The 114103-nt window shown below is 69.9% G+C and carries 94 protein-coding genes and 1 riboswitch; of the genes, 63 read left to right on the top strand and 31 right to left on the bottom strand.

Annotation, left to right across the window (positions count from 1 at the left end; all coding sequences use genetic code 11):
- Positions 1-69 precede the first annotated feature (69 nt).
- Both ACWFRJ_RS33315 and ACWFRJ_RS33310 read right to left on the bottom strand, forming a co-directional pair.
- Positions 70-2226, bottom strand: a complete 2157-nt coding sequence (locus ACWFRJ_RS33315) for an alpha-1,4-glucan--maltose-1-phosphate maltosyltransferase (protein WP_453539388.1) — start codon at positions 2224-2226, stop codon at positions 70-72.
- 333 nt (positions 2227-2559) lie between these two features.
- Complete coding sequence (locus tag ACWFRJ_RS33310) at positions 2560-3777, bottom strand: S8 family peptidase (RefSeq protein ID WP_453539385.1); 1218 nt, start codon at positions 3775-3777, stop codon at positions 2560-2562.
- 296 nt (positions 3778-4073) lie between these two features.
- Between ACWFRJ_RS33310 and ACWFRJ_RS33305 the strand changes: the two genes are divergently transcribed.
- Both ACWFRJ_RS33305 and glgP read left to right on the top strand, forming a co-directional pair.
- Complete coding sequence (locus tag ACWFRJ_RS33305; RefSeq protein ID WP_453539382.1) at positions 4074-4532, top strand: nuclear transport factor 2 family protein; 459 nt, start codon at positions 4074-4076, stop codon at positions 4530-4532.
- Positions 4533-4714: 182 nt separating this feature from the next.
- A complete protein-coding gene (gene glgP / locus ACWFRJ_RS33300) occupies positions 4715-7345 on the top strand; it encodes an alpha-glucan family phosphorylase (protein WP_453539380.1) in 2631 nt (876 codons plus the stop codon).
- Positions 7346-7452: 107 nt separating this feature from the next.
- Here the strand turns inward: glgP and ACWFRJ_RS33295 are convergent, their stop codons facing one another.
- From ACWFRJ_RS33295 to ACWFRJ_RS33285, 3 genes are all read right to left on the bottom strand, one after another.
- On the bottom strand, positions 7453-9087 hold the full coding sequence (locus tag ACWFRJ_RS33295; RefSeq protein WP_453539377.1) for a M4 family metallopeptidase: 1635 nt from the start codon (positions 9085-9087) through the stop codon (positions 7453-7455).
- Positions 9088-9435: 348 nt separating this feature from the next.
- Positions 9436-11490, bottom strand: coding sequence for a M4 family metallopeptidase (locus tag ACWFRJ_RS33290; protein ID WP_453539374.1), 2055 nt, complete (start codon positions 11488-11490; stop codon positions 9436-9438).
- Between the two features lie 330 nt (positions 11491-11820).
- A complete protein-coding gene (locus ACWFRJ_RS33285; RefSeq protein WP_453539371.1) occupies positions 11821-12207 on the bottom strand; it encodes a Dabb family protein in 387 nt (128 codons plus the stop codon).
- 110 nt (positions 12208-12317) lie between these two features.
- Here ACWFRJ_RS33285 and ACWFRJ_RS33280 point away from each other — a divergent pair, with 110 nt between their 5' ends.
- A complete protein-coding gene (locus ACWFRJ_RS33280; RefSeq protein ID WP_453539451.1) occupies positions 12318-12977 on the top strand; it encodes a TetR/AcrR family transcriptional regulator in 660 nt (219 codons plus the stop codon).
- A 30-nt stretch (positions 12978-13007) separates the two neighbouring features.
- On the opposite strand, the gene ACWFRJ_RS33275 is transcribed toward ACWFRJ_RS33280, so the two are convergent.
- The 3 genes from ACWFRJ_RS33275 to ACWFRJ_RS33265 form a co-directional block, all read right to left on the bottom strand.
- Positions 13008-15797, bottom strand: coding sequence for a BTAD domain-containing putative transcriptional regulator (locus ACWFRJ_RS33275; RefSeq protein WP_453539368.1), 2790 nt, complete (start codon positions 15795-15797; stop codon positions 13008-13010).
- A gap of 102 nt (positions 15798-15899) precedes the next feature.
- Entirely contained in the window at positions 15900-17798 is a 1899-nt protein-coding gene (locus tag ACWFRJ_RS33270) for an ABC transporter ATP-binding protein (RefSeq protein WP_453539365.1), read from the bottom strand.
- Complete coding sequence (locus ACWFRJ_RS33265; protein WP_453539362.1) at positions 17795-19690, bottom strand: ABC transporter ATP-binding protein; 1896 nt, start codon at positions 19688-19690, stop codon at positions 17795-17797. Before ACWFRJ_RS33265 ends, ACWFRJ_RS33270 begins: the two co-directional genes overlap by 4 nt.
- 232 nt (positions 19691-19922) lie before the next feature.
- On the opposite strand from ACWFRJ_RS33265, the gene ACWFRJ_RS33260 reads away from it, so the two are divergent.
- The 4 genes from ACWFRJ_RS33260 to ACWFRJ_RS33245 all read left to right on the top strand — a co-directional run bounded on the left by ACWFRJ_RS33260 (position 19923) and on the right by ACWFRJ_RS33245 (position 23541).
- Positions 19923-20825: an ABC transporter ATP-binding protein gene (locus ACWFRJ_RS33260; protein ID WP_453539359.1), complete on the top strand. Its 903-nt coding sequence runs from the start codon at positions 19923-19925 to the stop codon at positions 20823-20825.
- Positions 20822-21607, top strand: a complete 786-nt coding sequence (locus ACWFRJ_RS33255; protein ID WP_453539356.1) for an ABC transporter permease — start codon at positions 20822-20824, stop codon at positions 21605-21607. The genes ACWFRJ_RS33260 and ACWFRJ_RS33255 overlap by 4 nt, the downstream gene beginning before the upstream one ends.
- A 76-nt stretch (positions 21608-21683) precedes the next feature.
- Positions 21684-22919, top strand: a complete 1236-nt coding sequence (locus ACWFRJ_RS33250; RefSeq protein WP_453539448.1) for a sensor histidine kinase — start codon at positions 21684-21686, stop codon at positions 22917-22919.
- Positions 22912-23541, top strand: a complete 630-nt coding sequence (locus ACWFRJ_RS33245; protein WP_453539353.1) for a response regulator — start codon at positions 22912-22914, stop codon at positions 23539-23541. The genes ACWFRJ_RS33250 and ACWFRJ_RS33245 overlap by 8 nt, the downstream gene beginning before the upstream one ends.
- A gap of 74 nt (positions 23542-23615) precedes the next feature.
- On the opposite strand, the gene ACWFRJ_RS33240 is transcribed toward ACWFRJ_RS33245, so the two are convergent.
- The 3 genes from ACWFRJ_RS33240 to glgX all read right to left on the bottom strand — a co-directional run bounded on the left by ACWFRJ_RS33240 (position 23616) and on the right by glgX (position 28487).
- Positions 23616-25022 (bottom strand): carbohydrate-binding protein, encoded by a 1407-nt coding sequence (locus ACWFRJ_RS33240; RefSeq protein WP_453539351.1) that lies wholly within the window; start codon positions 25020-25022, stop codon positions 23616-23618.
- Positions 25023-25110: 88 nt separating this feature from the next.
- Positions 25111-26076: a LysR family transcriptional regulator gene (locus ACWFRJ_RS33235; protein ID WP_453539348.1), complete on the bottom strand. Its 966-nt coding sequence runs from the start codon at positions 26074-26076 to the stop codon at positions 25111-25113.
- A 74-nt stretch (positions 26077-26150) separates the two neighbouring features.
- Positions 26151-28487, bottom strand: coding sequence for a glycogen debranching protein GlgX (gene glgX, locus ACWFRJ_RS33230; RefSeq protein WP_453539345.1), 2337 nt, complete (start codon positions 28485-28487; stop codon positions 26151-26153).
- Positions 28488-28708: 221 nt separating this feature from the next.
- Between glgX and ACWFRJ_RS33225 the strand changes: the two genes are divergently transcribed.
- The 7 genes from ACWFRJ_RS33225 (at position 28709) to ACWFRJ_RS33195 (ending at position 35957) form a co-directional block, all read left to right on the top strand.
- Complete coding sequence (locus ACWFRJ_RS33225) at positions 28709-29908, top strand: Ig-like domain-containing protein (RefSeq protein ID WP_453539342.1); 1200 nt, start codon at positions 28709-28711, stop codon at positions 29906-29908.
- Between the two features lie 157 nt (positions 29909-30065).
- Positions 30066-31304 (top strand): L,D-transpeptidase, encoded by a 1239-nt coding sequence (locus ACWFRJ_RS33220; protein ID WP_453539339.1) that lies wholly within the window; start codon positions 30066-30068, stop codon positions 31302-31304.
- A gap of 69 nt (positions 31305-31373) precedes the next feature.
- The gene (locus ACWFRJ_RS33215) at positions 31374-32144 is read left to right on the top strand and encodes an enoyl-CoA hydratase/isomerase family protein (protein ID WP_453539336.1); all 771 of its coding nucleotides are present in this window, start codon (positions 31374-31376) and stop codon (positions 32142-32144) included.
- Positions 32145-32313: 169 nt separating this feature from the next.
- Complete coding sequence (locus tag ACWFRJ_RS33210; protein WP_453539333.1) at positions 32314-32922, top strand: ATP-binding protein; 609 nt, start codon at positions 32314-32316, stop codon at positions 32920-32922.
- Positions 32923-33314: 392 nt separating this feature from the next.
- The gene (locus ACWFRJ_RS33205) at positions 33315-34103 is read left to right on the top strand and encodes a polysaccharide deacetylase family protein (RefSeq protein WP_453539330.1); all 789 of its coding nucleotides are present in this window, start codon (positions 33315-33317) and stop codon (positions 34101-34103) included.
- Complete coding sequence (locus tag ACWFRJ_RS33200; RefSeq protein WP_453539327.1) at positions 34103-35320, top strand: YncE family protein; 1218 nt, start codon at positions 34103-34105, stop codon at positions 35318-35320. Before ACWFRJ_RS33205 ends, ACWFRJ_RS33200 begins: the two co-directional genes overlap by 1 nt.
- A gap of 85 nt (positions 35321-35405) precedes the next feature.
- Positions 35406-35957, top strand: a complete 552-nt coding sequence (locus ACWFRJ_RS33195) for a glycoside hydrolase family 25 protein (RefSeq protein ID WP_453539324.1) — start codon at positions 35406-35408, stop codon at positions 35955-35957.
- A 69-nt stretch (positions 35958-36026) separates the two neighbouring features.
- Here the strand turns inward: ACWFRJ_RS33195 and ACWFRJ_RS33190 are convergent, their stop codons facing one another.
- Complete coding sequence (locus ACWFRJ_RS33190) at positions 36027-36686, bottom strand: NADPH-dependent F420 reductase (RefSeq protein ID WP_453539321.1); 660 nt, start codon at positions 36684-36686, stop codon at positions 36027-36029.
- Between the two features lie 225 nt (positions 36687-36911).
- Here ACWFRJ_RS33190 and ACWFRJ_RS33185 point away from each other — a divergent pair, with 225 nt between their 5' ends.
- Positions 36912-37589, top strand: coding sequence for an RNA polymerase sigma factor (locus ACWFRJ_RS33185; protein ID WP_453539319.1), 678 nt, complete (start codon positions 36912-36914; stop codon positions 37587-37589).
- Complete coding sequence (locus tag ACWFRJ_RS33180) at positions 37586-38716, top strand: CU044_5270 family protein (protein ID WP_453539316.1); 1131 nt, start codon at positions 37586-37588, stop codon at positions 38714-38716. Before ACWFRJ_RS33185 ends, ACWFRJ_RS33180 begins: the two co-directional genes overlap by 4 nt.
- Here ACWFRJ_RS33180 and ACWFRJ_RS33175 read toward each other — a convergent pair.
- Positions 38674-39144 carry an ABA4-like family protein gene (locus ACWFRJ_RS33175; protein ID WP_453539313.1) on the bottom strand — a complete coding sequence of 157 codons (471 nt, stop codon included), beginning with the start codon at positions 39142-39144 and terminating at the stop codon, positions 38674-38676. The genes ACWFRJ_RS33180 and ACWFRJ_RS33175 overlap by 43 nt on opposite strands.
- Positions 39141-40073: a hypothetical protein gene (locus ACWFRJ_RS33170; RefSeq protein ID WP_453539310.1), complete on the bottom strand. Its 933-nt coding sequence runs from the start codon at positions 40071-40073 to the stop codon at positions 39141-39143. Before ACWFRJ_RS33170 ends, ACWFRJ_RS33175 begins: the two co-directional genes overlap by 4 nt.
- 210 nt (positions 40074-40283) lie before the next feature.
- Between ACWFRJ_RS33170 and ACWFRJ_RS33165 the strand changes: the two genes are divergently transcribed.
- Positions 40284-40946, top strand: coding sequence for a MerR family transcriptional regulator (locus ACWFRJ_RS33165; RefSeq protein ID WP_453539307.1), 663 nt, complete (start codon positions 40284-40286; stop codon positions 40944-40946).
- Positions 40947-40966: 20 nt separating this feature from the next.
- Positions 40967-41512, top strand: a complete 546-nt coding sequence (locus ACWFRJ_RS33160) for a GntR family transcriptional regulator (protein WP_453539304.1) — start codon at positions 40967-40969, stop codon at positions 41510-41512.
- 54 nt (positions 41513-41566) lie between these two features.
- Here the strand turns inward: ACWFRJ_RS33160 and ACWFRJ_RS33155 are convergent, their stop codons facing one another.
- The gene (locus tag ACWFRJ_RS33155; RefSeq protein WP_453539301.1) at positions 41567-41854 is read right to left on the bottom strand and encodes a hypothetical protein; all 288 of its coding nucleotides are present in this window, start codon (positions 41852-41854) and stop codon (positions 41567-41569) included.
- 45 nt (positions 41855-41899) lie between these two features.
- Positions 41900-42595, bottom strand: a complete 696-nt coding sequence (locus ACWFRJ_RS33150) for a FadR/GntR family transcriptional regulator (RefSeq protein ID WP_453539445.1) — start codon at positions 42593-42595, stop codon at positions 41900-41902.
- A 274-nt stretch (positions 42596-42869) separates the two neighbouring features.
- On the opposite strand from ACWFRJ_RS33150, the gene leuA reads away from it, so the two are divergent.
- Together leuA and ACWFRJ_RS33140 are read left to right on the top strand one after the other, a co-directional pair.
- Positions 42870-44576 carry a 2-isopropylmalate synthase gene (gene leuA, locus ACWFRJ_RS33145; RefSeq protein WP_453539442.1) on the top strand — a complete coding sequence of 569 codons (1707 nt, stop codon included), beginning with the start codon at positions 42870-42872 and terminating at the stop codon, positions 44574-44576.
- Positions 44573-45379, top strand: a complete 807-nt coding sequence (locus tag ACWFRJ_RS33140) for an ABC transporter ATP-binding protein (RefSeq protein WP_453539298.1) — start codon at positions 44573-44575, stop codon at positions 45377-45379. The genes leuA and ACWFRJ_RS33140 overlap by 4 nt, the downstream gene beginning before the upstream one ends.
- A gap of 75 nt (positions 45380-45454) precedes the next feature.
- Here the strand turns inward: ACWFRJ_RS33140 and ACWFRJ_RS33135 are convergent, their stop codons facing one another.
- From ACWFRJ_RS33135 to gcvT, 5 genes are all read right to left on the bottom strand, one after another.
- Entirely contained in the window at positions 45455-45667 is a 213-nt protein-coding gene (locus ACWFRJ_RS33135) for an EF-hand domain-containing protein (RefSeq protein ID WP_371527050.1), read from the bottom strand.
- 97 nt (positions 45668-45764) lie between these two features.
- Entirely contained in the window at positions 45765-47135 is a 1371-nt protein-coding gene (locus ACWFRJ_RS33130; protein WP_453539439.1) for an L-serine ammonia-lyase, read from the bottom strand.
- Positions 47136-47307: 172 nt separating this feature from the next.
- Entirely contained in the window at positions 47308-48570 is a 1263-nt protein-coding gene (glyA, locus tag ACWFRJ_RS33125; protein ID WP_453539295.1) for a serine hydroxymethyltransferase, read from the bottom strand.
- A gap of 23 nt (positions 48571-48593) precedes the next feature.
- Positions 48594-48971: a glycine cleavage system protein GcvH gene (gene gcvH, locus ACWFRJ_RS33120; RefSeq protein WP_453539292.1), complete on the bottom strand. Its 378-nt coding sequence runs from the start codon at positions 48969-48971 to the stop codon at positions 48594-48596.
- Between the two features lie 58 nt (positions 48972-49029).
- A complete protein-coding gene (gene gcvT / locus ACWFRJ_RS33115) occupies positions 49030-50172 on the bottom strand; it encodes a glycine cleavage system aminomethyltransferase GcvT (protein ID WP_453539289.1) in 1143 nt (380 codons plus the stop codon).
- A gap of 164 nt (positions 50173-50336) precedes the next feature.
- Positions 50337-50442: riboswitch (glycine riboswitch) on the bottom strand.
- Between the two features lie 152 nt (positions 50443-50594).
- Here gcvT and ACWFRJ_RS33110 point away from each other — a divergent pair.
- The 13 genes from ACWFRJ_RS33110 (at position 50595) to ACWFRJ_RS33050 (ending at position 66063) form a co-directional block, all read left to right on the top strand.
- On the top strand, positions 50595-51269 hold the full coding sequence (locus tag ACWFRJ_RS33110; protein WP_453539436.1) for an AAA family ATPase: 675 nt from the start codon (positions 50595-50597) through the stop codon (positions 51267-51269).
- A gap of 60 nt (positions 51270-51329) precedes the next feature.
- Entirely contained in the window at positions 51330-52133 is an 804-nt protein-coding gene (locus tag ACWFRJ_RS33105) for an enhanced serine sensitivity protein SseB (protein ID WP_453539286.1), read from the top strand.
- Positions 52134-52337: 204 nt separating this feature from the next.
- Positions 52338-53111 carry an enhanced serine sensitivity protein SseB C-terminal domain-containing protein gene (locus tag ACWFRJ_RS33100; protein ID WP_453539283.1) on the top strand — a complete coding sequence of 258 codons (774 nt, stop codon included), beginning with the start codon at positions 52338-52340 and terminating at the stop codon, positions 53109-53111.
- A gap of 408 nt (positions 53112-53519) precedes the next feature.
- The gene (locus ACWFRJ_RS33095; RefSeq protein WP_453539280.1) at positions 53520-54524 is read left to right on the top strand and encodes an ABC transporter permease; all 1005 of its coding nucleotides are present in this window, start codon (positions 53520-53522) and stop codon (positions 54522-54524) included.
- 101 nt (positions 54525-54625) lie between these two features.
- Entirely contained in the window at positions 54626-56395 is a 1770-nt protein-coding gene (locus tag ACWFRJ_RS33090; RefSeq protein WP_453539277.1) for an ABC transporter substrate-binding protein, read from the top strand.
- Positions 56396-56537: 142 nt separating this feature from the next.
- Complete coding sequence (locus ACWFRJ_RS33085; protein ID WP_453539433.1) at positions 56538-57539, top strand: ABC transporter permease; 1002 nt, start codon at positions 56538-56540, stop codon at positions 57537-57539.
- Entirely contained in the window at positions 57536-58633 is a 1098-nt protein-coding gene (locus tag ACWFRJ_RS33080; protein WP_453539274.1) for an ABC transporter ATP-binding protein, read from the top strand. Before ACWFRJ_RS33085 ends, ACWFRJ_RS33080 begins: the two co-directional genes overlap by 4 nt.
- A gap of 47 nt (positions 58634-58680) precedes the next feature.
- Positions 58681-59910 carry an ABC transporter ATP-binding protein gene (locus tag ACWFRJ_RS33075; protein ID WP_453539271.1) on the top strand — a complete coding sequence of 410 codons (1230 nt, stop codon included), beginning with the start codon at positions 58681-58683 and terminating at the stop codon, positions 59908-59910.
- A 108-nt stretch (positions 59911-60018) separates the two neighbouring features.
- Positions 60019-61410, top strand: coding sequence for a M1 family metallopeptidase (locus tag ACWFRJ_RS33070; protein ID WP_453539268.1), 1392 nt, complete (start codon positions 60019-60021; stop codon positions 61408-61410).
- A gap of 85 nt (positions 61411-61495) precedes the next feature.
- Entirely contained in the window at positions 61496-62170 is a 675-nt protein-coding gene (locus tag ACWFRJ_RS33065; RefSeq protein WP_453539265.1) for a trimeric intracellular cation channel family protein, read from the top strand.
- A gap of 211 nt (positions 62171-62381) precedes the next feature.
- Positions 62382-63320, top strand: coding sequence for a chitinase (locus tag ACWFRJ_RS33060; protein WP_453539262.1), 939 nt, complete (start codon positions 62382-62384; stop codon positions 63318-63320).
- A 14-nt stretch (positions 63321-63334) separates the two neighbouring features.
- Positions 63335-65131: a coagulation factor 5/8 type domain-containing protein gene (locus ACWFRJ_RS33055; protein ID WP_453539259.1), complete on the top strand. Its 1797-nt coding sequence runs from the start codon at positions 63335-63337 to the stop codon at positions 65129-65131.
- 62 nt (positions 65132-65193) lie between these two features.
- Complete coding sequence (locus ACWFRJ_RS33050; protein ID WP_453539256.1) at positions 65194-66063, top strand: thioesterase family protein; 870 nt, start codon at positions 65194-65196, stop codon at positions 66061-66063.
- A 185-nt stretch (positions 66064-66248) separates the two neighbouring features.
- Here the strand turns inward: ACWFRJ_RS33050 and ACWFRJ_RS33045 are convergent, their stop codons facing one another.
- From ACWFRJ_RS33045 to ACWFRJ_RS33035, 3 genes are all read right to left on the bottom strand, one after another.
- Positions 66249-67310 carry a YeiH family protein gene (locus ACWFRJ_RS33045; RefSeq protein ID WP_453539254.1) on the bottom strand — a complete coding sequence of 354 codons (1062 nt, stop codon included), beginning with the start codon at positions 67308-67310 and terminating at the stop codon, positions 66249-66251.
- On the bottom strand, positions 67310-67894 hold the full coding sequence (locus ACWFRJ_RS33040) for a cysteine dioxygenase (protein ID WP_453539252.1): 585 nt from the start codon (positions 67892-67894) through the stop codon (positions 67310-67312). Before ACWFRJ_RS33040 ends, ACWFRJ_RS33045 begins: the two co-directional genes overlap by 1 nt.
- A 116-nt stretch (positions 67895-68010) precedes the next feature.
- Positions 68011-68916, bottom strand: coding sequence for a LysR substrate-binding domain-containing protein (locus ACWFRJ_RS33035; protein ID WP_453539249.1), 906 nt, complete (start codon positions 68914-68916; stop codon positions 68011-68013).
- Positions 68917-68992: 76 nt separating this feature from the next.
- Here ACWFRJ_RS33035 and ACWFRJ_RS33030 point away from each other — a divergent pair, with 76 nt between their 5' ends.
- Positions 68993-69982: a helix-turn-helix transcriptional regulator gene (locus ACWFRJ_RS33030; protein ID WP_453539245.1), complete on the top strand. Its 990-nt coding sequence runs from the start codon at positions 68993-68995 to the stop codon at positions 69980-69982.
- On the opposite strand, the gene ACWFRJ_RS33025 is transcribed toward ACWFRJ_RS33030, so the two are convergent.
- Both ACWFRJ_RS33025 and ACWFRJ_RS33020 read right to left on the bottom strand, forming a co-directional pair.
- Positions 69942-70787 carry an alpha/beta fold hydrolase gene (locus tag ACWFRJ_RS33025; RefSeq protein WP_453539242.1) on the bottom strand — a complete coding sequence of 282 codons (846 nt, stop codon included), beginning with the start codon at positions 70785-70787 and terminating at the stop codon, positions 69942-69944. The two genes, ACWFRJ_RS33030 and ACWFRJ_RS33025, sit on opposite strands and share 41 nt — an antisense overlap.
- 21 nt (positions 70788-70808) lie before the next feature.
- Positions 70809-71477, bottom strand: coding sequence for a TetR family transcriptional regulator (locus ACWFRJ_RS33020; protein WP_453539239.1), 669 nt, complete (start codon positions 71475-71477; stop codon positions 70809-70811).
- A 124-nt stretch (positions 71478-71601) separates the two neighbouring features.
- Here ACWFRJ_RS33020 and ACWFRJ_RS33015 point away from each other — a divergent pair, with 124 nt between their 5' ends.
- The 4 genes from ACWFRJ_RS33015 to ACWFRJ_RS33000 all read left to right on the top strand — a co-directional run bounded on the left by ACWFRJ_RS33015 (position 71602) and on the right by ACWFRJ_RS33000 (position 74899).
- Positions 71602-71757, top strand: coding sequence for a hypothetical protein (locus tag ACWFRJ_RS33015; protein WP_453539236.1), 156 nt, complete (start codon positions 71602-71604; stop codon positions 71755-71757).
- Positions 71758-71827: 70 nt separating this feature from the next.
- Positions 71828-72169: a DUF4190 domain-containing protein gene (locus tag ACWFRJ_RS33010; RefSeq protein WP_453539233.1), complete on the top strand. Its 342-nt coding sequence runs from the start codon at positions 71828-71830 to the stop codon at positions 72167-72169.
- Positions 72170-72215: 46 nt separating this feature from the next.
- Positions 72216-73379, top strand: a complete 1164-nt coding sequence (locus ACWFRJ_RS33005) for a cysteine desulfurase family protein (RefSeq protein WP_453539230.1) — start codon at positions 72216-72218, stop codon at positions 73377-73379.
- A 230-nt stretch (positions 73380-73609) separates the two neighbouring features.
- On the top strand, positions 73610-74899 hold the full coding sequence (locus ACWFRJ_RS33000) for a cytochrome P450 (RefSeq protein ID WP_453539227.1): 1290 nt from the start codon (positions 73610-73612) through the stop codon (positions 74897-74899).
- Positions 74900-74917: 18 nt separating this feature from the next.
- On the opposite strand, the gene ACWFRJ_RS32995 is transcribed toward ACWFRJ_RS33000, so the two are convergent.
- A complete protein-coding gene (locus tag ACWFRJ_RS32995; RefSeq protein WP_453539224.1) occupies positions 74918-75595 on the bottom strand; it encodes an N-acetylmuramoyl-L-alanine amidase in 678 nt (225 codons plus the stop codon).
- A gap of 61 nt (positions 75596-75656) precedes the next feature.
- Between ACWFRJ_RS32995 and mnmA the strand changes: the two genes are divergently transcribed.
- Entirely contained in the window at positions 75657-76793 is a 1137-nt protein-coding gene (gene mnmA / locus ACWFRJ_RS32990; protein WP_453539222.1) for a tRNA 2-thiouridine(34) synthase MnmA, read from the top strand.
- A 17-nt stretch (positions 76794-76810) separates the two neighbouring features.
- Here mnmA and ACWFRJ_RS32985 read toward each other — a convergent pair whose 3' ends face one another.
- Entirely contained in the window at positions 76811-77149 is a 339-nt protein-coding gene (locus ACWFRJ_RS32985) for a DUF427 domain-containing protein (protein WP_453539219.1), read from the bottom strand.
- Between the two features lie 77 nt (positions 77150-77226).
- Here ACWFRJ_RS32985 and ACWFRJ_RS32980 point away from each other — a divergent pair, with 77 nt between their 5' ends.
- The 17 genes from ACWFRJ_RS32980 (at position 77227) to ACWFRJ_RS32900 (ending at position 99407) form a co-directional block, all read left to right on the top strand.
- Complete coding sequence (locus tag ACWFRJ_RS32980; RefSeq protein ID WP_453539216.1) at positions 77227-77772, top strand: LOG family protein; 546 nt, start codon at positions 77227-77229, stop codon at positions 77770-77772.
- 42 nt (positions 77773-77814) lie between these two features.
- Positions 77815-78504 carry an SDR family oxidoreductase gene (locus tag ACWFRJ_RS32975; protein WP_453539213.1) on the top strand — a complete coding sequence of 230 codons (690 nt, stop codon included), beginning with the start codon at positions 77815-77817 and terminating at the stop codon, positions 78502-78504.
- The gene (locus ACWFRJ_RS32970; RefSeq protein WP_453539210.1) at positions 78501-79499 is read left to right on the top strand and encodes a methionine synthase; all 999 of its coding nucleotides are present in this window, start codon (positions 78501-78503) and stop codon (positions 79497-79499) included. The genes ACWFRJ_RS32975 and ACWFRJ_RS32970 overlap by 4 nt, the downstream gene beginning before the upstream one ends.
- Positions 79500-79529: 30 nt before the next feature.
- A complete protein-coding gene (gene ligA, locus ACWFRJ_RS32965; protein ID WP_453539207.1) occupies positions 79530-81713 on the top strand; it encodes an NAD-dependent DNA ligase LigA in 2184 nt (727 codons plus the stop codon).
- Between the two features lie 249 nt (positions 81714-81962).
- Entirely contained in the window at positions 81963-84362 is a 2400-nt protein-coding gene (locus tag ACWFRJ_RS32960) for a putative bifunctional diguanylate cyclase/phosphodiesterase (protein WP_453539204.1), read from the top strand.
- Positions 84363-84483: 121 nt separating this feature from the next.
- A complete protein-coding gene (gene gatC / locus ACWFRJ_RS32955) occupies positions 84484-84780 on the top strand; it encodes an Asp-tRNA(Asn)/Glu-tRNA(Gln) amidotransferase subunit GatC (protein ID WP_016642027.1) in 297 nt (98 codons plus the stop codon).
- Between the two features lie 6 nt (positions 84781-84786).
- The gene (gene gatA, locus ACWFRJ_RS32950; protein ID WP_453539201.1) at positions 84787-86292 is read left to right on the top strand and encodes an Asp-tRNA(Asn)/Glu-tRNA(Gln) amidotransferase subunit GatA; all 1506 of its coding nucleotides are present in this window, start codon (positions 84787-84789) and stop codon (positions 86290-86292) included.
- 5 nt (positions 86293-86297) lie between these two features.
- Positions 86298-86531, top strand: a complete 234-nt coding sequence (locus ACWFRJ_RS32945; protein ID WP_383278076.1) for a hypothetical protein — start codon at positions 86298-86300, stop codon at positions 86529-86531.
- Between the two features lie 16 nt (positions 86532-86547).
- Positions 86548-88059, top strand: coding sequence for an Asp-tRNA(Asn)/Glu-tRNA(Gln) amidotransferase subunit GatB (gatB, locus tag ACWFRJ_RS32940; RefSeq protein ID WP_453539197.1), 1512 nt, complete (start codon positions 86548-86550; stop codon positions 88057-88059).
- Positions 88060-88305: 246 nt separating this feature from the next.
- Complete coding sequence (locus ACWFRJ_RS32935; RefSeq protein ID WP_453539430.1) at positions 88306-89535, top strand: SLC13 family permease; 1230 nt, start codon at positions 88306-88308, stop codon at positions 89533-89535.
- A 147-nt stretch (positions 89536-89682) separates the two neighbouring features.
- Entirely contained in the window at positions 89683-91794 is a 2112-nt protein-coding gene (locus ACWFRJ_RS32930) for a phosphocholine-specific phospholipase C (RefSeq protein ID WP_453539194.1), read from the top strand.
- A gap of 214 nt (positions 91795-92008) precedes the next feature.
- Complete coding sequence (locus ACWFRJ_RS32925) at positions 92009-94252, top strand: MMPL family transporter (protein WP_453539191.1); 2244 nt, start codon at positions 92009-92011, stop codon at positions 94250-94252.
- Positions 94221-94826, top strand: coding sequence for a GNAT family N-acetyltransferase (locus ACWFRJ_RS32920; protein ID WP_453539188.1), 606 nt, complete (start codon positions 94221-94223; stop codon positions 94824-94826). Before ACWFRJ_RS32925 ends, ACWFRJ_RS32920 begins: the two co-directional genes overlap by 32 nt.
- A gap of 35 nt (positions 94827-94861) precedes the next feature.
- Positions 94862-95467 carry a hypothetical protein gene (locus ACWFRJ_RS32915; RefSeq protein ID WP_453539185.1) on the top strand — a complete coding sequence of 202 codons (606 nt, stop codon included), beginning with the start codon at positions 94862-94864 and terminating at the stop codon, positions 95465-95467.
- Between the two features lie 228 nt (positions 95468-95695).
- Entirely contained in the window at positions 95696-95884 is a 189-nt protein-coding gene (locus tag ACWFRJ_RS32910) for a hypothetical protein (RefSeq protein ID WP_453539182.1), read from the top strand.
- Entirely contained in the window at positions 95884-99126 is a 3243-nt protein-coding gene (locus tag ACWFRJ_RS32905) for a helix-turn-helix transcriptional regulator (protein ID WP_453539179.1), read from the top strand. The genes ACWFRJ_RS32910 and ACWFRJ_RS32905 overlap by 1 nt, the downstream gene beginning before the upstream one ends.
- Before the next feature lie 80 nt (positions 99127-99206).
- Positions 99207-99407, top strand: coding sequence for a DUF6191 domain-containing protein (locus tag ACWFRJ_RS32900; RefSeq protein WP_453539176.1), 201 nt, complete (start codon positions 99207-99209; stop codon positions 99405-99407).
- On the opposite strand, the gene ACWFRJ_RS32895 is transcribed toward ACWFRJ_RS32900, so the two are convergent.
- Both ACWFRJ_RS32895 and ACWFRJ_RS32890 read right to left on the bottom strand, forming a co-directional pair.
- Positions 99400-100572, bottom strand: coding sequence for a PQQ-dependent sugar dehydrogenase (locus tag ACWFRJ_RS32895; protein WP_453539427.1), 1173 nt, complete (start codon positions 100570-100572; stop codon positions 99400-99402). The two genes, ACWFRJ_RS32900 and ACWFRJ_RS32895, sit on opposite strands and share 8 nt — an antisense overlap.
- A gap of 84 nt (positions 100573-100656) precedes the next feature.
- A complete protein-coding gene (locus ACWFRJ_RS32890; protein WP_453539173.1) occupies positions 100657-101649 on the bottom strand; it encodes an aldo/keto reductase in 993 nt (330 codons plus the stop codon).
- Positions 101650-101745: 96 nt separating this feature from the next.
- Between ACWFRJ_RS32890 and ACWFRJ_RS32885 the strand changes: the two genes are divergently transcribed.
- From ACWFRJ_RS32885 to serA, 6 genes are all read left to right on the top strand, one after another.
- Complete coding sequence (locus ACWFRJ_RS32885) at positions 101746-102696, top strand: 2-hydroxyacid dehydrogenase (protein WP_453539170.1); 951 nt, start codon at positions 101746-101748, stop codon at positions 102694-102696.
- Between the two features lie 381 nt (positions 102697-103077).
- The gene (locus ACWFRJ_RS32880; RefSeq protein ID WP_453539167.1) at positions 103078-106017 is read left to right on the top strand and encodes a putative bifunctional diguanylate cyclase/phosphodiesterase; all 2940 of its coding nucleotides are present in this window, start codon (positions 103078-103080) and stop codon (positions 106015-106017) included.
- A 231-nt stretch (positions 106018-106248) separates the two neighbouring features.
- Complete coding sequence (locus tag ACWFRJ_RS32875; RefSeq protein ID WP_453539164.1) at positions 106249-108096, top strand: acetolactate synthase large subunit; 1848 nt, start codon at positions 106249-106251, stop codon at positions 108094-108096.
- A gap of 30 nt (positions 108097-108126) precedes the next feature.
- The gene (gene ilvN / locus ACWFRJ_RS32870; RefSeq protein WP_383282544.1) at positions 108127-108654 is read left to right on the top strand and encodes an acetolactate synthase small subunit; all 528 of its coding nucleotides are present in this window, start codon (positions 108127-108129) and stop codon (positions 108652-108654) included.
- Positions 108655-108762: 108 nt separating this feature from the next.
- Positions 108763-109761 (top strand): ketol-acid reductoisomerase, encoded by a 999-nt coding sequence (gene ilvC / locus ACWFRJ_RS32865; protein ID WP_453539160.1) that lies wholly within the window; start codon positions 108763-108765, stop codon positions 109759-109761.
- Between the two features lie 229 nt (positions 109762-109990).
- Positions 109991-111595: a phosphoglycerate dehydrogenase gene (gene serA / locus ACWFRJ_RS32860; RefSeq protein WP_453539157.1), complete on the top strand. Its 1605-nt coding sequence runs from the start codon at positions 109991-109993 to the stop codon at positions 111593-111595.
- 107 nt (positions 111596-111702) lie between these two features.
- Here serA and ACWFRJ_RS32855 read toward each other — a convergent pair whose 3' ends face one another.
- Positions 111703-113256, bottom strand: a complete 1554-nt coding sequence (locus ACWFRJ_RS32855; RefSeq protein ID WP_453539154.1) for an MFS transporter — start codon at positions 113254-113256, stop codon at positions 111703-111705.
- Between the two features lie 97 nt (positions 113257-113353).
- Between ACWFRJ_RS32855 and ACWFRJ_RS32850 the strand changes: the two genes are divergently transcribed.
- Positions 113354-113938 (top strand): TetR/AcrR family transcriptional regulator, encoded by a 585-nt coding sequence (locus ACWFRJ_RS32850; RefSeq protein ID WP_453539151.1) that lies wholly within the window; start codon positions 113354-113356, stop codon positions 113936-113938.
- Positions 113939-114103 lie beyond the last annotated feature (165 nt).

Below are 114103 nucleotides of genomic sequence, written 5' to 3'. Positions count from 1 at the left end.
TGAACCATTCGGGGTCGCGGTCCTTGGCGGGGGTGTCCTCGAAGGTGTCCTGGACGGGCTCATTGATGATCATGATGTGGGTGACCCTCCGATCAACGGTGAGGACGGTCGCAGGACGCGGAAGATGTGCGCGGGCACGCGGCCCGGTTCGAGGCGCACATAGTTGGTCCTGCCCCAGTGGTACGTCTCGCCGGTGAGCTCGTCGCGCACCGGCACCGACTCGTGCCAGTCGAGGCCGAGTTGCGGCATGTCCAACGAAACCGTGGCCTCCTGGGTGTGGTGGGCGTCGAGGTTCACGACCACCAGAACCGTGTTCGGTCCGTCCGTATGGGGGTCCATGCCGGGGGCCGCGTCAGGGGCCGTCTTCGAGTACGCGATCACTGCTTCCTGGTCCGTGGTGTGGAAGTGCAGGTCACGCAGTTGCCGCAGGGCGGGGTTGGCGCGCCGCACGTGGTTCAGCCTGGTGATGAGGGGGGCGATGGTGGTGCCGGAGCGCTCGGCCGACTCCCAGTCACGCGGCCTCAGTTGGTACTTCTCCGAGTTCAGATACTCCTCGCTGTCGGCCCGCGCCGGGGCGTTCTCGCAGAGTTCGTATCCGCTGTAGACGCCCCATGTCGGCGAGAGGGTCGCGGCGAGCACCGCCCGTGCCTCGAAGGCGGGACGTCCGCCGTTCTGGAGGTAGGCGTGCAGGATGTCCGGGGTGTTCACGAAGAAGTTGGGCCGGAGATAGTGGGCGGTCTCGCCCGCCAACTCCCTTAGATAGTCCGTCAGTTCACCCTTGTCGTTGCGCCAGGTGAAGTACGTGTAGGACTGCTGGAAGCCGATCGCGGCCAGGGTGCGCAGCATCGCCGGGCGCGTGAAGGCCTCGGCCAGGAAGATGACGTCGGGGTCGGTGCGGTTGATGTCGCCGAGGACTTCCTGCCAGAAGGCGACGGGTTTGGTGTGTGGATTGTCGACGCGGAAGATACGTACGCCGTGGTCCATCCAGAACCGCAGCAGGCGTACGGTCTCGGCGATCAGCCCTGGCAGGTCGTGGTCGAAGGCCAGGGGGTAGATGTCCTGGTACTTCTTCGGGGGGTTCTCGGCGTAGGCGATGGTGCCGTCGGCGCGGTGCGCGAACCACTCGGGGTGTTTTTCCACCCAGGGGTGGTCGGGTGAGCACTGCAGGGCGAAGTCGAGGGCGACTTCGAGGTGCAGGTCGGTGGCGCGGCGCACGAAGGCGTCGAAGTCGTCCAGGGTGCCCAGGTCGGGGTGGACGGCGTCGTGGCCGCCCTCGGGGGAGCCGATGGCCCAGGGCACGCCGACGTCGTGCGGGCCGGGGGAGAGGGAGTTGTTGGGGCCCTTGCGGTAGGTGGTGCCGATGGGGTGGATGGGCGGGAGGTAGACGACGTCGAAGCCCATCGCCGCGATGGCCGGAAGCCGCTCCGAGGCGGTGCGAAACGTCCCCGACCGCGCGGGCTCGCCCTCGCCCGCGACGGCACCCTCCGAGCGCGGGAAGAACTCGTACCACGACCCGAACAACGCCCGCTGCCGCTCCACGAGCAGCGGCAGCCGCTGTGACTCCGTGACCAGTTCGCGCAGCGGATGCTCGGCGAGGACCGCGTCCACCTCGGGGGTGAGAGCGGCGGCCAGGCGGGCCGCGAGGGGGCGTTTGGTGTCCCGCAGGGCCTTGACGGCGGCGCGGAGAGTGGCGCGCCGGCCCTTGCTCGCCGGGGCGTCGGCGGCGGCGCGCTCGTACAGCCGGGCGCCTTCCTCCAGGACGAGTTCGGTGTCGATGCCCGCCGGTATCTTGATGTTCGCGTGGTGCCGCCACTGGGTGACGGGGTCGCCCCACGCCTCGACGGAGAACGTCCAGCTCCCCTCCGCGTCCGGAGTGACGTCCGCGCCCCACCGGTCCGTGCCGGGGGCAAGCTCGCGCATCGGCGTCCACGGTCCGGGGCGCCCCCGCGGATCGCGCAGGACGACATTGGCGGCGACCGCCTCATGTCCTTCGCGGAAGACGGTCGCGGTGACCTGGAAGGTCTCGCCCACCACGGCCTTCGCGGGCCTCAGTCCGCCGTGGACGAGGGGCGCGACATCGAGGACGGGTATGCGGCCGGTGAGGGTGCCCGGCTGAACTTCCTGCGGGTGTTGCGGGTCCTGCGGGTCCTGCTGTGGTGCCGCGGTTTTGGGCACCCTGGTAGGGGACTTTCCCGAGGGCTTCGCCGTCGGGCGGGTTGAGGGCATGACCGCTCCTGTCCGCGTTACATGAGTGGGGCGGATACGGGGGTGTGGAGTGGTTCTGCGACAGCGTGCCGCGCTTGCCGGCGTACTGGGCCGTGACTGACCGTACTCAGCCGTGTGCGTTCCGGGGGAGCCTTCCCACCAACTTCTGGTGGGCAATCCAGCACTTTTTTACTTACTCGTGCGTAAGCCTCATACGAGACCGGTCCCCTATCGAGGGTGCTTCGCGTCGGCGCCCGAAGCAAGACCATGCCGCACACGCAGAACCGGCCCCGCCATGTGTGGCGGGGCCGGTTCCGTGGATCGGTAGTGGATCGGTCGTGGACGTGACCTGTACTACGGGTTGTTGACCTGCAACAACTTGTTCGGCGAGCCGAGACCGGCGCCGGTCACCTTGCCCGTGGCCGCCTGATCGGTCAGCGCCTTGCTCACCGCGGCCGGTGTGGCCGACGGGTGATCGGCGAGGTAGAGCGCCGCCGCGCCCGCCGCGTGCGGCGAGGCCATCGACGTACCCGAGATGGTGTTCTCGGCGGTGTCGTTCGTCTTCCACGCGGAGGTGATGCCGACGCCCGGCGCGAACACGTCCACCCCGGGGCCCCAGTTGGAGAAGCTCGCCTTGGCGTCCTTGGTGTCGGTGGCGCCGACCGTGACCGCTTCCTTCACGCGGGCCGGTGAGAACAGCAGCGCGGGAAGTCCGTCGTTCCCCGCGGCGACCGTGTAAGTCACCCCGGACGCGATCGAGTTGCGTACGGCGGCGTCCAACTGGACGTTGGCCGTGCCGCCGAGACTCAGGTTGGCGACGGCGGGCTTCTTGGCGTGCTTCGTCACCCAGTCGATGCCGGCGATGACCTGAGCGGTCGTCCCCGACCCCGCGTCGTCGAGCACCCGGACACCCACGACGTCGGCCTTCTTGGCGACGCCGTAGCTCTCGCCGGCCACGGTCGCCGAGACGTGCGTGCCGTGGCCGTTGCCGTCCTGCGCGGTGGCGTCGTTGTCGATGAAGTCCCAGCCGCTGCTCGCCCGGCCGCCGAACTCCTTGTGCGTGGCGCGGACGCCGGTGTCGATGACGTACGCGGTCACGCCCTGCCCGGCCGACGCGGGTGCGGTGTAGGACTTGTCGAGCGGAAGATTCTTCTGATCGATCCGGTCGAGCCCCCAGGAGGGCGGTTCCTGCTGGGTGCTGTCCAGGGACACGGTGCTGTCCTGGGCGACGGAGGCGACCTTCGAGTCGCCCGCGAGCTTCTTGGCCTGGTCCGAACTGAGCTTCACCGCGTATCCGTTGATCGCGGTGCTGTAGGTGTGGCGTATCTGCGCCCCGTACTTCGCGGCAAGGCCCTTGCCCGCGTCGGACGGGGCCGAGGTCCCGCCCTTGAGCGTGACGATGTAACTCCCGCTGATGGAACCGGGCTCACCGGCGCCGAGTATCTCCCCCAGCGGGGCACCGTCGGCGGGAGCGGCGTGCGCGGGCATCGTGATGGCCGAAAGCACCGCCGCCGTGGTGGCGGCGGTAACGGCCCCGGCCCACCGCAGACGCTTCGTTCGCGAAAGAGTCATACGCTGGTTTCCCTCCCCAACTTGACATGCGACCCGTGGAGTTGGTCCGATCCGTACCGGATTCCCCGTATCCTCCACGGGCGCCACTTGGCAGCCTCTCGTGCGGCGTGAGGGCCTACAAGACCACACGGCGTGGGGGAATCGGCCATATCGCCGGTGGGGGTGCTGTGAGGGTTGCGCCGATTTTCGGACGGGTTCAGGATGCCTCCGCCGGTTGCGGGACCACGCGGTGACCGTCGCAGGTCGACGTCCGTTTCCCGCCGGTCGAACACCACCGGATTCGGCACGCTTGCGGCATGAAATCCCAGCACGCGTCGGACACGCCGGATTCGGCGACCGTCCTCACCGGCATGTACGAGGCGGAGTCCCGCTACCTGGCCGCGGGCGGCCCCGGCAGAGCCTCGTTCGACCTGCTCGCCCCCTACTTCGCCCCCTACTTCGCCCCCGACGTCGTACTGCACCAGGCAGCGGCACTCCCTTACGGCGGCAGCTGGCGCGGCCACGACGGAATGACGCGCTTCTTCCTCGCCATGAGCGAGACGTGGGAGACCTTCGAGATCGGGGAACAGCGGTTCCTGGCCACGGGCGAGACGGCGGTCGTCCACAGTCAGATCCGCGCGCGGGCCCGCGCGACGGGGCGCGAACTCGCCTTTCCGATACTCCAGACGATCACGGTGCGCGGCGGGCGGATCGCGCAGGTGCGGCCGTTCTACTGGGACACGGCGGCGATCGTGGCGGCGACGACCCGTCCCTGAGGCCCGTACGCCCTGTGCACTGTGGTGACAGGGGCGGCGCACCGCTACCGTCGTTGCGACACATCGATACATCGACGCCCGAGATGCGAAGCGTCGGCACGCGATATACAAAACGTCGATACGCGACCTACGAACGCCCCCGTCATACACCCCGTCAGACACCCTGTCAGAGGTGCACAGTGATGAAGGCCATCCGTCGATTCACCGTACGACCCGCTCTTCCCGAACCTCTCGCTCCACTCTCCGAACTGGCGCGCAACCTGCGCTGGTCCTGGCACACCAAGACCCGTGAACTGTTCAAGGCCGTCGACCCCGAGCAGTGGGCCGCATCGGGCGGTGACCCCGTGCGGCTGCTCGGCAGTGTGCCGCCCGCGCGGCTCGCCAAGCTCGCCGGGGACGAGGCCTTCCTGCGCCGCCTCGCCGAGGCCTCGGACGATCTTCGGGAGTACGTCACCGGGGACCGCTGGTATCAGGAACAGTCCGCCGCACGCGGCAGCGAACTGCCGCGCGCAGTCGCCTACTTCTCGCCCGAGTTCGGCATCACCGACGCCCTCCCGCAGTACTCGGGCGGGCTCGGCATCCTCGCGGGCGACCACCTGAAGGCGGCGAGCGACCTCGGGCTCCCGCTCATCGGGGTCGGTCTTCTCTACCGGCACGGCTACTTCCACCAGTCGCTCTCCCGCGACGGCTGGCAGCAGGAGACCTACCCCGTGCTCGACCCGAACGAGCTGCCGCTCTCCCTCCTGCGCGAGGCGGACGGCACCCCGAGCCTGGTGGCGATCGCCCTGCCCGGCGGACGTGAGCTGCGCGCGCACGTCTGGCAGGCGAGCGTCGGGCGCGTACCGCTCCTGATGCTCGACTCGGACGTCGAGGAGAACGACACCGGCGCCCGCGAGGTGACCGACCGGCTCTACGGAGGCGGCAGCGAGCACCGGCTGCTCCAGGAGATGCTGCTCGGCATCGGCGGAGTGCGCGCCATACGGACGTACTGCAGGCTGAGCGGACACCCCGAGCCCGAGGTCTTCCACACGAACGAGGGTCACGCGGGCTTCCTCGGTCTGGAACGGATCCACGAACTGGCCGGGCAGGGCGTGGAGTTCGACGCCTCGCTGGAAGCTGTCCGGGCCGGGACCGTTTTCACCACACACACCCCCGTCCCCGCCGGAATCGACCGCTTCGACCGCGAGCTGGTCGCCCGGCACTTCGGCCCGCACGCAGAACTGCCCCGCATCGACGTCGAACGCATACTGCGGCTCGGCATGGAGACGTACCCCGGCGGTGAGCCCAACCTCTTCAACATGGCGGTGATGGGCCTGCGCCTCGGACGCTGCGCCAACGGCGTCTCCACCCTGCACGGCAAGGTGAGCCGCGAGATGTTCGCGGGCCTGTGGCCGGGATTCGACGCCGAAGAGGTCCCGATCGCCTCCGTCACGAACGGCGTGCACGCCCCGACCTGGGTCGCCCCCGAGGTGTTCCGCCTCGGCGCACGCCAGATCGGCGCGCAGCGGACCGAGGACGCCCTTTCGGTGGGCGGCTCGGAGCGCTGGGACGCGGTCGCCGAGATCCAGGACGCCGACATCTGGGAGCTGCGGCGCGAGCTGCGGGGCCAGCTGGTGACGGAGGTCAGGAAGCGGCTCTACGCTTCATGGCGCCAACGGGGGGCTGCGAGCGCCGAGTTGGGGTGGGTCGATGACGTACTCCACCCTGACGTCCTGACCATCGGCTTCGCGCGCCGCGTCCCCTCGTACAAGCGCCTGACGCTCATGCTCCGGGACAAGGACCGGCTCATGGAGCTGCTCACCCATCCCGACCGGCCGATCCAGATCGTCGTCGCGGGCAAGTCGCATCCGGCGGACGACGGGGGCAAGCGGCTCATCCAGGAGCTGGTGCGCTTCACGGACGATCCGCGGGTGCGCCACCGCATCGTGTTCCTGCCGGACTACGGCATGGCGATGGCGCAGAAGCTCTACCCCGGATGCGACGTGTGGCTGAACAATCCGCTGCGCCCCCTCGAGGCGTGCGGGACGAGCGGGATGAAGGCGGCGCTGAACGGCTGCCTCAACCTGTCGGTCCTTGACGGCTGGTGGGACGAGTGGTTCGAGCCGGACTTCGGCTGGGCGATCCCCACGGCGGACGGGGAGGCGACGGACGACGACCGGCGGGACGACCTGGAGGCCGCGGCGCTGTACGACCTCCTCGAGCGCAGGATCACCCCCCGCTTCTACGAGGAGGGCCCGGGAGGCCTCCCCGACCGGTGGATCGAGATGGTGCGCCGGACCCTGACCCGGCTCGGGCCGAAGGTGCTCGCGGGGCGGATGGTGCGTGACTACGTGGAGCAGCTGTACGTTCCCGCAGCGCGGGCGCACCGCACCCTGGACGCGGATGCCGCGGAGGACCTGGCCTCGTGGAAGACGCGGGTCCGTGCGGCCTGGCCGCGTGTCGCCGTCGACCACGTCGAGGCGTCGGCGACGGGCGCCACCGCCGAACTGGGCGCCACGCTCTCGCTGCGGGTCCGCGTGCGTCTGGGCGACCTGACCCCGGACGACGTGGAGGTCCAGACGATCGCGGGGCGCGTCGACCCCGAGGACGTCATCGCCGACGCGAGTCCGCTCCCGCTGAAGCCTGTGGGCGGGCCGGATGCGGAGGGCCGTCGGCTTTACGAGGGGCCGCTGGCCCTCGACCGCACGGGGCCCTTCGGCTACACGGTCCGCATTCTGCCGTCGCACCGGCTGCTCGCGAGCGGGGCCGAGCTGGGGCTCGTGGCGGTGCCGTCCGAGGGGACGGGGGAGGCCGCGGGGGTGCTGCTGCGGTAGATCGGGCCCTACGCCCGAACCCCGGAACGCCCGAACGCCGGGCAGGCTGAAGGATCTCAGCCTGCCCGGCGTTCGAGGACGAACGGTGGAGCGGTGGAACAGAGGAACTACTTGACGTTGACGCCGGTCCAGGCCGCGGCTACGCCCTTGGCCTCTGCGGAGTCCGCGCCGTACAGGTCCGTCGCCGCCTTCAGGGTGCCCTCACGGGCCGCCTTGTAGTCGGTCGTCGTGGTGAAGTACGTCGTCAGGGCCTTGAACCAGATCTTCTCGGCCTTGTCGCGTCCGATGCCCTCGACCTTGGAGTCGTCGGCGGTCGGGGAGTCGTACTTGACGCCGTTGATCTCCTTCGCGCCACTGCCCTCGGACAGCAGGTAGAAGAAGTGGTTGGCGATACCGGACGAGTAGTGGACGTCGGTGTTGCCCGCGTCCGCGCTCCAGTTGTCCAGGGACTGGCCGTCCTTGGAGGGCTTGTCCATGTAGCGCAGCGGCGATCCGTCGCCGTTGATGTCGATCTCTTCGCCGATGAGGTAGTCGCCGACGTCTTCCTTGTTCTTGGCGTTGAACTCGACGGAGGTGCCGAAGATGTCGGAGGTGGCCTCGTTCAGGCCGCCCGACTCACCGCTGTACTCCAGGTTGGCGGTGGCCGCGGTGACGCCGTGCGACATCTCGTGGCCCGCGACGTCGATCGACGTGAGGGGCTTCTTGTCGCCCTCGCCGTCGCCGTACGTCATGCAGAAGCAGCTGTCGTCCCAGAAGGCGTTGACGTAGGCGTTGCCGTAGTGGACGCGCGACGTCGCACCCTTGCCGTCGCCCTTGATGCCCTCGCGGCCGTGCACGTCCTTGTAGTAGTCCCAGGTCAGCTGGGCGCCGTAGGCGGCGTCGACGGCGGCGGTCTGGGCGTCGTCCGCCTTGCCGTTGCCCCACGTGTCGTCGTCGTCCGTGACGAGCTTGCCCTCGCCGCTCTCGCTGTGGTCCAGGTTGAACGTCGAGTGACCGCCGCGCGCGTCGTCGGTCAGGTCGAAGCCGCTCGAGCCCTTCTTGGAGCCGATCTCGACGTCGCCGCTGTACTGGCTGTGGCCCGCGCCGTTCTCGATGGCCTGGTACTGGAAGAGCTTCTTGCCCGTGGCCGCGTCGGTGATGACGTGCAGCTTGCTGGGCGTGCCGTCCTTCTGGACGCCGGTGACGACGGTCTCGTGGGCGAGGACCGGCTTGCCGGACGCGGCCCAGACGACCTTGCGCGGAGTCTGCGCGTCGGCCTTCTTGGTGTCACCGCTCTTCGCGGCGGTCGACTCGGCGGACAGCGCGGCCGACTTCGTGGCGACCTTCGCCGAGGTGGTGGCGACCTTGATGGTGGCCTTGGCCGCCTTGGTCACGCTCTTGACCGAGCCGCTCTTGGCGGTGTGGACGACCAGGTCGCCGCCGAGGACGGGCAGGCCGTCGTAGGTGCGCTCGTAGCGGGTGTGCGTGGTGCCGTCACGGTCCTTGACGACATCGCGTACGACGAGCTTCTCCTTCGCGCCGAGGCCGATCTTCTCGGCGGTGGCGGCCTTCTCCGCGTTCGCGTCCTGGAGCAGGCCGGCGCGGGCGGTGGAGGAGAGCGCGATCTGTGATCCGGCGGGCGCGGCTGCCTGGGTGGGCTGCGCGGAGGCTCCGGTGGCCAGACCGCCTGCGAGCAGTGCTCCTGCGGCAACGGCGGTGGCGATGGCCAGCGTTGAGCGCTTCCGGGATATGTGGGGGGTCACGCATGCTCCTTCTGTGGGGGGCCCGGACGGTATGGGGACCGTCCGAGCTGAAAGATGCGGTGCGGTACTGGTGTGACTGATCGAGGGAAGAGTGTCAGTTGAGCCAGGTTCATGTCAGGACCCTGACGGCAGGTTGGCCAGAAATCGTCCGTTGAGCGACGGCTCATGTACGCAATGCGAACGGCGTGTTACGCGGTCAGCGGCTCAACTGCAGGTCAAGGGCGGTTCAATGGAAATTAAACGGCTCCCCAAGGGCGATGGGCGGCGGCACACATGGGTGCGCCGCCCCGGGGAGTCGATCCACCCGGGGCGGCGCAGTCTGCACGTACCTTCAAGCCCTTTCGGGGCCTACGGGAACGTCAGCTTCCAGCTGTTGATCTTGCCGGTGTCCTGCGCGGCCACGTCCTGGGCCTTGAGCTTCCAGGTGCCGTTGGCCGCCTCGGACGAGGCGTTGACCGTGTAGGTCTCGATGACGTTGTCCGCCGAGTCCGAAGAGGACGAGTTCTTCAGGCGGTACGTCGACCCGTCCGGGGCCACCAGGTCGAGGACCAGGTCACCGCGCCAGGTGTGCGTGATGTTGACGCCGACCTTCAGGGCGGCGGGCGCGTTGCCCGTACGTCCCGTGACGTTGACCGACGAGGTGACGGCCGCACCGTTGTCCGGGATGGCGACGGCGGTGTTGTTCTCGTAGTCCGTGCCACCGCCCCCACCGGGCCGCGTGCCGACGTTGACGGCGGCCCAGGCATCGGCCACCGCCTTGTACTCGGCGCTCGTCGTGCCGTACAGCTCACCGGCCGCCGCGAGGGTCCCGGTGCGGGCCGCCGCGTAGTTGGTGGTCGTGGTGAACTTCGTCGTCAGCGCCTTGAACCAGATGAGCGACGCCTTGTCACGACCAATTCCGGCCACAGGCAGGCCGTCCGAGGTCGGTGAGTCGTACGAGACGCCGTTGATGACCTTGGCGCCGCTGCCCTCGCTCAGCAGGTAGTAGAAGTGGTTGGCGACACCGGACGAGTAGTGGACGTCGATGTTGCCGATGCCCGAGTACCACGCGTCCTTGGACCCGCCGTCCTTGGAGGGCTTGTCCATGTAGCGCAGCGGCGTGCCGTCGCCGTTGATGTCGATCTTCTCGCCGACGAGGTAGTCGCCCTTGTCCTGCGCGTTGTTGGCGTTGAACTCGACGGCCGCCGCGAAGATGTCGGACGTCGCCTCGTTCAGGCCACCGGACTCACCGCTGTACGTCATGTTGCCGGTGGCGGCCGTCACGCCGTGCGTCATCTCGTGGGCCGCCACGTCGATGGACGTCAGGGGCTTGGCGTTGCCCGTGCCGTCGCCGTACGTCATGCAGAAGCAGGAGTCCTGCCAGAACGCGTTGACGTAGTTGTTGCCGTAGTGGACCCGGGAGTACGCGCCGACGCCGTCACCGCGGATGCCGGTGCGACCGTGCACGTTCTTGTAGTAGTCCCAGGTGAGCTGGGCGCCGTAGGCGGCGTCCGCGCCCGCGGTCTCCGCGTTGGAGGCCTGGCCGTTGCCCCACACGTCGTCCGGGCCCGAGTAGAGCGTGCCGGTGCCGGACGTGCCGCGGTTGAGGTTGTACGTCTTGTGGCTGCCGCGGCCGGTGTCGGTCAGGGTGTAGTTCGACCCCGACTGAGCGCTGCCCACGGTGACCTGACCGCTGTACTGAGTGTTGCCCGTGCCGTTCTCGATGCCCTGCCACTGGAAGAGCTTCTTGCCGGTGGCCGCGTCCGTGATGACGTGCAGCTCGTTCGGGGTGCCGTCGTGCTGAAGACCGCCGACCACCGTCTCGTACGCGAGAGTCGGCTCGCCCTTGGCCATCCAGACGACCTTGCGGGGCGCCTTGTCCGCTTCGGTCTTCTTCGACCCCGCGGCCTTCGCCGCGCCGAGCGCCTGCTTCTCGGCGGTGGCCGCCTTCACGTCGGCGCTGGTCTCGACGCCCTTGAGCTGTGCCTTCGACGCCTTGGTGACGCCCTCGGTCTTGCCGGACTTCGCCTCGTCGACCACCAGGTCGCCGCCGAGGACGGGCAGGCCGTCGTAGGTGCGCTCGTAGCGGGTGTGGACCGTGCCGTCGGCGTCCTTGACGACGTCACGTACGACGAGCTTCTCCTTGGAGCCGAGCTTCAGGTCCTTGGCCGTGTCCGCCTTGGTGGCGTTGGCGTCCTTGAGGAGCGCGGCACGCTGGGCGGGGCTGAGCTTCACGGGCAGGGAGCCGGGGTCGGCCTTGCCTATCTTGCCGGCGGCCGCGGTCTTGGCCGGTGGTATCGCGGGGCCGTCGGCCGATGCCGGGCCCGTCTGGAAGGCCACCGCGACGAGGGCGGCGACGGCGGTCAGGGCACCGGCGGTGGCGGCGCGTCTGTGGGAGGCAGGTCTGTGAGAGGTGCTTCTCAACACGGACTCCTTCTGCGTGGCCGCGGGATACACGGCCAGGGGGACCGGGCGGCGCGGTCGTGCCGTCCGGGCAGAACAAGGCAGAACGTGGAGCTGGGAAAGCTGGGAATCGAGGGGAAGAGTGGCACCGGTGCGCTCTGTTTGTCAGGGGTGCGTCAAGAGTTGGCCGGAAATGGTCCGCTGCCCGGTGGGCCAAGTTCGATATACGGAGCGGTCGCGCAAGGTGAAGGGCTCCCGATTGTTCGATGGGGCCCTTCACCGGACACCTGGAGCGGTGTGGCTGATTCCGCACCCCAACTAGCTCTTGTTGGCGCCTAGTTGGAAAGAAATTCAGCTGGGGATCGAGTCGAGCAGCTGACCCCACTCCGGATACTTCGCGACCTTCCTCTCGTGCAGGGCCGTCACCTTCGAGCTCATCTGCGGATCCAGGTCGTCGGAGAGCCTGTGGGCCGAAAGCCGCCCGAGGCGCGGAATGATCACGAAGTCCCCGGCGATGTGCACCGGGTCGTGCATGTACCGCTCAAGCGCGTCCAGGTCCTCGACCCCCACGCAGTACGTGTGGGTGAAGCCGTCGTCCGGCAGGCGCAGATCCTGGCCGACCGTCCCGTACGAGGTCGATTCGAGCGTCGATGTGCGGCGCATCGCGGCGAGGACCTCGGCCTTCTCCTCCTCGGTCGTGCCGTCCTTGAAGCTGAAGCGCAAGATGTTGACGATCATGTGCATCCTCCTTGTCGCAGGCGGGAGTTGCGATCCAAATTGAACCAGCGGGTTCAACCTACTGGTCTGTTCGGTAAAGTTGAAGTGAGTACAGTGCACAGGTGGCAGCACTGAGAGAACCGACGGGGCGTACGACGGCGCCGCGGGCGGCGCGGGGACGCATCGACAAGCGGCAGGCGATCCTGGACGCCGCCTTCGCCGTCTTCGCCCGCCGGGGCTACGCGCAGGCCTGCGTGAAGGAGATCGCCGAGGAGGCGGGCGTCGCCAAGCCGACCGTCTACAACCATCTCGCCGACAAGGAGCACCTGTTCCGGGAGACGATGGAGGCCGCGGCGGACTTGGTGCGGGCGGAGAACCTCGCCGCCGTCGAGCGGATGCGCGAGCCCGGGGACGATCTGCGCGCGGCCCTGGAGGACGTGGCGTACCGGATGCTTCAGGTGTGCTGCACAGAGCGCGCGATGGCGCTGCGACGGCTCACGTACGCCCAGGTCACCGGCTTCCCCGACCTGATCGATGTCGTCCAGGGGCGTACGTCGAACGGGCTCTGCGACGCGCTCGCCGACCGCGTCGCGCGGCTCTCGCTCGCCGGACGCCTGCGCCCGTGCGAACCCACCCTGGCGGCCGAACAGTTCCTGGCGCTGCTCACCGGACCGATGGAGAGGCGCTCGCGGCTCGGCACGCGGAAGGTTCCTGCGGCGGAGGTGCGGGCGGTGGCGGTGGCGGCGACGGACACGTTCCTGCGGGCTTACGGGGCGGAAGAGGCCGGCTGAGGGCCGGGAGGGGCGCCGCGTGCGGGGCCCTCACGTTCGGTTCGCGAGCCGCACCATCGCCGTGTCGTACCGCGCCCGCAGCCCCACGTCCGCCGACACCCGCAGCAGTGCGCCGATGGCTCGTACCGCCCCCTCGTCGTAGCCGGACGCCTCCGCCTCGCTCGCCGCGCCCTCCAGGCGGCGGATTCCCCCGGGCTCGTCGCCCATGGCGATGAGCGCCTCGCCGCCCGTGGTGAGCAGCAGGACGCGGGACGCCGCCGATGCGTCCGCAGGGCTCTCGACGGACAGGGCCGCCTTCGACGTGTCCAGGGCCGACTGCCACTGTCCGATGTCCAGTTGGTGCCGGGCGAGGTGGCCCAGGGCCAGGCGTTCGGTGGGGTGGTCGCCGAGCTCGCGGGCAAGGCGCACAGCCTGTACGCAGCCATCGGCCGCCTCCTCCGGGCTGCCCAGCGCGGCCTGGGCGAGCGAGAGGTTGATCAGCGCCGTCGCCTGGCCGCGCCGGTCACCCGCGCGGGCGGCGATGGCGGGGGCGGCCTCCAGATGGACGACGGCCTCGCCGGTGCGGCCCTCCTCGGTGAGGACCCACCCGAGCAGGGCGAGGACCCGCGACTCGGCGCGGGCGTCCGCGTCGGCCCGCGCCGCCGCAAGTGCCTTACGCAACAGGGGAGTCCAGCCGTCCAGAACCCGCCAGACCATCTGCGGCCACAGCCCCAGGACGATCCGCCAGGTCCTGCCGTGCAGCCCGGCGGCATCCGCCGCGGCGGCCGCGAGTATCAGGTCGTCACGCTCGGCCGCGAACCACGCCATGGCCTCGTCGCGACTCCCGAACTCCCTTACCGCGCGCGGAGGATGGAAGTCGGCGGGCAGGGTGAAGCACGGCTCGTCGCCGGGTTCGGCCGCGTCGGCGGCGGCAAGGGCGGTGGCCACACTGTGGTCGAGCACCCGGAGCAGGGCGTCGGGGCCCGCGTCCAGATCTCGCGCGTAAAGGCGTACGAGATCGTGCAAGGTCCAGCGCCCCGGCGCGGTCCGGGTGGCGAGGTGGGCCGCGGTCATCCGGTCGAGGGCGGCCCCGGCCGTGTCCGGGTCCGTGCCCGCGAGGGCCGCCGCCGTGAAGCGGTCGACGTGCGTGCCCGGATGGCGGCCGAGGTGGGCGAAGTGGTGCGCGACGTCGTCGGGCAGCCGCCGCACGGTGAGCCGCAGGGCGGCGCGTACGCCCGTGTCCTCCACGTCGAGCAGGTTCAACCGGCTCGACTCGTCGGCCAGTTCGGCGCTCATGTCCCGCAGTGACCAGTCCGGCTGGTCCGCGAGGCGCGCCGCGGCCACCCGCAGTGCGAGGGGAAGACCGCCGCACAGCTCCACGAGCCGCCGGGCACCCACCGGCTCCGCGACGACCCGCTCCTTGCCGAGCACCGCGGCGAGCAGGGCCGTGCTGTCGTCCGGTTCCAGCACGTCCACGGGTACGGGACGGGCGGCGTCGGAGGCGATCAGGCCACGCAGACGGTACCGGCTCGTGACCACGGTGACGCAGTGGGTGCCTCCCGGGAGCAACTCCCTGACCTGCTCGGAACCGCGTGCGTTGTCCAGGACGACGAGCAGCCGGCGGTCGGCGGCGAGCGAGCGGTACAGCGCGGACGCCCCGTTCGCCGACTCCGGTATCCGGCGCGGCGCGACCCCGAGGGCGAGCAGGAACTCGCGAAGGACCTCCAGGTGCGTCGGCTCTCCCGTGTCGCTGAAGCCGCGCAGGTCGGCGTAGAGGAGGCCGCCGGGGAACGCGGCGCGGTTGCGGTGCGCCCAGTGCACCACGAGCGCCGTCTTGCCCACCCCCGCGGGCCCGGTGACCAGGCACACGGGGGCTTCGCCCGCCGCGGCCCGGGACAGGGCGGTGAGTTCGTCCGCGCGCCCGTGGAATCCGCGTGGCATGCGGGGCAGCAGGTCGACGGTCGCGGGGGGCGACAGGGTGACGGACGTCCCCTGCGCGTTGTTCGTCCGCCCGGGATGCGTCTGCCCGGAATTCGCCCGCCCGTAGCGCCGCTGCGGCGGGACCGAGGTGGCTGCTTCGGCCCCGGCGTCCGCGCCGTCGCCCTCTCCGCGGAGCGCCACCCCGTAGGCGTCCGCCAGTTCACGGCCCGGGTCGACCCCGAGTTCGTCGGCGAGGGCCCGCCGCGTGCGGTGGAACCAGTCGAGCGCCTCCGAACGGCGCCCCGCGCGCTGGAGCTCGCGCATCAGCGCGGCGGACAGCGATTCGCGCAGCGGATGGGCCTCGGCCTCCACGCGCAGTACGGCCGCCGCCCGGTCGTGCTCGCCGAGGCGCGCGTAGGACCCGGCGAGCATCTCCACGGAGGCGAGCCGGAGCTCTTCCAGGGCGTGCGCGGCGGCCTGGAGGGGCGGGCTCGGATAGGCGGCGCTCAGGGCGGGCCCCTGCCAGAGCGACAGCGCCTCCTGGTACTTCGCCACGGCGTCGGCGGGCGAGCGCAGGCTACGGGCCAGCGTCACCAACTCCTCGAACCTGTGGGCGTCCAGGAGGCTCTCCGGCATCCGCAGAACGTACGCGGAGCCCTGCGTGACGAGCTCCACGCCGAACATCTCGGCGTCCGCACCGGCGAGCAGGGCCCGCAGCCGCGACACATGGCCCTGGATGACGCCACGGGCGCGCGGCGGAGGCTCGTGATCCCAGAGCGTCGCCGTCAACTGATCCACGGGAACCGGCCGGTTGGGCCTCAGCAGAAGACCCGCCAGGAGGCTGCGCCGTTTGGCGGGACCGAGCGGCAGTTCACCGGCCTCGGTGGCGACGGAAACCACTCCGAGCAGCCGGAACTCCACTGATGCAACTCCTTCTGGGGCAAAAGTCCAGATTACCGGAGGTGTCCGTGCTGCTGGACCGCGCGGCGGTCCGTACCGACGGCGGTCTGTCCTGGTGCCGGTCTATCCCACCACGCTGTCCCGCCAGGCCCGGTGCAGATCCGCGAACGAGCCGCTCCCCGCGATGAGTTCGGCCGGAGTGCCGTCCTCGACCACGCGCCCGTGCTCCATCACGAGCACCCGGTCGGCGATCTCCACCGTGGAGAGCCGGTGGGCGATCACGACGGCTGTGCGGCCGCGCAGGACCGTGTGCATGGCGCGCTGCACCGCCCGCTCGCCGGGAATGTCGAGGGAGCTGGTCGCCTCGTCGAGGATCAGCACCGCCGGGTCGGCGAGCAGCGCTCGCGCGAAGGCGACGAGCTGGCGCTGACCGGCGGAGATACGGCCGCCTCGCTTGCGTACGTCGGTGTCGTAGCCGTCGGGCAGGGACTCGATGAAGTCATGCGCGCCGATGGCCTTCGCCGCCTGCTCGACGTCCTCGCGGGTGGCGTCCGGGCGGCCGATGGCGATGTTCTCGGCGACGGTCCCGGAGAAGAGGAAGGCTTCCTGGGTCACCATGACGACACCGCGCCGGAGCTCCGCGTTGGCGAGATCCCGCAGATCGACCCCGTCGAGCAGGACCCGGCCCTCCGTCGGGTCGTAGAAGCGGGCGAGCAGCTTGGCGAGCGTCGACTTGCCGGCGCCGGTGGAGCCGACGACGGCGACGGTCTGACCGGCGGGCAGCGTCAGGTCGAAGCGGGGCAGGATCTCGCCGCCGGTCCGGTAGGCGAACCGCACGCCGTCGAAGTCGACCTCGCGGCCCGGGTGTTCGGAGGCGAGGGCGGGCAGCGGCCGGGCGCGATCCGGGTGCGGCTCGGGCACGGAGGGGGTCTGGGCGAGCAGCCCCGCGACCTTCTCCAGGGATGCGGCGGCCGACTGGTAGGAGTTCAGGAACATGCCGAGCCGGTCGATCGGGTCGTACAGGCGCCGCAGGTACAGCACGGCGGCGGCGAGTACGCCGAGCGCGAGGGTGCCGTCGGTGACGCGGTAGGCGCCCCACAGGACGATGCCCGCGACGGCCGTGTTGGCGACGAGCCGGGAGCCGATGACGTAACGGGCCATCTCCAGCATGGCGTCGCCGTTGGCCCGCTCGTGATGACGGTTGAGCACGCCGAACTCCGCCTCGTTGGCGCGCTCGCGCCGGAAGGCGCGGACCGGGCGGATGCCGTTCATCGTCTCGGCGAACTTCACGATGACGGAGGCGATCGCGGTGGACCGCTTCCCGAAGAGGGGGCCCGCGCGGCGCTGATAGCGGCGTACGAGGAGGTAGAGCGGCACGAACGAGGCGACGGCCACGGCGCCCAGGCTCAGGTCGAGCCAGAGGAGCATCGCCGAGATGTAGACAAAGGACAGGATGACGGTGAGCAGCTCCTGCAGCCCCTCGCTGAGGAGTTCCCGCAGGGATTCCACGTCCGTGGTGGACCGGGAGATGAGCCGCCCCGAGGTGTACCGCTCGTGGAAGTCCACGCTGAGGGCCTGCGCGTGCCGGAAGATCCGCCCGCGCAGATCGAGCAGTACGTCCTGGTTGACGCGGGCGGAGACCACGATGAACGCGTACTGGAACGCCCCGGACGCGCCCGCGCAGAGCAGGTAGCCGATGCCGATGACGACGAGCGGCCCGTAGTCGTCGGCCCGCACGGCGGGCACGCCACGGTCGATGGCGTACGCGACGAGGAGCGGGCCGCCCTGGACGGCGGCCTGCTGGAGAAGGAGCAGGACGGCGGCGAGGATGACGCGCCCACGCAGGGCCGAGAGCAGCGAACGGAGCAGGGTGGTGGTGGCGCCGGGTGGCGCGGGGAGGTTGTCGTTGTCGAAGTCGTCGGCGGGGCGCTCAGCGGGAGCGGGCCGGTCGGCTGCTGCCGGTGAGAGGCGTTCGTCCTCATCGGGCCCGGTGGTCCGTGACACCGGCGTCGAAGCGGTCATCGTGTACCTTCCCCGTCCGCGGACACGACGCCCGCCTCAGTCTGTCCGTCGGCGTACGCGGGCTCCAGGTCCGCCCCCGCTTCCCCTGCCGCGGGAGCGACCCCCGCCCCCGACATCAGCCACGCGTACTCCGCGTTCCCCCGCAGCAGTTCCTGGTGCGTGCCCACCGCGGTGATGCGGCCGTCGGAGAGAAGGGCGACGCGGTCGGCGAGGAGGACTGTGGACGGGCGGTGGGCCACCACCAGAGCCGTCGTGTCCCGAAGGACGCGCCGCAGGGCCGCCTCCACGAGAGCCTCCGTGTGGACGTCGAGGGCCGAGAGCGGGTCGTCAAGGACCAGGAAGCGGGGGCGGCCCACCACCGCGCGTGCCAGGGCCAGACGCTGGCGCTGGCCGCCGGAGAGGCTCAGGCCCTGTTCGCCGACCTGGGTGGCCGTGCCCTGCGGCAGCGCGTGGGTGAAGTCCGCCTGGGCGACACCCAGCGCACGCTCCAATTCCGCTTCGCCCGCCCCCTCTTCCGCGCCCATCAGTACGTTCTCGCCCACCGTCGCGGAGAAGAGCGTCGGCTCCTCGAAGGCGACGGCCACCAGTGTGCGCAGCCGCTCGCGGTCCATCTCCGCGATGTCCTCGCCGTCCAGCGTGATGCGGCCCCCGCTCACCTCGTGCAGCCGGGGCACCAACGCCGTCAGCGTCGTCTTGCCGCTGCCCGTCGCGCCGACGAGGGCGAGGGTCTCGCCGGGCCGTACATGCAGGTCGATCCGGTCGAGCGCGGCCGGCGCGTCCGCGGGCGCGTCCGGGTAGCGGAACTCCACGCCGTGGAAGTGGAGCCCGGCGCTATCGGCCGCGGAGCTCGCTGCGGGGGCCGGCACCACCGAAGACTCCGGCTCCGCGTCCATCACCTCGAAGTACCTCTCCGTGGCCGTCGCCGACTCCTGGCTCATCGCGAGCAGGAACCCGATCGACTCCACCGGCCAGCGCAGCGCCAGCGCCGTCGAGAGGAACGCGACCAGCGTGCCCGTGGACAGGCCGCCCTCCGCCACCTGCACCGTGCCAAGGACGAGCGCCGCACCGATCGCGATCTCCGGCAACATCATGATCACCGCGTAGATCGCAGCGAGCAGCCGCGCCTTGGCCAGCTCCGTCCCCCGCAGGGTGTGCGAGAGCTCATGGAACGCGCGCGCCTGACTGCGGTGGCGGCCGAACCCCTTGATGATGCGGATGCCGAGCACGCTCTCCTCGACGACCGTCGTCAGATCGCCGACCTGGTCCTGCGCCCGCCGCGCCACGGCCATGTACCGGCCCTCGAAGTACGCGCAGGCGATCACCAGCGGCACCAGTGGGGTGAGGAGGACGAGCCCGAGCGTCCAGTCCTGGGCCAGCAGGATGACCATGCCGACCACGATCGTCGTCCCGTTCACGATCAGGAACGTCAGCGGGAAGGCCAGGAACATCCGCAGCAGCATCAGATCCGTCGTGCCGCGCGAAAGGAGCTGTCCCGAGGCCCAGCGGTCGTGGAAGGCCACCGGAAGCCGCTGCAGATGGCGGTAGAGATCCGCCCGCATCGATGCCTCGACCGAGGCGAGCGGCCGCGCCACCAGCCACCGCCGAAGACCGAAGAGCAGCGCTTCCGCGACACCGAGAAGGAGCAGGAGCAGGGCGCCGAGCCAGACCCCGCCGAGATCCCGGTCCGCCACCGGGCCGTCCACGAGCCACTTCAGCACGAGGGGGAAGACGAGCCCCGTACAGGAGGCGATGATCGCGACGAATGCCGCGCTGAACAGGCGAGTTCGCACGGGACGGACGTACGGCCACAGCCGGAGCAGCGTCCGAGCGGCGGACCCTTCCCGGGCCGGGCTCTCCGTAGGTTCCTTGGTCGGTGCATCTGGTTTCGGCATCACGAGCGAGCCTACGGACGGCCACTGACACAGCCCACCGAGTTTTTGCCCGTCCCTGCTCGTCCGCTGGTCCTACGACCGAGGGCGCGTGACGTCATACGACCCAGGGCGCGCGTGACGTCAAGGGCCCGGGGGCCTGCGAAGTCGTACCCCTCCATCAACCGATCGGCTGATGCCGCTTCGAGCGCGATGGGCGATGCCCGGACCCCCGCGCACCGGCGAGGCTCGGTACATGCCCATCATCGAAGTGCACGACCTGCGCAAGGCCTACGGCGGACGGACCGTCGTCGACGGTGTGTCCTTCGCCGTCGAGGAGGGTGAGATCTTCGGCGTACTCGGGCCCAACGGCGCGGGCAAGACCACCACCGTGGAGTGCGTCGAGGGCCTGCGCGTCCCCGACGCCGGAACCGTCCGCATCGCCGGGCTCGACCCCGTCGCCGACCACGACCGGGTCACCCGGATCCTCGGCGCCCAGCTCCAGGAGAGCGAGCTGCAGGCGAAGCTCACGGTGCGCGAGGCCCTGGAGCTGTACGCCGCGTTCTACCCGAACCCCGCCGACTGGCACCCCCTCGCCGAACGCCTGCGCCTGACCGACAAGCTGGACAGCCGCTTCGGCAAGCTCTCCGGCGGTCAGAAGCAGCGCCTGTTCATCGCGCTCGCCCTGATCGGCAACCCGAAGATCGTCGTGCTCGACGAGCTGACCACCGGGCTCGACCCGCGCGCCCGCCGCGACACCTGGCAGCTCATCGAGGACGTACGCGACAGCGGTGTCACCGTCCTGCTGGTCACCCACTTCATGGAGGAGGCCCAGCGCCTCTGCGACCGCATCGCGGTCATCGACAAGGGGCGGATCGCCGCGCTCGACAGCCCGGCGGGCCTGATCAGCCGGGCAGCGGGATCCACCGTCATGTCCTTCACGCCGTCCGCACCCCTCGACGAGCGCGAGCTCGCCGCCCTGCCGCTGCTGATCTCCGTCGAGCAGCGCGACGGCCGCTACACCCTCAACGGCACCGACGAGACGGTCAACGCCGCCATCACGCTGCTCGCGAGGCACCACATCACCGCACGCCAACTCCGGGTCTCCGACGCCACGTTGGACGACGCGTTCCTCGACCTGACGGGAGCCTCGGCATGACTGCCACCACCGCCGTCGCCGCACCCCGCGCCGCCGCGAAGAACAAGGCGTCGGCCGCCGTCCTCAAGGCCGAGTTCCGGATCTTCCGCCGCGAGCCGGCCGCCCTCTTCTGGATCATGATGTTCCCCACGATCCTCCTGGTGATCCTCGGCTCCATCCCCTCCTTCCGGGAGACCGACGCATCGCTGGGCGGCATCCGCCTCGTCGACGCCTACGTCCCCGTGACGGTCCTTCTCTCCCTGATCATGGCGGGCGTGCAGGCCATGCCCCCGCTGATCACCGGCTACCGCGAACGCGGCATCCTGCGCCGCATGTCGGCAACCCCGGTCCGCCCCTCCGCCGTGCTCGGCGCGCAGATGGGCATCCACGGAACCGCCGCCCTCGTCTCGGCCCTGCTCTCCCTGACCGTGGGCCGCCTGCTCTTCGACGTGGCCCTGCCGCGCCAGGCCTTCGGCTACGCCCTCGCGCTGCTCCTCGCCATCCTGTGCGGGCTCGCGCTCGGCGCCGTGGTCTCCGCCCTCTCGCGTACGACGAAGGCCGCGACCGCGATCGGCTCCGCCGTCTTCTTCCCGATGATGTTCAGCGCGGGCGTCTGGCTGCCGGTGCAGGCGATGCCGGACGCGCTCGCCCACGTCGTGGAGGTCACCCCGCTCGGCGCCGCCGCCCAGGCACTGGGCGAGGCGGCGGGCGGCGACTGGCCCGGTCTGGCCCACCTCGGCGTCCTTGCGCTGTGGGCCGTGGCCCTCTCGGCGGCGGCCACGCGCTGGTTCCGGTGGGAGTGAGCCGCGCGTGACCTGTCCGGTGGACGACGTGGACGACACTGGAAACGTGAGCACGAGTACGGCGGACGCCACGAAGATGATCGAGCAGCGCTGGGGCATGTTCCACCGCTGGGGGCCCTACGTCCTGCTCGGATTCGGCGTCCTCATGTCGGCCGCCACGAGCGACGTCGTCGGCGTGGGACGCGGCGCGTGGGGTGTGGCAGCGGCCCTGGTCGGCGCGGCGCTCGTCCTCCAGGCGGGGTGGGGCGTGCTGGAACGCTCCCGCCCGGGGCCCTCGCCCGCGAGCACGCTCTACTACGTCCTGCGCTGGGCGATCGCCTTCGTCCTCACCTGGATCAACCCGTTCTTCGCGTTCTACGCCGTCGCCGGCTACTTCGGCGCGGAGCGGCTGCTGCCCCCGCGCCTGGTCAAGCCAGGTCTCTTCGCCACCGCGATCATCATGGCGGGCTCCCAGTCGGGCGGACTTCCGCCGGACGGCGACCTGGGCTGGGCCGTCTTCGGCGGGCTGCTCGCGGTGAACGTCGCGCTGCTCACCGTCTTCGCCCATCTCACGGCGCAGGAGGACCGGCGCGCCCTCGACGCGGCCGCCACCATCGTCGAACTGGAGCGCACCAACGCCGCGCTCCAACAGGCCATGGACGAGAACGCCGCCCTGCACGCCCAGCTCCTCGTCCAGGCGCGGGAAGCGGGAGTCGCCGACGAGCGGCGCAGGCTCGCGGCCGAGATCCACGACACCATCGCGCAGGGCCTGACCGGCATCATCGCCCAGCTCCAGGTCGTCGCGAACGCCGATGACGAGGATCTTGCCCGCGAGCACCTGGGCCGCGCCGCCGATCTCGCCCGGCACAGCCTGGGCGAGGCCCGCCGCTCCGTACACAACCTCTCCCCGACGGCCCTGGAGCACGACGCGCTGCCCGAGGCGCTGAAGAAGACGGTCATGGAGTGGGCCGAACGCACCGGCGTCCGCGCCGACTTCACGGTCACCGGACCCGCCGAGCCCCTGCACGAGGAGATCGAGGCGACGCTCCTGCGCATCGTCCAGGAGGCCCTGTCCAACGCCACCCGGCACGCGGACGCCACCCGCCTCGGCGTCACCCTCTCCTACATGGAGGGGGAGGTCGCCCTCGACGTACGCGACGACGGCCGAGGCTTCGATCCGCTGGCCCTCGTCCAGCGCAACGGCTCGGGCGGCTTCGGCCTCGACGGGATGCGGGCCCGCGCCGAGCGCATCGCGGGCTCGTTCACCGTCGAGTCGGAGCCGGGTAACGGCACCGCGCTCTCGGCTCGCGTACCGTTGGTCCGCCATGGCTGACCTGATCACTCTCCTCATCGTCGACGACCATCCCGTCGTACGGGACGGTCTGCGCGGCATGTTCCGCTCCGACCCCTGCTTCGAGGTGCTCGGCGAGGCGGCCGACGGCGTCGAGGCCGTCGCCCTGGTGGAGCGCCTCGACCCGGACGTCGTCCTGATGGACCTGCGCATGCCGGGCGGGGGAGGCGTGGACGCGATCGCCGAGCTGAGGAAGCGCGGCGCCCGTGCCCGGGTCCTCGTCCTCACGACGTACGACACGGACTCCGACACGCTGCCCGCGATCGAGGCGGGCGCGACGGGCTACCTCCTCAAGGACGCGCCCCGCGACGACCTGTTCACCGCGGTCCGCGCGGCGGCCCAGGGCCGTACGGTCCTCTCCCCGGCCGTAGCGTCCCGGCTCGTCTCACGCGTGCGTGCCCCCGGCAACGAACCGCTGAGCACCCGTGAACGGGAGGTGCTCGCGCTCGTCGCCAAGGGCACGTCGAACCGTGCGATCGCCGCGGAACTCTTCATCAGCGAGGCCACGGTCAAGACGCACCTCACCCACATCTACGGCAAGCTGGGCGTCAACGACCGCGCGGCGGCGGTGGCCACGGCGTACAGCCGGGGGATTCTGGGCTGAGGCTCAGCGCCCCGCAAGGGGCGCGGGGAACTGCGCGCCCAGCCACAGACGGCCCGCAGTCAACAGCCGAGCGACTAGGCGGTCTGCCACAACGCGGGCGTGTTGGGCGGCTCCCAGCCAACCTGCGCCTGGTGCCCCTGGAGGCAGCGGTAAGTGACGCCGCCATAGCTGACGGAGTCACCCGCGGCGTAGACCTTCCCCGCAGCCCAGGTGCCGCCGGGCTCCGGCTCACCGGGACCCGGGTCACCCCCACCCGTGGTCCGAAGCGTCAAGCCATACTGCTGCAGCAGCGGATTGATCGGCTGATGGAACGTCGTCCCGCCGCTGGAGCAGTTGCCGGAGCCGCCGGACGTGACGCCCTGTGCCTGGCTCCCGGAGATGAAGGAGCCACCCGAGTCACCCGGCTCCGCGCAGACCGTCGTCCGCGTCACGCCGCTGATGGTGCCCTCGGGGTAGGTGACACTGGTGTTGTGCTGCTGGATCGTGCCGCAGTGCCACCCCGTAGTGGAGCCGGAACGGCAGATCGACGCACCCACCGGGGACTGCGTGGAGCCCCCGACGCCGACCTGTTGCCCGCCCTGGCCCTTCACGTACGGGGTGGCTGTCCATTGGGAGTTGGCGGCGACCCAGGCCATGTCCCTGCCGGGGAAGATGGACGCCTGGAACGTGCCCTGGGCCACCTGGTTGTAGCCGCTGGTCGCGGTGCCGGCGCGCCCGCAGTGACCCGCCGTGGCGAAGCCCTGCTGCGTGCCCTTGGTGATCGGGAAGCCGATGGAACACCGGCCGCCCATGTAGTACGCCTCACCGCCCACGAGGTCGTACAGCGGGCGCGGCCGTTCCTTGGTCTTCTCGATCTGTACGAGGTCGGCTCGGACGCCCGCGGCCGACACAAGGGACTCAGCCGCGGCGGGTCGCACGGCGCGCACCACGACCGCGTTCGACCGCACGTCGACGTACCAGACAGGAGCGTCGCGCGTAGCCGTCTTCTTCGCGGCACGGTCCAACTTGGCTTTCGCCGCGTCTAGTTGAGCGACGGAGTGCCGTACGACCTTGGCGTGCGCGCCCCGCGCCTCGATCGCGGGGACGTCGGAGGCGTCGGTGGTGGCCACGGTGAGCCGCGCCGACGTGGCGCCCCGCACCCAGGCGCCCGCGAAGTCCCGGCCGACGGCGTTCCGCAGGGCTCCCGCGACGGCGCCGGCCTCGGCCTCGTTGACCAGACGGGCCTGGGCCTGCGCCGACGTGAGGCCGAGGTCCCGCTCCATGGCCTTCAGGACCTCGGGCGATGTCCTGTCGACGGCGGCGGTCTCGGCGGGGGAGGGTAAGGGGGAGGGCGCGGGGGAGACGGACGGATCGGCCTGGGCGTTCGCGGTGCCGGGCAGACCCGCGAGGACCAGGACGCCGGCGGCGGCGAACGCGGCGCATGCCGCCGCGGCCCGTCTGTGGTGGATTCTGGGGCGGATTCCGTGGCGGATGGGGAGCATCGGGCATCTCCTCGGTTGCGGGGTGGGCTTCGAGGGCCGAACGGGGATCGCCCACAACCTATGAGCAGCAACTGCCCTCCAATAGCTGTCAGTTGACCCCTCTGTCCGGCGTTATGGAAGGCGCGGCCAGCCAAGCCGTATAGCTCTCACTGCGCGCCGCCGCCTCCGCGTGCGCCGCGCGGGCCTGCGCGAAGACGGTGGGCGCCGTGTCGTGGGCCGGTGCCGCCGGGTGCCAGCCGAGCAGGTGCCGCCAGTACAGCGGCGCCCCGGAGAGCGGCCGGGTGACCAGGCCCGGCGTCGGCGGGAACGTCGCACGGCACAGCCCCACCGCCCGCCCCACCTGGACCAGATGGACACAGGACGCGACGTCCGTCTCGTACACGGAGGAAGGCGTGAATCCCGCGCGGGCGCACGCCGCGGTGAAGCAGTCAGCGAAGCAGCCGTCGCCCGGTACGTCCGTCCACGCCTCGTCCGCGAGCCTTGCCAGGTCGATCTCCTGGCAGGCGGCCAGTGGATGCTCGGTCGGCAGCATGACGAAGACCGGGTCACGGGCGACCTCCCGCCACACGAGCAGCTCGCTCTCCGGCGGCGGGCTCGCCCCGCACGTCCCCACAAGGGCGAAGTCGAGGCGCCCGTCGGCCGTGCGGGACGCGATCTCCCGCTCCGACCACGAGGTGTGGGTCGTCACCCGGGCCCCCGGGTGCGCGGCGGCGAGGCGGTCCACCAGGGCGCCGAGCAGCGGCCCGTGCGTCGCGCCGAGCCGGAACCCCGTGCCACCCGCCCAGTCCCGGCCGAACCGCAGCGCCTCCTCCCGCAGCCCGCTGACCGCGGGCAGTACGACCCGGGCGCGGGCGAGCACGAACTCCCCGAGCGCGGTGGCCCGCACCCCGTGCCGCCCCCGCTCGAAGAGCTCCCCGCCCAAGGCGCGCTCGATCCGCTTCAACTGTGCGCTCAGGGCGGGCTGCGCGAGCCCGAGCGCGGTGGCGGCCTTGGTCAGGCTGCCCGCGTCGGCGATCGCCCGGATCGTCTTGAGGTGCCGCAACTCCAGGTCCATGGGCCGAGCTTGACCCGTGTCAGGGAGCGCGGCAATGGTCAGGTTCAGACCAATGTGGCCCGGCGTCCCCGGCGTCAGACACCCCCGCCCCGCACGTCGTCCCGCACCCGCAACAACAGCACCGACCGCGCCGCCATCGTGACCGCCGTGTCCGCGCGCAGCTCGGCGCCGGGCGCGTCCCCCTGCTCCTCCAAGGAGGTGTCCACCACCACCTCGTACGCCCGTGCCCACGGCGCCCCCGGCAGCATGAAGCTCCCCGCACGGTCCGCCGCGTGGAGGATCGCGAGGAAGCTGTCGTCGACGACCGGCGCGCCCCGGGCGTCCCGCCCCGGGATGTCGCGCCCCGACAGATACATGCCGAGCGTCGCGGCAGGCGCGTACCAGTCGCCCTCCGTCATCTCCGTCCCGCGCGCCGTGAACCACGCCAGGTCCCGAAGGCCGTCCGCCGAATGCGCACGGCCGGAGAAGAACGCCCGCCGCCGCAGCACCGGATGCCGGTGGCGAAGGGCGATCAAGCGGGACGTCAGATCACACAGCGCCGCCCACCCCGGCTCGTCGAGCAGCCCCCAGTCCAGCCAGCTGACCTCGTTGTCCTGGCAGTACGCGTTGTTGCTGCCTCCCTGCGTACGCCCCATCTCGTCCCCCGCGACGAGCATCGGCACCCCCGTCGAGAGCAGCAGCGTCGTCAGGAGATTGCGCAGCTGTCGCCGCCGCAGCTCCGCCACCCGCGCATCCGCCGTCTCGCCCTCCGCGCCGCAGTTCCAGGACCGGTTGTCGTTGGTGCCGTCCCTGTTCCCCTCGCCGTTGGCCTCGTTGTGCTTGCGCTCGTAACTCACCAGGTCCCGCAGCGTGAACCCGTCGTGCGCCGTCACGAAGTTCACCGACGCGTACGGACGCCGCCCGCCCCACGCGTACAGGTCGCTCGACCCGGACAGGCGGTAGCCCAGATCCCGCACGTCGGGCAGCGCGCCCCGCCAGAAATCCCGTACCGCGTCGCGGTAGTGGTCGTTCCACTCCGTCCACAGGGGAGGGAAGGCCCCCACCTGGTAGCCGCCCGACCCCACGTCCCACGGCTCGGCGATCAGCTTCACGCGCCGAAGGACCGGATCCTGCGCGATCACCGCGAGGAAGGGCGAGAGCATGTCGACGTCGTGGAACGAGCGTGCGAGCGCCGCCGCCAGATCGAAGCGGAAGCCGTCCACGCCCATCTCGGTCACCCAGTAGCGCAGGGAGTCCGTGATCAGGCGAAGGACGTGCGGCTGCACCACCTGGAGCGTGTTCCCGCAACCCGTGTAGTCCGCGTAACGACGGGCGTCGTTCTGCTGCAGCCGGTAGTAGCCGCGATTGTCGATGCCCTTGAGCGAGAACATCGGGCCGAGCTCGCCCGCCTCCGCCGTGTGGTTGTAGACCACGTCCAGGATCACCTCGATCCCGGCCTCGTGCAGCGCCCGCACCATCCGCTTGAACTCGCCGACCTGCTCGCCCCTGGTCCCCGAGGCCGCGTACGCCGCGTGCGGTGCGAAGTAGCCGATCGAGTTGTAGCCCCAGTAGTTCGTCAGGCCCCGTCTCAGTAAATGATCCTCGTGCGCGAACTGGTGCACGGGAAGCAGTTCCACCGCCGTCACACCGAGCCGCAGGAGATGCTCGATCGCCGCCGGATGCGCCAGGCCCGCGTACGTGCCCCGCAGCTCCTGAGGAATCCCCGGGTGGAGCTTCGTGAAGCCGCGTACATGGACCTCGTAGATGACCGAGTCCGCCCACGGCGTCTTCGGGCGCCGGTCGTCCGCCCACTCGTCGTCCGGGGCGTCGTCGTGCACGACCACGCCCTTGGGGACGTACGCGGCCGAGTCCCGGTCGTCCCGCACCGTGTCGGCCACATGCTGCTGGGGCCAGTCCCGCACGTGTCCGTACACCTCGGGCGGCAGGCCGTACGTGGCGAAGTCGCCGTCCACCGCACGCGCGTACGGATCCAGGAGGAGCTTCGCCGGGTTCCAGCGGGCGCCCGTCCACGGGTCCCAGCGGCCGTGCACGCGGTAGCCGTAGCGCTGCCCCGGCAGGACGCCCGGCACGAAGCCGTGCCAGATCTCGTGCGTCAGCTCGGTCAGCTGCGCGCGCGTCTCCACGCCCTCGTCGTCGAAGAGACAGAGCTCCACGGCCTGGGCGCCCCCCGCCCACAGCGCGAAGTTGGTGCCCGCGACCCCGTCGGGCCCCACCCTGAACCGTGCGCCGAGCGGCGTCGGAGCCCCCGGCCACACCGGCATGCCGGGCGCGCCCGAAGTGTCCCGGGGCGTGGCGCGCGCCTTCGCCGACGTGTCCTTCACGGCGGCTGCCCTGCCGTTCACCGCGGTCGCGCCCGTCCCGCGCCGCCCACCCTCATCCTGGAGTGCTTCCTGTTCGGCTGCGCTGGACACCCATTCGCCTCCTGCGGCTCGACCCCTGTCGCGTCCCGGCGGCAGGGGCGTACCAGACCGGACGGCGCGCGAGGACCCGCGGGCCCGTGCCGTCCTCCCCACTGTTCTGCCCAGCGTGTGCGTCGCACTCACGTTTCCCCAGGAGGGGGACGGTCGTTGGGACGGGCGTGAGACAGGTAGCGAGGCGCGCACGGCGCGCAGGGGCCGCGCTGGCCGCCGTAATGACATGGGCAGGACTGCTCGCGGGAGCCGCGGGGTGCAGCGGTGACGGCGGTGGCATCGACCAGCTGATGGGCAAGCCGCGGTCGCCCGCCGACGCGATCCGGGTGACACCCGACGACGGCAGCAAGGGAGTCAAGGGCGACGAACAGCTCAAGGTCGAGGTCCCCGACGGACGCCTCGAATCGGTGAAGGCGGTCCGCGTGCAGGACGCGCGGGAGGCTCCGGTGCCAGGGCGCATCGCCGAGGACGGCATGACCTGGAAGCCGCTGGACGGGGGCGATCTGGCGCTCGGCGCCAAGTACACGGTGGACGCCGTCGCCCTCGACGGCCACGGCCGCCGCTCGGCCCGGCACACGACGTTCACGACGTACGTCCCCGACGAGCGGTTCACCGCCTATGTGACACCGGAGAACCGCGCCACGGTCGGCACCGGCATGATCGTCTCCCTGGAGTTCAACCGGGAGGTCGAGAACCGCGAGGCCGTCCAGCGCGCCGTCAGCGTCACCGCGGACCCGGAGGTCGACGTACGGCCGCACTGGTTCGGCAACGGCCGCCTGGACTTCCGCCCCCAGAAGTACTGGAAGCCCGGCACGAAGGTCACCGTCGGCCTGCACCTGCGCGACGTCGAGGCCGCCCCCGGCGCCTACGGCCTCCAGGACAAGAGCTTCTCCTTCACGGTCGGCCGCAGCCAGACCTCCCTGGTCGACGCCGCCGCGCACACCATGGAAGTACGCCGCGACGGCGAGGTCATCTCCACCGTCCCGATCACCGCGGGCGCCCCGAAGTCCACGACGTACAACGGGAAAATGGTGGTCACGGAGATGCTGGAGGTGACCAGGATGAACAGCCGCACCGTCGGCTTCGGCGGGGAGTACAACATCCCCGACGTCCCGCACGCGATGCGCCTGACGACGTCCGGCACCTTCCTGCACGGCAACTACTGGTCGCCCAACGCCCCTGGCAACACAAATGTCAGCCACGGCTGTGTGGGCCTGCGCGATGTGAAGGGCGGCAGCTCACAGACCCCGGCGGGGTGGTTCTTCGACCGCAGTCTGATTGGTGATGTGGTGGAAGTTGTCAATAGTGATGACAAGAAAGTCGCTCCTGACAACGGGCTCGGTGGCTGGAACATGGAGTGGAAGGACTGGACGGCACCGCCCGGCTCCAAGCCGGAAGCCAAGCCCACGGACCAGGACTGAGGCAGCGCCCGCGCCCCATGCGCAGTTGGGACTGAACAGTGACATTGGCGGGGAGTCATCGGTCAGGACCGTGTGGTTATCTAGCGCTGGCGCGTGTCTGTGCGCGCAGATGCACTGGGGTGCGGGCCTGACCAGGCCGTGCGAGGGGAGACACATCTTGAACGGGCGACCGATATCGGGGACGTCGGTTGGTGCGCGGGGGCGCGCGCGGCGACGGGGCACCAAGGGCCTCTTTGCGGTGGCATCGGGTGCGGCGCTGCTGTTGGTCACGGCATGCGGCGGGGGAGGCGGCTCGGACTCCGGCGACGGCAAGGGCAAGGCCGACAAGAACGCGCCGTCGGCGGCGGTGGTGACCATAGCTCCGAAGGACGGCGCCGACGCGGTGGCCACCAACGGGGCACTGAAGATAGCGGCCGACAAGGGCAAGCTGACTGACGTCAAGGTCGAGGACAGCAAGGGCAATCCGGTCCCGGGGAAGATAACCTCGGGCGGTGCCGCGTGGACGCCCGCGCACCATCTCGCGGCCTCCACGAAGTACAAGGTCCACGCGACGGCCAAGGACTCCGACGGACGCGAGTCCGCCAAGGACACGTCGTTCACGACACTGACCCCGAAGAACACCTTCGTGGGGCAGTTCACGCCGGAGGACGGCTCGAAGGTCGGCGTCGGAATGCCGTTCTCGGTCCACTTCACGCGGGGCATCACCGACCCGAAGGCCGTGGAGAAGGCCATCGAGGTCAAGACCGAGCCGTCCGTGCCGGTCGAGGGGCACTGGTTCGACAACGACCGCATCGACTTCCGTCCCGAGAAGTACTGGAAGGCGGGCACGAAGGTCACCGTCAAGCTCAACCTCGACGGCGTCGAGGGCCGGCCCGGGGTCTACGGCAAGCAGGCCAAGACCCTGAAGTTCGAGATCGGCCGCAGCCAGGTCTCCACCGTCGACGCCAAGTCGCACCAGATGAAGGTCGTCAGGGACGGCGAGCAGATCAAGAAGATCCCGATCACCGCGGGCGCACCCGGCACGACGACGTACAACGGCCAGATGGTCATCAGCGAGAAGCTCAAGGTCACGCGCATGAACGGCGAGACCGTCGGCTTCGGCGGCGAGTACGACATCAAGGACGTCCCGAACGCGATGCGCCTGTCCACATCGGGCACGTTCATCCACGGCAACTACTGGTCGGGCGGCGCCTTCGGCAACACGAACGCCAGCCACGGCTGCATAGGCCTGAGCGACGTGCGCGGCGGCTACAGCAAGAAGACGTCCGCCGGATGGTTCTTCGAGAACTCCCTCATCGGGGACCTCGTGGTCGTGAAGAACTCCGCGGACAAGACGATCCAGCCCGAGAACGGCTTCAACGGCTGGAACATGTCCTGGGACAAGTGGAAGGCCTGAGCCTTCGGATGCGGCCTGATCACCCGGCCGCATGTTGATGTCATGCGGGGCACGGCTAACGTGCCCCGCATGACATCTGTGCATCTCGAAGTCGCCGAAGGCGTGGGCACGATCCGCCTCGACCGCCCCCCGATGAACGCGCTCGACATCGCCCTCCAGGACCGGCTCAAAGAGCTGGCCGAAGAGGCGACACGGCGCGACGACGTACGCGCCGTGGTCATCTACGGCGGCGAGAAGGTGTTCGCGGCGGGCGCGGACATCAAGGAGATGCAGGCCATGGACCACGCGGCGATGGTCGTGCGGTCCAAGGCGCTGCAGGACTCCTTCACCGCGGTCGCCCGCATCCCCAAGCCCGTCGTCGCCGCCGTCACCGGCTACGCGCTCGGCGGCGGCTGCGAGCTGGCGCTCTGCGCCGACTTCCGCATCGCCGCCGACAACGCCAAGCTCGGCCAGCCGGAGATCCAGCTCGGCCTGATCCCCGGCGCGGGCGGCACCCAGCGTCTGCCCCGTCTCATCGGCCCGTCCAAGGCCAAGGACCTCATCTTCACCGGGCGCATGGTCAAGGCCGAGGAGGCGCTCACCATCGGCCTGGTGGACCGCGTCGTGCCCGCCGCCGAGGTGTACGAGCAGGCGCACCAGTGGGCCGCACGCCTGGCGCAGGGGCCCGCGCTCGCGCTGCGCGCCGCCAAGGAGTCGGTGGACGCGGGCCTGGAGACGGACATCGACACCGGGCTCGCGATCGAGCGCACCTGGTTCGCGGGTCTGTTCGCCACCGAGGACCGGGAGCGTGGCATGCGCAGCTTCGTCGAGGAGGGCCCGGGCAAGGCGAAATTCCTCTGAAGTTCCGCCGCGAAGCGATCAGTTGAGGGCACGTCAGCCAAAGTGTCCCCCGAAGGAGCGGTTTATGCGTAGCTTAAGAGAACCTTAAGCCTGCCCCGGTCGAGGCCCTAAGTGATCACCCGTAAGCGGGTAGTCATCGCAGGTCAGAAGGGGTGCGGCAGGGCCCTATTTGCCAATGGCATATGCCTACATGACCCCCCGGAACGGATGGTTCCGGGGGGCTTATTCCGTCGGAACGGCCCCAGAACGCCTTCTGTGCGGCCATGATGGGGGCATGGCGGGGCTGGAGGGTATCGAACAGCCGCGGCGACACGGGAGTGCGACCGCGGCGCGCTGGTCGCCGGCGGTCGAGGACGAACACGCGCTGAAGGCGCTGGAGTTGTTCGGTAATCCGACGGACGCGGAGGTTCCGCTGCCGTCGCGCCCGGAGTCCGCCGCCATCGCGCGCCGGCTCGCGCAGGTCGTGGTGCTCCGGCACTGGGGGCTCTCGCCGAAGCTGACCGAGGACGCGGTGCTCCTCACCTCCGAGCTCGTCGGCAACGCCGTGCGGCACACCGGCGCCCGCGTCTTCGGGCTGCGGATGATGCGGCGGCGCGGCTGGATCAGGGTCGAGGTGCGCGACCCCTCGCGCGGCCTTCCCTGCCTGATGCCCGTCAACGAACTCGACCTCAGTGGCCGCGGCCTCTTCCTGGTCGACAAGCTCTCCGACCGGTGGGGCGTGGACCTGCTGCCGCGCGGCAAGACGACGTGGTTCGAGATGCGGGTCGCGGACCGCTGAGGCGTGGGTCGCTGAGACGCGAAAGCCCCCGGTCGCCGTTTGGGTCTACGGCACTGCGGGGGCTTGGCGGAGCGCCACGGACAAAGGGGTGTGGTCCGCGGCGCTGATGACGACCGAGCCCGGGTCAATGGGGGTCGTGGCTTCGACTATGGCAGACGGGCCCCGCCGATCCAAAAGTACATAACCGGTCACAACGTATCGAACTGTGACGCTTGAGAAGTGAATCCTTGGTGAGCTGGGACACCTGCCTGGTAAACACTGGCTAAGTTCTGGCTGTGACAGGTGTTCCGTAAGGGGCGACGAGGTGTCTGATTCACCTCGGCCGCCCGACCCGCAGCCCCCATCCGCACGCAATCAGCGGCTTTTGACCGCTTTTACCATTAAATGGTCGGGTGATCGAGACTGACCGCCGCGGAGCCCTGCGTGCGGGCGCCGGACTGGCCGTCGCGGGCGCGCTCACCGCAGGCTGCTCCGCCTCCGGATCCGCCGCCCCCGCAGCGCACCAGGCCGCACCCGCCGCCCGCCACCCCGCCCGAAAAAAAGCACCCCGCCCCGCCCCCGCACCCCGCCGCTTCCCCGGCCTCCCCGACCAGATCGCGCACAGCCCCCGCGGCCGCCCCCAGGTCGCCCTCACCTTCCACGGCCAGGGCGACCCGGCCACCGCGCGATCCCTGCTCTCCATCGCCGAGAAGGCGGGCGCCGGAATCACCGTCCTCGCCGTCGGCAGCTGGCTCGACGAACACCCCGAGCTCGCCCGCCGCATCCTCGACGGCGGCCACGACCTCGGCAACCACACCCACCACCACGTCACGATCAACGAACTGCCCGAGGCCGACGCCTACGCGGAGATCACCGGCTGCGCCGACCGACTGCGCCGCCTCACCGGCTCCATCGGCACCTGGTTCCGCCCCTCGCGCGCCGAGACCGCGACGCCCCTCGTGGCCCGCCTCGCCCACCGCGCGGGCTACCCGCACGTGCTCTCGTACGACGTCGACTCCCTCGACTTCACCTCGCCGGGCGCCCCGGCCGTCACCCGCAAGATCGCCTCAGAGGTGCGCGCGGGCTCCGTCGTGAGCCTGCACTTCGGGTACGCGGACACGGTCGCCGCGCTCCCCGCCGTCCTGGAAGACCTCGACCGCCGCGGCCTGCGCGCGGTGACGACCACGGAGTTGCTGACCTGATGACCCTGCACCTGAAGCTCACCCGGCGCACCGGAGCGGTCATCGCCGCCGGAGCCGTCGTCGCCGCCGCGCTCGCCGGCTGCGGCAGCGGCAGCGGCAGCGGCGACGACGCACGAGAGAACGAAGCCCTCGGCACCAAGGGCGTCCAGAAACCCGCCGGAGCCACACCCGAACCCAAGGCCGCGCCCGGCCTCCCGGGCATGCCGCCCCTCCTCGACAAGAAGGACGTCTACGCGGCGGACCGCCCCAACAGGCTCTCCCCGGTGGTCGAGGATTTCCCCTCCCGGATCTACGTCCCCAACACCACCTCCAACACGGTCTCGGTCATCGACCCCAAGAAGTACGAAGTGATCGACACGATCAAAGTCGGGGTCCAGCCCCAGCACGTCGTCCCCTCCTGGGACATGAAGACGCTCTGGGTCAACAACAACCGCGGCCACACGCTCACCCCCATCGACCCCAAGACGGGCAAGGCGGGCAAGCCGGTCGACGTCCACGACCCGTACAACCTCTACTTCACGCCCAACGGCAAGTACGCCGTCGTGATGGCCTCGATGGACCGGGAGCTCGTCTTCCGCGACGCGCACACCATGAAGGAGGTCAAGACCGAACCGGTCAGCTGCTACGGCGTCAACCACGCCGACTTCTCCGCGGACGGGCGCTACTTCATCGTCTCCTGCGAGTTCTCCGGCGAACTCCTCAAGGTGGACACGGAGAAGATGAAGGTCGTCGCCCAGCAGAAGCTGCCCTTCAAGGGCGCCATGCCGCAGGACGTGAAGATCTCGCCCGACGGCAAGACCTTCTACGTCGCCGACATGATGGCCGACGGCATGTGGGTCCTGAGCGGCGACAAGTTCGACAAGCCGAAGCTCCTGCACACCGGCAAGGGCACGCACGGCCTGTACGTCAGCAGGGACTCGCGCGAGATGTACGTGTCCAACCGGGGCGAAGGCACCATCTCCGTCTTCGACTTCCCCAAGAACAGACTCACCAAGAAGTGGAAGCTCCCCCAGGGCGGCAGCCCCGACATGGGCGGAGTGTCGGCGGACGGCAACACCCTCTGGCTGTCGGGCCGTTACGACTCCGAGGTGTACGCCATCGACACCCGCACCGGAGTCCAGATCGCCCGCATCCCCGTCGGCGGCGGCCCGCACGGCCTCGCGGTGTATCCGCAGCCCGGCCGCTACTCGCTGGGGCACACGGGGATCTTCCGCTGAGCTGTTCAACGGTTGACCACAGCGGCCACCGGGCACCAGAAGGGTAGCTCCCCTGCCCTACCCTCTGCCGCTCAGGAGGCCGCCCGTGCTCAAAGGCATCGACGTCAGCTCGCACCAGACCAACTTCGAAACGGACGGCCGCTCTTTCGTCATCATAAAGTCGACGGAGGGCCGTTCGTACGTGAATCCGAAGCTGACCGCACAGACGAAGCGGGCCCGGGACGGCGGCTGCGTGGTCGGCTTCTACCACTTCCTGTGGCCGGGGAACATCAAGGCACAGGCGGAGTACTTCGTCAGCAAGTCCCCTGAGAAATCAGGGGACTTGCTCGCTGCGGATTGGGAGTGGACGGGAGACCGCACGCGGGCGAGCAACGCCGAGAAGGACAGCTTCATCCGCGAGGTGAAGAGGCTGCGGCCCGACCACCGAGTCGTCTTGTATTGCAATCGGGATTTCTGGCTCAACCACGACACCACGTCCTACGCGGGCGACGCCCTCTGGATCGCCGACTACGTCACGGCGGGCAAGCCCCGCATCAAGGCGAAGTGGCTGATCCATCAGCACACGTCGTCGCCGATAGACAAGAACGTCGCTGACTTCGACAACGAGGACGCGCTGCGGGAGTGGGCCAAGCCGTAGCCGTAGCCGAAGCTGTAGCCGTCACGCGGCGCGTCCCGTGATCTCTGCCGGTCAGACGCGTCAGACGTGTCAGGCGCGCCAGTCCGGTGTGCGCTCCTGGGAGGCCGAGTCCAGTGCCTTGCGGACCGTTTCCGCGTCCGCCGCGAGGCCGTACACCGGAGTGCCCGGCTGCTGGCGCCACGACTCGTCCTGGCCGCCCGTGTCGACGGTGTCGAAGCCGAGCTCGTCGATGAGGGCGCGTACGACCTTCTTGGCGTCCTCGTCGTCGCCGGAAACCGGAAGGGCGACGCGGCCGGGTGTGCCCTTGGGCTGGGGCTTGTCGAGGATGTCGTGGGCGTACGTGCCGTTGAAGGCCTTGATCACCGGGTGGCCGATCTGGCGCTCGGTCCAGCGGCTCTCGGTCAGGCCCTCCTCGATCTCGGCGATCTTCCCGTCGCGCTGCTGCGGGTAGTAGTTGCCGGTGTCGATGACGGCGAAGCCGTCGGCCGCGCCGTCGAGGAAGCCGGACGGCAGGTTCGGTACGGCCTTGAGAGGGATCGTCACGACGACGACCTTGGCGCCGCGTACGGCGTCCTCGATCGTCGCGGGCGTGGCGCCGGTCTCCTTGGCGAGGTCGGTGAGGGTGTGCGGGCCACGGGAGTTCGCGACGGAGACGTCGTGGCCGACAGCCGTGAGGCGCCGGGTGAGGTTGCCGCCGATGTTGCCCGCGCCGATGATGCCGATCTTCATGACTCGCCCTTCCGGGGGTGGATTCGGTGGTGCCGTAGCGGAGCCAACCTCCGGAACCGGTGAGGTATTCCGGCTGAGCCGATCGGCCACCCCCAGAGTTCCACCACGATCTCGCCGAGGTGAGGATTGGACTCCGTCAGCCTGTGCGCGTCCTTGGCGGGGGTGCGACGACGGGTGTGACGAGGGGCACAGGAACTCGGTGTGGGGTGCGGAGAGATACGTGGTGTGAGGCGTACTGAACTGGGAGACGGCATCCATGCACGGATCCGGGCAGGTGAGAGGGAGGCGTTCGGTGAGTTGTACGAGGCGTACGCGCGGACGGTCTACAACCACGCCCTGCGGCTGACCGGCGACTGGTCGACCGCCGAGGAGGTCATGTCCGAGACCTTCCTCGCGGCCTGGCGCACCCGGGACCGGCTTGAACCGGACCGTGGTTCGCTCAAGCCGTGGCTGCTCGGCATCGCGACGCACAAGGCGCAGAACGCCAACCGGGGTCTGCGACGACGGCTCGCCTTTCTCTCCCGTCAGCCGCCCCCGCCCGAGGTGGCCGACTTCGCCGAGGAGTCGGCGGGGCGGATGGACGACGCGCGGCGGCTCGCGGCGGTGCACGGCGCGCTGCGTCGGCTGCGCCGTCCGGAGCGGGAGGTGCTCGTCCTGTGCGTGTGGTCCGGGCTCGACTACGCGCAGGCGGCCGAGGCGCTGGGCATTCCGGTCGGCACGGTGCGGTCACGGCTCTCGAGGGCGCGTGCGCGACTGCGGCGGCTCAGCGAGGACGGGCCGGATGCGACGAATGTTATGGATGCGAAGAAAGTGAAGAACGTGAAGGAACCGCTTCGTGGTCGCGGAGAGGTAGAGAGTGAGGCCGCGTTCGCGGCCCTGCCCCTGCGGGAGGAATTCCGATGAACGCCGCCACCCCGTCCCCGGGAGAGGCCGAGGCCGCTGAACTGGCCCGCCTGCTCCCGGAGTCGGACGAAGACGAATGGCAGCTTCCGCCGGGGCGTCACCTTCACCACAAGGACGTCCTGATGCACCAGATCGACCACGACACGGACCAGAGCACTGACCGCGTACAGCAGGCCCCCGCCCCGGCATCCTCTCGCCGCAGGCTGCTGCGTCCCGCGATCCTCATGCCGGCCGCCGCCGCGCTCGCGACGGCCGGGATCCTGATTGCCGCGCTTCCCTCCGACGACGCCGACGGTGTCCGTGACATGGGCGCAGGCAAGGGCGCCACCGGCAGTGCGGCCGTCACCCTCGACCGGATCGCGAACGCCTCCCTGAAGGCCGATACCCCGCGAGTGAAGGCCAGCCAGTTCGTCTACCTGCGCAGCCTGGTCCAGGGCAACGAGGGCGAGTTCAACGGCAAGGTGAAGCTCGGCGCTCCGTACAAGCAGCAGAGGTGGATGTCGCAGGACCCCGCCCCCGTCACCAACGTCGGCATGATCCGTGAGAGCGGGAAGGGGGCGTCGATGCCCGGCCAGGACGTCCCCATCGAGACGTCCGTCGTGGACGGTTCCGATGACTCGGGAGCCATCCCTGAGGGGCCGGACCGGCCCACGTACAACTGGCTCGCCTCGCTGCCCACCGACCCCGACGCCCTGTTGAAGAAGCTGTACGCCGAGACGAAGGTGGCCGACGAGCGGGAGACGAAGGCGCAGGCCGTCTTCGACAGGATCGGCGATCTGCTCAGCGGGACGGTCATGCCGCCAAAGAACGCCGCCGCGTTCTACAAGGCCGTGGCCAAGCTCCCCGGGGTGACCGAGGTGCCCGACGCGGTGGACGCGGCGGGCCGCCACGGAATCGGCATCACCCTTGACGAGTCGTCGTACGCGACGCGCAGCGAATGGATCTTCGACAAGAAGTCCTTCGAGTACCTCGGCTCGCGTGGCTACATGACCAAGAACCACAAGCCGGGCGGCAAGCCGGGCAAGGCGGGCAACCCCGAGGTCCTCTCCGGAAGCGAGGCGGTCCTGGAGCGTGCGGTCGTCGATCAGAAGGGCATGGAGCCCGAAACCGCCGGCGAGCGCGGCTGAGCACGGTTCGAGCGCCCGGCCCGCACGGCCCGCAGCAGCAGGAAGAGCAGCAGCCCGAAGGGCGAGAGGAGGATCGTGAGGACCAGGAGCGGTCCCATCACCAGCGGATGGACGCCGATGCGCCGGGCCTCGCGATACATCCACTGTCCGATGAGCAGGTCCCAGGCGATGACCTGCGCCCAGACGGCGCCCGCCCCGTTCGCGAGGACGAGCAGTTCGCGGAATCCGTCGATGTCCGGGCGGCTTACGGCGGCCCAGAGTTCGGGGAAGACGGGCAGTGCCATCGCGGTGTAGACGGCGAGGATCGGTAGGACGGTGAGGGGTGAGGCGGCGATGCGGGCCGTCGTCCGCCACCCCGGCGCGAAGATCATGAGCAGCCAGACCGGGGCTGCCAGGTAGAAGGAGAGCTCGAAGAGGAATCCGGTCATGACACGAGCTCCTTTTGGTCGTAGTCCTCGTTGCTGCTGTATGCCTGAACTGGTCGCTCACTGGAGCCAGTTGAGGCACGCAAGGCTCCGTACGCGCCCACGGCGGTGGCGCCGACGATCAGCCCGGCCGCCGTCACCGTCGCGCCGTCCGGGTGGATGAGCGGCTGGCCGCGCAGGGCCTGCCAGGTGACCAGGGTGAAGGCAGCCGCGTACGCGCCCGAGGCGATGAGCACGAGCCGCAGCCGCACCCGTTCGTCGGTCAGGTGGCCGAAGCGGGGGCGAGCGGCGAGCGCCGTCAGCGCCATGAGGAGCAGTGGGAGCAACTGCAGGGCGTGCATGCCGACGAAGTGCGGGATCCGCAGATCACCGCCGGTGGTCGACCAGCCGGTCAGCGGCATGCCGGGCCCGCCGTCCGGTACGCCGACACTGTGGGCGCCGACGATGGGCGAGGAGCCCCGCCGCTGACCGGGCGCGGGCTGGGTCATCAGAAATCCGGTGGCGGCCCCGGCGAGCGCGATGACGATCCCGCAGCGCATCGCCCAGGCGGACGCGCGGTCGGCGATCCGGGCGCGCACCAGCAGGATCGCGACGAGCAGGGTGCCGAGCCACAGGACGACGACGGTGACGGCCATCGCGTTGAACACGGCTTCGTCGAACGGGGTCTGATGGTTGAAGTGGCTGCGCTTGCCCCGCACCACCTGTCCGGTGATGAGCACCATCTCGGCGAGGCTCGACACTGCGACGATCGTCCCCGCCCACCAGCCGGCCCGCCGGTGGCGGTCGAGCAGCGAGAGCATCCAGGCGAGCGAGAGTGCGTACGCGACGAACGAGACCGAGAACTTGAACGGTTTGAACCAGATCCGTGAGCCTGTCAGAACCCGGTCGTCGACGACGAGGCCGATGCCGGACACGACGGCCAGGACCGCCATGGAGGCGGAGAACGCTAAGAGTGGCCGGTGCCATGAACGCCATGAAGACATAGAAATCCCCCAGCAGGAGCAGTTATGGATAGTGGCGCTTGCCGCTATCCGATAGCGCCACTATCTATGATGAGGGTCGGGAGTGGCAAGGGAACAGCCGGTGGCAGAGTGGTGCGCGCGGGAGCGCGAACAGCGAAAGTGCAGGAGAGTGGGCAGGCCGTGCGTATTGGCGAGTTGAGCCGCAGGACCGGCGTGCCGGTGCCGACGATCAAGTACTACGTCCGTGAAGGGCTGCTGCCGCCGGGCGAGTTGAGCAGCCCGAACCAGGCGCACTACGACGAGACCCACGAGCGCAGGCTGCGTCTCATCCGCGCGCTGCTCGATGTGGGCGGCCTGAAGGTGGCCGCCATCGCGGAGGTGCTCGGCGCGGTCGACGACCCCGAACGCCCGCTGCACAAGGTGCTCGGCGCCGCCGCGGACCGGCTCGGTTCGGCGGGGGAGGTGGACGACGACGCCGAGGCGGAGGCTGCGAACACGGCGGTCGGGGAACTGATCGCGCGCCGCGGCTGGCAGACCCACGAGTCGAACCCGGCCGCCGCCGATCTGTCACGGGCCCTCGCCGCCATGGGCCGCGTCGGCCACGGCGCGTTCACGGAACTGCTCGACGAGTACGCCGACGCCGCCGAACTGGTCGCCCGCGCCGACCTCGGCTACGTGAGCCGACGGGCGTCGGTCGAGGACCTGGTGGAGAGCGTGGTGATCGGCACCGTGCTGGGGGAGGCGGTGTTCAACGCGATGCGGCGCTTGGCGCATGTGGATGCGTCGGCGCGGTTCTACGGGGTTGGCGGGGTGGGGCGTGAGGGTGAGGCGGGCCAGGGGTGACCGGAATGCGGGAGGACGCCATGAGTGACAGCGGTGACTGGACGAGCACCTCGATGCCGTACCTGGCGCCACCCGGTAAGGGGAGCCCCGACGTCTGGGGAGTCGAGGCCGCGGCTCAGGGGCGCAAAGGGACCCAGCGCATCGTGCACGCCGGTGAGGCTCCTGCCCCACCCGAGGTGGCCGAACTGTTCTCGGTGCTCGAGGGCGAGCCCGTGATCGTACGCCGTCGAGTGATCCAACTGGACGGCGAACCCTGCGAGTTGACCGACACGTACTACCCCACCCGCATCGCCCGGGGCACCCGCCTTGCGGGCACGGCGAAGATCCCCGGCGGCGCCGTCACGCTGCTTGCCGAGCTCGGGCACATCGGCGTGCGGGTCCGTGAGGATGTCACCGCAGGCGTGCCGAGTGCCGAGGAGCAAGAGGCCCTGCGGCTGGAGCCGGACGAGCCGGTACTCCGGCTGGCCCGGGTCACCCTGGACGGCCGGAACCTCGCGATCCAGGTCGACCTGATGACCATGCCCGCCCACCGCGGGCGCCTGCGCTACGAGACCAGGATCGGCTGATCACGCCCCGCAACGACACCGCCGCACTCGACCGGCCCTCAAGTCGGACCAAGCTCAGCCGAGACCCCGATGCGCGGCCCACAACGCCCCGGCGCGGCTCGCGGCGTCGGCGATCAGGGCCGCCAGCTCGGGCCTGTCGGGGACGGGGAACGAGACGTATGCGCCCCGGCCCCCGGCGACCGGCCTGCCGTAGGCCTTTGTGGCGAGGTGCCCGTCCGGGAGGAGACGGACGTTGAGTGTGGAGAGGGTGAACTCCTCACCGCGCCGAGTGTCCGTCCAGCGGAGCTCCTGGGGGATCGTGACATTGATGGCCAGGGCGCTCACTTCCAAGTCGCTGCTCATGGACAGACGATCTCACGCGAGCCGTCGCGGGCGGCCGTCGCCGGCCTAGTCGCGGTTCAGCAACTGCCCGAGCGTGTCCTGGAGTTCGGCCTGTGCCACCCGCGCCGCCCCCTCCGCGTCCCTCGCCTCGACGGCCCGTACGAGCGCGGCGTGGACGGCGTCCCCGTGGTTCGGGTCCTTCGTGCGTACGTCGACGAGGTCGAGGAGGCTGATCAGGCCCTCCCGCAGTACGGGGGCGAACTCCGCGAAGAGGTCCGTCAGTACGGGGTTGCGAGCCGCCGCCACGACCGCCGCGTGCAGGGCGATGTCGGCGTCGACGAAGGCCGCGTCGCTCCCCGAAGCCGCGGCCCTGCGGCCTTCGAGCGCGGCGCGCATCGCCGTGATGTCCTCGTCGGTGCGCCGCAGTGCGGCAAGGCGCGCGGCCTGCACCTCCACCAGCATCCGCACCTCGTACACGTCCGACACCGCCGCCCGCCGCAGCCGCGTCGGCCAGTCCGCGACCGGCTGCGTCGCGATGACGAAGACACCTGCGCCCTGGCGTGGCTGTACGAGCCCCGCACCGGCGAGCGCGCGCAGGGCCTCACGGACCGTGGAGCGGCCGATGCCGAGTTCCTTGGCCAGGGTCGTCTCGCCGGGGAGCTTGCTGCCGATGGGCCAGTGGCCGCCGGAGATCTGCTCGCGCAGGCGCTCGGTGGCCTGTTCGACCAGGGGGCTGGGACGCAGGGAGCCGAGCGGCGGCATCCGGGGACCTTTCAAGGGGGGAGGGGAGTGGGGGAGCGCCAGGCGGCGGCCCACTTGTCTGAGGAGTACTTGTCTGAGGAGCTGAGGTGTGGCTAGTGTAGCGCTGTGATCTTCTGCGGTCTCCTCCTTCTCGGCTGCCGCGGCGGGGCCTGAAGCGACCGGCACCCCGCCGCGGGGTGCCGTGCTGCCGGTCGGCCAGTTCACCGACCGACCGAGCCGAGAGGCCACCGTGAATTCCCTCGCGTACTCGTGGAATCCTCAGCGCCCCAGCGCGATGCCCTTCCACCGCTACCGCCCTTATCAAGACAGGGTTGACGTCCCTTCAGGGGAACGGAGTTGGCCATCAGCCCGCATCGAGCACGCCCCCCTCTGGGTCCCCGTCGACCTGCGCGACGGCAATCAGGCGCTCGCCGAGCCGATGGACACCGGGCGCAAAAGGCGCTTCTTCGATCTGCTCGTCTCGACGGGGTTCAAGGAGATCGAGGTCGGCTATCCGTCGGCCAGCCGCGCCGACTTCGACTTCGTACGTGACCTCGCCGCGCTGAGCGCGAACGGCGGTATCCCCGATGACGTCAGCATCGTCGTCTTCACGCCCGCCAAGCCCGAACTCATCGACCGCACCTTCGAGTCGATCGAGGGGCTGCCCCACGCCGTCGTGCACCTCTACATCCCCACATCGCCTGTCTGGCGCGAAACCGTCCTCGGGCGGTCGCGCGCGCAGGTGCGGGACGTCGTCGCGGAAGCCGCCGCCCACATGGCCCGTCTGGCCGACGCGCGGCCGGGGGCGGACATCCGGTTCCAGTTCTCGCCGGAGACCTTCAACCTCACCGAGCCCGACTACGTACTCGAACTCTGCGACGGGCTGACCGAGTTGTGGGACGCGAGCCCCGACCGTCCCGTCACCCACAATCTCCCGGCGACCGTCGAGATCGCGACCCCGAACGTGTACGCCGACCAGATCGAGTACCTGCACCGCAACCTCGCCCGGCGCGCGTCCGTCATCCTCTCCGTCCACCCCCACAACGACCGCGGCACCGGGGTCGCCTGCGCCGAACTCGCCGTCCTCGCCGGGGCCCAGCGCGTCGAGGGCTGCCTCTTCGGCAACGGGGAGCGCACCGGAAACGTGGACCTGGTGACCCTCGCCCTGAATCTGTACGCCCAGGGCGTGGACCCCATGGTCGACCTCTCCGACATCGACGCCGTGCGCGAGGTCGTCGAGCACTGCAACCGGCTGCCCGTGCACCCCCGCCACCCCTACGCGGGCGACCTCGTCCACACCGCCTTCTCCGGCACCCACCAGGACGCCATCAGCAAGGGCTTCGCCCATCACGCGCGCCGGGCAGCCGAGTCGGGGGTACCGGAGCGCGAGGCGCCCTGGGAGGTGCCGTACCTGCCGATCGACCCCGCGGACATCGGACGCACCTACGAAGCCGTCATCCGCGTCAACTCCCAGTCGGGAAAGGGCGGAATGGCGTACCTGCTGCGGACCCGGCACGGCATCGACCTGCCGCAGCGCATGCGGCCCGACTTCTCGCACGTGGTGCAGGAGGCCACCGACGACAGCGGTCAGGAGGCGAGCGCGAAGGAGCTGTACGAGCTCTTCCGCGCGACCTATGTCGCGCCGGGGGAGACGAGCGGGCATGTGGAGCTGAGCTCCTGGACCACCGACCGCGCTCCGGACGGCACCCACCGCTTCACCTGCACCCTCCAAGTCGGCTCAGAGGCCGGGGGCTTCGAGGGTACGGGCAACGGCCCGCTCTCCGCGTTCGTCGCGGCGCTCGCCGCCGCCGGGATCACCGTCGACATCCTCGACCACTCCGAACACGCCACCGGAGCGGGTGGCGGCAGCGAGGCGGTCGCGTACGCGGAGTGCGCGGTGGGCGGTGTCGTCCGCTGGGGCGCGGGCCTGGACACCTCGGTCCTGACCGCGTCCGTGCAGGCCGTGCTCGCCGCCGTGAACCGGGCGGGGGCCACCCGATGACCTCCGTCCCTATGCCCCCCGTACTGCACGCGGACAACGTCACGGTCGTCCGCGACGACCGGCCCATCCTCGACGAGGTCACCCTCACCGTGCGCCCCGGCGAACACTGGGCGCTGCTCGGCGCGAACGGCGCGGGAAAGTCGACCCTGCTCAGCCTCTGCGGCGCCGTGACCCACCCGACGCGCGGCACGGTCGAGGTGCTCGGCCGCCGCCTGGGCAGCGTCGACCTGCGCGAACTCCGTTCGTACGTAGGTCATGTGAACCCGCGTCATCCACTCCGCTCGCCCTTGCGGGTGCGCGAGGTCGTCCTGACCGGGATCACCAACAGCGTGGAACCGCTGCCCCGTTGGCGCCCCACGCCCGAGCAGGAGGAGCAGGCCGACCGTCTGATCGCCATGCTCGGCCTCGCGCACCGCATGGACGCGCGCTGGCCCACGCTCTCCCAGGGCGAGCGCGGACGGACCCTGATCGCGCGCTCGCTGATGCCGAGACCACGGCTCGTCCTGCTCGACGAACCGGCCACCGGGCTCGACCTCGCGGGCCGCGAACGCCTCCTCGACAGCCTGGACACCCTGCGCGAGAGTCACCCCGAGCTCTCCACGGTCCTGGTCACGCACCACCTGGAGGAGCTCCCGGCAGGCACCACGCACGCGCTGCTGCTGCGCGACGGCCGGGCGCTCGCCTCCGGCGCCGTGGACGACGTACTGACCAGCGACCAGATCAGCAAGTGCTTCGACCACCCGGTGCGGTTGGAGCGTACGGAAGGGCGGTGGAGCGTGCGGGCGGCGCGGCGCGCACGCTGAGGAGTACGCGCAACGAGTACGGGGAAGGGGCCCGGCGCTCTAGCGCGCCGGGCCCCTTCCAAGTACTCCCGCTGCCTACTTGTTCAGGCTGGCCCAGAACTCGTCGAAGGAGAGACGCTTGTCCTTGTCGGTGTCCTTCGTGCCGATCACGGCCTCGGCCACCGTCTCGGTGACGTAGAAGTCCCCCATCTTGGCCATGGCCGACTTCCACTCCGCCGCTGTGATGAAGCCGTCGCCGTCCGCGTCGAACTGCTCGAACGTCCTGCGCGCTTCCTCGATGTCCGCCACCGGATCCACCCCTTCTTGGTGCACTACTGACGGGGCTCAGGGTATCCGCCGTCCGGGTGACGCCCGGGACACGGGCTCAGCACCCGATGACGCGGGCTCAGCACTCGATGATGTTCACCGCGAGCCCGCCCCGCGCCGTCTCCTTGTACTTCACGCTCATGTCGGCCCCGGTGTCCTTCATGGTCTTGATGACCTTGTCGAGGGACACCTTGTGGCTGCCGTCGCCGCGCATCGCCATCTTCGCGGCGGTCACGGCCTTCACCGCTGCCATGCCGTTGCGCTCGATGCACGGGATCTGGACGAGCCCGCCGACCGGGTCGCAGGTCAGGCCGAGGTTGTGCTCCATGCCGATCTCGGCCGCGTTCTCAACCTGCTCGGGGCTGCCGCCGAGCACCTCCGCGAGGGCGCCCGCCGCCATCGAGCAGGCGGAGCCGACCTCGCCCTGGCAGCCGACCTCGGCGCCGGAGATGGAGGCGTTCTCCTTGAACAGCATGCCGATCGCTCCGGCCGCGAGGAGGAAGCGGACCACGCCGTCCTCGTCCGCGCCGGGCACGAAGTTCATGTAGTAGTGCAGGACCGCGGGGATGATGCCCGCGGCGCCGTTCGTCGGGGCGGTCACGACCCGGCCGCCCGCCGCGTTCTCCTCGTTCACCGCCATCGCGTACAGCGTGATCCACTCCATGGAGCGGGCAAGGGGGTCGCCCTCGGCGCGCAGCTGGCGTGCGGAGTTGGCAGCGCGGCGGCGGACCTTGAGGCCGCCCGGCAGGATGCCCTCGCGGGACATGCCGCGCGAGACGCAGGACTGCATGACGCCCCAGATGTCGAGCAGCCCGGCGCGGATCTCCTCCTCGGTGCGCCACGCCTTCTCGTTCTGCAGCATCAGCGCGGAGATGGAGAGGCCGGTCTCGTCGGCCAGGCGCAGGAGCTCGTCGCCGGTGCGGAAGGGGTGCTTGAGGACCGTGTCGTCCGGCACGATCGGGTTCTCGCCCGCCACCGCGTCGTCGTCGACCACGAAGCCGCCGCCCACGGAGTAGTACGTCTTCTCCAGGACGAGCGCGCCCTCACGGTCGTACGCGAAGATCGTCATGCCGTTGGCGTGGTACGGCAGGGCCTTGCGGCGGTGCAGGACCAGGTCCTTGTCGAAGTCGAAGTCGATCTCGTGCATGCCGAGGAGATTGAGGCGGCCGGTGCTCTTGATCTGCTCGACGCGCTCGTCGGCGAACTCCACGTCGACCGAGCGCGGGGACTCGCCCTCCAGGCCGAGCAGGACCGCCTTCGGGGTGCCGTGGCCGTGGCCCGTCGCGCCGAGCGAGCCGTAGAGCTCGGCCCGTATGACGGCGGTGTGGGCCATCAGGCCCTCGTTCTTGAGGCGGCTCGCGAAGATACGGGCGGCACGCATGGGACCGACCGTGTGGGAGCTGGACGGGCCGATGCCGACCGAGAACAGGTCGAAGACCGAGAGGGCCACGAGAAACTCCAATGGTGGTTGGTAGACGCCGTTGTCTGCCGGGGTGGTGCAGAGAGCAAGGCGCGCGCCGGGCGTGAAACCGGGGCATGAACCGGGGCACCGCGCTCACTGTGTTCACATCCAGTGTGCGGGGTGCCCCGAAGATTCGTACGAAGTAAAGCGTACGAAACTGCTACAGGTTGGGGTACAGGGGGTGCTTCGCTGCCAAGGCAGAGACGCGGGCCTTGAGCGACTCCGTGTCGACGTCGCCCGGCTTCAGCGCCTCGGCGATGATGTCGGCGACCTCACGGAAGTCGTCCTCCTGGAAGCCACGGGTCGCGAGCGCGGGCGTACCGATCCGCAGGCCCGATGTGACCATCGGGGGACGCGGGTCGTTCGGGACCGCGTTGCGGTTGACCGTGATGCCGACCTCGTGGAGGCGGTCCTCGGCCTGCTGGCCGTCGAGCTCGGAGTTGCGCAGGTCCACCAGGACCAGGTGCACGTCCGTGCCGCCGGACAGGACGTCGACACCGACGGCCTTCGCGTCGTCCCGCACCAGGCGCTCGGCCAGGATGCGGGCGCCGTCCAGGGTGCGCTGCTGGCGCTCCTTGAACTCCTCGGAGGCCGCGACCTTGAAGGAGACGGCCTTGGCCGCGATCACGTGCTCCAGGGGGCCGCCCTGGAAGCCGGGGAAGACCGCGGAGTTCAGCTTCTTCGCGAACTCCTTGCTGCGGGCCAGGATGATGCCGCCGCGCGGGCCGCCGAGCGTCTTGTGCGTGGTGGAGGTGACCACGTCCGCGAACGGCACCGGGTTGGGGTGCAGGCCTGCGGCGACGAGCCCGGCGAAGTGCGCCATGTCGACCCACAGGTACGCGCCGACCTCGTCGGCGATCCGGCGGAACTCGGCGAAGTCCAGCTGACGCGGGTAGGCGGACCAGCCCGCGATGATCACCTTCGGGCTGCTCTCCTTGGCCAGGCGCTCGACCTCGGCCATGTCGATCAGACCGGCCTCGTCGACGTGGTACGGGACCACGTTGAACTGCTTGCCGGAGAAGTTCAGGCGCATGCCGTGGGTGAGGTGGCCGCCGTGCGCCAGGTCCAGGCCGAGGATCGTGTCGCCGGGCTTGGCGATCGCGAAGAGGGCGGCCTGGTTGGCGGAGGCGCCGGAGTGCGGCTGGACGTTGGCGTACTCGGCGCCGAACAGTTCCTTGAGCCGGTCGATCGCGATCTGCTCGGCGACGTCGACGTGCTCGCAGCCGCCGTAGTAGCGGCGGCCGGGGTAGCCCTCGGCGTACTTGTTGGTGAGGACCGTGCCCTGGGCCTCCATGACGGCGACCGGAGCGAAGTTCTCCGAGGCGATCATTTCCAGGGTGGACTGCTGACGGTGGAGCTCGGCGTCGACGGCGGCGGCGACTTCCGGGTCAAGCTCGTGCAGAGGGGTGTTGAGAAGCGACATCACACGATCCCTATCGGTATGGGTCAGCCGGTGGTGAAGGCGGTGTACTCATCGGCGGAGAGCAGGTCGTCCGGCTCGCCCGTGATGCGCACCTTGAACAGCCAACCGCCCTCGAACGGGGCGGAGTTGACCAGCGACGGGTCGTCGACGACGTCCTGGTTGGCGGCGACGATCTCGCCGGTCACCGGGGCGTAGAGGTCGCTGACCGACTTGGTCGACTCCAGCTCGCCGCAGGACTCGCCGGCGGTCACCGTGTCACCGACCTCGGGAAGCTGGGCGAAGACGACGTCACCGAGCGCGTTGGCCGCGTGCTCCGTGATGCCGACCGTCGCCACACCGTCCTCGGTGGCCGAGAGCCACTCGTGCTCCTTGCTGTAACGCAGCTGCTGGGGGTTGCTCATGACCTGAATTCTCCTGTACGCGGTGGAGTGCTGGTGAACGGGGCTGTTGTGCCGGGTGTCACTTCTGGCGCTTGTAGAAGGGCAGCGCCACGACCTCGTACGGCTCGTGCGTGCCCCGGATGTCCACACCGACACCCTCGGTGCCCGGAGCCGCGTGTGCCACATCTACGTACGCGATGGCGATCGGCTTGCCGAGCGTCGGGGACGGCGCCCCGGAGGTGACCTCGCCGATGACCTTGCCCTCGGAGACCACGGAGAAGCCCGCACGCGGGACACGGCGGCCCGAGGCGATCAGGCCCACCAGCTTGCGCGGGGGAGCGGTCTCGGCGCGCTCGGCGGCGGCCGCGAGCGCCGCGCGCCCCACGAAGGTGTCGGACTGCGAGGTCTTCTCGAACTTCACGACCCGGCCCAGGCCCGCGTCGAAGGGCGTGAGGTCCGAGGTCAGCTCGTGCCCGTACAGCGGCATGCCCGCTTCGAGACGGAGCGTGTCGCGGCAGGAGAGCCCGGCAGGGACCAGGCCGACGTGCTCGCCGGCCTCCATGAGCGCGTTCCAGAGCTTCTCGGCGTCGCCGGGCGAGACGAAGAGCTCGAAGCCGTCCTCGCCGGTGTAGCCCGTGCGGGCGATGAGGGCGGGCACGCCCGCGACCGTGCCCGGCAGGCCCGCGTAGTACTTCAGTCCCTCCAGGTCCGCGTCCGTGAGCGACTTCAGGATGCCGGGGGACTCGGGACCCTGGACGGCGAGCAGCGCGTACGCGTCGCGGTCGTCGCGGACCTCGGCGTCGAAGCCGTCGGCGCGGGCGGTGAGCGCGTCGAGCACGGTCTGCGCGTTCGAGGCGTTGGCGACGACCATGTACTCGGGGGACTCGGGGGCGTCGGCCTCGCCCAGGCGGTAGACGATCAGGTCGTCCAGGATCCCGCCGTCCTCGGCACAGATCATCGTGTAGCGGGCGCGGCCGACACCGACGGAGCCGATGTTGCCGACGAGCGCGAAGTTCAGGAAGTCCACGGCCTGCGGTCCTGTGACCGTGATCTCGCCCATGTGGGAGAGATCGAAGAGACCGGCCTTGGTGCGGACGGCGATGTGCTCGTCGCGCTCGCTGCCGTACCGGAGCGGCATGTCCCAGCCCGCGAAGTCGGTCATGGTCGCGCCGAGCGCGCGATGCACGGCATCGAGGGCGGTCAGACGGGGGGCGGTACTCATACGGGGAACTCCCAGGGCATGACGGGCGAGGTCGATCCTCCCCATCTGTCATCGGAACCTGAGAGGTTCACCACGACCCGTCCGTATGCGTCATACGTCTGTAGCAGGGGTCGTGACTTGCACCTTGGGTGGAGCCGCCGGGGCGACCCGCTTTTCAGATGTGCCTCGCCCGCGCGGTACGGGGCCTGAGAGATTCAAGGGAGGGACTTGCTCCTTCGGCGCCCCGGTGCGTCCTACGACGGCGACCGGGAACTCTCCCGCGCGGATTCAAGCGGCCTGTATGGAGTTTGCGCGCACATCATTGCACGCGCCCGAGTCACAGGGCAGTGCCAGTGCCGTAATGCTGTTGTGCCGCATTACCTTCTCTTTACACTTGGCGGGGAAGCTGCGGTAAGCAGTTACGTGACCGCTAGGGGAGGCCGATCACGGTGCGCAGGACCAGTGTCTACGCGACCAACACGGGGGTGGCCCTGCCCAAACAGGCCGCCGCCCCCACCAGGGAGAGCTGCGGCGCCCTGCCCGCGGTCGTCGTCCGCGACCTGAGGCAGCGGTCCGGCCACAGCCCGCACCGCCTCACGTTCGGCGCGGGCGACCTGATCGTCGTCTCCGGGCTGCCGGGCAGCGGCAAGTCCACGCTGATGCGCAGAGCCGTCGCGGGTTCGCGCATCGACTCGCAGGACACCCGCGACCGCTGGGCCCTGCGCATGCCGGCCCTGCTGCCGTACGCCGTCTACCGCCCCCTGGTCCGCCTCGCGCACTACGCGGGCCTGCGCGCCGCCCTGCGCTCCGGCGAGGGGATCGTGGTGCACGACTGCGGCACCCAGGCATGGGTGCGCGGCTGGCTGGCCCGCGAAGCGGTGCGGCGCGGCACGACGCTGCATCTGCTGCTGCTCGACGTGCCGCCGGACACCGCCATGGAGGGGCAGCTCTCGCGCGGGCGCGGCGTGTCGCGGTACGCCTTCGCGCGGCATCGCAGGACCGTCGGGCGCCTCGTCGGCGCCGCCGAGCGGGGCGATCTGCCGCGCGGCTGCGGCTCCGCGATCCTGCTCGACCGGACGGCCGCGAGCGTCCTGCGCGGGATCGGCTTCGGAGGCTGAGCGCCCCGCCGCGTTAGGGTCGTGCCGCAGGCAGAGCGGGACAGGGCAGGGGTTGGGCAGATGGATATTCCGGCGCAGGCGCACGCACATCCGTACGGAGGATGGCCGGGCAACGAACTCGAAGAGGTGCTCGCGGCATCACTCGGCACGCCGGGGGCGCCCCAGACGTCCGCGGGGGCCCGCATCGTCGAGGTGCTCGGCCGCAGCCACGTCTGGGTCCCGCTGCCGAGCGGCGGCGGCCCTGACAGCGGCACCCTCGACCTGCCCACGCTGGAGATCGACGGCCAGGCCTTCGTCCCCGTCTTCAGCTCCGAGCAGCAGTTCCAGCAGGTCACCGGTGGCCGGATGGGCTGCACCGTGGCGCCCGCCGTGGAGTTCGCGCGCGGGCTTCCCCCGCAGATGGGCATCGCGGTCAACCCGGACGGCACGGTCGGGGTCCCGCTGCCGCCGCCCGCCGTCGCCGAACTCTGCCGGTCCGGACGCACGCCGCTGGACGGACCCGCGACCGGCGGTCGCGTACGGCTCTTCGAACCGGACTGGCAGCACGATCCGGTGGACTTCCTGTCCGCCGCGGCCCGCGAGTTCGAGGCCACCGGGATCGTCCTGAACGCCCGCCGCTGCCTGGCGAGCGTCGAGGGCGAGGAGCCCACGCTGTTCATCGGCGTCGAACTGACCTCCTGGGAGGGCAACGCGCGCGAGCTGCCGATGGAGGCCGTGGGCCGGGCTCTGGGCCACGCCCCGGTGGCTTGGCCGGTGAACCTGGTGCTGCTCGACGTCGCCCAGGACCCGGTCGGCGACTGGATGCGTGAGCGGGTTCGGCCCTTCTTCGGTCAGACACCGGGGCGCGAGCACGGACATGTGTAAGGACATGTGCAGGTACGTGTGTGAGGGTGCCGTACGTCAAGTCGGTGTCAGGATCGCCGCTTAAGCTGGTTTCATGGCCCGGGCGGGGCACGGCACTGCCGATTCGGCCCGGGCTCGCCAGTCACGTCAGGTTCATCAGGTTCATCAGGTTCCAGGTCCAGCGGGTCAGCGGGTCAGCGGGTCATCGCGAAGGGGCGGTTAAGGGTGAGTGCGTCGGGCACGGCTGCTGCCGGGCAGGTCGAGCACATGCTGCGCCAGGTGACGCCAGGGCGTTATGACGCCTACGAGGCGCTCCTGCGGGCGCTCGCCGCCGACCAGGTCTGGATGCTGCTCTGGCACGGCCAGGCCGGATCCCCCGACGCGCAGTACGGGAACATGGAGGTCGAAGGCCTCGGGTACGCACCGTGCGTGACCTCCGCCCAGGAGCTCTCCGCGAGTGGCTGGAACCGTTCGTACGAGGTCGTCAGCGGCCTCGACATCGCCCGCACCCTCTACCCCGACCACTACGGCCTCTGGCTCAACCCGCACGCCCCCGGCGGCGGCGTCGGCATCCCCTGGCTCGACCTGCGGCGCATCGCGTCGGGCCTGGACCTGCTGCCCGCGGGCCCGCTCAGGCTCACCGAGCCCGCCATCGAGATCCCGCAGTTCTACGCCCTGCTCACGCAGACCGCCCACCGCACCCCCGCGGTCCGCTCGCTGCGCCGCGCCTGGGTGCAGCCCGCGCTCGGTGCGCCGTATCTGGCCATCGGCCTCGACGTGTACGACACGTCGCCGTCGTCGGTGGACGGGGTACGCACGATGATGCAGCAGTCCATCGCCGCCGTCCCCGAAGGACTGCCCGTCTCGACGGTCGCGATGTCCGACGGGTACGACCCGGTCGCCCTGTGGCTGCGCGCCAACGCCAGACCGTTCTACGACCGCGAGGCCCAGCCGGCCCCGGCGCCCGCGGGTGGCTACGGATACCCCGCGCAGTACTGAAGCAGCACTGAAGCAGTACTGAATCGGTGCAGATGCGGTGTGGGTCCGGTGCGGAATCCGCACTGAGATGGCGCTGAAGAGGCCCTGAACCGGCCACCGCGCCTCCTATACCTGCCCCGACAGCCACAATGTCCGTTCTGATGGCGGAGGGGCCCTTTAGCACCTCGTGGCCCGTTGCCACCCAACTGCCCCGTGTTCGCCCCTCGTTCACGTGCGTCCGGATAACGGAACACCTCAAACAGCATCACGGTTGAGCATCCATTCCCCTTCTGGGCTGGTAACAGATCGCAACCCCGATGAAGACTCCCGCAAGTGGGGCGCTTCGCCCCTGTGTACGACGGACAGATCACGTCGCTACAGCGGCAAGTGTGGGCCGGTCACCACCGGTTGAGAGGGGTCCCTGCCACGATGACGGCACCATTGCATGACACACCTGCGGACGCGGACCCGACGGCGGACGTCGCTCCCGCAGCTGATGCAGGGGTGAGGAAGGTCGAGGGGCGGTCCCTCAAGCAGATCGCCTGGAACCGCTTGAAGCGGGACAAGGTCGCTCTGGCCGGCGGCATTACCGTGCTCGTCCTGGTCTTTGTCGCCGTCTTCGCGCCCCTGATCGTCTCCCTGTTGGGCCACCCGCCCAACGAGTTCCATCAGGACGAGCTCGAAGACCTCACGAACCTGCCCAAGGGCGCGTTCGGCGGAATGAGTTGGGACTTCCTCTTCGGCGTCGAGCCGAACAAGGGCCGCGACGTCTTCAGCCGGATCGTCTACGGCGCCCGCATCTCCCTCCTGGTGGCCTTCCTCGCCGCCGTGGTGGCCGTGGTGCTCGGCACCTTCTTCGGCATCATCGCCGGTTACTTCGGCGGCTGGATCGACGCGCTGATCAGCCGGGTCATGGACGTGCTGCTCGCCTTCCCGCAGCTGCTCTTCGTGATCTCCCTGGTCTCGGTACTCCCCGACGACCTGCTCGGGCTCACCGGCAGCGGCGTCCGCATCGCGGTACTGATCCTGGTGATCGGCTTCTTCGGCTGGCCCTACGTCGGGCGCATCGTCCGGGGCCAGACCCTCTCGCTGCGCGAACGCGAGTACGTGGAAGCGGCCCGCAGCCTCGGCGGCGGTCAACGGCACATCCTCTTCCGTGAGCTGCTGCCGAACCTGGTCGCTCCGATCACCGTCTACGCGACGCTCATGATCCCCACCAACATCCTCACCGAAGCGGCGCTCAGCTTCCTCGGCGCAGGTGTGCGCCCGCCGACGGCTTCCTGGGGCGGCATGCTCCGGGACGCCCTCGCGACGTACGAGCATGACCCGATGTTCATGGTCTTCCCCGGCCTGGCGATCTTCGTGACCGTGCTTGCCTTCAACCTCTTCGGTGACGGGCTGCGCGATGCCCTTGACCCCAAGGGAACTCGTTAACAGCCCCAACTGGCTTGCCCCTGCCCCAGCGTCAGGCGGCTCTTCACATGGTTCTTAAGGCAGTCATGGCCAAGGACCGCGAATCTCGGAGGATGCGAGAAATGCCCACAGGTTCCTCTAAGCGACGATTGACCGCCGGCGCGGCTCTCGTCGTAGCGGCGCTGGTGACCACCACGGCGTGCGGCGGCTCCAGCGACGACGACGACAGCAAGGGCGCGGGCTACAACGCGGCCATCGGCAAGGTCGCGAACGCGTCGAAGACAAAGGGCGGAACGCTCAAGTTCATCGCCAAGCAGGACCTGGACTCGGCGGACCCGCAGCGTGCGTACTACGGCATGACGTGGGACTTCATGCGGTACTACACCCGCACGCTGATCACGTACGACACCAAGCCGGGTGCCGCGTCCAACAAGCTCGTCCCCGACCTCGCCGAGGACACGGCGAAGATCAGCGACGACGGCAAGACCTACACGTACAAGCTGCGTGACGGCCTGACCTGGGAGGACGGCTCGAAGCTGACCTCCAAGGACATCAAGTACGGCATCGAGCGCATCTGGGCCACCAAGGTCATCACCGGTGGTCCCGGCTACCTGAAGTCCACGCTTGACCCCAAGGGCGAGTACAAGGGCCCCTACGAGGACAAGTCGAAGGACAAGCTCGGTCTGAAGGCGGTCGAGACGCCGGACGACAACACGATCATCTTCAAGCTGCCCAAGAAGAACGGCGACTTCGAGCAGATGCTCGCGATGCCGTCGGGCACCCCGGTCAAGCAGTCCGAGGACACCGGCGCCAAGTACACCCAGCGCCCGTTCTCCTCCGGCCCGTACAAGTTCCAGAACTACAGCGCCGGCAAGAGCATCACGCTGGTCCGCAACAAGAACTGGAAGAAGTCGTCCGACCCGGTCCGTCCCGCCCTGCCGGACAAGATCTCGGTCACCATCTCGGCGAACCTCGAAGAGAACGACAAGCGCCTGATGGAAGGTGACTACGACATCGACATGAATGGCACCGGCATGACCCAGTCGGGTCGTACCACCGCCATTCAGGACCACAAGGACAACGTCGACAACATGCAGACGGACTTCGTCCGTTACGTCGCCCTTGTGACCAAGACGAAGCCGTTCGACAACGAGGCCTGCCGCAAGGCCGTCTTCTACGCCACGGACTTCGCGAGCCTGCAGAAGACCCGTGGTGGCCCGGTCGCCGCCGGTGAGATCGCCGCGAACGTCTTCCCGAAGTCGATCAAGGGTCACGACGACTACGACCCGTACGGCATCCTGAAGCGCAAGGGCAAGCCCGACGTCACCAAGGCGAAGGCCGAGCTCAAGGACTGTGGCAAGCCCGGCGGCTTCTCGACCAAGATCTCGGCGCGCACCAACCAGCCGGGTGAGGTGGACGCCGCCACGGCGCTCCAGGAGCAGCTGAAGAAGGTCAACATCAACGCCGAGGTCGACCAGATCGACGGCGCCGACTCCTCCAGCATCACCGGCTCTCCCGCGGTGGTGAAGAAGCGCGGCATCGGCATGACGATGGCGGGCTGGGGTCCGGACTTCCCGACCGGCCAGGGCTACGCCCAGCCGCTGTTCGACAGCCGTTTCATCAACGAGAACGGCAACTACAACGAGTCGCAGATCGACGAGCCGAAGATCGACAAGTACTTCGACGACGCGATCGGCACGGTCGACCCCGAGAAGGCCGGCCAGATCTACACCAAGCTGGCGCACGAGATCGTGGACAAGGCGTACTGGATGCCCTTCATCTACGAGAAGAACATCAGCTGGCGTTCGTCGCGGGCGAGCAACGTCTACTCGTCCGCCGCGTACAGCGGTCGCTACGACTACGTCTCGCTCGGTGTGAACGGCGGAAAGTAGCAGCAACGCAGTTCAGCAGTCAGCAGTACCCGTAAAGGCCGTCCTACCGCCGAATCCCGCCAGTCCGAAGGGCAGGTGATGGCCCCGGGCGGTGGCCGGGACTCCTCACAAGGGAGTCCCGGCCACCGCCGGGCCGCGCACAGTGCTTGCTTATCTCATCCGGCGCCTGATCGCCGTTGTCGTCATGGTGCTGGTCGTACTGCTCGCGACCTTCACCGTCTTCTTCATGTTGCCCAAGTGGGCGGGACAGGACATCGCCGTCCTCTTCGCCGGTAAGTCGTCCGGAGCCGAGCAGCTCGCGGGCATCCGGATCAAACTGGGTCTTGACGACCCTCTGCTCGTCCAGTTCTGGGACTTCGTCAAGGGCATCCCGATGGGGCGTGACTACGCCAACGGGGCCGACGTGACCCACTGCCCGGCCCCCTGCTTCGGATACTCCTTCCGTACCGAGGCGCCCGTCTGGGAGACCCTGAAGGACGCCCTGCCCGTCACCATGGCGCTCGCCGCCGGTGCCTGTGTGCTGTGGCTCGTCGCCGGTGTCGCCACCGGTGTGCTCTCCGCGCTCAAGCGCGGCACCATCTGGGACCGCACCGCGATGATCACCGCCCTCGGCGGCGTCTCGCTGCCGATCTTCTTCACCGGCATGATCGCGATGGGGCTCTTCGTCCACACGCTCGGCTGGGTGAAGATCGAGGACACCCTCACCACGGACGATCCGATCAACGTCTGGTTCGAGACGATGATCCTTCCCTGGATCGTGCTCGCGTTCCTCAACGCCGCCATGTACGCGCGACTAACCCGCGCCACCATGCTGGAAGTGCTCGGTGAGGACTACATCCGCACCGCGCGCGCCAAGGGGCTCGGCGAGGCCACCGTCATCAGACGGCACGCGCTGCGCTCCGCCATGACGCCGATCCTCACCGTCTTCGGCCTCGACCTCGGTGTGCTCCTCGGTGGCGCCGTCCTCACCGAGTCCACGTTCAACCTGCCGGGGCTCGGCCTGGAAGCGGTCAAGGCCATCAGCAACAAGGACCTGCCGGTGATCCTCGGCGTCACCTTGTGCGCATCGCTCGCGATCGCCCTCGCCAACCTCGTCGTCGACCTTCTGTACGCCGTCATCGACCCGCGAGTGAGGCTGGGATGACCGACCTGCACAAGACCGGAGCGGCGGTCGGAGAACCCGTCGCCGACTCGGTCGCTCCCACCGCATTCCTCGAGGTCCGCGACCTCAAGGTGCACTTCCCGACCGACGACGGCCTGGTCAAGTCCGTCGACGGGCTCAGCTTCCAGCTGGAGAAGGGCAAGACCCTCGGCATCGTCGGCGAGTCAGGATCCGGCAAGTCGGTCACCTCGCTCGGCATCCTGGGTCTGCACACCGCCGGGCAGTACGGCAGCCGCAAGGCGCAGCTGTCCGGCGAGATCTGGCTGAACGGCACGGAGCTGCTCAGCGCGGACCCCAACGAGGTGCGCAAGCTGCGTGGCCGCGACATGGCGATGATCTTCCAGGACCCGCTGTCCGCGCTGCACCCGTACTACTCCATCGGCACACAGATCATGGAGGCGTACCGGGTCCACAACAAGGTGGACAAGAAGGTCGCCCGCAAGCGCGCCATCGAGATGCTCGACCGGGTGGGCATTCCCCAGCCGGACAAGCGCGTCGACAGCTACCCGCACGAGTTCTCGGGCGGTATGCGCCAGCGCGCGATGATCGCGATGGCCCTGGTGAACAACCCCGAACTGCTCATCGCGGACGAGCCGACGACCGCCCTCGACGTCACCGTCCAGGCGCAGATCCTCGACCTCATCCGGGACCTGCAGAAGGAGTTCGGCTCCGCGGTCATCATGATCACGCACGACCTGGGCGTGGTCGCCGAGATGGCGGACGAACTGCTCGTGATGTACGGCGGGCGCTGCGTCGAGCGCGGCACCGCCGAGAAGGTCTTCTACGAGCCCCAGCACCCCTACACCTGGGGCCTCCTGGGATCGATGCCGCGCATCGACCGCGAGCAGACCGACCGCCTCGTGCCGGTCAAGGGCTCCCCGCCCAGCCTGATCAACCTGCCGACGGGCTGCGCCTTCAACCCGCGCTGCCCGTACGCCGACATCCCCAAGGACCAGATCACCCGCCGCGAGCGCCCCGACCTGCACGAGGTCGTACCGGGGCACTTCACCGCCTGTCACATGTCGCAGGACGAGCGGACCCGCATCTGGACCGAAGAGATTGCGCCGAAGCTGTGAAAGACGATGCGAAAGACCTGGCGAAAGATCAGGCGAAGGGCCAGGAGATGACGATCCCGGCGCAGCCGAAGAGCTCCGCGGAGTCCGTCGAGCCGCTGCTCAAGGTCGAAGGCCTGGTGAAGCACTTCCCCATCAAGAAGGGGCTGATGCAGCGCCAGGTGGCCGCGGTGCAGGCCGTCGACGGTCTCTCCTTCGACGTACGTCCCGGTGAGACGCTCGGCGTCGTGGGCGAGTCGGGCTGCGGCAAGTCGACGATGGGCCGTCTGATCACCCGGCTGCTCGAACCGACCGCGGGCCGCGTGGAGTTCGAGGGCGTGGACATCACGCACCTGAACACCGGCAAGATGCGGCCGCTGCGCCGCGACGTGCAGATGATCTTCCAGGACCCGTACTCGTCGCTGAACCCGCGGCACACCATCGGCACGATCGTCGGTGCGCCGTTCAAGCTCCAGGGCGTCAAGCCCGAGGGCGGCCTGAAGAAGCACGTGCAGCAGATGCTGGAGCGGGTGGGGCTCAGCCCCGAGCACTACAACCGTTACCCGCACGAGTTCTCCGGCGGTCAGCGCCAGCGCATCGGCATCGCCCGCGCGCTCGCCCTGCGGCCCAAGCTGGTCGTGGCCGACGAGCCCGTCTCCGCCCTGGACGTCTCCATCCAGGCGCAGGTGGTCAACCTCCTGGACGACCTCCAGGACGAGCTCGGCCTCACGTACGTGATCATCGCGCACGACCTCTCGGTCATCCGGCACGTCTCGGACCGCATCGCGGTGATGTACCTCGGCAAGATCGTGGAGCTGGCGGACCGCCAGGACCTCTACTCCACGCCGATGCACCCGTACACCAAGGCGCTCCTCTCCGCCGTGCCGGTGCCCGACCCCAAGCGGCGCGGCGTCAAGAGCGAGCGCATCCTGCTCCGCGGTGACGTCCCCTCGCCGATCGACCCGCCCACCGGCTGCCGTTTCCACACGCGCTGCTGGAAGGCGACGGAGATCTGCGCGAAGACCGAGCCGCCGCTGATCCCGCTCGCCTCCGGCCACCAGGTGGCGTGCCACCACCCGGAGAACGCCGAGGACCAGCAGCCGGGCGACACCAAGCTGCTCCAGGTCGCCAAGGAGGCGATCGACGTGGTCTCGGTGGTGAGCAAGGCGGAGGAGACGGCTGAGGAGGCCGTGACCCCGAAGAAGACCGTCTCCAAGAGCCCTGCGGAGAGCCCCTCGGAGAGCCCTTCGAAGGACGCTCCGGAAGCGGAAGCCAAGGGTCAGGCGTCAACTGACAAGTAGCGCCTGATGACTTGGTAAAAATCAGGCACCAAGTCATGTACACGCCCATACGGGAGAGTGCAGAGTCTGCGTGTCCGTTTCATCGGAACACGCGCTAAGGGATGACTCATGGCACTCTCCCGTTCGGCACGTCTGGGGGCGTTGGCCACGGCCGCCGCCTCCTTCTGCTTGATCGCCGCCGCACCCGGGCCCCACCCGGGCGCCGACGGCGTGGGGGACACGTACTTCCCCCAGCTCGGCAACGGCGGCTTCGACGTACGCCACTACGGCCTCGACGTGGCGTACAACCCCGACACCGACCGCCTCGACGGCCGCACCACGATCACCGCGCGCGCCACCCAGAACCTCTCCTCCTTCGACCTCGACCTCCAGAAGCTGGAAGTGACGAAGATCGAGGTGAACGGCAGACGGGCACACTTCACGCGCGAGGGCGACGAGATCCGCGTCAGCCCGCGCGACAGCCTGCACAAGAACAAGACGTTCACCGCGACCGTCACCTACGGCGGCGTGCCCGAGCCGCTGAGCGGCCCCATCGTCTTCGGCTCCGACTACGGCTGGATGAAGACCACCGACGGCGTCTTCGTCGCGTGCGAGCCCAACGCCGCGTCGACCTGGTTCCCCTCCAGCGACCACCCGGGGGACAAGGCCGCCTTCGACATCCGCATCAAGGCCCCCAAGGGCCTGACGGGGGTCTCCAACGGCCGTCTGGTCGACACGTACGACAAGGGCGGCCAGACCGTCGCCCACTGGCGCGAGTCCGAGCCCATGGCCACCTACCTGGCGACCGCGACCATAGGCAAGTTCAACGTGAAGAAGGGCAAGACCCCGGCGGGGACCCCGATCTACGTCGCCATCGACCCCGTCCTCGAGAACAGCAACAACGTCGACGTGTACGCCGTCACGGCCGAGGTCACCGACTACTGGTCGAAGATCTTCGGGCCCTACCCCTTCGAGGAGACCGGCGCGATCGTCGACGACATGCCGCAGGCGGGCTTCTCCCTGGAGACCCAGACCAAGCCGGTCTACTCCGCGGTCCGCAGCGAGTCGACCATCGCCCACGAGCTCGCCCACCAGTGGTTCGGCGACTCCGTCTCGGTCGAGAAGTGGAAGCACATCTGGCTCAACGAGGGCTTCGCGACCTACTCCCAGTGGCTGTGGAGCGAGCACAAGGGCACCCAGAGCGCCCACGACGCCTTCCTCGCGGGCTACAACTCACGCCCCGCCGACTCGGCCTTCTGGCAGACGGTCGTCGGCGACCCGCAGCGCGACACGATGTTCGCCTCCGCCGTCTACCAGCGCGGCGCGATGACGCTCCAGGTCCTGCGCGAGCGCATCGGTGACAAGGCGTTCTTCAAGCTGCTGCCGGCCTGGACCAAGCAGAACCGGCACGGGAACGCGAACACCGACGACTTCATCCGGCTCGCCGAGAAGATCTCGGGCAAGCAGCTCGACTCGCTGTTCCAGACGTGGCTGTTCACTAAGGGCAAGCCCGCCCTGTAGTCCCGCCCTGTAGTCCCGGCTTGTAGTCCCGCCCCGTAGGCCTGGCCTCGTCGGCCTCGCACCGGCGGGCAGGTAAGAATGTCGCGTGATCCAGGATCTGTTCAGTCCCTCCGTCCAGCACGCGCTCGAGATCGTCGGAATCTTCGTCTTCGCGATCTCCGGCGCGCTGCTCGCCGTGCGCAAGAACTTCGACGTCTTCGGCATCGCCGTACTCGCCGAGGTCACCGCGCTGGGCGGAGGGCTCATCCGTGACGTGGTCATCGGGGCGGTGCCGCCCGCCGCGTTCGTCGACCTCGGCTACTTCATCACGCCCCTGTTCGCCGCCCTCCTGGTGTTCTTCCTGCACCCCGAGGTGGAGCGCACGCAGCTCGCGGTGAACGTCTTCGACGCGGCGGGCCTTGGCCTCTTCTGCGTCACCGGCACGATCAAGGCGTACGACTACGGCCTCGGCCTCACCTCGTCGGCGGCCCTGGGTCTGGCCACGGCGGTGGGCGGCGGCGTGCTGCGCGACATGATCGCCAACGAGGTGCCCTCGCTGGTGCGCTGGGACCGCGACCTGTACGCCGTGCCCGCGATCATCGGCTCCGCGATGGTCGCGCTCTGCATCAACTACGACATGGTGAACGCCTTCACCAGTAGCCTCGCCGTGGTCACCACCTTCGTCCTGCGACTGCTCGCGCTGCACTACCACTGGCGCGCCCCACGGGCCTGGCACCGGCGTTCGACGGCGGTGGAGGTGGAGGCGGACGAGGCGCCGTAGGGGCGTGTCGCGACGGATCCTCCGGGCGCTCGCCAACTGGCCTCCAGCGTTCACAAGTTGAACGAATCGAGCCCCATCCGAACCCTTGACGCCCAACTTCCTCACGAGTTAACTCAAGTACTGAATTAAGTCTGGACCAACCTTCCCTCCCCCCACGTTCCTGGAAGGCCCCATGAGGAAGCGAACCCGGCTCATATCCCTGGGTGTTGTCATGGCCGCGACTGCTGTCGGCGCCACCCTGACCACCGCCCAGGCGGACCCCGCCCCCACGGCCGCCCCACCGGCCGTCGCCCCCTACCTCTACAACGGCTGGGGCAGTCCCCCCGACCCGGCGGAGGTCCAAGAAGCCACCGGCGTCGGCTGGTTCACGCTCGCCTTCGTGCTCAGCGACGGCGACTGCGACCCCAAGTGGGACGGCTCGCGCCCGCTGACGGGCGGCGCCGACCAGAAGACCGTCGATGCCGTACGCGCGGGCGGCGGCGACGTCGTCCCCTCCTTCGGCGGCGCGAACGGCCACAAGCTGGAGGAGTCCTGCGCGGACTCCGGCGCGCTTGCGGGCGCGTACCAGAAGGTCATCGACGCCTACGGCCTCAAGGCGATCGACATCGACATCGAGGGCGACGCGTACAACGACCCCGCCGTACAGCAGAAGACGATCGACGCCCTGAAGAAGGTGAAGGCGGACAACGAGAACCTCACGACCTACGTCACCTTCCCCAGCGATCAGAGCGGCCCCGACGACAGCATGATCGAGCGGGCCGCCGACGCGGGCCTTGAGATCGACGGCTGGACGATCATGCCGTTCGACTTCGGCGGCGCGGGCCAGAACATGGGCGAGCTGACGAAGCAGGCGACCGACGGCCTGAAGGACACGGTCAAGGCGGCCTACGGCTACAGCGACGACGCGGCCTACCGGCACAGCGGCCTGTCCTCGATGAACGGCATCACGGACGTCCAGGAGACCGTCACCCCGGCCGACTTCGAGACGATCCTCGGCTATGCCCAGGAGCACCACCTGGCCCGCCTCGCGTTCTGGTCCGTCAACCGCGACCGCCCCTGCCCCGGCGCGTACCCGAACGACGACACCTGTTCCGGAGTGGACCAGGAGCCCTGGCAGTTCACCAAGATCTTCGCCCGGTACACGGGCTGACGAGGAGGGACACCATGCATCTCACCCACAGAAGGCGCGGTCGCGCCCTCCCGGTCGCAGCAGCCCTCGCCCTGGCCGCGGGCACCCTCGCGCTCGTCGGCGTCCAGAGCGCCGACGCCGGCCAGTCCGCCGCGGAGCCGAAGGGCGAGAGGTCCGCGACCGTGGCGGCCGACGCCCCCGATCTCGGCCCGAACGTCGACGTCTTCGACCCGTCCATGTCGCACGACACCATCCAGGGCCGTCTGGACGAGGTGTTCAAGCAGCAGGAGACCAACCAGTTCGGCGGCGAGCGGCGCGCGCTGCTCTTCAAGCCGGGCACGTACGAAGACGTCGACGCGAACATCGGCTTCTACACGCAGATAGCCGGTCTCGGCATGTCGCCGGACGACACCGACATCAACGGCGCGGTGCACGCCGAGGCCGACTGGTTCGACGGCAACGCCACCCAGAACTTCTGGCGCGGCGCCGAGAACCTCGCCGTGACCCCGAAGGCGGGCGGCGACCGCTGGGCCGTCTCGCAGGCCGCGCCCTACCGGCGTATGCACCTCAAGGGCGACCTCCAGCTCGATGACAACGGCTGGTCCAGCGGCGGACTCCTCGCCGACACCAAGGTCGACGGACAGGTCGACTCCGGCTCGCAGCAGCAGTGGCTGTCCCGCAACACCGAGTGGGGCGGCTGGCAGGGCTCCAACTGGAACATGGTCTTCGTCGGCGCGAAGAACGCTCCCGATGGCAACTTCCCCAAGCCGCCCTACACGAGGGTCGACCAGACCCCGGTGTCACGCGAGAAGCCCTTCCTCTACGTGGACGAGGGCGACGCCTACAAGGTGTTCGTGCCGGGCGTCCGCAAGGACAGCAGCGGCACCAGCTGGTCCGACGGCGCTCCGTCGGGGAAGTCGCTCCCGCTCGACGACTTCTACGTCGTGAAGCCGGGCGCGAGCGCGTCCGACATCAACGGAGCGCTGGCGGACGGCAAGAACCTCCTGGTGACTCCCGGGGTCTACCACCTCGACGAGACGCTGAAAGTGACGCGGCCCGACACCGTCGTACTCGGCCTGGGGCTCGCCACGTTCATCCCGGACGACGGCGTGACGGCGATGACCGTCGCGGACGTGGACGGCGTGAACGTGGCGGGAATCCTCTTCGACGCGGGAACGAAGAACTCGGACACGCTGATGGAGGTCGGAGGCGAGGGCGCGAACGCGGACCACGCCGCCAATCCGACCTCGCTGCACGACGTGTACTTCCGGGTCGGGGGAGCGTCCGTGGGCAAGGCGACAAAGAGCCTTGTCGTCAACAGCTCGGACGTCATCGGCGACCACACCTGGATCTGGCGGGCCGACCACGGCGACGGCGTCGGCTGGAACACGAACACGGCGGACACGGGCCTGATCGTGAACGGCGACGACGTGACGATGTACGGCTTGTTCGTCGAGCACTACCAGAAGCACCAGACGATCTGGAACGGCGAGGGCGGCCGGACGTACTTCTACCAGAACGAGATGCCGTACGACCCGCCGAACCAGGCGGCCTGGATGAACGGCGAAACGAAGGGCTACGCCGCGTACAAGGTGGCCGACTCCGTCACCGAGCACGAGGCGTGGGGGCTCGGCTCGTACTGCTTCTTCAACGTCGACAAGTCCGTCGCGGCCGAGCACGCCTTCGAGGTGCCTCAGCGGGACGGGGTGCGGTTCCACGACATGGTGACGGTGTCGCTCGGAGGCACGGGCACGATCCATCACGTGATCAACGGGACGGGCGGGCCTTCGGACGCGCAGAACAATGTGGCGAACGAGGTGAGCTACCCGTAGAGGTCCGCCCCTGAGGAACAGCAAAGCTACCGCTTAGTAGTCACATGTTGTACGTTACTGGTATGGCAGAGGCGACATCCATACCGGTAGCGGTGCCCGCGAGCATCGGCGACAGCGAGTTCGACCGCGACACCGCGGTCACCCGGCGGGAGCCCGGTGTCTACGACATCGAGCTCTCCGCCGGGTGGACGATCATCAACGCCGTCAACGGCGGCTATCTCCTCGCGGTCCTCGGCCGCGCGCTCGCCGACGCCCTGCCGCACGCGGACCCCTTCACCGTCTCCGCGCACTACCTGACGGCGTCCCACCCCGGACCCGCCGTGATCCGCACGGACACGGCGCGGGCCGGGCGGACCCTGTCGACCGGACAGGCCTCGCTCTTCCAGTACGACGACGAGGGGCGCGAGGTCGAGCGGATCCGCGTGCTCGCCTCGTACGGAGATCTGGCGGAGCTCCCCGACGACGTCCGTACGACGGCCAAGCCGCCCGCGCTGCCGCCGATGGAGCAGTGCTTCGGCCCGCAGGACGCGCCGGACCACTCGCCCGTGCCCGGCAGCTCGGCGATCAGCGACCGCCTCTTCCTGAAGCTGGACCCCTCCACCCTGGGGTGGGCCCTCGGCCAGCCGTCCGGCAAGGGGGAGATGCGGGCCTGGTTCGGGCTCGCGGACGGTCGCGACGCGGATCCGCTGTCGCTGCTGCTCGCGGTGGACGCGCTGCCGCCCACGGCGTTCGAGCTCGGCCTCTCCGGCTGGGTCCCGACGGTGGAACTGACGGTCCACGTACGAGCGAGGCCCGCACCCGGCCCCCTCCGTGTCTCGATCACGACCCGCAACCTCGCCGGGGGTTTCCTGGAGGAGGATGCGGAGGTCTGGGACAGCGCGGATCGCTTGGTTGCTCAGTCGCGGCAGCTGGCGCGGGTGCGGTTGGGCTGAGGGGGGCTTTTCCCCACCCCGCCCCAGACCCCGGTCCTCAAACGCCGGACGGCTGAAGGACTCTCAGCCCGTCCGGCGATTGAGGACGAACTCGGCGGAGCCGGTGATGACGGCAACCACAAGGCGCTGGGCCCCCGCGCCGAGCGGGTTTTCGGGAAGGGGCGGGGTTGGGGAAAAGGAACCGCCTAACCCACCAGCACCACACCCGCATACGAAACCCCCGCCACAACCACCCACGCACACAACCCAAGCGCAGCCACCCGCCCCCCGGTCCGACTGAGCGAGGGCAGATCCACCGCGGCGCCGAGCCCGAACAGGGCCGCCGCAAGCAACAGTTCCTGCACATGCCCCGCCACGCCAAGCGCAGCGTCGGGCACCCAGCCCGTACTCCGTACCGCCACCATCACCAGGAACCCCGCAACGAACAGCGGAAGCACCGGCGGCCGCCGCTTCCCCGCCCCGCGCGCAGCGCCCCCACGGGCCCGCAAGGACAACGCGACCCCCGCCACCAGCGGACCCAGCATCGCCACCCGTATCAGCTTCACCAGAACCGCGTCCCCCAACGCCCCCGCCCCAGCGGTCTGCGCGGTGGCCACCACCTGACCCACGTCGTGGACACTCGCCCCGGCCCACCGCCCGAACTCCGCGTCACCAAGCCCCAACGGACCCTGAAGCAACGGCAGTACCGCGATCGCGAGCGTCCCGCAGAGCGTCACAAGCGCCACCGACACCGCCGCATCCCGCTCCTCGCTCTCACTCACCTCACTGACCGCGCCGATCGCGGAGGCGCCGCAGATCGAGTAGCCGGTGGCGATCAGGAGGGGCTGATCGCCGGGAAGGCCCATCCGGCGGCCGAGCCACCACGTACCGAAGAACGTCGCCGCGACCACCCCGAACACCATCCCCACGGTCGCCCAGCCAAGACCCAGGACGTCGTCCAGGCTCAGCTTCAGGCCGAGCAGGACGATGCCGAGCCGCATCAGCCGCCTGCCCGCGAGGGAGAGCCCCGCCCTGCACCGGCCTCGTACGACAGCGCGGAGGCCCGGCACGTGCGCCGCCGCGAGCCCGAGCACCACCGCCGCCGTCAGCATCGGCACGGCGGGGACCAGGGCGTGGGTCGCCCAGGCCACCGCGACACCGAGGGCCGCCAGGGCGAGCCCCGGCGCCGGGTGGCGACCGGGAGGAGCGACCGGGGACGTCGATGGGGGCGGCGACGGGGCCTGCTGGCGCTGGCCGAGCAGCGCCATCAGCGGTCGGCCGGCAGCTCGTAGACCCGGCGCACGCTGGTGCCGAGGCGGGAGATGTCCGCGCCGTACACATGGAGCGAGATCGCCCGCCGCGTACCGCCGTTCCAGACCCGGTGGATGTCCCCGGGCGGCGCGAAACCGCACACCGTGCCCTGCCGGTTGACCAGGTCCTCGGTGGGGACGAGCCGCGCCGGAGCGCCGGACGCCGCGGGGACGAGGCGGTAGCGCCGCTCGTGCTCCGCGCCCTCGTGGACGCCGGTGACGCACCAGGAGACGTGATCGTGGACCGGCGTGCGCTGGCCCGGCAGCCAGACGAGGCCGACCACCGAGAAGCTGCCGTCGTGCTCGGCGTGCAGCAGATGCTGGCGGTAGCGCTCGGGATCGCCCTCGCACTGCTCGCCTTCGCACTGCTCGTCGGCGAGCAGATCGGCCGCGCCCAGATGCGGCGCGAGCCGCTCGCCGACGAGGTACGCGGTCAGATCCGGCGGCAGACCCCGGCCGACGGCCTCGCGGACATCGGCGACGAGGGCGTCCAGACGCCCGGTGGTGCGGGCCGCGCGGAACGCGGTGGTGGAGGCACTCATACGGGCAGCGTCCTGCCGCCCTTCCATCACGTCCAACGACAGTTTCTAAGCCTTGCTCCAACTTCTGCTTATGGATGGAGGGGTGAGGGGCGAGCGAGGTGGGTGAGGTGAGTGCCTCAGCAGCCCATCCGGTTCGCCGCGACCGCCTTCAGCTCATCGAGCACCAGCGCCGTCGCGGGAATCCGCAGGTGCTCCCTGAGCGCGTACGCCGAGACCTGTCGGCGCGACGCCGGGTCGAGAGCCCGTCCCGTCACCTGGCGGTGGCGCAGGAAGTTGAGGACGAGCCCCGGCATCATCGCGATGCCAAGACCCTCGGCGACCAGGCTCTGGATGACGAGATTGTCGTCCGTGGTGAAGGCGATGTCCGGCGTGAAGCCCTGCTCGGCGCATTCGTGCAGGAAGTTGGCGCGGCAGCGCAGGCAGCCCGCGATCCAGCGCTCGCCCGCGAGATCGACGAGCCTGACGGAACGGCGCCGGGCCAGCGGATGGCGTGAGGGCATGAGGACCGTCAGCTGGTCCTCCATCAGCGGGATCTCCATCACCTCCTCCGGCACGTCCTCGTGCAGGCCGGGGTAGTGGAAGGCCAGCGTGATGTCGCAGTCGCCGTCCACCAGGCGCTGGAGCGACTCGGGCGGCTCGTTCTCCTGGAGTTCGACGCGCACACCGGGGTGGCTCGCCGCGAGCCGGGACAGCGCCTCGGGGATGAGGGTGGCGTTGGCGCTGGGGAACGCGCAGATGCGTACGCGTCCGGTGCGCAGCCCCGTGATGGCGTTCATCTGCTGCTGGGCGGCGTCGATGTTGCCGAGGATGATTCCCGCGTGCCGGGACAGCGCCTCGCCCGCCTCGGTCAGCCGCATCCTGCGGCCGACGCGGGTGAACAGGACCGTGCCGACGGACCGTTCGAGCGCCTTCATCTGCTGGGTGATCGCAGGTTGCGTATAGCCGAGCGAGCGGGCGGCGGCGGAGTAGGAACCGGTGCGGACCACTTCGTGGAATGACCTGATGTGCCGGGAATCGAACACATCTGCATCATAAACGGGGCGTGAGAAGGGTCGTGGGCAGGGCCGCGGGCAGGTCCCTTCCGCCATCCTTGGCTGCGTGAAATCCGACCGTCTGCTCTCGATCCTGCTGCTGCTCCAGACCCGTGGGCAGGTCCCCGCCCACGAGCTTGCCGACCGTCTCGAAGTCTCCGTGCGCACCATCTACCGCGACATCGAGGCGCTCTCCACATCCGGCGTCCCGGTGTACGCCGAGCGCGGGCGGCACGGGGGCATCGCGCTGCTCCCCGGTTTCCGTACGGACGTCACGGGGCTCACCGCGGACGAGTCGAGGGCGCTCTTCATCCTGGCCGCGCAGGGCGCGCACGCGGCGCTCGGGCTCGACGAGGCGATCGGCTCCGCGCTGCGCAAGGTCATGGCGGCGCTGCCCGCACCACACCGTCCCGCAGCCGAGATGACCAGTCGGCGCATCCTCGTCGACTCGGCGCGCTGGATGCCGGGGCCCCGCGGATCGGATCCGGTCGTCGTCGACCTCGACGTACTGCAGGACGCCGTCTTCTCCGACCGGCGGCTGCACCTGCGCTACCGGCACAGCGGCGACGCACGGCCGCACACCTACACCGTGGATCCCTACGGCCTCGTCTCCAAGGCGGGCGTCTGGTATCTGGTGGCCGACCGGCGCGGCGCCCCGCAGCTCTTCCGCGCCGACCGCGTACAGGAGGCGACCCTCACGGAGGCGCCGGTCAAGCGCAGGACGGGCGTCGAACTCGCCGACGTATGGGCCGTGCTGAAGCGTCAGGTCGAGGACCGTCCGGTCGGTGTCGACGTGACGGCGCGGGTCGCGCGCGATCGGTTCGCCCAGTTCCTGCGGCTCAAGGGCCAGTTCCTCAGCGCACGCCCCGAGGACGACGGCGAGAGCGAGTGGATCGACGTCCGGCTCGGGTTCGGCGTCGTCGGCGACATCCGTACGCTGCTGCCGTTCGCCGCCAGTGTGGAAGTGCTCTCGCCGCCCGGGGCGCGCGCCGAGCTGGCGAACGCCGCCGCCGCGGTCACCGACCTTTACGCAGGAAGCGGCTCAGCTCGCCGGTGAGCTGGGCGGGCGCGTCCTCCTGTACGAGATGTCCCGCGCCCTCGATCAGACGCAGCTCGGCGCCGGGGATCAGCTTGGCGAGCTCGTGGCCGCGCTCCACGGGGATCCAGGTGTCGTCCGTGCCCCAGCAGACGAGGACGGGCAGGGCCAACTCCCCGTACCGTCCCTGGATCTCATCGGTGAACCGCTGGTCGTTCTGCTCGATCTGCCGGTAGAAGGCGGGCCTGCCCTCCTCCGTGCACCAGGGCTCGACCAGGCGGTCGAGCACCTCGGGGTGCAGTCCGCGGTGGCTCGCCGAACCGACGTACTCGCGCACCAGTGCCTCGTGCAGGGCGGGCGGCAGCTGGGTGAAGACGTCGGCGTGCGCGCCGAGCAGGCGGTAGGTGGGGGAGCCCCAGGGAGCGAGGGCCACCGGGTCGACGACGGCGAGGCGTTCGTAGCGGGCGCCGTGCAGGAGGTGGGCGCGCAGAGCGACGCAGCCGCCGAAGTCATGGGCGACGACGGCGGGTTCGTCCAGGCTCCAGTGGGCGAGCAGCTCAGTGAGGACACGGGCCTGCGCGGCCAGGGTCACGTCCTGTCCGGACCGCATCTCCGACACCCCGTAGCCGGGCAGGTCCCACACGTACACGCGGTGTTCCTGGGAGAGCGCGCGGGCCACGCTCCGCCAGACGTACGAGGAGAAGGGCGTGCCGTGGACCAGGACGACGGGCGGTGCGTCCCTTGGCCCGAGTGCGGCCCAGCGGACCGCGCCGGTCGGTCCCGCGAAGGTCTGGTCGAGCGTCCAGTCACGATCGGTCGTCGTCATGACCGTAAGGCTAGTAGCTCCTTACGGCGGGGTCGAGTGTTCGTCCAGCCAGTGGCGCCGTCCGAGCGACACCAGGCGCAGCTGCCGGCGTGCGCCGGCAGCCACCCGCTCCTCTGTGTCGGGCGCGGCCTCCAGGAGTGCGGACGCGGTCATCACCATGTGGTCGACGTACATCCTGGCCAGCATCAGGAGGTCGTCCTCGTTCCAGCCCGCGGACTCGGGCTCCTGGGTGAACTGATCCGCCACCTCCTGTGCGAACAGGGTGAGTTGATCGCCTATCGCCGACCGCACGGCCTGCACTCCGCCGTGCTGCTCGCGGGCGATGAAGCGGACGTGGGCGGGGTGCGTGCGGACGTAGGCGACGATCAACTCGACCGTGGCCGCGATGCGTTCCTCGCCGTCATCGCCGCCGTCATCGTCATCGTCGTCGCGGTCGCCGGTCGCCGCGAGGAGTGAGACGAGCGTGGTGTGCAGGCTGCTCAGCGCCTCCTCCACCAGGGTCACGCCCAGGTCGGCCACATCGCGGAAGTGCCGGTAGAAGGCGGTGGGAGCCACGCCCGCGGCACGGGTGACCTCGCGCAGACCCAGGCTGCTCAGGCTCTGCTCCTCGAGCAGCTGGAGCGCCGCGTCGAGGAGTGCCTGCCGGGTTTTCTGCTTCTGGGCCTGCCGGATGCCGAGAGTGTGACTCATGCCATGCAGTTAACAACTGTTCTCCGAGATTGGAAAGCCGGAGAGGCGGTACTCTCTAAGTCAGTGAACAGTTGTAACCACAAGCGTTCACCGAACCCTCGACGACCTCGACGAGAGGCATCCCGTGTTGTTCCTCGTAGCCGCACTCCTGCTGCTCGGCGTCGCCTTGGGCGCCGTGGCCCATGCACCGCTCCCCGTCACCTTCGTCGCCGCCGCCGTCATCGGCGTCTGGCTCGTCGTGTTCACGGTCCGCGAGCGGCACGCGCGCCGCCAGCCCTGAGTACGCCGCCACCGCTGTTCCTTTCCCTGCCCCCCAACTGATCCGCACGGCCCCCGAAAGGAGTCGCACCATGGGACTCAGCACCCTCACCCCCAAGTCCACGACCACCACCCCCACCGCTCCCACTTCCTCCTCCACCGCTTCGGCCCGCGAGCCCGCCCCCGTCCCCATCGGCCGGCGTGACACCGACGGCATGGCCGTCGCCTCGTTCGTCCTCGGCCTGCTCGGGCTGCTCGTCCTGAACCTCTTCCTCGGCCCGATCGCGATCGTCCTCGCGAGCATCGCGCTGCTGCGCGGCACCAGCCGAAAGGGCCGCGCGGTCCTCGGACTCGGGCTCGGTGTGGCCGATCTCGTCGTCCTCGCCGTCCTGATGTCCATGGACAACACCGTGTCGTGGGGTCTCGCGGGCTGACCGCTGGAACGCGGGGCCCGGCACGGCTCGTAGAATCGTGCACACCATGGCCTACCTCGACCACGCAGCGACCACTCCGATGCTCCCGGAGGCGATCGCGGCGATGACAGCCCAGCTCGCCGTCACCGGCAACGCGTCCTCATTGCACGCCGCCGGGCGCCGGGCGCGACGTACCGTCGAGGAGGCCCGCGAGACGCTCGCCGAGTCGCTCGGCGCACGCCCCAGCGAGACCGTCTTCACCGCGGGCGGCACGGAGGCCGACAACCTCGCCGTGAAGGGCCTGTACTGGGCGCGGCGCGACGCCGACCCCGCGCGGACCCGGGTCCTCTCCAGCCCCGTCGAGCACCACGCCGTCCTCGACGCCGTGCACTGGCTCGGCGAGCACGAAGGCGCCACCGTCGAGTACCTCCCCGTCGACGCGTACGGCCGCGTGCACCCCCAAGCCCTGCGCGAGGCGATCGAGCGCGACCCCGACGACGTCGCCCTCGCCACCGTCATGTGGGCCAACAACGAGATCGGCACCATCCAGCCCATCCGTGAACTGGCCGATGTGGCGGCCGAGTTCGAGATCCCGCTGCACGCCGACGCGGTGCAGGCCTTCGGCCAGGTGCCCGTCGACTTCGGTGCGTCCGGGCTCGCCGCGATGACCGTCTCCGGGCACAAGATCGGCGGTCCTTACGGCATCGGGGCGCTGCTCCTGGGGCGCGAGTACAGCCCCGTGCCCGTCCTGCACGGCGGCGGGCAGGAGCGTCATGTGCGCTCCGGGACGCTCGATGTGCCCGCGATCGCCGCGTTCGCCGTGGCGGGGCAGCACGCCGCCGGACAGCGCGAGAGGTTCGCCCGCGAGATCGGCGCGCTGCGGGACGATCTCGTCTCCGCCGTGCGCGCGGCGGTCCCGAGCGCGATCCTGGGGGGAGACCCGGTCGACCGACTGCCCGCGAACGCGCACTTCACCTTCCCCGGCTGCGAAGGTGACTCCCTTCTCCTACTGCTCGACGCCCAGGGCATCGAGTGCTCCACCGGCTCCGCGTGCACGGCGGGCGTGGCCCAGCCGAGCCACGTCCTGCTCGCCACCGGCACCGACCCCGACCTGGCCCGCGGCACGCTGCGTTTCTCCCTCGGTCACACCTCGACGGAGGCGGACGTGGCGGCGGTGGCGCAGGCGATCGGCCCGGCGGTGGAACGGGCGCGGACTGCGGGGCTCAGCTGAGTGCTTGGCTGAGCACTTAGCTGAACCCTGCACCTACTTGGTCCCGGTTTGAGCGGGTAAGTGACGCAGATAACGCTGTACTGGGGTGACGTCGCCCCGAGTTGATGCCGGTTTCGGCCGCTATAGGGCGGACAGGCGCAGGAGCGGGCTACGAGGCCCACAGTCCGCCGATCTATGCTGGCCGCTCGCGACTCCGCTCCGCGCGTTCGGGGCTGCACGACAACCCCCTCATGGAGTTCACATTGAAGGCGAACCTCCGCTCTCGCATCGCCGCGCGGCTCGGGCGCATATATCTCTCCAGGATCCAGAAGAACGGGATCAGCGCCTCCACGATCTCGCGTCTTCCCGAGCCCCTCCTCGCGCCGATGCGCCGCGACGGGCTCGACCCGGTGGCCCAGCTCACCGAGCGCCAGGCGGAGGAGCCCATCTCCAAGGTGCCGCTGCCGTTCGGCATGGACGCCTGGGTGGTCACCGGATACGACGAGGTGAAGGCCGTCCTCGGTGCGACCGACGGCTTCAGCAACGACTTCACGAACCTCGCGGGCAACGCCGGAGTGGTCGAGGACCACAACCCCGGCGGCCTCGGTTTCAGCGACCCCCCGGTCCACACGCATCTGCGCCGCATCCTCACGCCCGAGTTCACGATGCGCAGGCTGCGTCGCCTCACGCCCCGGATCGAGGCCATCGTCGAGGAGCGGCTCGACGCGATGGAGGCGGCGGAAGGGCCCGTCGACCTCGTCAAGGAGTTCGCGCTCCCCATACCCTCGCTGACGATCTGCGAGCTGCTCGGCGTGCCCTACGAGGACCGCCACGACTTCCAGCAGCTGGCCATGGAGCGCTTCGACCTCTTCGCCGGGGCGACCGCTCCCTTCGGGGCGATATCCGCATCGCTCTCGTACTTCAGGGACGTCGTCAAGAAGCAGCGCGAGAACCCGGGCGACGGACTGCTCGGCATGATCGTGAAGGAACACGGCGACACGGTCGGCGACGAGGAGCTCGCCGGTCTCGCCGACGGCGTCCTCACCGGCGGCTTCGAGACGACCGCGAGCATGGTGGCCCTCGGCTCCCTGCTTCTCCTTCAGGACCCTGAGACCGCCGCGCGGCTGCGCGACGACGACGCGGCGGCCGCCCCCTTCGTCGAGGAGGCGCTGCGCTACCTCACCGTCGTGCAGGTGGCCTTCCCGCGGTTCGCCCGCGAGGACATCGAGATAGCCGGGGTGCTCATCCCCAAGGGCGACCTGGTCCTGTGCTCCCTGAGCGGCGGCAACCGCGACGCCAAATACACCCCCGACGGCGGCGGCTTCGACCCGCACCGCAAGGCCTCGGGGCACCTCGCCTTCGGCTACGGCATCCACCGCTGCATCGGCGCCGAACTGGCCCGGATGGAGCTGCGTGCCGCCTACCCGGCCCTCGTGAAGCGCTTCCCCGAGATGCGGCTCGCGGTCGCCCCCGAGGAGCTCGCGTTCCGCAAGCTCTCGATCGTGTACGGGGTGGAGTCGCTGCCGGTGCACCTGCGGTAGCCGTAGCGGTTGTAGGGGTCAGGCGAGGGCGGTGCGAGCTTTCTTGACCAGCTTCATGTACCGGTCCCAGTCCCAGTGCGGCCCGGGATCCGTGTGGTCCGTGCCGGGCACCTCCACGTGCCCGATGATGTGTTTCCGGTCCACCGGGATGTCGTACCTCTTGCAGATTCCCGCGGTCAGGCGTGCCGACGACTCGTACATGGCATCGGTGAACGAGGACTTCTTGTCGACGAAGCCCTCGTGCTCGATGCCGATGCTCCGTTCGTTGTAGCTCTTGTTCCCCGCGTGGAACGCCACGTCCAGCTCGCGGATCATCTGGGCGATGTGCCCGTCCTTGCGCACCACGTAGTGAGCCGCCGCGCCGTGCGCCGGGTCCTTGAACACCCTCAGTGCCGTGTCGTACCCGCCCTGTACGACGTGGATGACGACCATGTCTATGTCGTAGTCGTCAGGCCTGTCCGCCCGGCGCCAGTTGTAGTCGGACGCGGCGACCCACTGCGCGCCCTTGGCGTCGACCGCGCCCTCCTCGCGCCTCTTGACGACGCCGGGCAGCCGCCACCACAGGCGACCCAGCTGGTCCGAAGCGAGCACGGCAGTGCCGACGGCCGCCGCGGCGCCGCCGATCAGGAGCGTCCGCCGGTCGATCCCCCGGCGCTCGGACTTCTGCTCCGCCTTCGAGTCCTGTTCATCCCCCATATGATCGTCAACGCTTACTCACGGGCGCCTGGTTCCCGCGGGCCCGTACCCTGTTAGAGCTATGACTGAGAACCGGACCCCGCAGCACCCCCGCCCCCTCCGCGTGCTCGCCGCCATGTCCGGCGGCGTGGACTCCGCCGTCGCCGCCGCGCGTGCCGCCGAAGCGGGGCACGACGTGACCGGAGTGCACCTGGCACTCTCGGCGAACCCGCAATCGTTTCGCACGGGCGCGCGAGGCTGTTGCACCATCGAGGATTCCCGCGACGCCCGCCGCGCCGCGGACGTCATCGGTATCCCGTTCTACGTATGGGACCTGGCCGAGCGGTTCCGCGAGGACGTGGTCGAGGACTTCATCGCCGAGTACGAGGCGGGGCGCACCCCGAACCCCTGCCTCCGCTGCAACGAGAAGATCAAGTTCGCCGCGCTCCTGGACAAGGCCCTCGCCCTGGGCTTCGACGCGGTCGTCACAGGCCACTACGCCACGGTGGTCGTGAACGACGACGGCACGCGCGAGCTGCACCGCGCGTCGGACATGGCCAAGGACCAGAGCTACGTCCTCGGTGTCCTGGACGACCGCCAGCTCGCCCACGCGATGTTCCCCCTCGGTGACACGCTCACCACCAAGCAGGAGATCCGCGCGGAGGCGGAGGAGCGCGGTCTCGCCGTCGCCAAGAAGCCCGACAGCCACGACATCTGCTTCATCGCCGACGGCGACACCCAGGGCTTCCTCGCGGACCGCCTGGGCAAGGCGGAGGGCGACATCGTCGACGCCGACGGAAACAAGCTGGGCACGCACGAGGGCGCTTTCGGCTACACCATCGGCCAGCGCAAGGGCCTGCGGATCGGCACCCCGGCTCCCGACGGCAAGCCGCGCTACGTCCTGGACATCTCCCCGGTGAACAACACCGTGACCGTCGGCCCCGTGGCCGACCTGGACGTCACGGGCCTGACGGCGATCAAGCCCCGCTGGTGCGGCGTCGCCCCCTCAGGGCCCGGCACGTACACCGCGCAGCTGCGGGCGCACGGCGGAGAGACGCCGGTCCGCGCGGAACTGGTCGACGGCTCGGAGCTGCGCGTCTCCTTCGACGAGGCGGTCCGGGGCGTGGCCCCCGGCCAGGCGATCGTGCTCTACGACGGCACGCGCGTGGTCGGCTCGGCGACGATCGCGACGACGGAGCGGGCGACGGCGGCGGTCTAGCCCCCTGTGGGCCTGCCTCAGGCCGCTTCGACTTCTACTTCGTAGAAGCAGAAGTGGTCCTTGATCTGAGCCACCGAGTCCTTCGGCTCCGGATACGCCCACACTGCGTCCTTACCGTCCTTGGCGTCGGGCAGCGACCAGTACGACGCCGTTCCCTTGAACGGGCAGTACGTGGTCGTCTCCGACAGGGTCAGGAAGGTGGTGCGGACGTCCTGTGGGGGGAGGTAGTAGCGGACCGGACAGCCCGTCTCTCGCAGCAGCAGGGGGCGGCTGCTTTCGGCCACGATCTGGCCGTCCCGCACCACCCGTACGAGGTCGGTGCCCTGCTCGATGGTGATCTTGTGTCCTGCGGTCACCGTGGTCTCCTTCGTTGAGCGGCTGCCTGTGAGCGGCTGTGTTCCACCCAGTCTGTGCCGGATCGTACGGTGAGGCCATGAACATCTGTGTCTTCCTCTCCGCAGCCGACCTCCCCGACCGCTACACCCGCCCCGCGCGCGAATTCGCCGAGCTGCTCGGCAAGGGCGGTCACACCCTGGTGTGGGGTGGTTCGGAGAGCGGTCTGATGAAGGTCGTCGCCGATGGGGTGCAGGAGGCGGGCGGCCGTCTGGTCGGGGTCTCCGTCGACTTCCTCGCCGCCAAGGCCCGGGTTGTCTCCGCGCCCGACGAGATGGTGATCGCGCGCGATCTCGCCGAGCGCAAGGCGCTGCTTCTGGAGAAGGCCGACGCTGTGGTGATCATGGTCGGCGGTACGGGCACGCTGGACGAGGCCACCGAGATCCTCGAACTGAAGAAGCACGGCAAGCACACGAAGCCGGTCGTTCTGCTCAACTCCGAGGGCTTCTACGACGGGTTGAAGGAGCAGTTCCAGCGCATGGAGGACGAGGGGTTCCTGCCGGTGCCGCTGACCGGTCTCGTCTTCTTCGCCGAGGAGGCGGTCGGCGCCCTCGCCTACCTGGAGGAGGCCATGGGTACCCAGTGACCATGCGCTGACCTGCACCTGCCGGGGTGCGACGATGGACGCATGGCAACACATGTGATCACCGGGGCGGGCTCCGGCATCGGCGCGGCCGTCGCACGCCGCCTCCACGCACGCGGCGACTCCCTCGTCCTGCACGCACGGGACGCGGGCCGAGCGAAGGAACTGGCCGCGCAATTCCCCGGGGCGGACACGCTCGTGGGTGACCTCTCCGACCCCGACAAGCTCTCCTGGGCGTTCGGCCACCAGTCGCTTCCCGACCGCGTGGACTCCCTGCTCCACATCGCGGGCGTCGTCGACCTGGGGCGCGTCGGTGACCTCACCCCCAAGTCCTGGCGCCACCAGCTCAACGTCAACCTCATCGCCCCCGCCGAGCTGACCCGCCACTTCCTGCCCCAACTCCGCGCCGCCCAGGGACATGTCGTCTTCGTCAACTCGGGTGCGGGCCTGAGCGCCAGCCCGGAGTGGTCCGCCTACGCCGCCTCCAAGCACGGCCTCAAGGCCCTGGCCGACTCGCTGCGGGGCGAGGAGCACGCGAACGGCGTCCGCGTCACCTCCGTCTACCCGGGGCGCACGGCGAGCGCCATGCAGGCCAAAGTGCATCAACAGGAGGGCAAGGAGTACGACCCCTCCCGCTTCATCGACCCGGAGTCGGTCGCCACGACGATCCTGCTGGCCGTCGACCTGCCGCGCGACGCGGAGATCAACGACCTGACGGTGCGGCCCGGACAGTGAGCACCTTCAGTTGGGGCCCGGCCACCGGTATCGGGTCCATGCCGGGCGGTGACGCCCGTGAGGCCGCGAAGACCGTCACCGGCAGCTTCGAGGACTTCCCGTATCTGGCGGAGCTGCCCGCGCGGGGGCCCGGCGCCGACATGATCGGTCGGACCGCCGGAATGCTGGTCGAGCTCTACGCGCGCGTGGAGCCAAGCGGCTGGCGGATCGGCGACAGGCCCGGACGGGACACGCGCCGCGCGAAGGCCTGGCTCGGCGAGGACCTCGACGCCCTGGAGGAGTTCACGCAGGGGTACGAAGGTCCTGTCAAGGTGCAGGCCGTCGGGCCGTGGACCCTCGCCGCCGCCCTGGAGCTGAGGAACGGCCAGGTCGCGCTCTCCGACCCGGGCGCCTGCCGTGACCTGGCAGGTTCGCTCGCCGAGGGCCTGCGCGCCCACCTCGCGGACGTACGCCGCCGGATTCCCGGCGCCCAGGTCGTGCTGCAACTCGATGAGCCCTCGCTCGTCGGCGTACTGCGCGGGCAGATCAAGACCGCGAGTACGTACAGCACCCACCGTGCCGTCGACCGCCAGCTCGTGGAGAGCACCCTGCGGGACGTCATCGGCGTTCACGAGGACGGGCCTGCCGTCGTGCACTCCTGCGCGCCGGACGTGCCGTTCGCGCTCCTTCGCCGTGCGGGGGCCGACGCGATCTCCTTCGACTTCTCGTTGCTCACCGAGCGTGACGACGAGGCGATCGGTGAGGCCGTCGAGGGCGGTACGAAGCTCTTCGCCGGTGTCGTGCCCGGTGTGGACGGCCCATTGTCAGACCCTGCCGGTAGCGTCATGGGTGTCAGGACGTTGTGGCGCAGGCTGGGGCTGAATCCGGGGTCTCTCGCGGAGTCGGTCGTGGTCACTCCGTCGTGCGGGCTCGCGGGGGCTTCCCCGGCGTACGCCCGCGCGGTGCTCGCCCACTGCGTCCGGGCGGCGAGATCACTCGCGGACAACCCTGAGTAATTGGGTATGACGTAACGGGAGGACGTAACGGTGGCTGTCGAACAGCAAGGCTCTGTGCCCGCCGAGGCACGGGATCAGCACGCCCAGCTGGCCGAACAGATCGAGGAGCACCGCTTCCGGTACTACGTGAACGACCAACCGGTCGTCAGCGACGCCGAGTTCGACAAGCTCCTTCGCTCGCTCGAAGCCCTGGAAGAGCAGTATGCGGAGCTGCGCACGCCCGACTCGCCCACCCAGAAGGTCTCCGGGGCGTACGAGACCGAGTTCACCTCGGTCCAGCACCGCGAGCGCATGCTCTCCCTGGACAACGCCTTCGACGACGAGGAGCTGGCGGCCTGGGCCGAGCGCGTCGCCAAGGAGGTCGGCACCGGCGACCATCACTTCCTGTGCGAGCTGAAGGTCGACGGCCTCGCCGTGAACCTCACGTACGAGGACGGCAAGCTCACCCGCGCGGCCACCCGTGGCGACGGCCGCACCGGCGAGGACATCACTCCGAACGTCCGCACCATCGGGGACATCCCGGACCGCCTCAAGGGCGACAACATCCCCGCCCTTGTCGAGATCCGCGGCGAGGTCTTCTTCCCCATGGAGAAGTTCGAGGAGCTGAACGCCCGTCTGGTGGAGGCCGGCGACAAGCCCTTCGCCAACCCGCGCAACGCGGCGGCGGGTTCACTGCGCCAGAAGGACCCGCGCGTCACCGCCACGCGTCCGCTGCACATGGTGGTGCACGGCATCGGCGCCCGCGAGGGCTTCGACATCGACTGCCTCAGCCACGCCTATGAGCTCCTGCACGACTGGGGCCTGCCCACCGCACAGCACAACAAGGTGGTCCAAGGGCTCGACGGCGTGCGGGAGTTCATCACGTACTTCGGGGAGAACCGCCACTCCGTGGAGCACGAGATCGACGGCGTCGTCGTGAAGCTGGACGAGATCCCGCTCCAGGGCCGCCTCGGCTCGACCTCGCGCGCCCCGCGCTGGGCGATCGCCTGGAAGTACGCCCCCGAGGAGGTCAACACCAAGCTGGTCAACATCCGCGTGGGCGTCGGCCGCACCGGCCGCGTCACGCCGTACGCCCAGGTGGAGCCCGTGACCGTCGCGGGATCCGAGGTCGAGTTCGCCACCCTGCACAACCAGGACGTGGTGAAGAAGAAGGGCGTCTTCATCGGCGACACGGTCGTCCTGCGCAAGGCGGGCGACGTCATCCCGGAGATCCTCGGCCCCGTCGTCGACCTGCGCGACGGCACCGAGCGGGAGTTCGTGATGCCCGCCGAGTGCCCCGAGTGCGGGACGGCGCTGCGGGCGATGAAGGAGGCCGACATCGACCTCCGCTGCCCCAACGCCCAGTTGTGCCCGGCCCAGTTGCGCGAGCGTCTCTTCTATCTCGCGGGCCGCAAGAGCCTGGACATCGAGAACTTCGGCTATGTCGCCGCGGCCGCGCTCACCAAGCCCCTCGAGCCGTCCGAGCCGCCCATCCTGGACGAGGGCGACATCTTCGACCTCACCATCGAGCGCCTCCTGCCCATCAAGGCGTACGTACTGGATCAGGACAGCGGTCTGCCCAAGCGGGACCCGAAGACGGGCGAGGAGAAGATCGCCACGATCTTCGCCAACCAGCAGGGCGAGGCGAGGAAGAACGCCGTGTCGATGCTGGAGAACATCGCGGCGGCCAAGGAGCGCCCGCTCGCACGGATCATCACGGGCCTCTCCATCCGGCACGTGGGCCCGGTCGCCGCGGAGGCGCTCGCCCGCGAATTCCGGTCGATCGAGCGCATCGAGCAGGCCACGGAGGAGGAGCTGGCCGCCGTCGAGGGCGTGGGCCCGACCATCGCCGCCTCCCTGAAGCAGTGGTTCGAGGAGGAGTGGCACCGGGAGATCCTGCGCAAGTGGCGTGCGGCCGGCGTCCGCATGGAGGAAGAGGGCGGGGGAGAGGACGAGGGGCCGCGACCGCTCGAAGGCCTCACGGTCGTGGTGACCGGAACGCTCGAGCACCACACCAGGGATGGCGCAAAAGATGCGTTGCAGAGCCGGGGCGCCAAGGTGACCGGTTCCGTTTCGAAAAAGACAGCTTTCGTCGTTGTGGGTGACAACCCTGGATCTAAATATGACAAGGCCATGCAGCTTAAGGTTCCGGTTCTGAACGAGGAAGGTTTCGCCGTCCTGCTGGAACAAGGACCGGACGCGGCGGCGGAAGTTGCGCTTCCGACCGAGGAGTAGCGGTTGAAGGCCACCCGTTCAGCGCATACCAGATGCATACGGGTGGCCGGGTCGCATTCGGGCAACCGTTGTGGACCGCTGCCCGTAGAAGCCTTCTGCGGCCTACTGTTGAGATGTGCGCCTGCCGTGCCCCGCTGCGATTGGGGTATCCCCTGCTCATCGGGAGCACGGGGGAGGAGTTCCAGACGCGGCTGACTTCTGGACCGAGTCCGCGTGGCGTGGGCACCGCCGGCTGTGAGAGGGACGGGAATGGAACCGACCGAGAGCGCCGCACCGGACTCCCGGCTGCGCGCGCGCCTGCGGCGCGGACCGGGCGCGTGGCTCAGCGGACGCAGAGCGGCACGGGAGGCACGCGAGGCGCACGAAGCCGAGAGCCGCCGCCCCGCCGCCCCGAGTACCGCAGTTGAGCGGCGCGAACGCGCATGGAGCACCGTCGGCGGGTACGGCACACAGGAGCTCGGCGTGGGCGAGACACCGGGCGGCAGGGATGCCGCAGGACCCTGTTCCGCCCAGAGCGGCACCGACGGGCGGCGCAGGACGCTCTGGCGCGGCTCCGAGGCACACGACGCGGACGACGCGTCCGGTGAGCACGACCCTTGGCCAGTGCTTCCGGTTGCCGTCGTCACGCTCGCCGCGGCGGTGCTCGGCGCGGGCTTCTTCCTCGCGTCCACCGGCCGCGACGACCTGTTCCCCTCCGGCACGGTCGGCTGGTCACTCGCCATCCTCACCGGCCTCATCGTCGGTCACCTCGTCGCGCTCGGCCGCGACCGCTGGTGGGGCGGCACAGGATCGGGCGGCGCGCTCACCGTCGCCGTCCTCCTCCTTTACGGCTGGGTGCCCGCCGGAATGGTCAGCCTCACTGTCGTCGTCCTGGTCGGCGTCGCGCGCCGCCACCGCTGGCGGCAGGGCATCCTGCACGGCGCCATCGACATCCTCGGCATCGGCGCGGGCGCGCTCGCCATGGCCGCGTTCGGCACCGCGCCCTCGGCGCAGTCGCCCTGGCTGCCCGAGACCTGGGACCTGTACTCGCTGCCCGAGGTGGTGCTCGCCGCCCTCGGCTATCTCGTCGTCACCCGGGTCCTGCTCTGGTACGTCCACGCACCGCGCACCGGCGCCCTGCCCACGGTCACCCGTACGGCCCTGGTCCGCCAGGGCCTCGTCGGCGTCGCGCTGCTCGGCATCGCACCGCTGATCTGCGTCGTCGCCGCCTCGACGCCCATCATGCTGCCGCTCTTCGCGATCCCCCTCGTCGCGCTCGACTCGACGCTGTGGATCGCGCGGGCCAGGGCCGAGGAGCAATTGCGCGACCCGCTCACGGGCCTGCCCAACCGGCAGTGGCTCCTCGAGCGGACCTGGACGGCTCTGGACGACGCCGAGCGGATCGGGGCGCGCTCCGCCCTGATGCTGATCGACATGGACCGTTTCCGTTCGGTGAACGACACCCTCGGCCATCTCGCGGGCGACCGTCTTCTGCTGCAGATCGCCGACCGGCTGAGGCTCGCGCTGCCGCGCGGCGCGGAGGCCGCCCGGCTCGGCGGCGACGAGTTCGCCGTCCTGCTTCCGGTCACCGACTCCACGACGTCGGCCACCCGTGTGGCGCGGTCGCTGGTCGCCGCCCTCGGCTCGCCTTTAGACCTCGACGGTCTGACGCTGGTCCTGGAGGCCAGCGCGGGGCTCGCCGTCTTCCCCGACCACGCGATGGACGCGGAAGGCCTGCTGCGGCGCGCGGACGTCGCGATGTACCAGGCCAAGCGGGACCGCACGGGCGTCGAGGTGTACGAGTCCAAGCGTGACTCCAACACTCCCGACCGTCTCGGCCTGTTGGGCGATCTGCGCCGCGCGCTCGACGCGGGTGACGTCGAGCTCCACTACCAGCCGAAGGTCCAGTTCGACGGCCGCGTCGCGGGGCTCGAGGCGCTGGTGCGGTGGGTGCATCCCGAGCGCGGGAAGGTGCCGCCGGACGAGTTCATCGCCATAGCCGAGTCGTCCGGGCTCATGCCGCACCTGACGGAGTACGTCCTGGAGACCGCCCTCGGCCAGGTGGCGAAGTGGCAGGCGATGGGGCTCAAGGTCCCCGTCGCGGTGAACGTGTCGCCGCGCGACGTCCACACCCCCGGCTTCGCGGGCGCCGTCGCCGCGCGCCTGGCACGCCACGGCGTTCCTCCGGGTGCGCTGCAGCTGGAGATAACGGAACACGTGCTCCTTGAGGACCCGCAGCGGGCCGCCGACACCCTGGCAGGGCTGACCGGTCACGGGGTCAAGATGTCGCTCGACGACTTCGGCACGGGGTACTCGTCCCTGGTCCATCTGCGGCGGCTGCCGGTGAGCGAGCTGAAGATCGACCGTTCCTTCGTGGCGCGGCTCGCGGTGGACAACGAAGACGCGGAGATCGTCCGCTGCACCGTCGACCTCGCGCACTCCCTGGGGCTGCTCGTCGTCGCCGAGGGCGTCGAGGACGACGAGACGTGGGAGCGGTTGCGCGATCTGGGCTGCGACGCGGTGCAGGGCTGGCTCGTCGCCGCGGCGATGCCGCCGGACGAGACCACCGCCTGGCTGCGGGCGCGGGGCTCGCGCGGATGGCGCAGGCCGGTGGACATCGCGGCGGAGGAGCAGGCGGCGGCGGAGGCTCGGGCGAACGTGGCGAAGTAGCCGCGAGGTCTCCATCGGGACCGGCGTGGAGGCCCCCGGGGGGAATCCGTTTCACGTGTACGGGGTGTGGCCCCATAGGATTGGGCCACAAACCACACACTCACCCCCAGAGGATCGCCGCATGCCTGGCATTACGCGCGAGGAGGTCGCCCACCTCGCCCGCCTAGCACGTCTTGAGCTGAAGGACGAAGAGCTCGACCACTTCGCCGGACAGCTCGACGACATCATCGGCGCGGTCGCCCGCGTCTCCGAGGTCGCCGACCAAGACGTACCGCCGACCTCCCACCCGCTGCCGCTGACGAACGTCATGCGCGCGGACGAGGTCCGTCCGTCGCTCACCCCCGAGCAGGCGCTCTCCGGAGCCCCGGCACAAGAGCAGCAGCGTTTCAAGGTGCCGCAGATCCTGGGGGAGGACTAACCCACCATGACGGACAGCAAGATCGACATCATCAGGCTCACCGCAGCCGACATCGCCGCCAAGGTCGCCTCCGGCGAGCTCACGGCCGTCGAGGTCACCGAGGCCCACCTCGCCCGCATCGAGGCCGTCGACGAGAAGGTGCACGCCTTCCTGCACGTCGACCGCGAGGGCGCCCTCGCGCAGGCCCGCGCCGTCGACGCCAAGCGCGAGAAGGGCGAGAAGCTCGGCCCGCTGGCCGGCGTACCCCTCGCGCTCAAGGACATCTTCACCACCGAGGGCATCCCGACCACGGTCGGTTCCAAGATCCTCGAAGGCTGGATCCCGCCGTACGACGCGACCGTCACGCGCAAGCTGAAGGAAGCCGACGTCGTCATCCTCGGCAAGACCAACATGGACGAGTTCGCCATGGGGTCCTCCACCGAGAACAGCGCGTACGGCCCCACCGGCAACCCGTGGGACCTCACCCGCATCCCCGGCGGCTCCGGCGGCGGCTCCAGCGCCGCCATCGCCTCGTACGAGGCCCCCCTCGCCATCGGCACGGACACCGGCGGCTCCATCCGCCAGCCCGCGGCCGTCACCGGCACGGTCGGCGTCAAGCCCACGTACGGCGGCGTCTCGCGCTACGGCATGGTGGCGTTCTCGTCATCCCTCGACCAGGGCGGCCCCTGCGCCCGCACGGTCCTGGACGCCGCGCTCCTGCACGAGGTCATCGCAGGCCACGACGAGCTCGACTCGACGTCCATCGACGCCCCGGTCCCCGCGGTTGTCGAGGCGGCCCGCAACGGCTCCGTACAGGGCATGCGCGTCGGTGTCGTCAAGCAGTTCGCGGGCGAGGGCTACCAGGCCGGTGTCGTCCAGCGCTTCCAGGAGTCCGTGGCGCTGCTCAAGGAGCTCGGCGCCGAGATCGTCGAGCTCGACTGCCCGTCCTTCGACCTGGCGCTCTCCGCGTACTACCTGATCGCGCCGAGCGAGTGCTCGTCCAACCTGGCCCGCTTCGACGCCATGCGTTATGGCCTGCGCGTCGGCGACGACGGCACGAAGTCCGCCGAGGACGTCACCGCGCTCACCCGCGAGGCGGGCTTCGGCGACGAGGTCAAGCGCCGCATCATCCTGGGCACGTACGCACTTAGCTCCGGCTACTACGACGCGTACTACGGGAGCGCCCAGAAGGTCCGCACCCTGATCACGAAGGACTTCGAGAAGTCCTTCGAGCAGGTTGACGTGATCGTCTCGCCCGCGACGCCGACCACCGCCTTCCCGATCGGCGAGCGCGCCGACGACCCGATGGCGATGTACCTTGCGGACGTGTGCACCATCCCGTCGAACATGGCGGGCAACGCCGCCATGTCGCTGCCCTGTGGCCTCGCGCCGGAGGACGGCCTGCCCGTCGGGCTGCAGATCATCGCCCCGGCCATGAAGGACGACCGCCTTTACAAGGTGGGCGCTGCCGTAGAGGCCGCCTTCGTGGAAAGGTGGGGGCACCCGCTGCTTGAGGAGGCACCGTCACTGTGAGTCCCATGACTGCCAAGGCCCAGGGCTTCAAGAAGTCCAAGCCCGGCGCGTACCTGTCGATCGCCACGACCGCCTTCGGCGCGATCTCCGTCGTCAAGCAGGCCCGCACGGCCCGCAAGGACAACGACACGCTCCGGCTCGTCGACGCCGCTGTCTCCGCCGCCGCCATCGCCACCGGCCTCGCTCTGCTCTTTCGTGAGCTGAAGAAGCTCGGCGACGACGACGTCCTGCTGGGTTGAGAGGGAAAGTTTCACCGTGACTGTCACGACTGACCTGGTGTCGTACGAGGATGCCCTCGCGACGTACGACCCCGTCATGGGCCTTGAGGTCCATGTCGAGCTGGGCACCAAGACGAAGATGTTCTGCGGCTGCTCCACGGAGCTGAAGCAGGACGCCAACAGCCAGACCTGCCCGACCTGTCTCGGACTGCCCGGCGCGCTGCCGGTCGTCAACGAGATCGGCATCGAGTCGGCCATCAAGATCGGCCTCGCGCTGAACTGCGAGATCGCCGAGTGGTGCCGCTTCGCCCGGAAGAACTACTTCTATCCGGACATGCCGAAGAACTTCCAGACCTCTCAGTACGACGAGCCGATCGCCTTCAACGGCTATCTGGACGTCCAGCTGGAGGACGGCGAGATCTTCCGTGTGGAGATCGAGCGCGCCCACATGGAGGAGGACACCGGCAAGTCCACGCACGTGGGCGGCGCGACGGGCCGTATCCACGGCGCCTCGCACTCGCTCCTTGACTACAACCGCGCCGGTATCCCGCTCATCGAGATCGTCACCAAGCCGATCGAGGGCGCGGGCGAGCGGGCTCCCGAGGTCGCCAAGGCGTACGTCGCCGAGCTGCGCGAGGTCATCAAGGCGCTCGACGTCTCCGAGGCCCGCATGGACAAGGGCCAGATGCGCTGCGACGTCAACCTGTCCCTGCGCCCGCACGGGCGCGAGGAGTTCGGTACGCGCTCGGAGACGAAGAACGTCAACTCGCTCCGTTCCGTGGAGCGTGCGGCGCGCTTCGAGATCCAGCGCCACGCGGCCGTCCTGAACGACGGCGGCACGATCATCCAGGAGACCCGTCACTTCCACGAGGAGGACGGCTCCACGACGTCGGGCCGCATCAAGGACAACGCCGAGGACTACCGGTACTTCCCGGAGCCCGACCTCGTCCCGGTGGCCCCGGCCCGTACGTGGGTCGAGGAGCTGCGTGCCGGTCTCCCCGAGATGCCGCGCGTGCGCCGCAACCGCCTCCGTGAGGAGTGGGGTGTCACGGAGCACGACATGCAGTCGATGCTGAACGCGGGTGCGGTCGACCCGATCGTCGCCACCATCGAGGCGGGCGCCGACTCGGCTGCCGCGCGCAAGTGGTGGATGGGCGAGATGGCCCGCAACGCCAACGAGACGGGCAAGGCGCTCGACGAGCTCCCGGTCACCCCGGTGCAGGTCGCCCGGGTCGCCGAGCTCGTCGCCAAGGGCGAACTGAACGACAAGCTGGCCCGTCAGGTCTTCGTGGGCGTCCTCGCCGGCGAAGGCACGCCGGACGAGGTCGTCGAGAAGCGCGGCCTGAAGGTCGTGTCGGACGAGGGCGCCCTGACGACCGCCGTGGACGAGGCGATCGAGGGCAACCCCGCCATCGCCGACAAGATCCGCAGCGGCAAGGTCGCGGCGGCCGGCGCACTGGTCGGCGCGGTCATGAAGGCAACCCGGGGCCAGGCCGACGCGGCCCGCGTCAAGGAACTGATCCTGGAGAAGCTGGGCGTGGAGGGCTGAGTCCTCTTGCCCGTACGAGATCTCGTACGTGATGTGGGGCGGCGCACCGAGAGGGCGTCGCCCCACACGCGTGCCGGGGTGGGGCAGGCTTCCCTCGCGTACGCACGCGGTCGAAGCCTGTTCGTGAGGGTGCACCGGAGTCCCGTGTCATGCTGCTGAGCACTTGGCCGTCCGAACCACCGCCGCACCCGAACCACCGCCCCACCCGGGCCACGGAGCGTCCCCCTGAACACCGTCACCGCCGAGATCCTCTCCGTCGGCCTGCTGCTCGCCGTGCTCGCGTTTGCCGTCGTACGGCCCCGGCAGTGGCCCGAGGCCGCCGCCGCGTTGCCCGCCGCCGGGCTTGTCGTGGTGCTCGGGGCCGTCTCGCCGCGGGACGCGCTCGCGCAGGTCGAGAGTCTGTTGCCGGTGGTGGGGTTCCTCGCCGCCGTGCTCGTGCTCGCGCAGCTGTGCGCGGACGACGGGCTTTTCGCCGCCGCCGGGGATCTCGTCGCCCGGCTCTGCGGCGGGCGGACCAAGGCGCTGCTCGGCGGGGTCTTCGGCGTCGCCGCAGTGATCACCGCGGTGTTGAGCCTGGACGCCACCGTCGTTCTGCTCACCCCGGTCGTCTTCGCCACCGCCGCCCGCGTCGGGGCAAGGCCGCGTCCGCACGTCTACGCCACCGCCCACCTGGCCAACTCGGCGTCGCTCCTGCTGCCCGTCTCCAACCTCACCAACCTCCTCGCCCTGACCGCCAGCGGGCTCACCTTCACGCGGTTCGCCCTGCTCATGGCGTTGCCGTGGCTGGTTGCCATCGGCATCGAGTACGTGGCGTTCCGGCGGTACTTCGCCGGAGATCTGGCCGCGGGCGCCCTTGAGCCCAAGGAGACCGAGCCGACCCCCGTGCCGGTGTTCACCCTGGTCGTCCTCGGGCTCACGCTCGCCGGGTTCGTCGTGACCTCGTTCGTGGGCCTCGAACCCCTCTGGGCCGCCCTCGCGGGAGCAGCCGTGCTCGCGGGCCGTGCGCTGTTGCGCGGACGCACGACCGCCCCCGCACTCGTCCGCTCCGCGAACCCCCTGTTCTGCCTGTTCGTGCTCGCGCTCGGCATCGTCGTCAAGGCGGTCGTCGACAACGGCCTCGGCTCCGGCATCGAGTGGATCCTGCCGGACGGCACCTCGCTGCCCGCGCTGCTCGCGATCGCGGGCCTCGCCGCCGTACTCGCCAACCTCATCAACAACCTGCCCGCGATTCTCGCTCTCCTGCCCGCCGTCGCCCCCGCTGGTCCCGGCCCCGTCCTCGCCGCGCTCATCGGCGTCAACATCGGCCCGAACCTGACGTACGTCGGCTCGCTCGCCACCCTCCTGTGGCGCCGCATCCTGCACGACCACGGCACGGACGCCGAGCTGCGGACGTTCACTCTGCTCGGCGTCCTGACCGTGCCCGTCATCCTCGCGGCGTCGACCGTCGCGCTCTGGGCGGGGCTGCTGATCGGCTGACCGAGTCCGTACGTACGTACTCGGGCGCCTCCGTTCACGCCGACTTCGTCCCCAAGTCTTCACAGGGAAACCAGACTTCACTACCGTCCCGGCCGAGCAGGCTAATGGATCAGCAGAGAACCATTGGCCGTCGACTGGAGGTCGTACGTGTCCCCGGAGATATCTCGCAGGCGGCTGATGGCAGTTGGCGGAGGCGCGCTCGGCGCCGCCACCGTCGGATCGTTCCTGCCGCCGTCACTGCAGCAGGCACTTGCACAGGACCGGGATCGGCCCGAACGCGGCGGCGGCGGGCTCGACTCGATCGAGCACGTCGTCATCCTGATGCAGGAGAACAGGTCCTTCGACCACTACTTCGGCGCGCTGCGCGGCGTACGCGGCTTCGGTGACCGCAACGCCGTCCGGCTCCCGAGTGGGAAGTCCGTGTTCGAGCAGCCGGGCGTCCTGAGCACCGTCCTGCCCTTCCCCGTGCGCGAGGCCGCGGCGGCGCAGAAGAAGGACCTGCAGTACATCGGTGCCCTCGACCACTCCTGGAGCGGCGGCGCCAAGGCCTGGCACGACGGCTGGTCGGACGGCTGGATCACCGCCAAGACCGCCGCGACGATGGCGTACTACACGCGCGAAGACATCCCCCTGCACTACGAACTCGCCGACACCTTCACCGTCTGCGACGCCTACCACTCGTCCATCCACACCTCCACGAGCCCCAACCGCAACCACCTGTGGAGCGGCAAGACGGGCTACGAGGCGAACGGGAAGCGGGCCGTCGGCAACGACGCGTACGACGAGGGGACACACCCCGGATACGACTGGGGGACGTACGCCGAGCGCCTGGAGAAGGCGGGCGTGAGCTGGCGGACGTACACGGAGTGGGAGAACTTCACCGACAACCAGATCGAGTTCTTCACCACCTTCAAGGCCATCGCCCGCAAGGTCCTCGCCAAGACCGGCCTGACCTACATGGAGGCCTTCTACGCCAAGGTCCGCGACGCCAAGGACGACGCCGAGCGCGCGAAGCTGCTCGCCACCCTGGAGGAGGGCGTCGCCACCCTCACCAAGGCGGAGAAGTCCCTCTTCGAGCGCGCCCTGCGCCGCGTGCCCACCGGCAAGCTCGCGGAGGAGTTCGCCAAGGACGTCGCGGGCGGCAAACTGGCCAAGGTCAGCTATCTGGTGCCGTCCGCCCTGGACTCCGAGCACCCCAGCGTCTCCTCGCCGATCCACAGCGCGACCATCGTCTACAAGGTCCTCGACGCCCTCGCCTCGCACCCCGAGGTCTGGCGCCGCACCGCCGTCTTCATCAACTACGACGAGAACGACGGCTTCTTCGACCACGTCCCGCCGCCCGTCCCCGGCGGTGACAGCGCCGAGGAGCAGGAGGAGCGCTGGGAGGGCAAGCCGACCGGCCTTGGTGTGCGCGTGCCCATGCTCGTCGTCTCGCCCTGGACCGTCGGCGGCTACGTCACCTCCGAAGTCTTCGACCACACCTCCGTCGTGCGCTTCCTCGAGAAGTGGACCGGCGTGCGCGAACCCAACATCAGCGCCTGGCGCCGCAAGGTCACCGGCGACCTCACCGGCGCCTTCGACTTCAAGCGAGGACACCGGCAGCCCGAGGTCGAAAAGCCCGGCGCCATCCCGGCGTTCAGCGGCCGCTGGTCACCGCAGCCGCCCCTGAAGCAGTCCATGCCGGTCCAGGAGTCCGGCACCCGCCGCGCCCGGCCGCTGCCCTACCAGCCCGACGCGTACGTGAAGCCGGGCGAGAGCGGCGCCCTCTCGGTGCGGCTGCGCAACGGCGGCCGCTCCAGTGCCCACTTCGCGCTCTATCCGTACGCCGACGAGTTCAAGGTCCCGCAGCACAAGGACGTCGTGCGCGAAGGCTCCTGGACCGTCCCGGTGTCCAAGGACGCGTACGCCTTCACGATCACGGGGCCCAACGGCTTCCGGCGCGAGTTCGCGGGCGGCAAGGACGGCAAGGCGCAGCTCGCCTCCGCGATCACCCGGCGCGAGCTCCACGTCACCCTGGCCAACCGGGGCCGCAAGGAGCTCGTCTTCACGGTCGAGCCGGTCGGATATGTGGACGAGGGCGACGTCAGGAGGCGGACGCGGGTCGTCCGCGTCAAGGGCGGCAGCAGCCGCACGATCGCCTGGCACACGGACGACGAGCACGGCTGGTACGACATTCAGGCCACGGCGGCGGGCGAACCTGCTTTCCGGCGCCGTCTGATGGGGCACATAGAGAACGGACGCGCGAGCGTGTCGGGCTGAATCCCCAGTTCTGAGGGTGTGCGAGGCCCCGATGGGGCCTCGCACACCGTTGTGTGAACTTGTGAGGAAAGCCACGAACGGGACCAACGATCTCCGGGTGCTGTCAAAGTGCTTCTGGCGCCCAAGTCGCCTCTCAAACGTTCTTTGCGGGCTGTTCAGTGCATTCAAGACTGTTCCCGATAAAGATCCACGAACCAGTACAGGGAGCCAGTCGGTGGCAGCACTCGCACGGTGGTGTGTGAAGCATCGCCTCCTGGCCGTGCTGCTCTGGCTTCTCGCCCTCGGCGGCGCCGCGAGCGCCGCGGCCGTCACCGGATCCGCGTACTCGAACGACTACGAGGTGCCGGGTACCGAGTCAGGCCGTGCGACCCAGCTCCTGAACGAGGGCTTCGAAGGACTCGGCGGCGACAGCAACACCGTCGTCTGGCGGACCGAGGCGGGGACGACGGTGCGCGCGGCCGACGTCGAGCAGACGGTGACCGGCGCCCTCGACAAGATCGAGCGCATGCCCGCGGTGGCCTCCGTCAGCAGTCCGTACAGCGAGCGCGGTGCCGCACAGATCAGTGCCGACGCGCGCATCGCGTACGCGACCGTCACCTTCCACCAACAGGCCGACGCCATCGACAAGGCGGACGCACAGGCCCTCGTGGACACGGCGAAGGCCGCGGGGTCGGACAGTCTGGACGTCGAGCTCGGCGGCAGCGCCGTCGGCCTCACCGAGTCCAAGAGCGCGCAGACCGCCGAGATCGTCGGGGTCGCCGTCGCCGCCGTGGTGCTCTTCCTCGCCTTCGGCTCGCTCGCCGCATCCGTACTGCCCATCGCCACGGCCCTCGTGTCGGTCGGCACGGCGTACGCGGGCATCGTGCTGCTCGGGCACCTGATGACCGTCGCGGACTTCGCACCGATGCTGGGCACCCTGATCGGGCTCGGCGTCGGCATCGACTACGCGCTCTTCATCGTGACCAGACACCGCAAGGGCCTCAAGCAGGGCCTCCCGGTGGCCGTCGCCGCGGAACGCGCCGTCACCACCACCGGACGCGCGGTCGTCTTCGCGGGCGCCACCGTGTGCATCGCCCTGCTCGGCATGCTCATCCTGCGGCTCAGCTTCCTCAACGGCGTCGCCATCGCGGGCTCACTGACCGTGCTCCTCACGGTCGCCGCGTCGGTGACCCTGCTCCCCGCGCTCCTTTCCTGGATCGGCCCGCGCGCGCTCAGCCGCCGCGAACGGCGCGCCCTCGCCGAGCACGGCCCGGCCCCGGAGCTGCCCACCGGGCTCGCCGCCCGCTGGTCCGCCTTCGTGGAGCGCCACCCCAAGCTGCTCGGCGGTGTCGCCGTCGCCGTGATGGCGCTGCTCGCCCTGCCCACGCTCTCCCTGCACCTGGGCACCTCCGACCAGGGCAACAACCCGGCGTCGGCCACCACCCGGCAGGCCTACGACCTCCTCGCGCACGGCTTCGGCCCCGGCGTGAACGGCCCGCTCACGCTCGTCACCGACGTCGAAGGAGCGGGCGACAGGCTCGCCCTCACCAACCTCGTCCCCACGCTCGAATCGACCGAGGGCGTCGCCTCCGTCAGCCCCGTCACGTACGACGCGAACGGCACGGCCGCCTACGTCACCGTCGTACCGGACTCGTCCCCCCAGTCGCAGCGCACCAGCGAGCTCGTCGACCGGCTGCGCGACGACGTGCTCCCGAGGGCCGAGGCCGACACGGCACTCGACCTGCGGGTCGGCGGCGTCACGGCGAGCTACGACGACTTCGCGGAGATCATCGTCGGCAAGCTGCCCCTCTTCGTGGGCGTGGTCATCGGCCTCGGCTGCGTCCTGCTGCTCCTCGCCTTCCGGTCCATCGGCATCCCCCTGAAGGCCGCCGCGATGAACGTGGCGGCGGTGGCGTCGGCCTTCGGGGTCGTCGTCGCGATCTTCCAGTGGGGCTGGGGGAGCGAGCTGCTCGGCCTCGGCTCGGCCGGGCCGATCGAACCCTTCCTGCCCGTGATCATGGTGTCCGTCCTCTTCGGGCTCTCCATGGACTACCAGGTCTTCCTGGTCAGCCGGATGTACGAGGAATGGCTCGAGACCGGCGACAACCGGCGGGCCGTGCGGGTCGGCCTCGCCGAGACGAGCCGCGTGATCAACTCCGCGGCCGTCATCATGATCTCGGTCTTCCTCGCCTTCGTCCTGAGCGGCGACCGGGTCATCGCGATGTTCGGCATCGGCCTCGCTGCGGCGGTCGCACTCGACGCCTTCGTCCTGCGTACGTTGCTGGTGCCCGCCCTGATGCACATGCTGGGCGGCGCCAACTGGTGGCTGCCGCGCGGCCTCGACCGCTGGCTGCCCCGCATCAGCATCGAGCCGCCGGAAAGTCGTTCGAGCAAAACCGTCCCTGGTGCGAGGATCCCCGTAATGCCGGACGGGACGAAGGAGCGGGATGTTCGCGATATCGCTGGGCGAGGGCGCTGAGCTGCGGCCCATTGAGCCGTGGCAGGCACAGGAGTTCCTCGCGCACATCGAGCGGGCGCGCGACTACACGGCGCCGTGGGTACCCCTGACCGCGCTGGTGACGGACCTCGAATCGGCTCGGGAGCGCCTCCAGGCGCACGCCGACAAGAAGGCCGCCGACACGGGGCACCTCTACGGCATCTGGCTGAACGACACGCTCGTCGGCGGAATCTTCTTCCGGATCTTCGACACGGCCACGGAGAGCTGCGAGCTCGGCGTCTGGCTCGAGCCCTCCGCAGCCGGGCACGGCCTGATCACCAGGGCGAGCCGGGTCCTCATCGACTGGGCGGTCGACGCGCGCGGCATGCACCGCGTGGAGTGGATGGTCTCCTCGGCCAACGACCGCAGCATCGCGGTGGCCGAGCGGCTCGGGATGACCAGGGACGGAGTGCTGCGGGAGAGCTTCCCCTGGCAGGGGGTGCGGCACGACATGGAGGTGTGGTCGGTGCTCGCACCACAGTGGCGAAAGGCGCGTGAGACGGCGGGTTCCGGGGGCTCGGCCGGGGGCTCCGCCGGCGGGGAAGCAGCTCGTTAAGAAACCTCTCAGACTCCGTCCGTACGGTGCGGAGCATGGGAACTAAGACAGAGGACGAGATCGCGGCCGAGGCGGCCGCGAAGCCCGCAAAGCCCGCGGATGCGGAGGCTGCGGACGCCGTGGACGACACCACCACGGACGCCGTGACGGCGGATGCCGTCAAGGCCGACAAGGCCGACGACGTCGACGACACCGATGACGACGCCGACGACCTCGTCGTCGTCGAAGAGGTCGCTCCGGCCAAGTCCGGTGGCGTCTTCCAGGGCGCCGCGGCCGTCGTCTCCGCCGCCCTCGGTGTGATCGGCCTCTCCGGTGGCTGGCTCGGCACCGTCGCCGCGGCGCGCTCGAACATCGTCGGGCAGCTCGAGACCAAGCAGTCGGCGAGCGTCGCCGACCAGATCCAGGCCCTGTACGGCGACTCCTGGCAGATCACGGCGCTGATCGCCGGATCCTTCGCGCTCGTCGCACTGGTCGTCGGGTTCGTCGTCCTGGTCAGGCCCGCGTTCGGCGCCCCCGACCAGGTACAGGCGCCGTGGATCAAGTCGGTGGCCTGGGCGGGTGTCGTCCTCGGCGTCATCGGCCTGCTGCTTGCCATCGCCAAGTACTCGGACCTGATCTACGGGCTGCCGTCGACGAGTTAATGGCACGCGGTCAACGGCACGTGAGGTAGCGGGGTCCTTAGGCGCGTAGGTAGGACCTAAGGCCCCGGCCCACTCGCCTAAGGCCCCCCACCCCCTCAAGATGCGGCACTCTCCCGATGTGCCGACCCTCCCTGGCAGACGAAAGTAGAGGCATCGCAAGACGGGATCCGCGAACAGCGGATCACGGACCGCGAAGCCGAAACCCACGTCAGTAGCCAGGGAGTTCTCATGTTCGAGTACGAAATGCACCAGCTGCGCGCCGCCGACCTCGCCCGCGAGGCCGACCGCCGCCGCCTCCTGCGCCAGGCCCGTGAGGCCAAGGCGACCCGCCGCGCCGAGCGCCGTTCGGCCCGCCACGACACCGAGGGGCGGGTGAGCAGGGCCCAGCGGAGGATCAGCTTCACCCGAGCCGCCTGATGAAGGCGGAGGCGCCCACCGGAGCGCCTGCTGCACCCCTCACCGAAGCGCCTGCTGAAGCGGCCACCGCAGCGCCTGCTGAAGCCCCCGGGATATCCGCTGCCGTGAGCATCACACCCTGTGCGATGCTCACGGCTGTGGAGACCAGGTCCGTAAGCCCCGTGTTCATCGGCCGCGCCGATGAGCTGGGCGTTCTGAACGACGCGCTCGCCCGCGCCAAGGGGACAACCCCCGGCACGGGCGAGCCGCAGGCGTTGCTCCTCGGCGGCGAGGCGGGCGTCGGCAAGACCCGCCTCATCGAGGAGTTCACCGCGGCGGCCCGCGCCGAAGGAGCCGTCGTCGCGCTCGGCGGCTGCGTGGAGATCGGCGCGGACGGCCTTCCCTTCGCCCCCTTCTCCAGCGCCCTGCGCTCCCTGCGCCGCCAGCTCCCCGGCGAGGTGGACGCCGCCGCTGCCGACCAGGAGGGCGAGCTCGCCAGGCTCCTGCCCGAACTGGGTGAGGCCCCGCAGCGCCTGCGCGGCACCGACGCCAACCACGACGAGGAAGGCATGGCCCGCCTCTTCGAGCTGACCGTCCGCCTCCTGGAGCGGCTCGCCGCAGAGCGCACGGTGGTCATCGCCCTGGAGGACCTGCACTGGGCCGACGCCTCCACCCGCCACCTCCTCGCCTACCTCTTCCGCACGCTGCGCAGCGGCAGCCTCGTCGTCGTCGCCACCTACCGCGCCGACGACATCCACCGCCGCCACCCGCTGCGCCCGCTCCTCGCCGAGCTCGACCGCCTGCGTACGGTGCGGCGCATCGAACTGGCCCGCTTCAGCAAGGGCGAGGTCGCCCGCCAGATGGCGGGTATCCTCAGCGCCGAGCCCGCGCAGTCCCTGGTGGACGACATCTTCGACCGCTCGGACGGCAACGCCTTCTTCGTCGAGGAGCTCGCGGTCGCCTCGCACGGCGGCAGCTGCGCGAGCCTCACGGACTCCTTGCGCGACCTCCTCCTCGTACGCGTCGAGGGGCTGCCCGAGGACACCCAGCGGGTGGCGAGGATCGTCGCCGAGGGCGGCTCGACCGTCGAGTACCCGCTGCTCGCCGCGGTCGCCGGGCTCGCCGAGGACGACCTGATCGAGGCGCTGCGGGCCGCCGTCGGCGCCAACATACTTCTGCCGTCGCCCGACGGAGACGGCTACCGCTTCCGGCACTCCCTGGTGCGCGAGGCCGTCGGCGACGACCTGCTGCCCGGTGAACGCTCCCGGATCAGCCGCCGTTTCGCCACGGCACTTGAGGCCGACCCCTCACTCGTCGCCGACGACCAGCGTGCCGCCCGCCTCGCCAGCTACTGGTACCACACGCACGACGCCGCGAAGGCGCTCCCCGCCGTCCTGCGCGCCTCCGTCGAAGCCCGCCGCCGCTATGCGTACTCCGAGCAACTGCGCCTCCTCGAACGGGCGATGGAGCTGTGGGACGGCGCCCCCGATGACGTACGCCTCGAACTGCGCCCCCTCGACTACGCCGAGGTCTATCCCCCCTGCGGCTGCGACCCCGAGACCACCCCGCTGCGCTACCTCGACCTCATGGCGGAGGCCGCCGTCGCCGGTCGCCTCTGCGGTGAGCGCGAGCGCGCCCTGAAGATCACCAAGCGTGCGCTGCGGATCCTCGAGGACGAGCAAGATCCCCTTCGCGCCGCCTGGTTCTGGATCCAGCGCTCCCGCCTCACCTCGACGCTCGCCCGCGGCGACGGCTGGGCGGAGATCGCCACCGCGCAGGAACTGGTCCGCGGGCTTCCGCCGTCCGAGGTGCACGCCGAGGTCCTTACCAACGTCGCCTCCTGGGGCATGCTCCACAACCCCGGGGCTCAGACCCTGGCGGCGGCCCAACGCGCCGTCGAGTACGCCCGGATGGTCAAGGCCGAGGAGATCGAACTCAACGCCCGGCTCATCCTCGGCGGGCTCCTGGTCGACGCGGGCGACGTCGAGCACGGCCTTGCGGAGATGTACGCGGTCAGGGACCGGTGCGTGGCGCCGCCCGGCCTCGTCTCCCGGATCCCGCACATCCATGTCAACCTGCCGTCCGTACTGGAGGGCTCGGGCCGCTCCCTCGAATCCCTGGAGGTCAGCGACCAGGGGCTCGCGCTCTGCCGGAAGTACGGACTCACGGACACCGAGAGCTGGGTCCAGAACAACAAGGCGGAGACCCTGATCTCGCTGGGCCGTTGGGACGAGGCGGTCGACGCCAGCGAGGCGGCCCGCCGTGGCGCGCTCGGTGTCAAACCACGGGCAGGGGCGGCCCTGCACCTCGCTGTCGTCTCCCTCGGCCGCGGCGACGTACCCGAAGCCGCTGCCCAACTGACGCTGGCCCGCGATCAGTACGGGCTGCACGGCCTCATGCCGCAGTACTCCCTGCCCATGGTCACCGCCGCCCTCGGTATCGCGGCGGCCGGCACAGACCGCGCGGCCGGTGTCGCCGCGGCGCGCACCGAGCTCGAACAGGCCCTGGCCACGGGCTTCGCGCCCGGCACCCAGCGCTACACCTGGCCCCTGCTGCTGGCCGCCGCCACCTCGGAGGCCGATACGCGCGGCCTGCCCGCCGCCGAACCCGGCAGGACCGAGGCAGTCGAAAGCATTCGACGAGCCGCCAAGAAGCTCCCCTCACCGGTCCCGGTCTGGGTCGCCTACGAGAAGTGGGTACGCGCCGAGCTGCTGCGCGCCGAGGACCGCGACGCCCCCGACGACTGGTCCGCCACGGTCGCCGCCTTCGAACCCCTCGGCCGTCCCTACGACCTCGCCCGCACTCGCCTGCGCCTGGCCGAGTCCCTCCTCGCCACCTCCGCAGGCCTGGGCGCCGAAGCGGATCGTGAGCGCGCCGCCACTCTGCTGCGCCAAGCTCGCGAGACCGCCGAGCGCCTTGGGGCCCGGCCCCTGGCCGATTCCGTCTCGGGACTCGCCCAGCGCGCCCGCCTCACGCTGAACGAGCACGACGGCGACCGCGCCACCGCGAGGGCCCACCTCACCCCGGTCGACCCCGCCGAGGCGCTCGGCCTCACCAGCAGGGAGCGGGACGTGCTGCGCCGCGTGGCCGCGGGCCGCAGCAACCGCCAGATCGCCGAGGAGCTCTTCATCTCCCCCAAGACGGCGAGCGTCCACGTCTCCAACATCCTCGCCAAGCTGGGCGTGGCAGGGCGGGGGGAGGCGGCGGCCCTGGCCCACCGCCTGCGCCTTTTCCCCGCGGAGAGCACACAGCCCACCGGCTGACCTGCGCTTTTCCGGTCCCGGCGGGTTTCGGATGCGCTCGCTTACGCTGGTAAGGAGGAACTCGGCCGCCAGGAGGCGCAGTGTTCAATCTGATCGAGCTTTTTCAGCCCGGCCGCAAACACACGGACGACGAGGAGAAGCGCCTTGAGCTGAGCCGGGTCGACGTGGCCGACGGCGACCCCGGGCGCGGCCCGATAGACCTCACGTCCGGGAAAGTGGTGGTGAGGGTGCCGCAGCAGGCGAAGACGGAACCCGAGCCGACCGACGCGGACCCTACTTGACCGTCACCTCGAGGATCTTGTCGTCCCCCTTCTCAGGGGTGCCCCGGGAGTCCGTCTCGCTCGTCACCAGCCACAGCTTGTCCCCGCCCGCCGCGACGACCGTGCGCAGGCGGCCGTACTCGCCCTTCAGGAAGGACTGGGGCTCCACGGTGCCGTCCACGCCCCGGATCGGAACGCGCCACAGGCGCTCGCCGCGCAGGCCCGCCATCCAGATCGAGCCCTCGGCGTAGGCGATGCCGCTGGGGGAGGCCTCCGAGGTCTTCCACTGGGCCACCGGATCGTGGAAGCCCTTCTCGTCGCCCTTGCCCTCGACCTCCGGCCAGCCGTAGTTGTCGCCGGCCTTGATCTCGTTCAGTTCGTCCCAGGTGTCCTGGCCGAATTCCGCCGCCCAGAGCTGCTTGTCCTCGTCCCAGGCCAGGCCCTGCACATTGCGGTGGCCGTACGAATAGACGGGGGAGTCGTCGCCGAAGGGGTTGCCGGGGGCCGGTTCGCCGTCCGGGGTCAGGCGCAGGATCTTGCCGCCTAGGGACTTCTTGTCCTGGGCAAGGCCCGTGTCGCCCGTCTCGCCCGTGCCCGCGTACAGCATCTTGTCGGGGCCGAAGGCGATCCGCCCGCCGTTGTGGATCGTGCCCTTGGGGATGCCCTTGAAGACCGTGTCGGGTGCGCCGAGCTGCTGACCTGAGGGCTTCTTCTCGTCGTACAGCATGCGGGCGATGCGGTTGTCCGACTCGGTGGTGAAGTACGCGTAGACCATGTGGTCCGATGCGTACGAAGGGGAGAGCGCAAGGCCCATCAGTCCGCCCTCACCGGCGGGGGAGACGCCGGGGACCGAGCCGAGCTCGGTCTTCTTGCCGCTCTCTCCGTCGACGCGGGTGATGGTCCCCTCGTCGCGTGAGGACACGAGGAGGTCACCGCCGGGGAGCGGTGCGAGGCCCCAGGGCGACTTCAGGTTCTCGGTGAGGGTCTTGGCGACCTTCGCCGACCCCTTCTCCGGCGGGGCTTCGCCGGCGCGCGCCTTGCCCGTGGATGTCGCTTCCGTCGCGGGGCCCGACTCCGGGCTCTTTCCGTCACCCGGCGTGCCTCCGCCCCCGGACGAGCAACCGGCCGTGAGCACAAGGGCGGCGGCGGCCAGTGCGGCCGTGACAGCAGGTCGTTGCACGATCAGGTTCCCTTCGACGCAGCGCTTCTACAGTTCATACACCGCTCGGTCCCCAGAGGTTCCCAGCTCAGCTTCACCGACGCGTGGACATCAGTCCCACGAGCCCATCGCCGACGGCAGCGCCGCGATCTCCGCGAGGTCCGCCCCGGTGAGCCGCACCGACGCGGCCCCCGCGTTCTGCACCGCCCAGCGCTCCCGCTTGGCCCCGGGGATCGGCACCACGGCGCCGCCCTGCGCGAGCACCCACGCAAGGGCCACCTGCGCCGGGGTCGCCCCGTGCCGCTCGGCCACCCGGCGAAGGCCCACCACGAGCGGCTGGTTGGCCGCCATCATCTCGGCGGTGAAACGGGGATGCCGGGCCCGTACGTCGTCCGGCTCGAAGCCCTGCCCAGGCGTCAGCGTCCCCGTGAGGAACCCGTTCCCCAGCGGCATCGCCGCCAGGAAGCCGACTCCACGCGCCGCGCACCACGGAAGGAGCGTCACAAGCGCCTCTCGCGACCACACCGAGAGCTCGGCCTCCACCGCGCTGACCGGGAAGACCTGCTGGACCCGCTCGAGCTGCCGGATCGTTCCCTCGTGCAGCCCCCGGCCCTCGCGCCGCGAGGCACGCGCCCCCACCGCGCACAGACCGAGCGCCCGCACCTTCCCCGCGGCGACGAGTTCGGCCATCGCGCCCCAGGTCTCCTCGACAGGAACCTCGGGATCGGCGCGGTGCAGCTGATAGAGGTCGATCGTCTCGGTCTGCAGCCGTCGCAGCGACGCGTCGCAGGCCCGCTTCACATAGCCGGGGCGGCCGTTGGCGACGATGTGCTGCTCGCCCACCAGGAGCCCGCACTTGGTGGAGACGAACGCCTCGCCGCGCCGCTCCTTCAGCGCCCGTCCCACCAGGAGCTCGTTGGTGAACGGCCCGTACATGTCCGCCGTGTCGAGCAGGGTCGAGCCCTGGTCGAGCGCGGCGTGCACGGTGCGCAGCGACTCCTCGCCCCGCTGCCGCGATCCGGTGTACGCCCAGTTCATCGGCATGCAGCCGAGCCCGACCGCACCCACTTCGAGCGCTGCCGCGCCGATCGTCCTGCGGTCCACCTGGCCGTGCCCCCCACTTCATGTCCGAGCAGCCCCCAACGTAACCGCTGCCTCCCCTCACGTGGCGTGCGGCCCGTGCGCATTAGCCTCCTGACCATGACGACAGACGTATGGCTTCCCTATGCCGCTGACGAGATCGAAGGCCTGCCCGCAGCAGCCGATGCCGGGCTCAACTACCGCTTCTGGGACGGCGGCCCGGACTTCCCCGCGGACCCGGCCGACTGCGCGTTCTACGTGGTGCCCTATCTGAAGGGTGCGGAGACCTCCGTACGGCCACTGCCCGAGATGACATCCGTGCGCGCCGTACAGACGCTCACCGCGGGCATCGACCACGTGCAGTCCGGCCTCAAGTTCCTCGCGCCAGGCGTCCAGTTGTGCAACGCCAAGGGGGTGCACGAGGCCAGCACCGCCGAGCTCGCGCTCACCCTGACCCTGGCCTCCTTGCGCGGCATCCCGCGATTCGTGGACGGGCAGCGGCAGGAGGAGTGGCGGTCCGGGTTCTATCCGGCGCTCGCCGACAAGTCCGTCCTGATCGTGGGCTACGGATCGATCGGTTCCGCCATCGAGGACCGGCTCGCCCCCTTCGAGTGCGCGCGGGTGGCGCGCGTCGCGCGCTCCGCCCGTGCCACGGAGCGCGGCCCCGTGCACCCGCTCGCCGAACTGCCGGCGCTGCTGCCCGAAGCCGATGTCGTCATCCTCTCCACGCCCCTCACAGACACCTCCCGTGGCCTGGTCAACGCCGACTTCCTGGCCCGAATGAAGGACGGCGCCCTCCTCGTGAACGTCGCGCGCGGCCCCGTCGTCGACACCAAGGCGCTCCTGGCCGAACTGGAGAGCGGCCGGATCACCGCCGCCCTGGACGTCACCGATCCGGAACCGCTGCCCGCAGGTCATCCCCTGTGGCAGGCTCCTGGAGTGCTCATCAGCCCGCACGTGGGCGGATCGACCTCTGCCTTCCTGCCCCGCGCCAAGCGCCTGCTCGCCGCCCAACTGACCCGTCACGTCGCCGGGGAACCCCTCGGGAACGTGGTCCTGACGACCCGATAGCGCACGAAGCCGCAGTCGCCCAGGGAGCGTTCGAGCACGCTCCGCACCCGCGCGCGTGCGCCGTGTGTTTACGACACCGCTTGCCGTCACGGAGCGTACAGAACCTATGTCCCTGAGTGACGAGACTGGTGTATCGTCCCGACAGGGGCTGCGCCGTGGACCGTTCGGCGCCGGGGACGAGGCAAGGCATCAGACGCGAGGGGGGCGACGGGCGATGTACGGCCAATGGGCGAACGAACCGACGCGGCGGAGCTGCCGACGGCGACTCTCACACGCACCGGCTCGCAGTCGGCTGCGCGACGGTTACGCACGCGAGATCCCGGAGTCGATAGATCACGGGAAGCGGAGGGATACAAGGGCGGTACGGACCAGGGCGGCCCGGTGAGCACCCGCCCGTCACCCGCCACCGCCCTGGACGGCGGCGGAGGCCTGACGGCACCGATGCCGCCCGGCTCCCCACTGGCCCGGCGCCCCGCCTCCGGCGGCGGCGTGAGCCTGGTCTCGCAGATCGCGCTCCTCGTGGTCTGCGGCGGATATGCCGCCGGAGCGGCACTCGGCTGGGGATCGACCCGAGCCGCCCTGATCATGGGCGACTTCGGTCTGAGCATCGCGGCGGCGACCGCCGCGGTCTCCTGCTTCCGCTACTCGCGCACCCGTCGAAGCCGCTTTCGACCCGCATGGCTGCTGTTCGCGCTCTCCTCCGCGATGGCGGCCCTGGGCAACGGCGTATGGGGCTGGTACGAGGTCGTGCTCGAGCGGCCGGTGCCAAGTCCCGGTCTCGCCGACCTGTTCTTCCTCTGCTTCGCGCCGCCCGCCATCATCGGCCTGCTCGTGCTCGCCAAGCGCCCGGTGACGAGAGCCGGTTGGGTCTGCCTGGCCCTCGACGCCTGGCTCATCGGCGGCTCGCTCCTCACGCTCTCCTGGAGCCTGGCCCTCGCGCACACGGCGCAGTTCGAGGGCCAGAGCGTCGCGCACGCCGCGCTCTCGCTCGCCTACCCGCTGCTCGACATCGCGTTGGTCAGCATGGTCCTCGCGCTGCACTTCAGACGCGCCTCCGCCAACCGCACGGCGGTGAACACCGCGATCGGCGCCCTCGCGCTGACCGTCATGTGCGACGCGATGTTCACCTCCCCCCTGCTGCACGCCAGTTACCGCTCGGGGCAGATGCTGGACGCGGGCTGGTTCGCCGGGTCACTGCTCCTGGCCTACGCGCCCTGGGCGGTGCCCTGGCCCAAGCACGCGGACGACGCGCAGCAGGCGCGCGTGGAGAACGCCGGTGCCCCCAAGGGGGCGCGGCCCGCCGCCACCCGGCCGATCGCCGGATCCCTTGCCGCGCTCACGCCGTATCTGGCCGCCGCCGTCTGCACGTTGGGGATCCTCTACAACGTGCTCAGCGGCCGCAGCGTCGACGAAGTCGTGCTCTTCACCGCGGGCACGGTCGTGCTCGCCCTGGTGGTGCGCCAGGGCATCATGCTCCTGGACAACATCACCCTGACCCAGGAACTGGCCCAGAAGGAGAACCACTTCCGCTCCCTGGTCCAGGGTTCGAGCGACGTGATCATGATCGCCGCCCCGAACGGCATACTGCGCTACGTGAGCCCGGCCGCCTCCGGGGTCTACGGCCGCGAGGCCGAGGACCTCATGGGTTCCGAACTGGCCTCGCTCATGCACCCCGAGGACCTCGGCAGAGTGGTCCACGAGGTCCGCAGATTCCTCACCGCGAACCCCGTGGAAGAGCCGACGACCCGCATCGAGTGCCGCTTCAAGTCCGGTGACGGCGACTGGCTGAACGTGGAGTCCACGGTCAATCGCCACCAGGGCGGCCTCATCTTCAACAGCCGCGACGTCACCGAACGGGTCCGTCTCCAGGCGCAGTTACAGCACAACGCCGAGCACGACCCGCTCACCGACCTGCCCAACCGCGCCCTGTTCACGCGCAGAGTCGGCCAGGCGCTCACCGGCCGCAGAGTCACCGACCGGGGCACGGCCGTGCTCTTCATCGACCTCGATGGCTTCAAGGCGGTCAACGACACCATCGGCCATCAAGCGGGAGACGAACTCCTGATCCAGGCGGCCCGCCGCCTTCAGGAGGCCGTCAGGTCCGGGGATTGCGCGGCCCGGCTTGGCGGCGACGAATTCGCCGCGCTGATCGTGGGCGACGGCACCCGCGACCAGGCCGCACGCGAGCAGCACATCTACGAACTCGCGGACCGTCTCAGAATCGCCCTCTCCCAGCCCTACGCGATCGGCGGCAACGACGTGCGCGTGGCGGCGTCCATCGGCGTGGCCTTCGCCGAGCCAGGTCTTGGTGCGGGCGAGCTGCTGCGCAACGCCGACCTCGCGATGTACCGCGCCAAGGCCGCGGGCAAGGGCCGCGTCGAGCTGTACGCCCCGCAGATGCAGGCCGATGTCGTGCGCAAGGCGGAGCTGGCCACACGGCTGCGCACCGCACTGCACGAAGGCCAGTTCGCGCTGCTCCACCAGCCGGTGGTCTCCCTGGACGACGGGCGCATCACCTCCGTCGCCGCCCAGGCACGCTGGCGCTCGGCGCAGGGCATCCTCTTCACGCCCGCCGAGTTCCTGCGCGTGGCCGACACATCGGACTCCCAGGAGAGCGCCCGCACCGCGGAGCTGGGCCGCTGGATGCTGGAGGAAGCCGTCCAGCAGGCCGCCGAACGGGGACGCACGGGGCACGCGACGCCCGTCGCCGTCCGCATCAGTGCCCGGCGCCTCCTGGACCGCTCCATGCCGCTGAGCTCCATCGAGGCCCTCCTCACCCGGTACGGGCTGCCCTCAGGGGCGCTCGTCATCGAGCTGGCCGACAGCGACCCCCGCGTCCCCCTCGACGATCTGGAGCGCCGCCTGACGTCCCTGCGCAGGCTCGGCGTGCGGATCGCCCTGGACGGCTTCGGGAGCGGCTATGCCGCCATCACGGCACTGCGGCGGCTCCCCGTCGACGTACTGAAGCTTGACCGCAGTCTCGTCGAGGGCGTCGTCGAGTCCGCGCGCCTCCACAAGATCACCGCCGGTCTGCTGCGCATCGCAGGCGATCTGGGCCTGCGCTCCGTGGCCGACGGCGTCGACCTCCCGGAGCAGGTCGTCGCCCTGCGCGCGATGGGCTGTACGCATGGGCAGGGCATGGCGTTCTCCGGGCCGCTCGACGAGTACCGACTGCGCCGTGCGCTCTCGCTCGGGCAGTACCCCGTTCCGTACGGGCCCGCGGAACCCGTCCTTGCGGGCGGCCCCCCGGTGGCATTCGGCGGAGGAGGTGTCGAATCCTTCATCCGCTCACATAATGAGACCCCCGTCCCACCTACTTGACAGGCGCTGTGCGCTGGAGAGAGGGTCAATGCCATGCGCACCCGAATTCTCGTACTTGGAAAGCGCGTCGGCTGAAGCTGGGAATCACCGGTCCGAATACCGGAATCCCGCGACCGCTCCGACGCGCTCCCCTCGCTTGCCACCTGGCACGAGGGGTTTTTTGTTGCACCGGCACTGCCAAAACCCTGCAAACACCCCGCAAAAACCCTCAGCTTCGAGAAGAGAATGCCGATGACCGAGCAGGCCACCGGGGCCCACCATCCGCAGCCGCGGCCCCGATCCTCAGGACAGCAGTCCGCACCCGTCGAGCACGTCACGGGCGCGCAGTCCCTCATTCGTTCTCTCGAGGAAGTCGGGGCCGACACGGTATTCGGCATTCCCGGCGGTGCCATTCTCCCCGCGTACGACCCGATGATGGATTCCACCCGCGTCCGTCACGTCCTGGTCCGCCACGAGCAGGGCGCCGGCCACGCGGCCACCGGTTACGCGCAGGCCACCGGCAAGGTCGGGGTGTGCATGGCGACGAGCGGCCCGGGTGCCACCAACCTCGTCACACCGATCGCCGACGCCCACATGGACTCCGTGCCCATGGTCGCGATCACCGGCCAGGTGGCCTCCAAGGCCATCGGCACGGACGCCTTCCAGGAGGCGGACATCGTCGGCATCACGATGCCGATCACCAAGCACAACTTCCTCGTCACCAAGGCCGAGGACATCCCGGCGACGATCGCGGAGGCGTTCCACATCGCCTCCACGGGCCGTCCGGGCCCGGTCCTCGTCGACATCGCCAAGGACGCCCTCCAGGCGCAGACCACCTTCCAGTGGCCGCCCACCCAGGACCTGCCCGGCTACCGCCCGGTGACCAAGCCGCACGCCAAGCAGATCCGCGAGGCCGCCAAGCTGATCACCGCCGCCAAGCGGCCCGTCCTCTACGTCGGCGGCGGCGTCCTGAAGGCCCAGGCCACCGCCGAGCTGAAGGTCCTGGCAGAACTCACCGGAGCGCCCGTCACCACCACACTGATGGCGCTCGGCGCATTCCCCGACAGCCACAAGCTGCACGTGGGGATGCCGGGCATGCACGGAGCGGTCACCGCCGTCACCGCGCTGCAGAAGGCCGACCTGATCGTCGCCCTCGGAGCCCGCTTCGACGACCGCGTCACCGGCAAGCTGGACAGCTTCGCGCCCTTCGCGAAGATCGTCCACGCCGACATCGACCCGGCCGAGATCGGCAAGAACCGCGCCGCCGACGTGCCGATCGTCGGAGACGCCCGCGAGGTCATCGCCGACCTGATCCAGGCGGTCCAGGCCGAGCACACCGCGGGGCAGACGGGTGACTACACCGCCTGGTGGAAGGACCTCAACCGCTGGCGCGACACCTACCCCCTGGGCTACGACCAGCCCGAGGACGGTTCGCTCTCCCCGCAGCAGGTCATCGAGCGGGTCGGCAAGCTCGCCCCGGACGACACGATCTTCGCCGCGGGCGTCGGCCAGCACCAGATGTGGGCCGCCCACTTCATCGAGTACGAGAAGCCCGCCACCTGGCTGAACTCCGGCGGCGCGGGAACGATGGGGTACGCGGTCCCGGCCGCGATGGGCGCCAAGGCCGGTCAGCCCGACCGCACGGTCTGGGCGATCGACGGCGACGGCTGCTTCCAGATGACCAATCAGGAACTGACCACCTGCGCCCTGAACAACATCCCGATCAAGGTCGCCATCATCAACAACGGCGCCCTCGGCATGGTCCGCCAGTGGCAGACGCTGTTCTACAACCAGCGCTACTCCAACACCGTGCTCCACAGCGGTCCCGAGGACATCGGCCCCAACAAGGGCACCCGCGTCCCGGACTTCGTGAAGCTGTCGGAGGCCATGGGCTGCGTGGCGCTGCGCTGCGAGCGCCCCGAGGACCTCGACAAGGTCATCGCCGAGGCCAACGCCATCAACGACCGCCCCGTCGTGGTCGACTTCATCGTCCACGAGGACGCCCAGGTCTGGCCGATGGTCGCCGCGGGCACCTCGAACGACGAAGTCATGGCCGCCCGCGGGGTCCGCCCCGACTTCGGCGACAACGAAGACGACTAGAGACCGAGAGCGAAAGAGAGACCAAGAGTCATGACCACCAAGCACACGCTCTCCGTCCTGGTCGAGAACAAGCCCGGTGTCCTAGCCCGGATCACCGCCCTGTTCTCACGCCGCGGCTTCAACATCGACTCCCTGGCCGTGGGCGTCACCGAGCACCCCGACATCTCGCGCATCACCATCGTCGTGAACGTCGAGGAACTTCCGCTCGAACAGGTCACCAAGCAGCTCAACAAGCTCGTCAATGTCCTGAAGATCGTCGAACTGGAACCGGCCGGGGCCGTGGCGCGCGAACTGGTCCTCGCCAAGGTCCGCGCCGACAACGAGACGCGCTCGCAGATCGTCGAGATCGTCCAGTTGTTCCGCGCCAAGACCGTGGACGTCTCGCCCGAGGCGGTCACCATCGAGGCCACGGGCTCCAGCGACAAGCTGGAGGCCATGCTCAAGATGCTGGAACCCTTCGGCATCAAGGAGCTCGTCCAGTCCGGCACCATCGCGATCGGCCGCGGCTCCCGCTCCATCACGGACCGCAGCCTGCGGGCGCTCGACCGCTCGGCATGAACCAGCCATAACGAGCCGCGGGTCCGCCCGCATGTCGAGACCTGAAAACTTCCCTCCCCCGCCCGCCGTACGGTGGGTCGCAACACCAGCACACATAGGAGATTCCCAGTGGCCGAGCTGTTCTACGACGACGACGCCGACCTGTCCATCATCCAGGGCCGCAAGGTCGCGGTCATCGGATACGGCAGCCAGGGCCACGCCCACGCGCTGTCGCTCCGTGACTCGGGTGTCGACGTCCGCGTCGGTCTGCACGAGGGCTCCAAGTCCAAGGCCAAGGCCGAGGAGCAGGGCCTGCGCGTGGTGACGCCCGCCGAGGCCACCACCGAGGCCGACGTCATCATGGTCCTGGTCCCGGACCCGATCCAGGCCCAGGTCTACGAGGAGTCCATCAAGGACAACCTCAAGGACGGCGACGCGCTGTTCTTCGGCCACGGCCTGAACATCCGCTTCGGCTTCATCAAGGCCCCCGAGGGCGTCGACGTCTGCATGGTCGCCCCCAAGGGCCCGGGCCACCTGGTCCGCCGCCAGTACGAGGAGGGCCGCGGCGTTCCGTGCATCGCGGCCGTCGAGCAGGACGCGACCGGCAACGGCTTCGCGCTCGCCCTCTCGTACGCCAAGGGCATTGGCGGCACGCGTGCGGGCGTCATCAAGACGACCTTCACCGAGGAGACCGAGACCGACCTGTTCGGCGAGCAGGCCGTGCTCTGCGGTGGTACCGCGGCGCTGGTCAAGGCGGGCTTCGAGACGCTGACCGAGGCCGGCTACCAGCCGGAGATCGCGTACTTCGAGTGCCTCCACGAGCTGAAGCTCATCGTGGACCTCATGTACGAGGGCGGCCTGGAGAAGATGCGCTGGTCGATCTCCGAGACCGCCGAGTGGGGCGACTACGTCACGGGCCCGCGCATCATCACGGACGCCACCAAGGCCGAGATGAAGAAGGTCCTGACCGAGATCCAGGACGGCACCTTCGCCAAGCAGTGGATGGACGAGTACCACGGCGGTCTGAAGAAGTACAACGAGTACAAGACCCAGGACGAGAACCACCTCCTGGAGACCACCGGCAAGGAGCTGCGCAAGCTCATGTCGTGGGTGAACGACGAGGCGTAAGCCTTGCGGCGACGGGGCCGGGACCGCAGTCCCGGCCCTGTTGTCCACCTGGTCCAGCCACGGAAGGGTGATCCTTCCACCGAGGCGTAAGACACTCGTCAGGACGCCACTACACTGCTGTCAACATTCGCGTCAGGCCCACAGCGTCGTGCGTCTTCCACGCGGCTAGCACCCTCCACCGCATGCGGCCGTCGGGACGGCCGTCCGCATTGGACTTGTGAGGACTCACGTGAGCACTGCTGCCAACGGCAAACCGGTCGTACTCATCGCTGAAGAGCTGTCGCCCGCAACTGTCGACGCCTTGGGCCCGGACTTCGAGATCCGTCAGTGCAACGGCGCGGACCGCGCCGAGTTGCTGCCCGCCATCGCCGACGTGGACGCCATTCTGGTCCGCTCCGCGACCAAGGTCGACGCCGAGGCCATCGCGGCCGCCAAGAAGCTGAAGGTCGTCGCCCGCGCGGGCGTGGGCCTGGACAACGTGGACGTGTCCGCCGCCACCAAGGCCGGCGTGATGGTGGTGAACGCACCCACCTCGAACATCGTCACCGCAGCCGAGCTCGCCTGTGGCCTGCTCATCGCCACCGCCCGCAACATCCCCCAGGGCAGCCAGGCCCTGAAGGCCGGCGAGTGGAAGCGCTCCAAGTACACGGGCGTCGAGCTCGCCGAGAAGACCCTCGGTGTCGTGGGCCTCGGCCGCATCGGCGCCCTGGTCGCCCAGCGCATGAGCGCCTTCGGCATGAAGGTCGTCGCCTACGACCCGTACGTACAGCCCGCGCGCGCCGCGCAGATGGGCGTCAAGGTCCTCACCCTCGACGAGCTGCTCGAGGTCTCGGACTTCATCACCGTGCACCTGCCCAAGACCCCGGAGACGGTCGGTCTGATCGGCGACGACGCGCTGCACAAGGTCAAGCCCGCCGTCCGTATCGTGAACGCCGCGCGCGGCGGGATCGTCGACGAGGAGGCGCTGTACTCGGCGCTGAAGGAAGGCCGCGTCGCGGGCGCCGGTCTTGACGTGTACGCGAAGGAGCCCTGCACGGACTCCCCGCTCTTCCAGTTCGACCAGGTCGTCTGCACCCCGCACCTCGGCGCCTCGACGGACGAGGCGCAGGAGAAGGCCGGTATCGCCGTCGCCAAGTCGGTGCGCCTGGCCCTCGCGGGCGAGCTCGTCCCGGACGCCGTGAACGTCCAGGGCGGCGTCATCGCCGAGGACGTGCGTCCCGGTCTGCCGCTCGCCGAGAAGCTCGGCCGGATCTTCACCGCGCTCGCGGGCGAGGTCGCCGCGCGGCTCGACGTCGAGGTGTACGGCGAGATCACCCAGCACGACGTGAAGGTGCTCGAACTCTCCGCGCTCAAGGGCGTGTTCGAGGACGTCGTCGACGAGACCGTGAGTTACGTCAACGCGCCTCTCTTCGCCCAGGAGCGTGGCGTCGAGGTCCGCCTCACCACGAGCTCGGAGTCCCCGGACCACCGCAACGTGGTCACGGTGCGCGGCACGCTGACCGACGGCGAGGAGATCTCGGTCTCCGGCACCCTTGCCGGGCCCAAGCACCTCCAGAAGATCGTCGCCATCGGTGAGTACGACGTGGACCTCGCGCTCGCCGAGCACATGGTCGTCCTTCGCTACGCGGACCGTCCCGGTGTCGTCGGCACCGTCGGCCGTGTCCTCGGTGAGGGCGGCATCAACATCGGCGGCATGCAGGTCGCCCGCGCCGACGTCGGCGGCGAGGCGCTCGCCGTTCTCACCGTGGACGACTCGGTGCCACAGTCGGTGCTGAACGAGCTGGCGGCGGAGATCGGCGCGGAGTCCGCGCGTGCGGTGGACCTCACGGACTAGTTGCCCCGCGTCTCGGTCGCCGGCCATCACCGGCTTCGCCGAGTTCGTCCTCAAACGCCGGACGGGCTGGATATTTCCAGCCCGTCCGGCGTTTTTGTCTTGAGGGCTCAGACCAAAGCTTTCTCCCGCTCCGGCTCCGCCGCCTGCGCCGGAGTGATCCGGCGCAGCGTCACCGCCGCCACCGCCGCCGCGACCAGCAGTACCCCCGCCCCCGTGAGGGCCGCGACGTGCATGCCGCTGGTGAAGGCCTCGCGGGCCGCGTCCGTCAGCGCTGAGGCCGCCTTGTCCGGCAGATGCCTGGCCACCGCGAGGGCGCCGCCGAGCGTCTCGTGAGCCTCGGCCGGGGCCGAGTCCGGGATCTCGTTCCGGTAGACCGCGTTGCCGATGGAGCCGAGCAGCGCCATGCCGAGGGCGCCGCCGAACTCCTGGCCCGTCTCCAGGAGCGAGGACGCGGAACCGGCCTTCTCCGTGGGGGCCGAACCGAGTGCCAGGTCGGTGAGTTGCGAGCCGACGACCACGGCGCCGCAGGCGAGGAGCCCGGCACCGGCGAGGACCGTCCACATCGAGTCGGTGCCGATGAGGGTCAGCAGGCCGTACCCGCACGCCGAGACGGCGAAGCCGGACGAGACGACGTAGGCGCGGTTCATTCCCCGCTGCACCAGGGCCGTGGCGACGGGTGCGGCGAAGCCGATGAGGACGGAGGGGAGCAGGGCCCACAGGGCGGCTTCCATGGCGCTCTTGCCGAGGACGGACTGCAGGTACTGCGTGGTGAAGTACGCCGAACCCATCATCGCGAGCGAGCAGATGAGGTTCAGGAGGACGGCGGGGGCGAACCCGCGGCCACGGAAGAGGGCCGGGGAGATCAGTGGGGACGCCGTGGTGCGCTGGCGGTGGACGAAGAGGGCGGCGAAGACGAGTCCGACGGCGAACGAGGCGACGTACGCGGGTTCGAGGCCCTCGGCGGCGATCTCCTTGAGGCCGTAGACGACGGGCAGCACGGCGGCCATGGAAAGGGGCACGCTCAGCAGGTCGAAGCGGCCCGGCTCCGGGTCCTTGGACTCCGGGATGAGGACCGGGGCGAGGATCAGGAGCAGCACCATCGCGGGCAGGTTGACCAGGAAGACCGAGCCCCACCAGAAGTGCTCGACGAGGATGCCGCTCATCACCGAGCCGAGCGCGATACCGGCGACCATCACGCCGGACCAGATGCCGATGGCCTTCGCGCGCTGCCCGGCGTCGCGGAACATCGTGCGGACGAGGGCCATCGTGGACGGCATCAGGGTCGCGCCGCCGATGCCGAGGACCGCGCGGGCCGCGATGAGGAGCTCGGCGCTGTTGGCGTAGGCGGCGGTCAGGGAGGCCGCGCCGAAAGCGAGGGCGCCGATCATGAGCAGCTTGCGGCGGCCGATGCGGTCGCCGAGCGAGCCCATCGTCATCAGCAGCCCCGCGAGCACGAACGCGTAGATGTCGAAGATCCACAGCTGCTGGGTGCCGCTCGGCTCCAGGTCGGCGCTGATCGCGGGGACCGCGAAGTAGAGGACCGAGACGTCCATCGAGACCAGGAGCAGCGGCAGCATCAGGACGGCGAGCGCGGTCCACTCCTTGCGGCCGGCGCGCTCCGGGACCGCCGAATTCGCTTGTTCGTGCGTCGAGTTCGTCATGACGGAGACTGTACGAGCGTCTTAAACGCTTGTCTAGTACGAGTGTGTAAGACGATGGTCTGGGACGCACGTATGGATCGGGAGTACGCTGGCCCGCATGGGACACCGTGAGGATCTGCTCGAAGGCGCCAAGCACTGCCTGTTGGAGAAGGGGTTCGTGCGTACGACGGCGCGCGACATCGTGAAGGAGTCCGGGACCAACCTGGCGTCCATCGGCTACCACTACGGCTCGAAGGACGCCCTGCTCGTAGAGGCGTACGTAGCGCTCATCGAGCCGATGGGTGACGGGTTCGAGGGTGCGGTCGGCGCGGCGCGTGTCGCGGAGGGCAGCGGCATCGAGCGGTTCCGGGAGACGTGGGCGAACGTCATCCGCTCGATCCCCGAGTCACGGGCGATCTGGATGCTGAGCCTGGAGGTCGTCACGCAGGGGGAGCGGCTCGCGGGTATTCGCGATCTGCTGGCCAAGGCGCAGGTGGAGGGGCGGCGCGGGCTTGCCGCGATGTTCACCGGGATCGAGGAGAGCGAACTGACCGATGACGTCGTGGAGACCGAGGGGCGCTTCTATACGACGCTGCTCAACGGCCTGATGGTCCAGTGGCTGTTCGACGAGGCGTCGGCGACCGACGCCGAGCAGCTGACCGAGGGGCTGCGGCGGGTGATGGACCGGGTGTCGGGGGACTGAAACGCCGGTGGTGCGGGTGGCGGGGGCTGAAACGCCGGTGGTGGGGGGGGGGGGGCGCCCCCCCCCCCCCCCGGGGGGGTGGGTGATAATCGTCGGAGAGAAACACACAAGGTACGGCGGCGGGGCGGAGGGCAAAAAGTTGGTGGGCGGGGTGTTGGGGGGAAG

This window comes from Streptomyces sp. NPDC055239 (assembly GCF_053606205.1).
The sequence above is the reverse complement of the archived record's forward strand: the minus strand, read 5'-3'. Positions and strand labels throughout refer to the sequence as shown.

Coding starts and splice junctions, on each gene's coding strand:
- glyA (WP_453539295.1), bottom strand. CDS start 48,570: ATGTCGCTTCTCAACACCCCTCTGCACGAGCTTGACCCGGAAGTCGCC.
- ACWFRJ_RS32960 (WP_453539204.1), top strand. CDS start 81,963: ATGGAACCGACCGAGAGCGCCGCACCGGACTCCCGGCTGCGCGCGCGC.
- gcvT (WP_453539289.1), bottom strand. CDS start 50,172: ATGAGTACCGCCCCCCGTCTGACCGCCCTCGATGCCGTGCATCGCGCG.
- leuA (WP_453539442.1), top strand. CDS start 42,870: ATGCCCTTCCACCGCTACCGCCCTTATCAAGACAGGGTTGACGTCCCT.
- ACWFRJ_RS32915 (WP_453539185.1), top strand. CDS start 94,862: ATGGGAACTAAGACAGAGGACGAGATCGCGGCCGAGGCGGCCGCGAAG.
- ACWFRJ_RS32945 (WP_383278076.1), top strand. CDS start 86,298: ATGACTGCCAAGGCCCAGGGCTTCAAGAAGTCCAAGCCCGGCGCGTAC.
- ACWFRJ_RS33005 (WP_453539230.1), top strand. CDS start 72,216: ATGGCCTACCTCGACCACGCAGCGACCACTCCGATGCTCCCGGAGGCG.
- ACWFRJ_RS32920 (WP_453539188.1), top strand. CDS start 94,221: ATGTTCGCGATATCGCTGGGCGAGGGCGCTGAGCTGCGGCCCATTGAG.
- ACWFRJ_RS33250 (WP_453539448.1), top strand. CDS start 21,684: ATGATCGAGCAGCGCTGGGGCATGTTCCACCGCTGGGGGCCCTACGTC.
- ACWFRJ_RS32875 (WP_453539164.1), top strand. CDS start 106,249: ATGACCGAGCAGGCCACCGGGGCCCACCATCCGCAGCCGCGGCCCCGA.
- ACWFRJ_RS33200 (WP_453539327.1), top strand. CDS start 34,103: ATGACCCTGCACCTGAAGCTCACCCGGCGCACCGGAGCGGTCATCGCC.
- ACWFRJ_RS33050 (WP_453539256.1), top strand. CDS start 65,194: ATGGCAGAGGCGACATCCATACCGGTAGCGGTGCCCGCGAGCATCGGC.
- ACWFRJ_RS32905 (WP_453539179.1), top strand. CDS start 95,884: ATGAAGGCGGAGGCGCCCACCGGAGCGCCTGCTGCACCCCTCACCGAA.
- ACWFRJ_RS33025 (WP_453539242.1), bottom strand. CDS start 70,787: ATGACGACGACCGATCGTGACTGGACGCTCGACCAGACCTTCGCGGGA.
- ACWFRJ_RS33040 (WP_453539252.1), bottom strand. CDS start 67,894: ATGAGTGCCTCCACCACCGCGTTCCGCGCGGCCCGCACCACCGGGCGT.
- ACWFRJ_RS33080 (WP_453539274.1), top strand. CDS start 57,536: ATGACCGACCTGCACAAGACCGGAGCGGCGGTCGGAGAACCCGTCGCC.
- ACWFRJ_RS33285 (WP_453539371.1), bottom strand. CDS start 12,207: ATGATCGTCAACATCTTGCGCTTCAGCTTCAAGGACGGCACGACCGAG.
- ACWFRJ_RS33255 (WP_453539356.1), top strand. CDS start 20,822: ATGACTGCCACCACCGCCGTCGCCGCACCCCGCGCCGCCGCGAAGAAC.
- ACWFRJ_RS33270 (WP_453539365.1), bottom strand. CDS start 17,798: ATGACCGCTTCGACGCCGGTGTCACGGACCACCGGGCCCGATGAGGAC.
- ACWFRJ_RS32980 (WP_453539216.1), top strand. CDS start 77,227: ATGAACATCTGTGTCTTCCTCTCCGCAGCCGACCTCCCCGACCGCTAC.
- ACWFRJ_RS32975 (WP_453539213.1), top strand. CDS start 77,815: ATGGCAACACATGTGATCACCGGGGCGGGCTCCGGCATCGGCGCGGCC.
- ACWFRJ_RS33055 (WP_453539259.1), top strand. CDS start 63,335: ATGCATCTCACCCACAGAAGGCGCGGTCGCGCCCTCCCGGTCGCAGCA.
- ACWFRJ_RS33315 (WP_453539388.1), bottom strand. CDS start 2,226: ATGCCCTCAACCCGCCCGACGGCGAAGCCCTCGGGAAAGTCCCCTACC.
- ACWFRJ_RS33075 (WP_453539271.1), top strand. CDS start 58,681: ATGACGATCCCGGCGCAGCCGAAGAGCTCCGCGGAGTCCGTCGAGCCG.
- ACWFRJ_RS33095 (WP_453539280.1), top strand. CDS start 53,520: ATGACGGCACCATTGCATGACACACCTGCGGACGCGGACCCGACGGCG.
- ACWFRJ_RS32910 (WP_453539182.1), top strand. CDS start 95,696: ATGTTCGAGTACGAAATGCACCAGCTGCGCGCCGCCGACCTCGCCCGC.
- ACWFRJ_RS33180 (WP_453539316.1), top strand. CDS start 37,586: ATGAACGCCGCCACCCCGTCCCCGGGAGAGGCCGAGGCCGCTGAACTG.
- ACWFRJ_RS33190 (WP_453539321.1), bottom strand. CDS start 36,686: ATGAAGATCGGCATCATCGGCGCGGGCAACATCGGCGGCAACCTCACC.
- ACWFRJ_RS33140 (WP_453539298.1), top strand. CDS start 44,573: ATGACCTCCGTCCCTATGCCCCCCGTACTGCACGCGGACAACGTCACG.
- ACWFRJ_RS33020 (WP_453539239.1), bottom strand. CDS start 71,477: ATGAGTCACACTCTCGGCATCCGGCAGGCCCAGAAGCAGAAAACCCGG.
- ACWFRJ_RS32995 (WP_453539224.1), bottom strand. CDS start 75,595: ATGGGGGATGAACAGGACTCGAAGGCGGAGCAGAAGTCCGAGCGCCGG.
- ACWFRJ_RS33305 (WP_453539382.1), top strand. CDS start 4,074: ATGAAATCCCAGCACGCGTCGGACACGCCGGATTCGGCGACCGTCCTC.
- ACWFRJ_RS33160 (WP_453539304.1), top strand. CDS start 40,967: ATGAGTGACAGCGGTGACTGGACGAGCACCTCGATGCCGTACCTGGCG.
- ACWFRJ_RS33225 (WP_453539342.1), top strand. CDS start 28,709: ATGACATGGGCAGGACTGCTCGCGGGAGCCGCGGGGTGCAGCGGTGAC.
- ACWFRJ_RS33105 (WP_453539286.1), top strand. CDS start 51,330: ATGGATATTCCGGCGCAGGCGCACGCACATCCGTACGGAGGATGGCCG.
- ACWFRJ_RS33170 (WP_453539310.1), bottom strand. CDS start 40,073: ATGGCGGTCCTGGCCGTCGTGTCCGGCATCGGCCTCGTCGTCGACGAC.
- ACWFRJ_RS33010 (WP_453539233.1), top strand. CDS start 71,828: ATGGGACTCAGCACCCTCACCCCCAAGTCCACGACCACCACCCCCACC.
- mnmA (WP_453539222.1), top strand. CDS start 75,657: ATGACTGAGAACCGGACCCCGCAGCACCCCCGCCCCCTCCGCGTGCTC.
- ACWFRJ_RS33265 (WP_453539362.1), bottom strand. CDS start 19,690: ATGCCGAAACCAGATGCACCGACCAAGGAACCTACGGAGAGCCCGGCC.
- gcvH (WP_453539292.1), bottom strand. CDS start 48,971: ATGAGCAACCCCCAGCAGCTGCGTTACAGCAAGGAGCACGAGTGGCTC.
- ACWFRJ_RS32855 (WP_453539154.1), bottom strand. CDS start 113,256: ATGACGAACTCGACGCACGAACAAGCGAATTCGGCGGTCCCGGAGCGC.
- gatC (WP_016642027.1), top strand. CDS start 84,484: ATGCCTGGCATTACGCGCGAGGAGGTCGCCCACCTCGCCCGCCTAGCA.
- ACWFRJ_RS33150 (WP_453539445.1), bottom strand. CDS start 42,595: ATGCCGCCGCTCGGCTCCCTGCGTCCCAGCCCCCTGGTCGAACAGGCC.
- gatA (WP_453539201.1), top strand. CDS start 84,787: ATGACGGACAGCAAGATCGACATCATCAGGCTCACCGCAGCCGACATC.
- ACWFRJ_RS33000 (WP_453539227.1), top strand. CDS start 73,610: ATGGAGTTCACATTGAAGGCGAACCTCCGCTCTCGCATCGCCGCGCGG.
- ACWFRJ_RS33245 (WP_453539353.1), top strand. CDS start 22,912: ATGGCTGACCTGATCACTCTCCTCATCGTCGACGACCATCCCGTCGTA.
- ACWFRJ_RS32850 (WP_453539151.1), top strand. CDS start 113,354: ATGGGACACCGTGAGGATCTGCTCGAAGGCGCCAAGCACTGCCTGTTG.
- ilvN (WP_383282544.1), top strand. CDS start 108,127: ATGACCACCAAGCACACGCTCTCCGTCCTGGTCGAGAACAAGCCCGGT.
- ACWFRJ_RS33045 (WP_453539254.1), bottom strand. CDS start 67,310: ATGGCGCTGCTCGGCCAGCGCCAGCAGGCCCCGTCGCCGCCCCCATCG.
- ACWFRJ_RS33215 (WP_453539336.1), top strand. CDS start 31,374: ATGACATCTGTGCATCTCGAAGTCGCCGAAGGCGTGGGCACGATCCGC.
- ACWFRJ_RS33070 (WP_453539268.1), top strand. CDS start 60,019: ATGGCACTCTCCCGTTCGGCACGTCTGGGGGCGTTGGCCACGGCCGCC.
- glgP (WP_453539380.1), top strand. CDS start 4,715: ATGAAGGCCATCCGTCGATTCACCGTACGACCCGCTCTTCCCGAACCT.
- ACWFRJ_RS33060 (WP_453539262.1), top strand. CDS start 62,382: ATGGCCGCGACTGCTGTCGGCGCCACCCTGACCACCGCCCAGGCGGAC.
- ACWFRJ_RS33310 (WP_453539385.1), bottom strand. CDS start 3,777: ATGACTCTTTCGCGAACGAAGCGTCTGCGGTGGGCCGGGGCCGTTACC.
- ACWFRJ_RS33090 (WP_453539277.1), top strand. CDS start 54,626: ATGCCCACAGGTTCCTCTAAGCGACGATTGACCGCCGGCGCGGCTCTC.
- ACWFRJ_RS33235 (WP_453539348.1), bottom strand. CDS start 26,076: ATGGACCTGGAGTTGCGGCACCTCAAGACGATCCGGGCGATCGCCGAC.
- ACWFRJ_RS33175 (WP_453539313.1), bottom strand. CDS start 39,144: ATGACCGGATTCCTCTTCGAGCTCTCCTTCTACCTGGCAGCCCCGGTC.
- ACWFRJ_RS33240 (WP_453539351.1), bottom strand. CDS start 25,022: ATGCTCCCCATCCGCCACGGAATCCGCCCCAGAATCCACCACAGACGG.
- ACWFRJ_RS33260 (WP_453539359.1), top strand. CDS start 19,923: ATGCCCATCATCGAAGTGCACGACCTGCGCAAGGCCTACGGCGGACGG.
- ACWFRJ_RS32885 (WP_453539170.1), top strand. CDS start 101,746: ATGACGACAGACGTATGGCTTCCCTATGCCGCTGACGAGATCGAAGGC.
- ACWFRJ_RS33155 (WP_453539301.1), bottom strand. CDS start 41,854: ATGAGCAGCGACTTGGAAGTGAGCGCCCTGGCCATCAATGTCACGATC.